Source organism: Rhizobium sp. YTUHZ044 (assembly GCF_051123975.1).
In the GTDB taxonomy this organism is placed as follows: Bacteria; Pseudomonadota; Alphaproteobacteria; order Rhizobiales; family Rhizobiaceae; genus Rhizobium.
Window position 1 is genome coordinate 4,111,260 of the sequence record NZ_CP101426.1, and the last position, 115,343, is coordinate 4,226,602.

General features: G+C 61.5%; 96 protein-coding genes, 1 tRNA gene, 1 pseudogene and 1 riboswitch (2 of these 99 cut by a window edge). Of the genes and pseudogenes, 66 read left to right on the top strand and 32 right to left on the bottom strand.

Translation table 11 applies throughout. The features are described from left to right. On the top strand, positions 1-156 hold the 3' end of the coding sequence (locus NL154_RS20190) for a cyclic nucleotide-binding domain-containing protein (protein ID WP_221154774.1). It extends 300 nt beyond the left edge of the window; 156 of the gene's 456 nt are visible here — the last part of the coding sequence; its start codon lies off the left edge, out of view; it ends in the stop codon at positions 154-156. A 6-nt stretch (positions 157-162) separates the two neighbouring features. Here the strand turns inward: NL154_RS20190 and NL154_RS20195 are convergent, their stop codons facing one another. The 6 genes from NL154_RS20195 to tesB form a co-directional block, all read right to left on the bottom strand. Then, positions 163-966 (bottom strand): exodeoxyribonuclease III, encoded by an 804-nt coding sequence (locus tag NL154_RS20195; protein ID WP_434734117.1) that lies wholly within the window; start codon positions 964-966, stop codon positions 163-165. Between the two features lie 150 nt (positions 967-1,116). After that, complete coding sequence (locus NL154_RS20200; RefSeq protein WP_210633026.1) at positions 1,117-1,785, bottom strand: outer membrane lipoprotein carrier protein LolA; 669 nt, start codon at positions 1,783-1,785, stop codon at positions 1,117-1,119. 139 nt (positions 1,786-1,924) lie between these two features. Further along, a complete protein-coding gene (locus tag NL154_RS20205) occupies positions 1,925-4,594 on the bottom strand; it encodes an FtsK/SpoIIIE family DNA translocase (protein ID WP_221163856.1) in 2,670 nt (889 codons plus the stop codon). A gap of 271 nt (positions 4,595-4,865) precedes the next feature. Continuing rightward, entirely contained in the window at positions 4,866-6,290 is a 1,425-nt protein-coding gene (locus NL154_RS20210; protein ID WP_221163857.1) for an ammonium transporter, read from the bottom strand. A gap of 25 nt (positions 6,291-6,315) precedes the next feature. After that, the gene (locus NL154_RS20215; RefSeq protein ID WP_003543684.1) at positions 6,316-6,666 is read right to left on the bottom strand and encodes a P-II family nitrogen regulator; all 351 of its coding nucleotides are present in this window, start codon (positions 6,664-6,666) and stop codon (positions 6,316-6,318) included. A 210-nt stretch (positions 6,667-6,876) separates the two neighbouring features. After that, positions 6,877-7,761 carry an acyl-CoA thioesterase II gene (gene tesB / locus NL154_RS20220; RefSeq protein WP_210633029.1) on the bottom strand — a complete coding sequence of 295 codons (885 nt, stop codon included), beginning with the start codon at positions 7,759-7,761 and terminating at the stop codon, positions 6,877-6,879. Between the two features lie 84 nt (positions 7,762-7,845). Here tesB and NL154_RS20225 point away from each other — a divergent pair, with 84 nt between their 5' ends. Next, a complete protein-coding gene (locus tag NL154_RS20225; protein WP_210633030.1) occupies positions 7,846-9,060 on the top strand; it encodes a ubiquinone biosynthesis hydroxylase in 1,215 nt (404 codons plus the stop codon). A gap of 15 nt (positions 9,061-9,075) precedes the next feature. On the opposite strand, the gene NL154_RS20230 is transcribed toward NL154_RS20225, so the two are convergent. From NL154_RS20230 to NL154_RS20245, 4 genes are all read right to left on the bottom strand, one after another. Next, the gene (locus NL154_RS20230) at positions 9,076-9,264 is read right to left on the bottom strand and encodes a Trm112 family protein (RefSeq protein WP_003567459.1); all 189 of its coding nucleotides are present in this window, start codon (positions 9,262-9,264) and stop codon (positions 9,076-9,078) included. Positions 9,265-9,273: 9 nt separating this feature from the next. Further along, positions 9,274-9,960: an LON peptidase substrate-binding domain-containing protein gene (locus tag NL154_RS20235; RefSeq protein ID WP_176536246.1), complete on the bottom strand. Its 687-nt coding sequence runs from the start codon at positions 9,958-9,960 to the stop codon at positions 9,274-9,276. Between the two features lie 74 nt (positions 9,961-10,034). Continuing rightward, entirely contained in the window at positions 10,035-11,009 is a 975-nt protein-coding gene (gene trxA / locus NL154_RS20240; protein WP_210633031.1) for a thioredoxin, read from the bottom strand. Positions 11,010-11,065: 56 nt separating this feature from the next. Further along, on the bottom strand, positions 11,066-11,575 hold the full coding sequence (locus NL154_RS20245; protein ID WP_210633032.1) for a prolyl-tRNA synthetase associated domain-containing protein: 510 nt from the start codon (positions 11,573-11,575) through the stop codon (positions 11,066-11,068). A gap of 257 nt (positions 11,576-11,832) precedes the next feature. On the opposite strand from NL154_RS20245, the gene NL154_RS20250 reads away from it, so the two are divergent. Further along, a tRNA-Gly gene (locus NL154_RS20250) sits at positions 11,833-11,907 on the top strand. Positions 11,908-11,960: 53 nt separating this feature from the next. Here NL154_RS20250 and NL154_RS20255 read toward each other — a convergent pair. The 3 genes from NL154_RS20255 to rtcR are packed head-to-tail and all read right to left on the bottom strand — an operon-like array spanning position 11,961 to position 15,686. Then, positions 11,961-12,521, bottom strand: a complete 561-nt coding sequence (locus tag NL154_RS20255) for a DsbA family protein (protein WP_434733247.1) — start codon at positions 12,519-12,521, stop codon at positions 11,961-11,963. Between the two features lie 36 nt (positions 12,522-12,557). After that, positions 12,558-13,994 carry a DUF6880 family protein gene (locus NL154_RS20260; RefSeq protein ID WP_434733248.1) on the bottom strand — a complete coding sequence of 479 codons (1,437 nt, stop codon included), beginning with the start codon at positions 13,992-13,994 and terminating at the stop codon, positions 12,558-12,560. Positions 13,995-14,039: 45 nt separating this feature from the next. Then, positions 14,040-15,686, bottom strand: a complete 1,647-nt coding sequence (rtcR, locus tag NL154_RS20265) for an RNA repair transcriptional activator RtcR (protein ID WP_434734118.1) — start codon at positions 15,684-15,686, stop codon at positions 14,040-14,042. Positions 15,687-15,897: 211 nt separating this feature from the next. Between rtcR and NL154_RS20270 the strand changes: the two genes are divergently transcribed. From NL154_RS20270 to NL154_RS20280, 3 genes are all read left to right on the top strand, one after another. Then, the gene (locus NL154_RS20270; RefSeq protein WP_434733249.1) at positions 15,898-17,451 is read left to right on the top strand and encodes a vWA domain-containing protein; all 1,554 of its coding nucleotides are present in this window, start codon (positions 15,898-15,900) and stop codon (positions 17,449-17,451) included. A gap of 586 nt (positions 17,452-18,037) precedes the next feature. Then, positions 18,038-19,450 carry an RtcB family protein gene (locus tag NL154_RS20275; protein WP_434734119.1) on the top strand — a complete coding sequence of 471 codons (1,413 nt, stop codon included), beginning with the start codon at positions 18,038-18,040 and terminating at the stop codon, positions 19,448-19,450. Between the two features lie 221 nt (positions 19,451-19,671). Further along, on the top strand, positions 19,672-19,926 hold the full coding sequence (locus NL154_RS20280; RefSeq protein ID WP_210632664.1) for a DUF2934 domain-containing protein: 255 nt from the start codon (positions 19,672-19,674) through the stop codon (positions 19,924-19,926). Positions 19,927-19,989: 63 nt separating this feature from the next. Here the strand turns inward: NL154_RS20280 and NL154_RS20285 are convergent, their stop codons facing one another. Beyond that, the gene (locus tag NL154_RS20285) at positions 19,990-20,634 is read right to left on the bottom strand and encodes a ThuA domain-containing protein (RefSeq protein WP_221146151.1); all 645 of its coding nucleotides are present in this window, start codon (positions 20,632-20,634) and stop codon (positions 19,990-19,992) included. A gap of 245 nt (positions 20,635-20,879) precedes the next feature. Between NL154_RS20285 and galE the strand changes: the two genes are divergently transcribed. Further along, positions 20,880-21,863, top strand: a complete 984-nt coding sequence (gene galE, locus NL154_RS20290; protein ID WP_434733250.1) for a UDP-glucose 4-epimerase GalE — start codon at positions 20,880-20,882, stop codon at positions 21,861-21,863. Beyond that, entirely contained in the window at positions 21,841-23,403 is a 1,563-nt protein-coding gene (locus NL154_RS20295) for an alkaline phosphatase family protein (protein WP_434733251.1), read from the top strand. Before galE ends, NL154_RS20295 begins: the two co-directional genes overlap by 23 nt. Before the next feature lie 96 nt (positions 23,404-23,499). Here NL154_RS20295 and NL154_RS20300 read toward each other — a convergent pair whose 3' ends face one another. Further along, positions 23,500-23,997 carry a DUF1993 domain-containing protein gene (locus NL154_RS20300; protein ID WP_221122924.1) on the bottom strand — a complete coding sequence of 166 codons (498 nt, stop codon included), beginning with the start codon at positions 23,995-23,997 and terminating at the stop codon, positions 23,500-23,502. 365 nt (positions 23,998-24,362) lie between these two features. On the opposite strand from NL154_RS20300, the gene NL154_RS20305 reads away from it, so the two are divergent. The 14 genes from NL154_RS20305 to NL154_RS20370 all read left to right on the top strand — a co-directional run bounded on the left by NL154_RS20305 (position 24,363) and on the right by NL154_RS20370 (position 45,476). Then, on the top strand, positions 24,363-25,292 hold the full coding sequence (locus NL154_RS20305) for a sugar ABC transporter substrate-binding protein (RefSeq protein WP_210632669.1): 930 nt from the start codon (positions 24,363-24,365) through the stop codon (positions 25,290-25,292). Between the two features lie 69 nt (positions 25,293-25,361). Beyond that, positions 25,362-26,903 (top strand): sugar ABC transporter ATP-binding protein, encoded by a 1,542-nt coding sequence (locus NL154_RS20310; protein ID WP_210632670.1) that lies wholly within the window; start codon positions 25,362-25,364, stop codon positions 26,901-26,903. 34 nt (positions 26,904-26,937) lie between these two features. Next, positions 26,938-27,963, top strand: coding sequence for an ABC transporter permease (locus NL154_RS20315; protein WP_064805578.1), 1,026 nt, complete (start codon positions 26,938-26,940; stop codon positions 27,961-27,963). Between the two features lie 160 nt (positions 27,964-28,123). After that, positions 28,124-29,182: a dipeptidase gene (locus tag NL154_RS20320; RefSeq protein ID WP_434733252.1), complete on the top strand. Its 1,059-nt coding sequence runs from the start codon at positions 28,124-28,126 to the stop codon at positions 29,180-29,182. A gap of 100 nt (positions 29,183-29,282) precedes the next feature. Then, a complete protein-coding gene (locus NL154_RS20325) occupies positions 29,283-30,926 on the top strand; it encodes an ABC transporter substrate-binding protein (protein ID WP_210632672.1) in 1,644 nt (547 codons plus the stop codon). A gap of 18 nt (positions 30,927-30,944) precedes the next feature. Then, the gene (locus NL154_RS20330; RefSeq protein WP_434733253.1) at positions 30,945-32,012 is read left to right on the top strand and encodes an ABC transporter permease; all 1,068 of its coding nucleotides are present in this window, start codon (positions 30,945-30,947) and stop codon (positions 32,010-32,012) included. After that, the gene (locus NL154_RS20335) at positions 32,009-32,944 is read left to right on the top strand and encodes an ABC transporter permease (protein WP_434733254.1); all 936 of its coding nucleotides are present in this window, start codon (positions 32,009-32,011) and stop codon (positions 32,942-32,944) included. Before NL154_RS20330 ends, NL154_RS20335 begins: the two co-directional genes overlap by 4 nt. Continuing rightward, the gene (locus tag NL154_RS20340) at positions 32,941-33,774 is read left to right on the top strand and encodes an ABC transporter ATP-binding protein (RefSeq protein WP_210632674.1); all 834 of its coding nucleotides are present in this window, start codon (positions 32,941-32,943) and stop codon (positions 33,772-33,774) included. Before NL154_RS20335 ends, NL154_RS20340 begins: the two co-directional genes overlap by 4 nt. Further along, on the top strand, positions 33,771-34,520 hold the full coding sequence (locus NL154_RS20345) for an ABC transporter ATP-binding protein (RefSeq protein WP_210632675.1): 750 nt from the start codon (positions 33,771-33,773) through the stop codon (positions 34,518-34,520). The genes NL154_RS20340 and NL154_RS20345 overlap by 4 nt, the downstream gene beginning before the upstream one ends. Positions 34,521-34,681: 161 nt before the next feature. Further along, entirely contained in the window at positions 34,682-34,873 is a 192-nt protein-coding gene (locus tag NL154_RS20350; protein WP_434733255.1) for a hypothetical protein, read from the top strand. A 124-nt stretch (positions 34,874-34,997) separates the two neighbouring features. Next, complete coding sequence (locus tag NL154_RS20355; protein WP_020922541.1) at positions 34,998-35,162, top strand: hypothetical protein; 165 nt, start codon at positions 34,998-35,000, stop codon at positions 35,160-35,162. A 7-nt stretch (positions 35,163-35,169) separates the two neighbouring features. Next, positions 35,170-35,439 (top strand): hypothetical protein, encoded by a 270-nt coding sequence (locus tag NL154_RS20360; RefSeq protein ID WP_434733256.1) that lies wholly within the window; start codon positions 35,170-35,172, stop codon positions 35,437-35,439. 176 nt (positions 35,440-35,615) lie between these two features. Beyond that, positions 35,616-44,135: a GH36-type glycosyl hydrolase domain-containing protein gene (locus tag NL154_RS20365; protein WP_434733257.1), complete on the top strand. Its 8,520-nt coding sequence runs from the start codon at positions 35,616-35,618 to the stop codon at positions 44,133-44,135. A gap of 102 nt (positions 44,136-44,237) precedes the next feature. Beyond that, a complete protein-coding gene (locus NL154_RS20370; protein WP_221163863.1) occupies positions 44,238-45,476 on the top strand; it encodes an OpgC family protein in 1,239 nt (412 codons plus the stop codon). A 124-nt stretch (positions 45,477-45,600) separates the two neighbouring features. On the opposite strand, the gene NL154_RS20375 is transcribed toward NL154_RS20370, so the two are convergent. Next, a complete protein-coding gene (locus NL154_RS20375; protein WP_434733258.1) occupies positions 45,601-45,954 on the bottom strand; it encodes a VOC family protein in 354 nt (117 codons plus the stop codon). Positions 45,955-46,218: 264 nt separating this feature from the next. After that, a complete protein-coding gene (locus NL154_RS20380) occupies positions 46,219-47,982 on the bottom strand; it encodes a glucan ABC transporter ATP-binding protein/ permease (protein WP_210632681.1) in 1,764 nt (587 codons plus the stop codon). A 385-nt stretch (positions 47,983-48,367) separates the two neighbouring features. Here NL154_RS20380 and NL154_RS20385 point away from each other — a divergent pair, with 385 nt between their 5' ends. The 3 genes from NL154_RS20385 to NL154_RS20395 all read left to right on the top strand — a co-directional run bounded on the left by NL154_RS20385 (position 48,368) and on the right by NL154_RS20395 (position 53,520). Continuing rightward, entirely contained in the window at positions 48,368-49,123 is a 756-nt protein-coding gene (locus NL154_RS20385; RefSeq protein WP_210632682.1) for a helix-turn-helix transcriptional regulator, read from the top strand. A gap of 171 nt (positions 49,124-49,294) precedes the next feature. Beyond that, the gene (gene pyc / locus NL154_RS20390) at positions 49,295-52,759 is read left to right on the top strand and encodes a pyruvate carboxylase (protein WP_221146177.1); all 3,465 of its coding nucleotides are present in this window, start codon (positions 49,295-49,297) and stop codon (positions 52,757-52,759) included. Positions 52,760-52,947: 188 nt separating this feature from the next. Further along, complete coding sequence (locus NL154_RS20395; protein WP_210632684.1) at positions 52,948-53,520, top strand: NADPH-dependent FMN reductase; 573 nt, start codon at positions 52,948-52,950, stop codon at positions 53,518-53,520. Between the two features lie 154 nt (positions 53,521-53,674). On the opposite strand, the gene NL154_RS20400 is transcribed toward NL154_RS20395, so the two are convergent. The 3 genes from NL154_RS20400 to NL154_RS20410 all read right to left on the bottom strand — a co-directional run bounded on the left by NL154_RS20400 (position 53,675) and on the right by NL154_RS20410 (position 56,095). Beyond that, complete coding sequence (locus tag NL154_RS20400) at positions 53,675-54,436, bottom strand: amino acid ABC transporter ATP-binding protein (RefSeq protein ID WP_221146179.1); 762 nt, start codon at positions 54,434-54,436, stop codon at positions 53,675-53,677. Then, complete coding sequence (locus tag NL154_RS20405) at positions 54,433-55,113, bottom strand: amino acid ABC transporter permease (protein WP_221146182.1); 681 nt, start codon at positions 55,111-55,113, stop codon at positions 54,433-54,435. The genes NL154_RS20400 and NL154_RS20405 overlap by 4 nt, the downstream gene beginning before the upstream one ends. A gap of 208 nt (positions 55,114-55,321) precedes the next feature. Beyond that, positions 55,322-56,095 carry an amino acid ABC transporter substrate-binding protein gene (locus tag NL154_RS20410; RefSeq protein WP_210632687.1) on the bottom strand — a complete coding sequence of 258 codons (774 nt, stop codon included), beginning with the start codon at positions 56,093-56,095 and terminating at the stop codon, positions 55,322-55,324. A gap of 321 nt (positions 56,096-56,416) precedes the next feature. Between NL154_RS20410 and NL154_RS20415 the strand changes: the two genes are divergently transcribed. The 4 genes from NL154_RS20415 (at position 56,417) to hisC (ending at position 60,875) form a co-directional block, all read left to right on the top strand. Next, positions 56,417-57,193 (top strand): DeoR/GlpR family DNA-binding transcription regulator, encoded by a 777-nt coding sequence (locus tag NL154_RS20415; RefSeq protein WP_210632688.1) that lies wholly within the window; start codon positions 56,417-56,419, stop codon positions 57,191-57,193. A gap of 63 nt (positions 57,194-57,256) precedes the next feature. Beyond that, on the top strand, positions 57,257-58,450 hold the full coding sequence (locus tag NL154_RS20420; protein ID WP_210632689.1) for an MFS transporter: 1,194 nt from the start codon (positions 57,257-57,259) through the stop codon (positions 58,448-58,450). Between the two features lie 96 nt (positions 58,451-58,546). Then, the gene (ispG, locus tag NL154_RS20425; protein WP_210632690.1) at positions 58,547-59,797 is read left to right on the top strand and encodes a flavodoxin-dependent (E)-4-hydroxy-3-methylbut-2-enyl-diphosphate synthase; all 1,251 of its coding nucleotides are present in this window, start codon (positions 58,547-58,549) and stop codon (positions 59,795-59,797) included. A 16-nt stretch (positions 59,798-59,813) separates the two neighbouring features. Further along, on the top strand, positions 59,814-60,875 hold the full coding sequence (hisC, locus tag NL154_RS20430; RefSeq protein ID WP_434733259.1) for a histidinol-phosphate transaminase: 1,062 nt from the start codon (positions 59,814-59,816) through the stop codon (positions 60,873-60,875). A gap of 8 nt (positions 60,876-60,883) precedes the next feature. Here hisC and NL154_RS20435 read toward each other — a convergent pair whose 3' ends face one another. Further along, positions 60,884-61,801, bottom strand: coding sequence for a polyprenyl synthetase family protein (locus NL154_RS20435; RefSeq protein ID WP_434733260.1), 918 nt, complete (start codon positions 61,799-61,801; stop codon positions 60,884-60,886). A 134-nt stretch (positions 61,802-61,935) separates the two neighbouring features. Between NL154_RS20435 and mtgA the strand changes: the two genes are divergently transcribed. From mtgA to NL154_RS20460, 5 genes are all read left to right on the top strand, one after another. Then, positions 61,936-62,673 (top strand): monofunctional biosynthetic peptidoglycan transglycosylase, encoded by a 738-nt coding sequence (gene mtgA / locus NL154_RS20440; protein ID WP_210632693.1) that lies wholly within the window; start codon positions 61,936-61,938, stop codon positions 62,671-62,673. A gap of 96 nt (positions 62,674-62,769) precedes the next feature. Then, positions 62,770-63,492: a DUF1868 domain-containing protein gene (locus NL154_RS20445; RefSeq protein ID WP_434733261.1), complete on the top strand. Its 723-nt coding sequence runs from the start codon at positions 62,770-62,772 to the stop codon at positions 63,490-63,492. Positions 63,493-63,505: 13 nt separating this feature from the next. Continuing rightward, a complete protein-coding gene (locus NL154_RS20450; protein ID WP_434733262.1) occupies positions 63,506-64,153 on the top strand; it encodes a glutathione S-transferase family protein in 648 nt (215 codons plus the stop codon). Between the two features lie 156 nt (positions 64,154-64,309). Next, a complete protein-coding gene (rpmF, locus tag NL154_RS20455) occupies positions 64,310-64,495 on the top strand; it encodes a 50S ribosomal protein L32 (RefSeq protein ID WP_003543812.1) in 186 nt (61 codons plus the stop codon). A 141-nt stretch (positions 64,496-64,636) separates the two neighbouring features. Next, positions 64,637-65,044 (top strand): hypothetical protein, encoded by a 408-nt coding sequence (locus NL154_RS20460; protein ID WP_210632696.1) that lies wholly within the window; start codon positions 64,637-64,639, stop codon positions 65,042-65,044. Here the strand turns inward: NL154_RS20460 and phaR are convergent. Then, positions 65,039-65,614 carry a polyhydroxyalkanoate synthesis repressor PhaR gene (gene phaR, locus NL154_RS20465; protein ID WP_210632697.1) on the bottom strand — a complete coding sequence of 192 codons (576 nt, stop codon included), beginning with the start codon at positions 65,612-65,614 and terminating at the stop codon, positions 65,039-65,041. The genes NL154_RS20460 and phaR overlap by 6 nt on opposite strands. Positions 65,615-65,850: 236 nt before the next feature. Between phaR and NL154_RS20470 the strand changes: the two genes are divergently transcribed. Next, positions 65,851-67,032 (top strand): acetyl-CoA C-acetyltransferase, encoded by a 1,182-nt coding sequence (locus NL154_RS20470; protein ID WP_210632698.1) that lies wholly within the window; start codon positions 65,851-65,853, stop codon positions 67,030-67,032. Between the two features lie 69 nt (positions 67,033-67,101). After that, entirely contained in the window at positions 67,102-67,827 is a 726-nt protein-coding gene (locus NL154_RS20475; RefSeq protein ID WP_210632699.1) for a beta-ketoacyl-ACP reductase, read from the top strand. A gap of 381 nt (positions 67,828-68,208) precedes the next feature. Here NL154_RS20475 and NL154_RS20480 read toward each other — a convergent pair whose 3' ends face one another. Together NL154_RS20480 and NL154_RS20485 are read right to left on the bottom strand one after the other, a co-directional pair. Continuing rightward, positions 68,209-68,469 (bottom strand): YMGG-like glycine zipper-containing protein, encoded by a 261-nt coding sequence (locus tag NL154_RS20480; protein ID WP_009991900.1) that lies wholly within the window; start codon positions 68,467-68,469, stop codon positions 68,209-68,211. Between the two features lie 27 nt (positions 68,470-68,496). Further along, the gene (locus tag NL154_RS20485) at positions 68,497-68,652 is read right to left on the bottom strand and encodes a DUF3309 family protein (protein ID WP_003543790.1); all 156 of its coding nucleotides are present in this window, start codon (positions 68,650-68,652) and stop codon (positions 68,497-68,499) included. A 797-nt stretch (positions 68,653-69,449) separates the two neighbouring features. Between NL154_RS20485 and NL154_RS20490 the strand changes: the two genes are divergently transcribed. The 5 genes from NL154_RS20490 to NL154_RS20510 all read left to right on the top strand — a co-directional run bounded on the left by NL154_RS20490 (position 69,450) and on the right by NL154_RS20510 (position 75,772). Next, a complete protein-coding gene (locus NL154_RS20490) occupies positions 69,450-72,632 on the top strand; it encodes a helicase-related protein (RefSeq protein WP_434733263.1) in 3,183 nt (1,060 codons plus the stop codon). A gap of 2 nt (positions 72,633-72,634) precedes the next feature. Beyond that, positions 72,635-73,039 (top strand): RNA-binding S4 domain-containing protein, encoded by a 405-nt coding sequence (locus tag NL154_RS20495; protein WP_221146190.1) that lies wholly within the window; start codon positions 72,635-72,637, stop codon positions 73,037-73,039. A gap of 190 nt (positions 73,040-73,229) precedes the next feature. Further along, a complete protein-coding gene (gene fdxA / locus NL154_RS20500; RefSeq protein WP_011427210.1) occupies positions 73,230-73,568 on the top strand; it encodes a ferredoxin FdxA in 339 nt (112 codons plus the stop codon). Between the two features lie 394 nt (positions 73,569-73,962). Continuing rightward, on the top strand, positions 73,963-74,535 hold the full coding sequence (locus tag NL154_RS20505) for a CarD family transcriptional regulator (RefSeq protein ID WP_011427211.1): 573 nt from the start codon (positions 73,963-73,965) through the stop codon (positions 74,533-74,535). A gap of 373 nt (positions 74,536-74,908) precedes the next feature. Further along, positions 74,909-75,772, top strand: a complete 864-nt coding sequence (locus NL154_RS20510; RefSeq protein WP_011427212.1) for an RNA polymerase factor sigma-32 — start codon at positions 74,909-74,911, stop codon at positions 75,770-75,772. Between the two features lie 52 nt (positions 75,773-75,824). Here the strand turns inward: NL154_RS20510 and NL154_RS20515 are convergent, their stop codons facing one another. Both NL154_RS20515 and NL154_RS20520 read right to left on the bottom strand, forming a co-directional pair. Further along, positions 75,825-77,369, bottom strand: coding sequence for a M48 family metalloprotease (locus NL154_RS20515; protein WP_221154802.1), 1,545 nt, complete (start codon positions 77,367-77,369; stop codon positions 75,825-75,827). 383 nt (positions 77,370-77,752) lie between these two features. Continuing rightward, positions 77,753-79,291: an MDR family MFS transporter gene (locus NL154_RS20520; RefSeq protein ID WP_221146192.1), complete on the bottom strand. Its 1,539-nt coding sequence runs from the start codon at positions 79,289-79,291 to the stop codon at positions 77,753-77,755. A 114-nt stretch (positions 79,292-79,405) separates the two neighbouring features. Between NL154_RS20520 and NL154_RS20525 the strand changes: the two genes are divergently transcribed. The 3 genes from NL154_RS20525 (at position 79,406) to NL154_RS20535 (ending at position 82,471) form a co-directional block, all read left to right on the top strand. Beyond that, positions 79,406-79,933, top strand: a complete 528-nt coding sequence (locus NL154_RS20525; protein WP_210632704.1) for a MarR family winged helix-turn-helix transcriptional regulator — start codon at positions 79,406-79,408, stop codon at positions 79,931-79,933. A 63-nt stretch (positions 79,934-79,996) separates the two neighbouring features. Beyond that, on the top strand, positions 79,997-80,647 hold the full coding sequence (locus NL154_RS20530; RefSeq protein WP_221122919.1) for a thiamine diphosphokinase: 651 nt from the start codon (positions 79,997-79,999) through the stop codon (positions 80,645-80,647). A gap of 3 nt (positions 80,648-80,650) precedes the next feature. Continuing rightward, positions 80,651-82,471, top strand: a complete 1,821-nt coding sequence (locus NL154_RS20535; protein WP_434733264.1) for an ABC-F family ATP-binding cassette domain-containing protein — start codon at positions 80,651-80,653, stop codon at positions 82,469-82,471. A 62-nt stretch (positions 82,472-82,533) separates the two neighbouring features. On the opposite strand, the gene NL154_RS20540 is transcribed toward NL154_RS20535, so the two are convergent. Further along, a complete protein-coding gene (locus tag NL154_RS20540; protein WP_434733265.1) occupies positions 82,534-84,393 on the bottom strand; it encodes an ABC transporter ATP-binding protein/permease in 1,860 nt (619 codons plus the stop codon). A 153-nt stretch (positions 84,394-84,546) separates the two neighbouring features. Next, positions 84,547-84,624: riboswitch (SAM riboswitch) on the top strand. A 48-nt stretch (positions 84,625-84,672) separates the two neighbouring features. Between NL154_RS20540 and metA the strand changes: the two genes are divergently transcribed. The 6 genes from metA (at position 84,673) to NL154_RS20570 (ending at position 90,670) form a co-directional block, all read left to right on the top strand. Continuing rightward, complete coding sequence (gene metA, locus NL154_RS20545) at positions 84,673-85,596, top strand: homoserine O-acetyltransferase MetA (protein ID WP_210632708.1); 924 nt, start codon at positions 84,673-84,675, stop codon at positions 85,594-85,596. 118 nt (positions 85,597-85,714) lie between these two features. Beyond that, the gene (locus NL154_RS20550) at positions 85,715-86,737 is read left to right on the top strand and encodes an aldose epimerase family protein (protein ID WP_210632709.1); all 1,023 of its coding nucleotides are present in this window, start codon (positions 85,715-85,717) and stop codon (positions 86,735-86,737) included. 235 nt (positions 86,738-86,972) lie between these two features. Further along, positions 86,973-87,749: a GntR family transcriptional regulator gene (locus NL154_RS20555; protein WP_210633050.1), complete on the top strand. Its 777-nt coding sequence runs from the start codon at positions 86,973-86,975 to the stop codon at positions 87,747-87,749. Beyond that, positions 87,742-88,773 carry an SIS domain-containing protein gene (locus NL154_RS20560; RefSeq protein WP_434733266.1) on the top strand — a complete coding sequence of 344 codons (1,032 nt, stop codon included), beginning with the start codon at positions 87,742-87,744 and terminating at the stop codon, positions 88,771-88,773. Before NL154_RS20555 ends, NL154_RS20560 begins: the two co-directional genes overlap by 8 nt. Then, on the top strand, positions 88,773-89,924 hold the full coding sequence (gene nagA / locus NL154_RS20565) for an N-acetylglucosamine-6-phosphate deacetylase (protein WP_434733267.1): 1,152 nt from the start codon (positions 88,773-88,775) through the stop codon (positions 89,922-89,924). Before NL154_RS20560 ends, nagA begins: the two co-directional genes overlap by 1 nt. Before the next feature lie 17 nt (positions 89,925-89,941). After that, a complete protein-coding gene (locus tag NL154_RS20570; protein ID WP_434733268.1) occupies positions 89,942-90,670 on the top strand; it encodes an SIS domain-containing protein in 729 nt (242 codons plus the stop codon). Positions 90,671-90,717: 47 nt separating this feature from the next. On the opposite strand, the pseudogene NL154_RS20575 reads toward NL154_RS20570, so the two are convergent. Then, a pseudogene (locus NL154_RS20575) lies at positions 90,718-91,011 on the bottom strand (NAD(P)/FAD-dependent oxidoreductase); the annotation flags it as partial. On the opposite strand from NL154_RS20575, the gene NL154_RS20580 reads away from it, so the two are divergent. Continuing rightward, positions 90,908-91,537 (top strand): GntR family transcriptional regulator, encoded by a 630-nt coding sequence (locus tag NL154_RS20580; RefSeq protein WP_434734120.1) that lies wholly within the window; start codon positions 90,908-90,910, stop codon positions 91,535-91,537. The pseudogene NL154_RS20575 and the gene NL154_RS20580 sit on opposite strands and share 104 nt — an antisense overlap. Before the next feature lie 173 nt (positions 91,538-91,710). Here NL154_RS20580 and efp read toward each other — a convergent pair whose 3' ends face one another. Next, entirely contained in the window at positions 91,711-92,280 is a 570-nt protein-coding gene (gene efp / locus NL154_RS20585) for an elongation factor P (protein WP_008528334.1), read from the bottom strand. Between the two features lie 146 nt (positions 92,281-92,426). On the opposite strand from efp, the gene epmA reads away from it, so the two are divergent. The 9 genes from epmA to NL154_RS20630 all read left to right on the top strand — a co-directional run bounded on the left by epmA (position 92,427) and on the right by NL154_RS20630 (position 105,340). Further along, entirely contained in the window at positions 92,427-93,488 is a 1,062-nt protein-coding gene (gene epmA / locus NL154_RS20590) for an EF-P lysine aminoacylase EpmA (protein ID WP_210632717.1), read from the top strand. Next, complete coding sequence (locus NL154_RS20595; protein WP_210632718.1) at positions 93,485-94,537, top strand: lysine-2,3-aminomutase-like protein; 1,053 nt, start codon at positions 93,485-93,487, stop codon at positions 94,535-94,537. Before epmA ends, NL154_RS20595 begins: the two co-directional genes overlap by 4 nt. Before the next feature lie 262 nt (positions 94,538-94,799). Beyond that, positions 94,800-95,051: an acyl carrier protein gene (locus NL154_RS20600; protein WP_210632719.1), complete on the top strand. Its 252-nt coding sequence runs from the start codon at positions 94,800-94,802 to the stop codon at positions 95,049-95,051. Beyond that, positions 95,051-96,232 carry an acyl-CoA dehydrogenase family protein gene (locus NL154_RS20605; protein ID WP_210632720.1) on the top strand — a complete coding sequence of 394 codons (1,182 nt, stop codon included), beginning with the start codon at positions 95,051-95,053 and terminating at the stop codon, positions 96,230-96,232. Before NL154_RS20600 ends, NL154_RS20605 begins: the two co-directional genes overlap by 1 nt. A 4-nt stretch (positions 96,233-96,236) precedes the next feature. Beyond that, entirely contained in the window at positions 96,237-97,145 is a 909-nt protein-coding gene (locus NL154_RS20610; protein ID WP_210632721.1) for an amino acid--[acyl-carrier-protein] ligase, read from the top strand. Further along, on the top strand, positions 97,136-98,116 hold the full coding sequence (locus NL154_RS20615; protein ID WP_210632722.1) for a DUF1839 family protein: 981 nt from the start codon (positions 97,136-97,138) through the stop codon (positions 98,114-98,116). The genes NL154_RS20610 and NL154_RS20615 overlap by 10 nt, the downstream gene beginning before the upstream one ends. A gap of 16 nt (positions 98,117-98,132) precedes the next feature. Further along, entirely contained in the window at positions 98,133-100,613 is a 2,481-nt protein-coding gene (locus tag NL154_RS20620) for a glycosyl hydrolase 2 galactose-binding domain-containing protein (RefSeq protein WP_434733269.1), read from the top strand. Positions 100,614-100,655: 42 nt separating this feature from the next. Beyond that, positions 100,656-101,834, top strand: a complete 1,179-nt coding sequence (locus NL154_RS20625) for a glycosyltransferase family 4 protein (protein WP_221146220.1) — start codon at positions 100,656-100,658, stop codon at positions 101,832-101,834. Between the two features lie 194 nt (positions 101,835-102,028). Then, positions 102,029-105,340, top strand: a complete 3,312-nt coding sequence (locus tag NL154_RS20630) for an oligosaccharide flippase family protein (protein ID WP_221146222.1) — start codon at positions 102,029-102,031, stop codon at positions 105,338-105,340. A 7-nt stretch (positions 105,341-105,347) separates the two neighbouring features. On the opposite strand, the gene NL154_RS20635 is transcribed toward NL154_RS20630, so the two are convergent. The 3 genes from NL154_RS20635 to NL154_RS20645 all read right to left on the bottom strand — a co-directional run bounded on the left by NL154_RS20635 (position 105,348) and on the right by NL154_RS20645 (position 107,885). Then, positions 105,348-106,526, bottom strand: a complete 1,179-nt coding sequence (locus NL154_RS20635) for a glycosyltransferase family 4 protein (protein WP_221163874.1) — start codon at positions 106,524-106,526, stop codon at positions 105,348-105,350. A 145-nt stretch (positions 106,527-106,671) separates the two neighbouring features. Beyond that, entirely contained in the window at positions 106,672-106,908 is a 237-nt protein-coding gene (locus NL154_RS20640; RefSeq protein WP_075225001.1) for an Lrp/AsnC ligand binding domain-containing protein, read from the bottom strand. Between the two features lie 68 nt (positions 106,909-106,976). Then, positions 106,977-107,885 carry a LysR family transcriptional regulator gene (locus NL154_RS20645; protein ID WP_221146225.1) on the bottom strand — a complete coding sequence of 303 codons (909 nt, stop codon included), beginning with the start codon at positions 107,883-107,885 and terminating at the stop codon, positions 106,977-106,979. 101 nt (positions 107,886-107,986) lie between these two features. Between NL154_RS20645 and hglS the strand changes: the two genes are divergently transcribed. The 6 genes from hglS to NL154_RS20675 all read left to right on the top strand — a co-directional run. Next, positions 107,987-109,399 carry a 2-oxoadipate dioxygenase/decarboxylase HglS gene (hglS, locus tag NL154_RS20650; protein WP_434733270.1) on the top strand — a complete coding sequence of 471 codons (1,413 nt, stop codon included), beginning with the start codon at positions 107,987-107,989 and terminating at the stop codon, positions 109,397-109,399. A 66-nt stretch (positions 109,400-109,465) separates the two neighbouring features. Next, the gene (locus NL154_RS20655) at positions 109,466-110,749 is read left to right on the top strand and encodes an NAD(P)/FAD-dependent oxidoreductase (protein ID WP_210632729.1); all 1,284 of its coding nucleotides are present in this window, start codon (positions 109,466-109,468) and stop codon (positions 110,747-110,749) included. Positions 110,750-110,794: 45 nt separating this feature from the next. After that, positions 110,795-112,333, top strand: coding sequence for an L-piperidine-6-carboxylate dehydrogenase (amaB, locus tag NL154_RS20660; protein WP_434733271.1), 1,539 nt, complete (start codon positions 110,795-110,797; stop codon positions 112,331-112,333). Between the two features lie 186 nt (positions 112,334-112,519). Beyond that, positions 112,520-113,542 (top strand): iron ABC transporter substrate-binding protein, encoded by a 1,023-nt coding sequence (locus NL154_RS20665; protein ID WP_434733272.1) that lies wholly within the window; start codon positions 112,520-112,522, stop codon positions 113,540-113,542. Positions 113,543-113,646: 104 nt separating this feature from the next. Next, entirely contained in the window at positions 113,647-115,314 is a 1,668-nt protein-coding gene (locus NL154_RS20670) for an ABC transporter permease (RefSeq protein ID WP_221122907.1), read from the top strand. Beyond that, on the top strand, positions 115,311-115,343 hold the 5' portion of the coding sequence (locus NL154_RS20675) for an ABC transporter ATP-binding protein (RefSeq protein WP_221122906.1). Its footprint extends 1,005 nt past the window's final position; 33 of the gene's 1,038 nt are visible here — the first part of the coding sequence; it begins with the start codon at positions 115,311-115,313; the stop codon falls past the right edge of the window. Before NL154_RS20670 ends, NL154_RS20675 begins: the two co-directional genes overlap by 4 nt.

The window sequence follows — 115,343 nt, forward strand, 5'->3', positions numbered from 1 at the left end:
CGCGAGGACACGAGCATCATCCGCATCACTCGCGCCCTCTTCCATCGACTGCTTGAGGAATATCCCGATGCGGCCCGTCTGATCGAAAACCGCATCCGCGACAACCTCGCCGAACTTGCAGCCATGGCGGCAAGCCAGTTCCATCGATTCAGCTGAACCTTGTCAGAAGTCGAAATGCGCTGTCACCGGCACATGGTCCGACGGCCGATCCCAGCCGCGCGCCTCCTTCAGGATCTCGATCCGCTGGAGATGCGGCCCGAGATCCGATGACGACCAGATATGGTCGAGCCGGCGGCCGCGATCGGCCGCCTCCCAGTCCTTGGCGCGGTAGCTCCACCAGGTATAAAGCTTCTCGCTTGCCGGCACGTGCTGGCGCATGAGATCGAGCCAAGCGCCGCGCTTCATCACCTCGAGCAGCCCGTCGGTTTCGACGGGCGTATGGCTGACGATTTTCAGCAGTTGCTTGTGCGACCAGACATCGTGCTCCAGCGGAGCGATGTTGAGGTCACCGACCAGGATGGCGGAGGTGTTAGCCTCGCCATTCGCTTTCAAGAGCTTCATCTCCTCGATGAAATCGAGCTTGTGGCCGAATTTCGGATTGATCATGCGATCGGGCTCGTCGCCGCCGGCCGGGACGTAAAAATTGTGCAGCCGGACACGGCGGTTGCCGCGCTCGAACACCGCCGATATGTGGCGGGCATCGCCGACGCCGCAATAATCCTGCCGGTGATCCTCCGTCAGCGGAATGCGCGAGGCGATTGCGACCCCGTGATACCCCTTCTGGCCGTGGATGATGATGTGATCGTAGCCCATCGCCCGCAAAGGTGCTGCCGGGAAGAGCTCGTTCGGCACCTTGGTCTCCTGCAGGCAGAGAATGTCAGGCCTCTGTTTGAGCACGAGCTGCTCCACGATCGGCATGCGCAGACGTACCGAATTGATGTTCCAGGTGGTGATCGAAAAGCCCATGCCCATGCCCTCTCGCGTCAACTTCGCATGCCAGTCGAACCACAGAACTGTGGCTCGACGCGACGCACTTTCATGAAAGGGCTTTAAAACAAAGGCGGGCAGGAAGAAACCGGCAGCGTGCAAAAGCCCCAGTCGATCAACCGAAAACCCTCAGTCTCGTGAAGCTGCCGTGCCCGGAATGCTCTCATAGGGCACCCGGAAGACCCGGTCGTCGAACTGCACACCCGTCTTGACGTTGAAGATCATCACCGACGTATCCTTGCCCTGGTTGTCGGTGATCGTCCACTGGCGCAGATCATAGGTCTTCGGATCGAACATCATGGTGATCGTCGAGTTTCCGAACACGGTATTGTTGCCGAGCGCGATCGTCGTCAGGTCCGACTCCTCCTTCACACCCTTCACCATGCCGGCCGAAAGGTCGATATGTTGCGCCAGGAGCAGGCTGAGCGGAGTCTTCGAGAGCGGATAGAGATCCCAGGTCTTGAGCTTAGTATTGCCGATGGCGACGTTCTTGCCGTCGGCGATCACCCGCATTGGCGACGGATCGTCATAGTTGAAGCGCAGCTTGCCGGGACGCTGGATGAAGAACTTGCCGCCGGTCTGCTCGCCGCGCGGACCGAACTGGACGAATTCGCCCTGCATCGTCGTGACGCCGGAGAAATGATCGGCGATTGCCTGCGCGGTGCCGGAAGCGGGCGCTGCCGCTTGTGCGATGGCGCTGAGAGGGACGGCGCTCGCCACAGCAGCGACGGCGAAAGCGCCGAGAAGATCGCGGCGCGTCATCGCCAGGCCGGAGAGGAAGGAATCGGAGTTACGCATCTAAATCTCCTTAATGCGATCTGCATGCCGCCGAAAGGCGGCGTCTTCAAGGCGTTGCGATCGGCGCGCGAAAAGCAGCGACATCGATGCCACCGCGTTTCCGCCAAAAGGGCCTCATCAGAAATATATGGCGCTTGTCTCAGCGGTCGAGGATGTCGCCCTCGGTCGGAACGAGGATTTCTCGTTTGCCGGCGTGGTTGGCCGGCCCGATGATGCCTTCCTTCTCCATGCGCTCGATCAGCGACGCAGCGCGGTTGTAGCCGATACCAAGCCGGCGTTGAACGTAAGAAGTCGAAGCCTTGCCGTCGCGCAGCACGATGGCGACGGCCTGATCGTAGGGATCTTCCGAATCCGAAAGGTTCGACGTGCCGGCCGGACCGCCGCCGCCGTAATCGCCGTCCTCTTCGTCATCGGCGGTGATCGCATCGAGATATTGCGGCGAGCCCTGCGTCTTCAGGTAGGAGACGATCTCTTCCACCTCGACATCCGAAACGAACGGGCCGTGGACGCGCTGGATGCGCCCTCCGCCCGCCATATAGAGCATGTCGCCCATGCCGAGCAGCTGTTCGGCACCCTGTTCGCCAAGAATTGTGCGGCTGTCGATCTTCGAGGTGACCTGGAATGAGATGCGGGTCGGAAAGTTCGCCTTGATCGTGCCGGTAATGACGTCGACCGATGGACGCTGGGTCGCCATGATCACGTGGATGCCGGCCGCACGCGCCATCTGCGCCAGGCGCTGGACCGCCCCTTCGATGTCCTTGCCGGCGACCATCATCAGATCGGCCATCTCGTCGATGATGACCACGATATAGGGCATCGGCTTGAGGTCGAATTCCTCGGTCTCGTACATGGCCTCGCCGGTATGGCGGTCGAAGCCGGTCTGCACCGTGCGGGAGATAACCTCGCCCTTCGACAGCGCCTGTTCGACGCGCGTGTTGAAGCCGTCGATGTTGCGCACGCCGATCTTCGACATCTTCTTGTAGCGTTCTTCCATCTCGCGCACGGTCCATTTGAGCGCGACGACGGCCTTCTTCGGATCGGTGACAACAGGCGAAAGCAGATGCGGAATGCCGTCATAGACGGAGAGTTCGAGCATCTTCGGGTCGATCATGATCAGCCGGCACTGTTCCGGCGTCATGCGGTAGAGCAGCGACAGGATCATCGTGTTGATGGCGACCGATTTGCCCGAACCGGTGGTGCCGGCGACGAGCAGATGCGGCATCTTGGCGAGGTCGGCGATGACGGCTTCTCCGCCGATCGTCTTGCCGAGCGCCATGGCGAGCTTGGCCTTGCTGCCGTCGAAATCGCGGGAGGCGATCAATTCGCGGAGATAGACGGTCTCGCGCGTCTGGTTCGGCAATTCGATACCGATCGCATTGCGGCCCGGCACGACGGCGACGCGGGCGGCAATGGCGCTCATCGAGCGGGCGATGTCGTCGGCGAGGCCGATGACGCGCGACGATTTGATGCCGGGCGCCGGCTCCAGTTCGTACAGCGTGACGACCGGGCCTGGGCGGACGTGAATGATCTCGCCCTTGACGCCGAAATCCTCCAGCACACCCTCGAGCATGCGGGCATTCTGCTCCAGCGCATCGGCCGACAGTGTCGAATCGCGCACCACGTTCCTGGGCTCGGCGAGCAAATGCATCGAGGGAAGCTGGAAACCCTCGGGACGAATGAACGAACCCTGCGCTTCCCGTTCGACCCGGGCACCGGGCTTCGGACGCGTGATCGCCGGGACGACGCGTGGTTCCGGCTTGGCGGCGGCTTTTGCCGGCGCGCGGATCGTCCAGTCGTCATCATCGTCGTCGGGCAGAATGTCGGCCGGACGCGGCGGCATGTCGGTATCGAAGGGCGGATCGTCGTCCTCATCCTCGTCGTCGATGGAAAGCGACGGCGCGGCGACGACGCGGCGGGGCGAAGCCGAGCGCGGCTCCATCGATGGCTCCAGGCGCTCGCCGCGGACGGCCGGCGCTTTGGGGCGGACCGGTTCGTTCAGTGTGCCGAATTCATCGTCGTTGAAATCATAAGGCGACTCGAAATCGCCCTGGCGCCGCTGGCGCGGTCCCATGCCGAAGAGCCGGCGCAGTCGGCCCTGGCTCATGAACCATGCATGCGTCATGGCGCCGCTGAACGCAACCCAGCGCGATTCGTCCTCTTCCTCGTCCTCGTCTCCGACCACCCGCGCCTTGCTTGTTGTCTCGACGTAATCGTCCTCGGTTTCGTCATCGGCGCTGCGGCCGACGAGGCCTGATGCGAAGAGCATCATCCAGGCCGTCGGTACAGCAAAAATGCAGCCGACGACCATGGCGAAGGTGCCGGTTGGATAAGCGCCGACGAAGAGTGCGGGAAAGCGCAGGATCATATCGCCGATGACGCCGCCGATGCCGTTCGGGATCGGCCAGGTGAGCGGCGGCGGAAAACAGCCGATGACGGCGGACGAAAGCACCGAGCCGGCAAGCCAGGCGCCGATGCGGACGGGAATGCGGTCGAAGCGACGACCGGAGATCATCGTCAGCGCCCAGGCAACGATCGGCAGCATCGCCACGACACTGGCAAGCCCCAGAAACTGCATGACGATATCGGCAAAGGCGGCACCGCTGTAGCCGAGAACATTCGTCGGCAGGTTGGCGGTGGCGTAGGAATAGCTCGGATCGGCGACATTCCATGTCGCCAGCGCCGCAACTGAGAAAGCCAGCAGCACAAAGATCGCAAAGCCGATGAGTGCCTGGATCTGCCGCAGCATGAATGCCGAGAAGGAGAACCGATCCGGACGGCCATCCATTGCCGGCGACGTGCTTCTTGCCATGTGTCTAACCCGTCCAATGCCTGAGGGCAGGCGAATCGCCGAAGCCTCGCCATGCCAAATGCGTCCGCTCTACCTAACCAGAGCGGGGTTAAAGTGATGTTAACCATGCAAGTACCGGCACGCATTCCGGCCGATAAAAAAAAAGCCCGAACCTTTGAAGGTCCGGGCCAAATGCGGTCTACGAGCTTTTCCGGGTCTAACCCGGAAAAGCTCGAGGTAGGCCGCGACGGGCCGTGTGGGGCGCCCTCATGCGGGGCGCCCGAAGCCGATGTTACGAGTGATAGGCGGCTTCGCCGTGGGTCGAGAGGTCGAGACCTTCGCGCTCGGCTTCGACGGAGACCCGCAGGCCGATGACGACGTCGACGATCTTGTAGAGGATCGCCGAACCGATGCCCGACCACAGAAGCGTGGTGAGAACACCCTTCGCCTGGTTCAGGACCTGGGTTGCCGTGCCGGCATAGGTGGCGGCGAAATCAGCCGTCGAATAGTCGACGATGCCTGCACCGCCCAGCGCCGGATTGACGAGGATGCCGGTGCCGAGAGCGCCGATGATGCCGCCGACGCAATGGACGCCGAAGACGTCGAGGCTGTCGTCATAGTTGAACTTGTTCTTCACGACGTCGACGAAGAAGTAGCAGATCGGCGAGACGACGAGACCGAGAACGATCGAGCCCATCGGGCCGGCAAAACCTGCCGCCGGCGTGATGGCGACGAGACCGGCGACGGCACCCGAAGCGCCGCCGAGCATCGAGGCCTTGCCGCGGGCGAGGCTTTCGACGATGCACCAGGACACGGCGGCGGCGGCCGTCGCGACGAAGGTGTTGATCATGGCAAGCGATGCGTAGCCATTGGCTTCGAGGTTGGAGCCGGCGTTGAAGCCGAACCAGCCGACCCAGAGCAGCGAGGCACCGACCATGGTCAGCGTCATCGAATGCGGGGCCATGATTTCCTTCTTATAGCCGGTGCGCTTGCCGAGCATGATGGCGCCGATAAGGCCGGCGATACCGGCATTGATGTGAACGACCGTGCCGCCGGCGAAGTCGATTGCGCCGTAAGAGAAGATCAGGCCGGCCGGTGCGCTGTAGGAGCTCGGGCCGCCCCAGAACCAGACCATGTGCGCCATCGGGAAGTAGATGAAGGTGACCCAAAGCACGACGAAGAGCATGACCGCCGAGAACTTGACGCGTTCGGCGAAGGCGCCGACGATCAGACCGGGCGTGATGCAGGCGAAGGTCATCTGGAAGACGATGAAGGTGTATTCGGGAATGGCGACGCCCTTCGAGAAGGTTTCGGCGAGCGACGAGGTGTTGACGCCGGCGAGGAAGGCCTTGGAGAAGCCGCCGATGAAGCTGTTCAGCGAACCGCCGTCGGTGAAGGCGAGCGAATAGCCGTAGGTCACCCAGATCAGCGACACGACAGCCGTGATCATGAAGACCTGCATCAGCACGGAGAGCATGTTTTTGGCGCGCACGAGACCGCCGTAGAAAAGCGCAAGGCCGGGGATGGTCATCAGAAGGACGAGCGCCGAGGAGACGAGCATCCAGGTATTGTCACCCTTGTCCATGGTGAAGGCAGGAGCAGCGGCGGCAGCGGCTGGCGCGGCAGTCTCCTGCGCAAAAGCAACGGCCGGCGCAAGAAGCGCGGCCGATGCTGCGCCGACCCGCGCAAAGGTGGAAGAAAACTTCGAGATTGACATTGGAAAAGGCTCCTTGATCTGCCGTTTACAGCGCTTCTGAATCGGTTTCGCCCGTACGGATGCGCACGGCATGGTCGATCGAATAGACGAAAATCTTGCCGTCACCGATCTGGCCGGTCTTGGCCGATGCCGCGATGGCTTCGACCGCCCTGTCGACAAGTTCCGATGCAACCGCGATTTCGATCTTGAGCTTCGGCAGGAAGCTGACCGCATATTCGGTGCCGCGATAAATTTCGGTATGTCCCTTTTGACGTCCGTAACCCTTCACTTCGGTTACGGTCAGGCCCTGAATGCCGATCGCCGTAAGCGCTTCGCGGACCTCATCGAGCTTGAACGGCTTGATAATAGCCATCACAATTTTCATCTGGTTTCCCATCCTTCGTTATCCTCGGCGCGGAGCCGACTCTCCTTGCCGCTGACGTTCCTGAACAGCGACCGGCGATATACATTCAAAGGACGTGCCAGATTCGAAGCCGAAGTTAACTTATTGAAAAATAAATGTTATAATTGGCAATACCAATAAACAGGCAATTGATCGAGCAATAAGCGCACAAATAATGCGCAAATTTGCAAATATGCCCGTTATTTATTCATTTGCCTTTTTCCGAATCAATCCTTCTTGCGCGACGGATGCGATCAACACACCTGTTCGCGTGAACAGGCTGCCGCGAGTCAATCCCCTGGCGCCCGAAGCCGAGGGGCTGTCCTGCGTATAAAGCAGCCAGTCGTCGAGCTTGCACGGCCGGTGGAACCACATGGAGTGATCGAGACTTGCGACCTGCAGGCTCTGATCGAAGATAGACGTTCCGTGCGCATAAAGCGACGTATCGAGCAGCGTCATGTCAGAGAGATAGGCCAGCACCGCAGCCTGATAGAGCCGGTCATCGGGAATCGGACCGGTGGCGCGCACCCAGACATCCTGCCGGGGGTCGAGTTTCCTGTCGGAAAAATAATGGGTCAGCGAGACGGGGCGGATCTCGATCGGCCGCTCGCGCTCCCAGTATTTCCGGATCGCTTCCGGCGCATGCGCAAGAAATTGCTCCTTGATCTGCTGTTCGCCGAGCACCTCTTCGGGCATTGCCACGTCGGGCATGGCGACCTGATGGTCGAAGCCCGCTTCCTCCAACTGGAAAGAAGCCGACAGCGCGAAGATCGCTTTGCCGTGCTGGATCGCGACGACCCGCCGGGTATTGAAGCTCGATCCGTCGCGGATGCGCTCCACCTGGTAGATGATCGGCACCGAGGGATCGCCGGGGCGCATGAAGTAAGCGTGCAGCGAATGGACGAAGCGCTCGGACCCGATGGTACGCTGTGCCGCCATCAGCGCCTGGCCGATCACTTGGCCGCCGAAGACCCGCTGCCAGCCGACCTGCGGACTGCGGCCGCGGAAGATATCGACCTCGATCGGCTCGAGATCGAGCGTCGCAAGCAGCCTCTCCATCGCCGAGGGCTCGGTCGTCTCGCGCGTCATTTTGTATGCCTCCCGGCGGTAGGAAGTGAAGTTGCGATGATCTATATAGATCACATCTGAGGCACAAGGTACGGGAGCGGCGCGATGCTGGATATGCTGGTTGTGGGCGCGGGGTATGTCGGCCTTTCCGCGGCGGTCGCGGTCAAGCAGGCAGCGCCCCATCTGAACGTCACGGTCGTGGAGGCCGCCCCAGAGCATGTCTGGAAAAACGATACGCGCGCCTCAGCCATCATCGCGGCGGCCTCAAAGATGCTCGACGTCTTCGGCATCTGGAACGAGATAGAGCCGGAAGCGCAGCCGATCACCAAGATGATCGTCACCGATTCCAGGACCTCCGATCCGGTCCGTCCCGTATTCCTGACGTTCGACGGCGAAGTGGAGGAAGGCCGGCCCTTCGCACACATGATCCCGAACGTTGCCATGGTGGCAGCACTGCGCGGCCTCTGCGAGCGGCTCGGCATCGACATCCGCCACGGGCTTGGGGCGACCGAATTCAAAACCCACGACAGCCATGCCGACGTCACGCTTTCGGACGGCAGCACGCTGGAATCCCGGCTGGTGGTTGCCTGCGACGGCGTGCGCTCGAGGCTGCGCGATCTCGCCGGCATCAGGACCGTCACCTGGGACTACGGCCAGTCCGGCATTGTCGCGACCGTCGAACATGAGCGGCCGCATGACGGCTGTGCCGAGGAGCATTTTTTGCCGGCCGGCCCCTTCGCCATCCTGCCCCTCAGGAACAACCGCTCCTCGCTCGTCTGGACGGAACGCACGCATGATGCCGACAGGCTGGTTGCCGCCGACGATCTGATCTTCGAGGAGGAACTGGAACGCCGCTTCGGCCACAAACTCGGGGCGCTGAAGGTCATCGGCGACAAACGCGCCTTTCCGCTCGGCCTGACGCTTGCCCGCTCCTTCGTTGCTCCGCGTCTGGCGCTGGCCGGTGACGCCGCGCATGGCATCCATCCGATCTCAGGGCAAGGGCTCAATCTCGGCTTCAAGGACGTGGCAGCGCTCGCCGAAACGATTGTCGAGGCCGACCGCCTCGGTCTCGATATCGGCTCGATCAACATCCTCGAGCGTTACCAGACCTGGCGGCGCTTCGACACCTTCCGTATGGGAGTGACGACCGACGTGCTGAACCGGCTCTTCTCCAACGACGCAATGCCGATCCGTATCGCCCGCGACGTTGGTCTCGGCATCGTCGACCGGCTGCCGCGTCTCAAATCCTTCTTCATCAGCCAGGCGGCCGGAACAGCGGCAAAGGATAATCCGCGGCTGCTGGCCGGTCAGACGATTTAGCCGAATTCGGAGAGGCTATTCGTCGAGGCGGCGGGCCTCGGACACCAGCATGATCGGAATGCCGTCACGGATCGGATAGGCAAGCTGCGCCTTTTCCGAGACAAGCTCATTATGTTCGCGATCATAGGAAAGCCGGCCCTTGGAGAGCGGACAGACCAGGAGTTCCAGCAGTTTCGGATCGACGCGGCTCAGTTTTTCGTCCATGGCCGCAGTCTACTGCAGAACCGTATCGGAGTCACCGAAGACCCGCGCCAGCACGATTTCGGTAATGGCGATCAGCGTCTCGGCCCGTGTCTTCAGGTCCGGCGCCTCCAGGAGCGCCTGCTTTTCAGCCGGCCCGAACGGCGACATCATGGCAAGTGAATTGACGAGCGTCAGGTTGCTGGCCCGCTCGACGCTCTCCCAGTCGGCCTCCAGCTTATTGGCATCGAGATATGCCTTGAAGGCGGTCAGCAGCGCCGTACGGTCGACCGCCTCCTCCTCGTTTTCAGCCGAGAGATCGGCAATGAAGGGCGCGATGCGGAAGGTGCGGAAGGGATCGCTGGTCACCTTCTCCTCCAGGAGCCGGAAGCGGCAGACGCCGGTCAGCGACACGATATAGCGCCCGTCGCCGGTCTCGGCAAATGAGGTGATGCGACCGAGGCAGCCGACGGCGGCAAGATTGTGCTCGCCGCCCTTGTCCTCATGTTCGCCGAGTGCCGGCTGGACCATGCCGATCAGCCGGTTTCCGGCAAGTGCTGCATCCAGCATCGCCAGATAACGCGGCTCGAAGATGTTGAGGGGAAGCTGCCCGGCGGGCAGGAGGAGGGCCCCGGTCAGGGGGAAGACGGCGATCGCATCAGGCAGATCGCCCGGCTTCAGGTATCTGGCATTACCGACTTGCATGAAACCGTCCCGCATTCTGGTAGACGGGCGTGCCCGTCCTGACGAGAATGTGGTGCCCCCGCCCGAAAACGCAAGGGCGGATATTCATCTTAAGAGAACAGCATTGCCGAAAGCTTGCGCCGGGCGGCAACCGTCGCCGGATCCTTGAAACCCCAGACCTCGAAGAACTGCAGCAGTTGACGGCGGGCGCCGTCATCGTCGAAGGCGCGATCCTTGCGCATGATGAGAAGCAGATGTTCGGCGGCTTCCTCGCGCCGGCCTTCGACATTGCGGATCTTGGCGAGCTTCAGCCGCGCCTCGTGATGATCGGGATTGATGGCCAGTTCATGCTCGAGTGCCACGGGATCGCCGAGCTTGCGCGCCTCCTCGATCTGATCGAGCTTCTTCAGCACCGCCTGGATGCCGGCGTCCTTCGCCAGCTCTTCCGGCAGATCAGTCAGCGTTTCGCGCGCCCGCTGATGCTGGTTTGCGGCGATCATGCATTCGGCCATCCCGGCAAGCGCCTTGGCATTCTCGGGATCGGCCTGGATGACCGCGCCGTAAAGCTGCGCCGCCTCGTTGATGTTGCCGGCAGTGAGCAGCTCCGCCGCCTCCGTCAGCACGGCTTCGATCTCGGCCGCCTCATCAGCACCGGCAGGCCCGGCGATACGGTCGATGAACTGAGTGATCTGACTTTCCGGCACCGCGCCCATGAAGCCATCGGCCGGACGGCCGTTGACGAAGGCGATGACGGCCGGAATCGACTGGATGCCGAGCTGGCCGGCAATCGAGGGATGGTCGTCGATATTCATCTTGACCAGACGAACGCGGCCCTTGGCCTCATTGACCACCTTCTCCAGGACTGGCGTCAGCTGCTTGCACGGACCGCACCAGGGCGCCCAGAAATCGACCAGCACCGGCTGTTTGCGTGACGCCTCGATGACATCCTTGCCGAAATTCGCAGTCGTCGTGTCGGTGATGTAGCTGCCGGCCGCAGCCGCCGCTTCCGGCTGAGCGCCGAAGCTTGCCGTTGCCGACATCTGATTTCCGAAGGAACCGTTATAGGGGTTGTTGCTGCCGCTCATAGGTATCTCCCGCCGCGCCGATCCTGCCGGCATCATTGTAGCGCTAAAATCGTATGTCAGGACGTCACTTTCAAGACAAGCGGCTTATGTCCGGTCGCTTCCATAAAACGAACGAGGTCACCGCTCGCAATCGATGTCGTCGCATCGTTGGAGAGCGGATGGCAGTTGACGATCTCCTCTTCCATCAGATCGGCATCGAGCACGAAGGTGACGTTTCCTGCGGTATCGTTGATCGCGCCGAAGGCGGTGACCGCGCCCGGAATGACTCCCAGATACTCCATGAGCTTCTCCGCCCTGCCGAAGGAGACCCTGCCGGACCCGCCGATGATGGTGTGAACCTGCTTGAGGTCGACCTCGGCATTCTCCTCCACCGTCAGCAGAAAATACCGGTCCTTCTTGTCCCTGATGAACAGATTCTTGGTGTGGCCGCCGGGGATTTCATCGCGCAGCGCAACCGATTCGGCCACGGTAAAGACCGGCGCATGATCGACCGTCTTGTAAGCGATCCCTAGTCCGTCGAGGAAGGCGAACAATTCTTCTCTTGTCTTGGGGGTATTTTCGGACATCGGGCGATCCGTCGAATGAGGATAAGGAAAGTCGAGGCGTCCTGATTAAGTCCGTCCACAATGTTTGGCAATCTTCGCAACCGACGCTCTGCCCCCAGTTTTGCGGCCTTTCCCCGCCGCCTGGCCGGGCGCCAAAATTTTTCTTCGACTCTGCGTCATTTCCCTGTTGCATTTGAAAATCCGTTAGGCCATATAGCGCCCGTCGCCACGAGGCGGCGCCCACGGTCCAACGACTACCCCGGACCGATGCGGGTTGAGCGGGTGTAGCTCAGGGGTAGAGCACAACCTTGCCAAGGTTGGGGTCGAGGGTTCGAATCCCTTCGCCCGCTCCAGTTTCTCCGAAATAGCAGTGCTTATGGTTTTCCGGGCGTCAGCATAGCCGGCGTCATCGGCTCATTACCTTCTTCACCCAGGTATCGACCTCATCGCCACTGCTCACGTCCGCCTGCACCAGCCCGTTGATCATGAAGGTCGGCGAGACGTGGACGCCGTTTTGCCGGGCATATCTGCACTGCCATTTGATCTCCCGGTCGAGATCCGGGATTGCGAAGGCGTCCTTCAGCTCCACGCCGCTATAGCCCTCCAGACGCTCGATGATCTGATTTGGCGTGACGTCCATGTTCGGGCCGCCGGCGTGATGATCGAATTCGAATTCCTCCCGATGCGCGGCGACGGCGGCCATGACCTTCTTCGCCGTCTCCTTGCCGCCTTCCAGGGTCGAGGCTGCGATAATGCAGCGGACGATCACGCCGGAATACATATGCCAAGGCTGCGACTGTAGGCGAATTTTCACCGTGATCCTGTTTTCGCCCGCCTGATCGAGAAGGGTGTCCAGCTTGTTGAATGCCCTGGCGGAATAAGGGTCCGTCGGTTCGAGGAAGGCTTCGAATATGCGTGGGCCATTGCCCCAACTCAGGGGATCTGCGTGCCACGAAGCATCGGTCATGACGATGTCCTTTCCGTTCGTGAATCGGGTATGCAACTAACGGATCAAGCTCCAGAAACCATGCTTTTTTCCATGTTGACGCTTCAATTCGGCGACGTAGGTGTCATGAGGTCGGGCGCTGCCGAAATCGTCGATATGAGGCGCGAGCGACGCGCATACCGCCAGATGGCGCGCGGCATGCCTGTAGCGGCTGGATCGGCCTTCATCGAGGGCGAAGCCGATCATCGACCGTAGCACCACGGTTGCTGCGAGCGGGAATTTCTCCTGCAGCATCTCGGCCGCTGGTGTCATCAGCTCGTAGAGGTCGCCGTTCAATTCGGCCTGGCGCCCGGATATCAGTTTTGCGGCCTCGGCAGGTGCGGGCCAGGTGAGAAAAAAGGCAAGGGCTCGATGAACGTCCGGAAAGCGGTGTGCAAAGGCGAATGCCTTCTCCTCGGCCTCGATATCGTCGAAGTCGGCGAGCCTTCGCAGGAAAGCGCGAAGGTGCTCGCCATTCAGCGACTGCTCGAAGCATTGCCATTGATAGGACCGCGCTTCTTGCCCCCGCCCCAGGACGTCGAGGGCTTTGACGCGGGCGTGCTGCCATTCAAAAGGCAGTTCGAACCGCTCCCTGTGATCGGCGGCGTCCAAAATCTCCAATGCTTCCTCCGCGCGTCCAGCTAAAAGCAAACGGTCGGCAATCTCGGCTGCGACCATCGGCGCCCTTAACGTCTCTTCCGGCTGCTGGGCGATGAAGGCATCGACATCATTCTGTGCATCGGCAATTTCCTGCAGAGCGATGCGTGCCCTCCGTTGCCGATGATTGGTGTAGATCTCGTCCTTGTAAATCGGCCCCTTGCCGCCCCAGCCGAAAATCTCCCGGTCTGCGTCGGCAGGCTTCTCCTCCGGTTCGTTCGACCATCGCACCAGGAGGCTCTTCAAACGTTCAAGGCCGTCCTTGCCCAGCGCCGGAACCATCTCGGCGATCAGCGGATCATATTGGCCGTAGTCGTTATCCTGCAGCGCAGTAAAGATCCTGTCGGCAAGGACATCGATACCGATACAAGCGGAGCTGGCGATGACGCCGGCATCGGCGCATGCCTGATGGAACGTCTCGATGAACGCGCTGTCGCCGCTGTTGGACCGCGCGAATATCGTGTCGGCGACAGCAAGGAATTGCCAGATAAGATCGAACGCTTCCTTCGGATCGTCGGCAGCGACGACAGTGACGATCGCGGACCGCTGCGTTTCGAGGTCGGCGTTAACAGCCTTCACCTTATGCCATTCGATGACGGTGCGGGCTCGCGCAATGCTGGCGAGACGTTTCCGCACCTCACGGGCCACTTCCGCACCACCATGATTGCCGGCAAGCTCCATTCGAAGCCGCCGTTTGTGGGCGGCGCTGCCGGTGCTGATTTCGATCAGCAGTTCGGCGAGACGCTGCGCACCGAGGGCCTCCAGATTCTTTGCGTTGAGTGTCGTCTTTGCTGCCATGGACCAACTCTATCGTTTCAGCCCGACAGTATCTCAGCGTTCACATCAGTCCAAGGCGCCGAGCGGGGAGGCGTTGCGGTAATCCCGATGCGGTTTCCGTACATCTTCGAATTTCAGTTCAAAGCGCGCCAGATATTTGGCAAGGCGATCGGCGTCGTTGCTGCTCTTCTTTTCCAGGCGCGAATTTGCAAACAGCGCCCGGCCCGCGGCGCTGGCACTGGCATGCTCCCGGCAGGTGCTAAGGACGGCGGCGAGTTGAACGGCGTCGAAACGATCGAGGCGGGCAGTGGCGTCTTCGCCGAGCAGATCGATCAGGATGTCGTCGGAGGATTGGCGTCCCGATGAGCCGCGCCAGGCGGCCTTCAGGCGTCGGATCTCGTCGTCGGCGACCTCCACCGTGATTCGGCCTTGAGGCGCAAGCGTCGCCATGCGCGTTACGGAAGCGGACAAGTCGCGGAAATTCGCGCTCCAGAGGGCCTCCGCGCCGGTAGCAAACGTGAGATAGCGGCTTCGCGCTTCCTTGTTGAAGGTGACGTTCTGCCCTTCACGCTCAAGGAAACGCCGAAGTTCGAAATCAAGATTGGGCTCGATATCCTCCCTGCGCTCGCGCAAGGCCGGCAGCTGGAAAGTCCATAGATTGAGCCGGGCAAAGAGATCCTCGCGGAATCGGCCGCGACGGACGGCGTCGCCGAGATCGCGATTGGTGCCCGCCAGAAGCTGGAAGTCGGCGGAAACTTCGCGGTCCGCACCGACTGGCAGAAAGCGCTTTTCCTCAATCGCCCGCAAGCACATGGCCTGTTCATCGAGGCCCAGTTCACCGATCTCGTCGAGAAAGAGCACGCCCTTGTCCGCCGACTTCAGGAGGCCAGGCCGTTCGCCTGCGGCGCCGGTGAAGGCGCCTTTGACATGGCCGAAAAGCGCCGACATGGCGTGATCCCCGCGCAGCGTTGCGCAGTTAACCTCGACGAAGGGACCGCTGACTTTTCGCTCGGCCTTCTTGAGTTCGTAGATCCGCTTGGCAAGCTGGGATTTTCCTGCGCCGGTCGGGCCGGTCAGCAGGACCGGGGCAGTAGAGCGAATGACAACGCGCTCGATCTCGTCGATCATGCGATTGAAGGCGGGATTTCGCGTCGAAATGCCGGATTTCAGAAACGAGGCGGCGTCGGCCTGTTCGGATGCGAAGCGCTTGGCGATTTCGTCATAGCGCGAGAGATCAAGATCGATGATGCGATGGGTTCCCGCGAAATCCTGTCCCGGCTCGCGCTCGCGCGGCGGAGAAAGCTGCAGCAACCTGCCGGGGATGATGCGCGCTTCGGTCAGGAGGAACCAGCAGATCTGGGCGACATGGGTGCCGGTGGTGATGTTGACGAGATAGTCTTCGGCCTCGGGATCGAAACTGTAGTCCCGGGCAAAATCCCTGAGGCTCGTATAGACTTCGGAAAAGTCCCAGGGGTCGCGCAGATTGATGATGCGCTGGCGAACCTCCGTCGCGGGCGAAATCGTCTCGATATCCCTGATTACGGTCTTGGCCAGCCAGTCGGAATGGTTGTCGTGGATCAGTTCCAGCCGATCGATGAAAAGACCGGCCTGTTGGCAAAGGCCGACGTTCGGCCGCCAGCGCGTCCATCGGTCTTCACGCCGGCCCACGTCGAGGGTCGTTCCAAGAATGCTGATGGCGACCCGGCGCTTCACCATTTATCCAAAATTATAAAGCCGTAGATAATCAGATAGACTATTCCGCTTTCTCGAACTTGGCAATTTGCAGGGCAGAAATTCTCTGCTAATTTTTTACTATTAAAAATCAAATCTTTATGACCGCATTCGCGGAGGCTTGTCGCGGATTTTAGAAACTGGCACGCCACTTGAATTGTATTCGGCAGAACCAAATCAAAGAGGTGCTGCCATGGTGAACAAGGCAATCTTCAAACCCTATTTCGGAAAGCTGCTCGCCGGCACGACGACGACCAACCACGAAGGCGCAGCAGCCTATGCCCTGTCGCCGCGCGAAGCCCTGGCGCAATATGCCGTTACCGGAACGTTCAGCGACACTTTCTATGCAGATGCAGGAGAGCAGCTCGATGCCGTGAGGCAGCTTGCGGCGGAGGTCGAGCCAGAATTCCTGGCAAAGCTTGCGATCCATGCGGCGGAGAAAGGCCACATGAAGGACATGCCGGTCATGCTGCTGGCTATGCTTTCGAGCCTCGAAAGCGATGCCTTTGCGCGGGCTTTTCCGCGTGTCGTGAAGAGCGGCAAGATGCTGCGCGGCTTCGTGCAGTTCATGCGGTCGGGTGTGACGGGCCGGAAATCGCTCGGGACGCGGCCGAAGAAGATGGTGCAGGCCTGGTTCGACCGGGTAACTACGGAACAGTTCCTGCATGCGATGGTCGGCAATGATCCGTCGCTGCCTGATGTGATCCGGATGGTACATCCAAAGCCGCGAGACGCGGAGCGTCAGGCGCTCTACGCATGGGCAGTCGGCAAGCCGTATGATGTCGCAGCATTGCCGGCTGAGGTAAAAGCGTTCGAAGCGTTCAAGCGGGATAGCAGCTTGCCGCTGCCGCCCGTGCCGTTCCAGATGCTGACCTCGCTGGGTCTCAGCAAGGAGCAGTGGTCGGAAATCGCCTTGAAGGGCTCGTGGCAGATGGTGCGCCAGAACCTCAACACCTTTGCCCGAAACGGGGTGTTCGAGGTGGATGGCATGGCCGAACGGCTTGCTGCGCGGATCGCCGATCCGGAAGCGGTGCGGAAGGCGCGCGTCTTCCCCTACCAGTTGATGGTCGCGTGGCATATGGCGAACCAGTCGGTTCCGGCTGTCGTTGCGGATGCTCTGCAGGATGCGATGGAGGTGGCAATCTCCAGCGTGCCGACGATCGGCGGCAATGTCGTGGTCTGCCCGGATGTCTCCGGCTCCATGTCGTCCCCCGTCACCGGTTACCGGAAGGGCGCGACATCAGCCGTCCGCTGCATCGATGTCGCAGCACTCGTGGCTGCGTCGTTCCTGCGCCGCAACCGGCAGACGCGTATCATCCCCTTCGAACAGGACGTCGTGAACGTCCAGCTGAACGGGCGCGACAGCGTGATGACCAACGCGGCGAAGCTCGCGGCGGTGGGCGGCGGCGGAACGAACTGTTCTGCACCGCTGCGGCTGCTCGCAAAGGAGAAGGCGGCGGTGGACCTCGTGCTCTTCGTCTCGGACAACCAGTCCTGGATGGATGCGCGGGGGCACGGCCAGGCGACAGGGATGATGGTCGAATGGGCGCGGCTCAAGAGGCTGAACCCGGCTGCAAAGCTGGTCTGCCTCGACATCCAGCCTTACGTCCAGACGCCGGCCAAGGCAGAGGACGTGCTGAACATCGGCGGCTTCTCGGATGGCGTCTACGGAGCCATCACCAGTTTCGCAGCCGGCAAGTCCGGTTCGGGCGATTGGGTTCGCAGGATCGAGGCGACTGATCTTTGAAAAAGCTTCGCGCCGCCAGTGAACGGCGCGAGGCACCGTGATGAATGCCGGATGGAACTACAGACTGTCACTCTCCAGGTCGCGGGTTCGAATCCCGTCGGGTCCCCCAAAAAACAAGGACTCGTAGCTCAGCGGATAGAGCGGGTGTTCCACCATATCTCGTCGTCGCGGACCAATGGAATGACGTACAAAACATATGGCGAATGCCGGGGAAACTACATCGGTAACCCGAAAGGGCGCGGGTTCAAGGCCCGCCTTGCCGCCCGAATCCGAGAGGGAGGAGGATGCGCAAGATGTTTCCTCAAGACTTGTCGCCATGACCGAAATTGCAGCGGCGAATGCCGGACGGAACTACAGCCTCCGTGTTGAGGTGGCCCGACCGGTTCGACTCCGGTCCTTGGCGGCGCTCTCTGGCACGGGCGGGGCCACGCAGGTTTCGTCCACCTTTGTCGCCGCTGCAAAAATATCCGGTGAACGCCGGCACGACGACAGGAAAGAAGGTCTCCGGGAAATCGTCGCCCAGGCGAGACCCGAAACGCAACGAAGAAGAAGGACTGCAGACGCAGAAGAGAAGATGACCGAGATCATGAGCGGACAGGATCTGATCGACGCAGGCATGAGCCAGGGCAAGTGGTTTCGCCCGGCTCTCGACGCGGCCAACAGGATTTTGAGCCAAGGCGGTTCGGCCGCAGAGGCCCTCGAAGCGGCAAGGGCCTTTCAACCGGCGCCGACGCTCGCCTTGAGGGCGGATAACGATATCGAGATCTATTCCAATATCCGCGCCGATAACCCCTTCGAGCAGGACAATGTCGAGAAGGTCAACGCGACGATGCGGGCGCTTGCACGCACGCCGGTCATCCGGGCTGCGGCAATCATGCCGGATGCTTGCCCGGCCGGGCCGATCGGCACCATTCCGGTTGGCGGCGTCGTGGCATCGGAGGCGATCCATCCGGGCATGCACTCGGCTGACATCTGCTGCTCCATGGCGATCTCGATCTTCCCGGACGTCGATCCGAAATCGCTTCTCGATGCGGTGCATGCAGTGACGCATTTCGGTCCCGGGGGCCGCCCGCGCGGTGCGCAGATCAAGCCTTCCGAAGCGACGCTATCTGCCTTCCAGCAGAACCCGTTTCTGCGCGACGGAGCGCTGAGCGTCGGCATCGAACATTTCGGCACGCAGGGCGACGGCAACCACTTCGCCTATGTCGGAACGATGAGATCGACCGGCGAGACCGCACTCGTCACCCATCATGGGTCGCGTGCGCCGGGTGCCCGGCTCTACGACAACGGCATGAAGGCCGCGAACCGCTTCCGCGAGCAGATCTCGCCGGAAACCCTGCGGGACAATGCATGGATTCCCGCCGACACCGAAGAGGGCGACCTCTACTGGTCGGCTCTGCAGACCATCCGGCAGTGGACGAGGGAAAACCACTATATCGTCCATGACATGGCGGCAGAGGCACTCTCGGCGAAGGTGGCCGATCGTTTCTGGAACGAGCACAATTTCGTTTTCCGGAAATCGGACGGCCTCTTCTATCACGGCAAGGGAGCGACGCCGGCCTTCGACAAATGGGCCGAGGATGCGACCGATCTGACGATCATTCCGCTCAACATGGCGGAACCGATCCTGATCGTCCGCGGCTCCAACGCCGCCCATGGCCTCGGATTCTCGCCGCATGGCGCCGGCCGTAATTTTTCGCGCAGCGCCCATATGCGGCGCCTGGCGGAAGAATATGGCGCCGATGCCCGCGGCCTGAGCCCGAACAATCTGGCGGAGATCCTGGAAAAGGAGACCGCGGGCCTGGACGTTCGCTTCTTCTCGGGCTTTGCCGACGCCTCGGAACTGCCGAGTGCCTACAAGTCCGCCGCCAACGTGCGTGCCCAGATCGAGCATTACGGTCTGGCCGAGGTGGTCGACGAGGTCATTCCGTATGGAAGCATCATGGCCGGCGACTGGCAGAAGGATGCACCCTGGCGTCGCAAACGGGAACGTCGCTGATTGCCTCCGACAATGCTGCGGCCTTTGCCGTATCGGCAAGGGCCGCAGCAATATGTGGGGGCGATTCCGTCGTCGATTCATATTACTTTATCAGGACCTAAGTATTGGCATTTCCTCGTATTATCTAAAAAATAACGCTGCGTCGTAACGACTCCTAAAGCCGGGTTTGGCACCTTGTCGACTATCGTTATTTGCTTCCAATTTTTCGGCCGGGGTTTGTTATGAGTCACAATAGGGACGTCTGGGTCAGCCAGCGCGCTTATTCGCTGTGGGAATCGGAAGGCAGGCCGGATGGGCGTGGGGAAAGCCACTGGGCGCAAGCGCTCAAGGAATTCGAGCAACTGGAATTGACGAAGGCATCGCCCGATGGGAACGATCTCATCGAGAAGCTGAAGGCGGCCGGGCGGCTGATGCGGGTCTGTGATGGGGCGGTCGCCGCGGTCGAGAACGACCTGCAGCTGAAAGCGGCGCGTTAAAATCTTTTCCTGTCAAATTGAAGCACTCACCCCGCCCGAGTGCAGCGATGTGTCGTCCTGATACTATTGGCGGGCAGCCCAGCCGAGGCCGCGCCGCAGGATGAGCGGCATATAGGGATGGTCGAACTCGGCGGCGACATGGCCGAGAGCGGAATAGAAGATGCGGCCGGCGCCGAAATGGCGTTTGAAGACGACGGGCATCACCACATTGCGCGCCGCCGGATCGTAGGCGCCGGTGAAAGTGGTGGTCGCAAGGATTTCGACCGTCGGATCATAATGCAGATAATATTGCTCCGAACGGTAGTCGAAGTCAGGAATGCCCTCCATGACAGGATCGTCCTGGCGGGTGACGGCGACACGGAAATCGATGATGTTGCCGGGATGGGCGACCCAGGTGACGCCGGAGACGTAGCGGAAAGGCGCGCTTTCCTTGAAGGAGGTGGCGAGCGAGCCGTGATGGCCGGCGAGTCCGAGACCTCCACGTACGGCCTCGACCAGGGCGCTAGCATGGGGCTTTTCCAGCGTTCCGCCGGTGATGATGGGCACCAGCAGATCCGCCTTGGCCAGGGTCGGAGACCCGAATATCCCGAGATCGCCGGTCACCTCCACGGCAAAATCGTCCTCGCGCAGGAGATCGGCGACGATATGGGCGCATTGTTCCGGCTCGTGGCCCGGCCAGCCGCCCCAGACGATCAATGCCTTCCTCATTCCCGTTCTCCCTGGCTGATTGCTGCGGATCGGTGATCATCGCCCGATGATACAAGCCGCTTAAATCGGGCGGTCGTGCAAATCACGCGAATAATTGATCGACTTCGCCGTTTCGGCCAAATCGCAAACCGCCGGTTTCGGCATTTGACGTATTGTCAGCTCCTGCTAATCGCAGTTCCTTCTTTTTATTGACGTCTATCTCGTCTAGGTTTCTTCCATCTCTCACTGATCATTAAGGGTGGTGCATGGCAGGTGAAACGGTTCTTGTGGTCGGCGGCGCCGGTTATATCGGCTCGCATACGTGCCTCGACCTGGCGAACAAGGGCTATAGGCCTGTCGTCTTCGATAATTTTTCAAACGGCCATCGCGAGTTCGTCAAATGGGGGCCGGCGGAAGAGGGCGACATTCGCGATCGTGCCCGGCTGGACGAGGTGATGGCCAAGCACAAGCCGGCGGCCATCCTCCACTTCGCCGCGCTGATCGAGGTCGGGGAATCGGTCAAGGATCCTGTTTCCTTCTATGAAAACAACGTCATTGGCACTTTGACGCTGCTTTCGGCGGCGCAGGCGGCCGGCATCAATGCCTTCGTCTTCTCCTCCACCTGCGCCACCTATGGACTGCCGCAGAGCGTGCCGCTCGACGAGACGCACCGGCAGGTGCCGATCAATCCCTATGGTCGAACCAAATATATCGTCGAACAGGCGCTTGCCGATTACGACCAGTACAAGGGCCTGCGCTCAGTGGTGCTTCGTTATTTCAATGCGGCCGGTGCTGATTTCGAAGGTCGGATCGGCGAATGGCACCAGCCGGAAACCCATGCGATTCCCTTGGCGATCGACGCCGCACTCGGTCGTCGCCAGGGTTTCAAGGTGTTCGGCAGCGACTACGAGACGCGCGATGGCACCTGCGTGCGCGACTACATCCATGTGCTGGATCTTGCCGATGCGCATGTGCGCGCCGTCGAATATCTGCTGAGGGGCGGCGATTCCGTCGCACTCAACCTCGGCACCGGCACGGGCACGACGGTCAGGGAATTGCTGGGCGCGATCGAGGACGTGTCGAACCGGCCCTTCCCGGTCGAATATATCGGCCGGCGCGAAGGGGATTCGCATACGCTGGTCGCCAACAACGACAAGGCGCGCGACGTGCTCGGCTGGGTGCCGCAGTATGATCTGTCCGAGATCATCCGTTCCGCCTGGAATTGGCATGCAAAATCCAACCAGCATTGAGCCAAAAAGCCTTGAGAAGCTCCGCCGGCCCAATGTTCTCCTGATCACCGCGGACCAATGGCGTGGCGACTGCCTGTCGGCGGTCGGTCATGCTTGTGTGAAAACACCTCACATCGATGCACTGGCGCGCGAAGGCACGCTCTTCCGGCAGCATTATGCCGGGGCAGCCCCCTGCTCGCCGGCCCGGGCCACGGTCTATACCGGCCTTTATCAGATGAACCATCGGGTCTGCCGCAATGGTTCGCCGCTCGACGCTCGCTTCGACAATCTGGCGCTGGCGGCCCGGCGGGCGGGATACGACCCGACGCTGTTCGGTTATACCGACACGGCGCCCGATCCACGCGGCATGGATGCGGCTGACCCGCATCTGACCACCTATGAAGGCGTGTTGCCGGGTTTTACCGCTCGCCAACTCCTGCCCGAACATGAGCGGCAATGGCTCTCATGGCTCAGGTCACGTGGCCATTTGAATGCCGTCAGCCGCGACATCCATATCCCCGTCGGTGCTGATGCCGGCGAAATTTCCGATGCGGCGCCAGCCTACTCCAGCGATGAGACCCAGACCGCCTTCCTGGCCGACGAGTTCATTCGCTGGATGGGCGAACAGGACCGGCCGTGGTTTGCGCATGTCTCTTTCCTGCGCCCGCACCCGCCATTTTCCGTGCCGGCGCCGTTCAACCGGATGTACAAGCCGGATGACGGACCGGCCTTTGCGCGGGCGGAAAATCGCGAAGCAGAACAGCGGGCTCATCCCTATCTCGCCTATGCCATGCAGCTCTCCGACAAGGGCAGCTTCATTCACGGGGCGCAGGGGCCGCTCAGCGCCTGGAGCGGCGAGGACTTGGCGGCGATCCGGGCGATTTATTACGGGATGATCTCAGAGGTCGATGCGCAGCTCGGCAGGGTCTGGCAAGCGCTGAAGGATGCAGGCGCCTGGGACGATACACTGATCATCTTCACCTCGGACCATGCGGAGATGGCGGGAGATCATTGGACGCTCGGCAAGGGCGGCTTCTTCGATGGCAGCTATCATATCCCGCTGATAATCCGCGATCCCGCAAACGTTGCGGCCGGCAGGATCGTTGACGATTTCACCGGCGCTGCGGATATTTTTCCCACGCTTTGCGAAAGGCTCGGCATCGAGGCAAAGAACGGGCTCGACGGCCGGTCGCTGATGCCGTTCATCATGGGCGGGCGCTCGGAAGGCTGGCGCGATGCGATATTCTGGGAATTCGATTTCCGCGACATTGCCAAAGGTGAGGCAGAACGGCATTTCGGGCTGAGGCCGAACCAATGCAATCTCGCCGTGGTCCGCGACGATCGGTTCAAATATGTGCATTTTGCCGCACTGCCGCCGCTGCTCTTCAATCTCAGCGATGATCCGATGGAACTCGACGACGTCGCGGCGGATCCGGCCTATGCGGCGATCCGACTTCAATATGCCGAGAAGTTGCTCTCGCTGAGAGCGCGGCATCTCGATCAGACGCTTGCCTATACCGAGCTGACGGAAAAGGGGCCGGTGACGCATCGACCCCGGTAGGGCATTTCCGTCTTCTTCGAATGACCGCAACGCCCGGTTATTTTTACGCAATCCCAGCAAGATCCGCTGTGCGCCTTTGCTGGAATTTGCCTTGAATCAACCGAGATAGTCGCGCTTGCCGATCGGTGCGCCCTGGTTGCGCAGGATGGCGTGGGCGGTGGCGACGTGAAAGTAGAAGTTCGGCAGGGCGAAGGTGGTGATATATTCGTCACCCGGCAGTACGATGCCGCTCTTGCCCGGCAGCGTGATCTGGCGGCTTTCCGCGCCCTCCAGCGCTTGCGCAGAAAAGGTGGCGAGATAGGTCTCGGTCTTTGCCAGGCGCTCGCGCAACTGCTCGATCGTCGTCTCGTTATCTTCGAACTTCGGCGCTTCGGTTGCGGTCAGGCGAGCGAGCGTGAACTTGGCGCTGTCGCTGGCCCGCTGATATTGGCCGGCGAGCGACAGCATGTCGGGCGCAAGCCGAGCGGAGACGAGTATGGCGGGATCGATATTCTTTTCCTTCGCATAGGCTTCAGCCTTGTCGAGATAGGTCTTCAGGCTGGCGAGGCCGCGCTGGAACATCGGAACGGTAAGGCGATAGATCGAAATGGACATCAGTCCTGTCTCCAAAATCTTCAATGGGCGGCCGCGGCGGATGTCGAAGGGCCTGCAGCTGTGAGCCTGTCTTCGACTTCCCATAGATGGAGGCTGCCCACTTCGTGCGCAATGCCGCCGAACGCGTGTGCCGCGCAATTCCCATGCATTGCCCCATCAATATCCCGAGTGCCGCTAAAGAGAGGCTTGACGTCGTTCCCAGAAAATGGAATGAATATTCCGCATAACAAATTTTACGGTTTGTTTGTTCCGTTTTCGGAACGCCGCGGGAGAGGCGGCGCAGCAAATTGCGGCTTCAGGGCAGATGCCCGGAGCTCCGGCGTGAGGAGGGTGTAGCCGGGCACCGCTTTGTGGAGGAAGTAAAAATGAAAAAGTTTATCCTGGGCACTGCGATGGCGCTCGTCATGTCGACGGCCGCCCACGCGGAGACGGTTGGCGTGTCGATGGCGAAGTTCGACGACAACTTCCTGACCGTTCTGCGCAACGGTATGACCGATTATGCCAAAACGCTTGATGGCGTCACGCTGCAGGTCGAAGACGCGCAGAACGACGTTTCCAAGCAGCAGAGCCAGATCCAGAATTTCATCGCCTCCAAGGTCGATGCAATCATCGTCAACCCTGTCGATACCGATGCGACGACGGCGATGTCGAAGCTTGCGGCTGATGCCGGCATTCCGCTGGTTTACGTCAACCGCCAGCCGGTCAACGTCGACACGCTTCCGGAAAAGCAGGCCTTCGTCGCTTCCAACGAGCAGGAATCCGGCACGCTGGAAACCAAGGAAATCTGCCGCATTCTCGGTGGTAAGGGCAAGGCCGTCGTCATCATGGGCGAGCTTTCCAACCAAGCTGCCCGCATGCGCACCCAGGATGTCCACGACGTCATCAAGACCGATGAATGCAAGGGCCTTGAGATCGTCGAAGAGCAGACGGCCAATTGGGACCGTACCCAGGGCGCCGACCTGATGACCAACTGGCTCTCGAGCGGCATCGAGTTCGACGCGGTGATCTCCAACAACGACGAAATGGCGATCGGCGCCATCCAGGCGCTGAAGGCAGCCGGCAAGGATATGAGCAAGGTCGTTATCGGCGGTGTCGACGCCACCCAGGACGCGCTTGCCGCCATGCAGGCAGGTGACCTCGATGTGACCGTGTTCCAGGACGCGGCCGGCCAGGGCAAGGGCGCGCTCGATACGGCGCTCAAGATTGCCAAGGGCGAAAAGACCGAGAAGAAGGTCTACATTCCCTTCCAGCTCGTCACGCCCGAGAACGTCAAGGACTTCGTCACCAAGAACTGAGGTAAGTGCCAAGCGGGATGCGGGCTCTGCCCGCATCCTTTCAGCCTGTCCGTATCCGGAGGAGATGATATGGCCGTCAGTCCGACAACCATGGCAGCCGTGCGTGCGAGCGGCGCCGTTCCGAATGCGGAGTTTCTCTTGAGCGCCGAGGGCGTTCGCAAGGAGTTTCCCGGCGTCGTCGCACTCGACGACGTGCAGTTCCGGCTAAAGCGCGCCTCCGTGCATGCGCTGATGGGCGAAAACGGCGCCGGCAAATCGACATTGATGAAGATTCTCGCCGGCATCTATACGCCCGATAAAGGCGATATTCGCCTCAAAGGGGTCGAGATCCAGCTGAAATCTCCGCTCGATGCGCTGGAGAACGGTATCGCCATGATCCATCAGGAGCTGAACCTGATGCCGTTCATGACCGTCGCTGAAAATATCTGGATCCGCCGCGAACCGAAGAACCGCTTCGGTTTCATTGACCATGGCGTGATGCACAGCATGACCGAGGAGCTGTTTGCCCGGCTCAATATTGATATCGATCCCGATATCGAAGTCCGCCATCTCTCGGTCGCCAACCGGCAGATGGTCGAGATCGCCAAGGCGGTCTCCTATAATTCCGACGTCCTCATCATGGACGAGCCCACTTCGGCGCTGACCGAGCGTGAGGTCGAGCATCTTTTCCGCATCATCCGCGATCTCAGGTCCCAGGGCATCGGCATCGTCTACATCACCCACAAGATGAACGAGCTTTTCGAGATCGCCGACGAGTTTTCCGTCTTCCGCGATGGCCGATATATCGGCACGCATGCCTCGACCGACGTCACCCGCGACGACATCATCCGCATGATGGTCGGGCGCGAGATCACTCAGATGTTTCCGAAGGAAGAGGTGCCGATCGGCGAGGTCGTGCTCTCCGTCAAGGACCTCTGTCTCAAGGGCGTCTTCCGCAATGTTTCCTTCGAGGTCAGGGCCGGCGAGATTCTCGGTGTGGCCGGCCTCGTCGGCTCCGGACGGTCGAATGTCGCCGAAACGCTGTTCGGCGTGACGCCGGCAAGCTCCGGCACGATCGAACTGTTCGGCAAGCCGGTGACGATTTCCTCACCGACCGAGGCCATCCGTCACCAGATGGCATTCCTGACGGAGGATCGCAAAGACACCGGCTGCCTGTTGATCCTGGATATTCTGGAAAACATGCAGATCGCCGTCCTGCAGGACAAATTTGTCAAGGGTGGTTTCGTGCAGCAGGGAGCACTCGAGGCGACCTGCGAAGACATGGCGAAAAGGCTGCGCGTGAAAACCCCCAATCTTTATGAGCGGGTGGAAAACCTTTCGGGCGGCAATCAGCAGAAAGTGCTGATCGGGCGCTGGCTGCTCACCCATCCGAAGATCCTGATTCTCGATGAGCCGACGCGCGGCATCGATGTCGGCGCCAAGGCGGAAATTCATCGGCTGGTCACGGAAATGGCGCGAAACGGCGTGGCGGTTATCATGATCTCATCCGAAATGCCCGAGGTTCTCGGCATGAGCGACCGCATCATGGTCATGCATGAGGGCCTGGTGACCGGTTTCCTCAATCGCGATGAAGCAACGCAGATCAAGGTGATGGAGCTGGCTGCGCGGTAATGCGCAGCTTGAGATCGCCTAAGGGAGGTTTGATATGAGTACCAAGGCAGCAGAGGGTACGGCCCCGCTCGCAACCCGGCAGAGACGGCGGCGTATGCCGCCGGAACTCAGCATCTTCCTGGTGCTTGTCGGCATCGCGCTGATCTATGAAGCGCTCGGCTGGATGTTCATCGGCCAAAGCTTCCTGATGAATTCGCAGCGCCTGACAATCATGATCCTGCAGGTCTCCGTCATCGGCATTATCGCCGTCGGCGTCACGCAGGTCATCATAACAGGCGGTATCGATCTGTCATCGGGCTCCGTCGTCGGCATGACGGCGATGATCGCAACCAGTTTCGCCCAGTCCTCCACCTGGGGGCGGGCCGTCTTCCCTTCGCTGACCGATCTTCCGGCGCTCGTGCCCATCATGATCGGCCTGCTGATCGGAGCGGCGGCGGGTCTGGCGAACGGCGCGCTCATCGCCTATACGAAGATCCCGCCGTTCATTGCAACGCTTGGCATGTTCGTTTCCGCCAGAGGTGTTGCCAAGTGGTATACGAAGGGGCAGCCGGTTTCCGGTATCACCGAGCAGTTTCATTTTATTGGAACGAAGGCGTGGCCGGTTGTCGTCTTCCTCGTCGTTGCACTGATCTTCCATATCGCGCTGCGCTACACCCGCTATGGAAAGTTCACCTACGCCATCGGCGCGAACCCTCAGGCGGCCCGCGTTTCCGGTATCAACATCGAAGCGCACCTCGTCAAAGTCTATGTGATCGCTGGATTGCTCGCTGGTCTCGCCGGCATCGTCACGGCGGCACGCGCGGAAACCGCGCAGGCAAGCATGGGCGTCGGATATGAGTTGGACGCGATCGCTGCGACCGTCATCGGCGGCACATCGCTCACCGGCGGCGTCGGGCGCATCACCGGCACCGTCATCGGAACCATTATTCTCGGCGTCATGACCTCGGGCTTCACCTTCCTCAGGATCGACGCTTATTATCAGGAGATCGTCAAGGGCTTCATCATCGTCGCGGCCGTCGTCATCGACGTCTACAGGCAGAAGAAGCGCCGCAAGCATTGAGCTCCGCCAGTACGATCCGAGTTTTGACGGGGGCTTCGGCCCCCGTTTCGTTCTGGTGATGCTCCACGATGCCGATGACCAAAAAAAAGAGGTGGCGAATCCCGCCAGCTTTTCTATTCTGCCACGTCATACGCCCGCCTCGGGCAGCGCAGGAAGACAGATGCAATTCGTATTTGACGGCCACAACGACGTTCTCCTTCGACTCTGGACACATTCAAAAGACGGCAGTGACCCGATCGCGGAGTTCGCAGATGGCACGACGACCGGCCATATCGATGCGCGCCGGGCGAAAGAGGGCGGTCTTTCCGGCGGCCTCTGCGCCATCTACATTCCTTCGGGCGATCTTGTGTTCGCCGATCCGGATGCCGATGGCCGCTACATCACGCCGATGGCGACCCCTCTCGATCCGCTGCCGTCCCTCGCCATCGCCACCGAAATGGCGGCGATTGCGCTGCGGCTCGATCAGGCAGGCGCCTGGCGGCTCTGCCGGACGGTGAAGGACATCCGCAGCGCCATGGAGGACGGTATCTTTGCCGCCGTCATGCATATGGAGGGCTGCGAGGCGATCGGCGCCGATCTTTCGGCGCTCGAAGTGTTCTATGCGGCGGGTCTGCGGTCGCTCGGGCCGGTCTGGAGCCGGCACAATGTCTTCGGCTACGGCGTGCCCTTCGCCTTCCCGATGTCGCCGGACACAGCCCCCGGCCTGACCGATGCCGGCTTCGCGCTGGTCCGGGAATGCAATCGCCTCGGCATCCTGATCGACCTTGCCCATATCACCGAGAAGGGTTTCTGGGACGTGGCCAAAACGACGGAACAGCCGCTGGTCGCCAGCCATTCCAACGCCCATGCACTGACGCCGGTCGCGCGCAACCTGACGGATAGGCAGCTCGATGCGATCCGCGAAAGCCGCGGGCTCGTCGGCATCAACTATGCCACCGCCATGCTGCGTCCCGACGGCCGCTCGGACAGCGACACACCGCTTGCCGATATGATCCGCCACATCGACTATCTGGTGAACCGCATCGGCATCGATTGCGTTGGCCTCGGATCGGACTTCGACGGCGCTACCATTCCGGAAGAAATCGGCGACGCGGCCGGCAATCAGAAGCTGATTGCCGCTCTCCGGGAGGTTGGATATGGTGAGGCCGATCTGACGAAACTTGCCCGTGAAAATTGGCTTCGTATTCTGGCGCAAGCTTGGCGCGAGGACGACGCCTAAAGCGCCGCGCGCCTCTGGACGCACTGAAAACGGACAATAGTTTTAATGGGATATGACCGACAAAACGCTTCGCAATCAATCAAGAACAGGGGAACAGACCATGATGATCACCAAGCTCAGCCGCAATTTTCGCCTGCTTTCCGCAGGAGCCGCCCTTTCGCTTTTGATGATGACGGCACCCGTCGCCTTTGCCGAAACGCCCAAGGACACGCTGGTCGAGGGTTTTGCCATCGACGACATCATCACCATGGATCCCGGCGAAGCTTTCGAGCTTTCGACGGCGGAGATCACCAGCAACAGCTACAGCCTGCTCGTCCGCCTCGATCTCGCCGACACCTCCAAGGTGAAGGGTGATCTTGCCGAGAGCTGGAGCGTCTCGGATGACGGCCTCACCTATACGTTCAAGCTGAAGCCAGGTCTCAAATTCGCCTCCGGAAATCCGATTACCGCCGAAGACGTCGCCTGGTCGTTCGAGCGCGCCGTCAAGCTCGACAAGAGCCCGGCCTTCATCCTCACCCAGTTCGGCCTGACCGGCGACAATGTCACCGAAAAGGCCAAGGCCGCTGACACCAATACCTTCGTCTTCACGGTCGACAAGGCCTATGCGCCGAGCTTCGTGCTCAACTGCCTGACGGCGACGGTCGCCTCCGTCGTCGACAAGAAGCTGGTGCTGGAACATGTGAAGGCGGTGACGCCGGATGCCGAGCACAAATACGACAACGATTTCGGCAATGAATGGTTGAAGACCGGCTATGCCGGCTCCGGCGCCTTCAAGCTGCGCGAATGGCGCGCCAATGAAGTCGTCGTGCTGGAGCGCAACGACAACTATTACGGCGATAAGCCGAAGCTCAACCGCGTCATCTACCGCTATATGAAGGAAAGTTCGGCCCAGCGGCTGGCACTCGAAGCCGGTGATATCGATATCGCCCGCAATCTCGAGCCGGGCGACATCGACGCCGTTTCCAAGAATGCCGATCTCGCAACGACCAGTGCACCGAAAGGCACAATCTACTACGTCAGCCTGAACAACAAGAACGAGAATCTGAAGAAACCCGAGGTTCAGGAGGCTTTTAAGTATCTGGTCGACTACGATGCAATCGGCGCAACCCTGATCAAGGGGATCGGCGAAATCCATCAGACCTTCCTGCCGAAAGGCCAACTCGGCGCGCTCGACGAGAACCCCTACAAGCTTGACGTCGCCAAGGCCAAGGAGCTGCTTGCCAAGGCTGGCGTTCCGGACGGCTTCTCGGTGACGATGGACGTGCGCAATACGCAGCCGGTGACAGGTATTGCCGAATCCATGCAGCAGACTCTGGCGCAGGCCGGCGTCAAGCTCGAAATCATCCCCGGCGACGGCAAGCAGACGCTGACCAAATATCGCGCCCGCACCCATGACATCTATATCGGCAACTGGGGCTCGGATTACTTCGATCCGAACTCCAATGCCGACACCTTCACCAGCAATCCGGACAACTCCGATGCCGGCACAGTCAAGACGCTCGCCTGGCGCAACACCTGGGAGGCGCCGGAACTCGACAAGCAGACAAAGGCAGCTCTCCTTGAACGCGACGGCGCCAAGCGCGCGGCAATGTATCAGGACGTCCAGAAGAAGTTCCTTGCCAACAGCCCCTTCGTCATCATTTTCCAGCAGACCGAGGTCGCCGGCTACCGGAAGAATCTGAAGGACTTCAAGTTGGGTCCGAGCTTCGACACCAACTTCGTCGGTCCGATCGCCAAGGAATAATCCGGCGGGATTAGCGGCGTGAGCACCATCGAAACCACACGAGAGGCGCGGCCCCGAAAGGGCCGTGCCGGGGCCTTCGCCAAGGCTTTGGGACGGTTCCTGTTCGCCGCCGTCACCACCTATCTCGGCCTACTGGCCGTCACCTTCTTCATCGGCCGCGTCGTGCCGATCGATCCCGTGCTCGCCATCCTCGGCGACCGCGCTCCCACCCATGTCGTCGAGCGGGTGCGCCAGGAGATGGGTTTCAACCTGCCGCTCTATCAGCAGTTCTACATCTACATCAAAGGCATCCTGTCCGGCGATTTCGGCAACTCGGTGCTGACGACCAATCCTGTCATGGTCGACATCCGCCGCGTCATGCCGGCGACGATCGAGCTCGCGACGTTGGGAACGCTGATCGGCGCCTGCGTCGGCGTGCCGCTCGGTGTTCTCGCTGCCGTGCGCCGCGGCAGCATCGCCGACCAGGTCGTGCGCGTCATCGGCCTCGTCGGCTACTCCGTGCCGATTTTCTGGCTGGCGCTGATCTCGCTCGTCATCTTCTATGCCCAGCTGCGTTGGGTGGCCTTCCCCGGCCGCATCGACATCGTCTTCGAATATACGTTCACGCCGATCACCGGCTTCTATCTTCTGGACAGCGCCTGGCAGGGGCAATGGGACGTCTTCTATGACGTCTTCCGCCACATCATCCTGCCCGCTTCGCTGCTCGGCTATTTCTCGCTCGCCTATATCAGCCGCATGACCCGCAGCTTCATGCTGAACGAGCTTTCGCAGGAATATATCGTTGCTGCGCGCGCAAAGGGGCTTTCGGAACCACGGGTGATCTGGGGCCATGCGCTGCGCAACGCCGCCGTGCCGCTCGTCACCGTCATCGCGCTTTCCTATGCCGGCCTGCTCGAAGGATCGGTGCTGACCGAGACCGTCTTTTCCTGGCCGGGCATCGGGCTCTACATCACCAATTCGCTGCAGAACGCCGATATGAACGCCGTCCTTGGCGGCACGATCGTCATCGGGACGATCTTCATCGGCATCAATCTTCTGTCCGATCTTCTCTACCGGACACTCGATCCGAGGACGCGAAACCGATGACGGCTCCTGCCAGCCCCTCTCCTGCGATGAGCCGCCGCGAATGGTTGCTTTCCGACCGGCCGCAATCGCGCAGGCAGGCCCGTCTCGGCCGCGCTTACGTCACCTGGCGGCAGTTCACGGCCAACAGGCTCGCCGTCGTCGGCCTGCTGATCATCATCGCCCTGCTCCTCGTCGCCGCTTTCGCGGATTTGCTCGTCACACACAACCCCGTCGTCGGCGATCTCCGCAATGCCCGCCTGCTGCCGCCGGGAACGGCCGGCTATCTGCTCGGCACAGACGATCAGGGCCGCGACATCTATTCACGGCTGATCTATGGATCGCGATTGACTTTGTTCGTCGTCGCGCTCGTCGCGATCATCTCCGCGCCGATCGGGCTGATCGTCGGCACGGTCTCGGGCTATGCCGGCGGCTGGGTGGATGCGACGCTGATGCGCATCACCGATATCTTTCTTGCCTTTCCGAAACTGGTATTGGCGCTCGCCTTCGTCGCCGCTCTCGGCCCGGGCATCCAGAACGCGGTCATCGCCATCGCCATCACCTCCTGGCCCCCTTATGCTCGCATCGCTCGGGCCGAGACGCTGACGGTCCGGCGTTCTGACTATATCTCGGCAGTGAAGCTGATGGGCGCCTCGCCGTTCCGCATCATCGTGCGTCATGTCATGCCGCTCTGCATTTCCTCGCTGATCGTGCGCGTGACCCTCGATATGGCCGGCATCATTCTGACGGCGGCCGGTCTTGGTTTTCTGGGTCTCGGCGCACAGCCGCCGCTGCCGGAATGGGGCGCGATGATCGCCTCTGGCCGGCGCTTCATTCTGGATCAGTGGTGGGTCGCGGCCATGCCCGGCATCGCCATCCTCATTGTCAGCCTCGGCTTCAACCTCTTGGGCGACGGCCTGCGCGACGCGCTCGATCCGAAGGAGAGCGGCCAATGACGACGCTTCTGACGGTCGACAGGCTCAAGGTCAGTTATCCCACCCGCACCAGCCTGATCGAAGCGGTGCGCGGCGTCTCCTTCACGCTCGGCAGGGAAAGGCTCGGCATCGTCGGCGAATCCGGCTCCGGCAAGTCGCAGACCGGCCGGGCGATCATGGGGCTGACGCCGAAACACGGCATCGTCACAGCCGACAGGCTCGATTTCAGCGGCATCGATCTCCTCAAGGCATCCGCCAGCGAAAGGCGCAGGTTGCGCGGCAAGCGCATCGCCATGATCCTGCAGGATCCGAAATATTCGCTCGACCCTGTCATGACGATCGGACGGCAGATCTGCGAAACGCTCCGCACTCATGAGAAGATCGGCAAGGCGGAGGCGCGCGAACGGGCGCTCGCCATGCTTGAAGCGGTGCAGATCCGCGATCCTCAACGCGTCTTCGACCTGCACCCACACGAGGTTTCGGGCGGCATGGGACAGCGCGCCATGATCGCCATGATGCTGATCGCCGGACCCGAACTGCTGATTGCCGATGAGCCGACTTCGGCGCTCGACGTGACGGTGCAGCTCGATGTGCTCCGGATCATGGACAGACTGGTCTCCGAGCGCGGCATGGGGCTGATCTTCGTCTCCCATGATCTGAGACTGGTGTCTTCCTTCTGCGACCGGGTCATCGTCATGTATGCCGGCAAGATCGTCGAAGAGCTCGCGGCCGCCGATCTCAAACATGCGCAGCATCCCTATACCAGGGGGCTGCTGAACTGCATGCCGGAGATCGGCGCGAACCGCCATCCGCTGCCGGTGCTCGACCGCAAGCCGGAGTGGGCGGTATGAGCGCAGCCCTCCATGTCGACAATCTCAGTGTCGTCTACGACGATTTTCATGCGCTGAAGGATGTCAGCATCAGCGTCGAACGCGGTGAATCCTTCGGCCTCGTCGGTGAATCCGGGTCGGGAAAATCGACCTTGCTGCGCGCCGTTGCCGGACTCGCGCCGATCAGCGGCGGCGCGATCCACATCGACGGCGAAGAGCTGAAAGGTTCAAAGCGCAGCAAGGCCTTCTATCGGCGCGTGCAGATGGTCTTTCAGGATCCCTACGGCTCGCTGCATCCGCGCCAGACGATCGACCGGCTGCTGCTCGAACCGCTTGCGATCCACGCCGTTACCGACAGCGACAAGCGCATTGCCCGCGCGCTCGACGAAGTCGGCCTCGGCAATGGTTTCCGATTCCGCTATCCGCATCAGCTTTCCGGCGGTCAGCGACAGCGTGTGGCGATCGCCAGAGCGCTGATCGTGCAACCGTCGATCCTGCTGCTCGACGAGCCGACGTCGGCGCTCGACGCCTCGGTGCAGGCGGAGGTACTGAACCTGCTCGAACAGATCCGCCGCGACCGCAAGCTCACCTTCGTCATGGTGAGCCATGACCTCGGCGTCATCACCCATATGTGCGAAAGGCTCGCGGTGATGCGCAACGGCGCCGTCGTCGAACGATTGAGCTCGGAAGAGCTGGCGCGGGGCTCGGTCCAGGAGGATTACACGAAAAATTTGATGATCGCGAGCAGGGGCTTCGTCAAAGCCTGAAAGGCAATCATTTCAAGCCATTGAAAAGAAAAGGCTGGTGGCGGCGTTAAGGATAAGGTTCCCTTAAAAGACGACCAATCGACTAGACTATTGACAGCAGCCCGGCTTCTGTCATGATCCTGTTAACGATTGTTAGCTTTCGTGATCATGGAGGTCGAAGCATGTTCTTTCTCGGTGGGATGACCATGGGCTACCTCGATCCTCCGGTGAGAGCCGATCGCAAGGAACAGACCACGGTCTCCATGCCGGCGGAACAGCACCGGCGCCTGATCGGGACCGAGACCTCCGATCTGCAGCAGAACGAGAACGCCATCGAGCGCTCCTTGATCTGGGCATGGCGCACGCTCTGCTGAAGAGCGGTTGAATTTTCTCTTCCGCTCGCTCTGGACGGAAATTTATCTCTACCTACCTGATAGGGAATAAGAAATATAACAGCGAGCCGCACAACCGGCCGCACGAGAACAACGGAGGCGACACATGGCAGAGCTGGGTATTTCGCATACTCACGTAAACCACTATGGTTCGGTAGCCACCAAGAAGCCGCACGCGACGCGCCACAGGCTTCAGACGGTGCTCCATGGGACGATCTTCACCGCGGCATTCCTGTTCGTGGTGGCAATGGTCTGCGGCGTCCTCGGATAGTCGGCGGATGATAGGCCTCGGCACGATGCCGGGGCTGCGTGCGCCCATCCATGCGGCGCGTTCCGCGCTCGCGGCAAGCCCGATCAAAGCGCGGCCAGACGATGATCTGGCGAACCTTCCTCTTATCGAAAAGCTCCTGCCAGTCCTCAAGGTGGCGACATGCTCGGCGCTCAGCCTTGCGCCGCAAGCGCGCGGGCTCGTTCGGCTCACGATTCTTGACTTGAATTATCGCGAGAATGTCCAACTTTTCGCCATGGTTTTGCGGAGAGGGTATTGATCGACCTTCGCGCTGGACCAAGGCTACGCCCGGTTACATCGCTTGGCCCAGACGTCATTCACCCCGGCTTCATCGATCTTCGAAGAATCGGGCCCCGTTCATGTAGCAGTCATGATAAGCAGTGCAAAAGGCTGAGCAAAACAGCCATAACTTTGTTTGGATCCAGAACCGAACCCATGTCTATTGCCAATCTTTCTCCGAGCCTTCCACGCGACTCCGATACGAAGCAGATCGATCACAATGATTCGATCCGCTCGAACTATCTATCCATCGAGGACATCAAGGCGATGGGCGAAGCGGTCGCCGTCAACGGCGTCGACAAGCTGCCGGCTTTCGCCGCCTTTGATTTCTTCGCGCGCCACAAGGAAAACGAGAAGGAAATCCTGCGCGTCTACCGCACCACGGCAACCGACGTCGAGGCCGGAGAGACGATCACGCCGGCGGCGGAATGGCTGCTGGACAATCACTACATCGTCGAAGAGGCGATCCAGGAGGTACGGCGCGACTTTCCCCGCCGCTTCTACCGCGAACTGCCGACCATGCGTGTCGGCGGCGTCGACATTCCGCGCACGCTGGTGCTTGCCTGGCTCTACGTCGCCCATACCCACAGCACGATCTCGCAGGAAAGCCTGACGGCGCTGGTCGACGGCTTCCAGACCAGCGAGACGCTGAGGATCGGTGAACTCTGGGCCCTGCCCTCGCTGGTGCGCTATGTGCTGGTGGAAAACCTTCGACGCATTTCGAGCCGTGTCGAAGCGAGCCGCCGCCTGCGCCGCCGCGCCAACGAGGCGGCCGACGAATTGGTGCGCCTGACCGATCCGGTCAAGGCTGCCGCCTATCTGAAAACGCTGGAACCGCTTGCCGAAGACAATACCTTCTCGACGCAGTTCCTCTATCGCCTGCGTGACGGCTCGCAAACTTCGAGCCTGGCAATCACCTGGCTCGATGAACGCCTGGAAGAGCTCGGTCGCAATACCGAAGAGGCGACGACCGCCGAACACAGCCGTCTGTCTTCCGGCAACGTGACGATGGGCAACATCATCCGCAGCCTGCGCGAGATCGACGATACCGAATGGTCGGTCTGGGTCGAGCAGGTCAGCCATGTCGACAAGCTGCTCTGGGAGCATTCGGATTACGGCATCCTCGATTCCGGCTCGCGCAACAAATACCGCAAGCAGATCGAGAAACTGGCCAAGCGCTCGCCGCTGACCGAAATGCAAATCGCCCAGCTGGCGCTCGACATGACCGAGGCCGCCAAGGCCTCCGACGAGCCGCGGCCGCATGAGCCGAATGTCGGCGGCTTCCTGTCAGGGGCGCAACGGCCGAAGCTCGAGGCGCGGGCGAATTATCGCCCGACGATCACCCAGCACTTCGTGCGCGCCGTGCGCCGGTTCAACTGGCTGTCGATCGCGCTGCCCGTCATGCTGCTGACGATCATCGCCATGGCGATCGTCGGCAGGTTCATGGCAAGTGCCGGGATGGGCGCAATCGAGATCGCAATCCTGCTGATCATGTTCTCATTGCCGGCCTCGGAGGGCGCAACCGGTCTCTTTAATACCCTGCTATCCTTCTTCGTGACGCCTGCCCGCCTCGTCGGCTACGAGTTCAAGGAAGGCATTCCGGAGGATGCGCGCACGCTGCTCGTCGTGCCCTGCCTGATCTCGAACCGCGACAGCGTCGACGATCAGGTGCGCAATCTCGAGGTTCATTATCTCGCCAATCCGCGTGGAGAGATCTATTTCGCGATGCTCAGCGATTGGCCCGACAGCGATGTCGAGGAGACGCCTGCCGATCTTGAGGTTCTCGATTACGCAAGACGCGAGATCGCCAATCTTTCCGCCCGCTATGCCTACGACGGCAAAACCCGTTTCTACCTGCTGCATCGCCGTCGCCTCTACAATCCCTCGGAAGGCGTATGGATGGGCTGGGAGCGCAAGCGCGGCAAGCTGCACGAGCTGAACATGCTGCTGCGCGGCGACCGGGACACGACCTATCTGCCCGGCGCCAACGCCGTGCCGGCCAATGTGCAATATGTCATGACGCTCGATGCCGACACGCGCCTGATGCGCGATGCCGTCACCAAGCTCGTCGGCAAGCTCTATCACCCGATCAACCGCCCGGTCATCAATCCGAAGACCGGCCGCGTCGAGAGCGGCTACGGCGTGCTGCAGCCGCGTGTCACGCCGTCGCTGACGACGGGCAAGGATGCCTCGGTCTTCCAGCGTGTCTTCTCGATCAATCGCGGTCTCGACCCCTATGTCTTCACCGTGTCGGACGTCTATCAGGATCTTGCCGGCGAAGGCACGTTCACCGGCAAGGGTCTCTATCATGTCGATGCTTTCGAAGCCTCGCTGAAGGGCCGGATCGAGGAGAACTCGGTGCTCAGCCACGACCTTCTCGAAGGCTCGATGGCGCGCTGTGCGCTCGTCACCGATCTTGAATTGGTCGAGGATTTCCCGATCCGCTACGAGGTGGAGACCTCGCGCCAGCATCGCTGGGCGCGCGGCGACTGGCAGCTCCTGCCCTATATGTTCAATCCGAAATACGGCGTTACGGCCCTCGGCCGCTGGAAGATGTTCGACAATCTGCGCCGTTCGCTGACGCCGATCGCCTGGTTCTTCGCCTCCGTTCTCGGCTGGTATTCCATGGGTCCGCTCGGCGCGCTCGTCTGGCAGATTCTCTTGATCTTCTGCCTGTTCGTGGCGCCGACGCTTTCGCTCATCAACGGCATCATCCCGCGCACCAGCGATATCGTCGCACGCGCCCATCTCTATACGGTCTGGTCGGATATCACCGCCGCCAATGCGCAGGTCGCATTGCGGATCGTCTTCATCGCCGATTCGGCGGCGATGATGGCGGATGCGATCGGCCGTTCGCTCTACCGGCTGCTCGTCAGCCGCAAGCTGATGCTGCAGTGGCGGACCGCCGCCAGCGTCCAGGCCGGCGGGCAGGGCACCCTCGCCTCTTATTACAAGCAGATGTGGCATGCGCCGGTACTGGCGCTGCTGGCGCTCGGATTTGCGGCGCTCCCCGGCGACAACGCCTTCCTCGTCGGGATCCCCTTCGCGCTCTTATGGATCCTTTCGCCTGTCGTCGCCTGGTATGTCAGCCAGTCGGCCGAGACCGAGGATCGGCTCGAGGTCGCCGATTCCGTGTCGAGCGAACTGCGCAAGATCGCCAGGCGCACCTGGCGTTATTTCGAGACCTTCACCACCCCCGAGCAGAATTATCTGCCGCCGGACAATATCCAGGAAACGCCGCACGTCATCGTCGCGGCGCGCACCTCGCCGACCAATATTGGCGTCTACCTGCTCTCCGTCGTTTCCGGCCGGCATTTCGGCTGGTTCTCTTTCGAGGAGACGCTCGAACGGCTGGAGCAGACGATCGCTACGATCGACAAAATGGAGAAATTCCGCGGCCATCTGTTCAACTGGTATCACACCGATACGCTGCAGACGCTCGGGCCGCGTTACGTCTCTGCCGTCGACAGCGGCAATCTCGCCGGCCATCTGATCGCCATTTCTTCGGCCTGCCGCAACTGGGCCGAGGCGCCATCAGCCCACATGCAGGGCAATCTCGACGGCGTCGGCGACACGGCCGGCATCCTCGGCGAAGTGCTGGCGGACCTGCCGGACGACCGCAAGACCGTGCGCCCGCTGCGCCGACGCCTGGAAGAACGCATCGTCGGCTTCCAGAATGCGCTTGCCGCCGTCAAGCGCGAGCACGAATTCGCCTCGATCCGCATCATCAACCTTGCCGTTCTCGCACGCGACATAGAGAAGCTCGCCGCCAATCTCGATCATGAGGTCAAGTCGAAGCAGAGCGAGGAAGTCACCCAATGGGCGGCATCGCTGGTGAAGGTCTGCGAGGCGCATATATCGGACAGCACCTTCGACCTTTCCAAAGTCGATGCGCTCAGGCCGCGCCTGGTGGCGCTACGCGACAAGGCCCGCGATCTCGCCTTTTCAATGGATTTCGGCTTCCTGTTCCGGCCGGAGCGACGCCTGCTGTCGATCGGCTATCGCGTCGAAAGCGGCGAGCTCGACCAGGCCTGCTATGACCTTCTCGCCTCGGAATGCCGCCTGACCAGCCTCTTCGGCATCGCCAAGGGCGATCTGCCGACGGAACACTGGTACCGTCTCGGCCGCCAGGTCGTGCCTGTGGGATCACGCGGCGCGCTGGTCTCCTGGTCCGGATCGATGTTCGAATATCTGATGCCGCCGCTCGTCATGCAGGAGCGTGGCGGGGGTATTCTCAACCAGACGAACAATCTGGTTGTCGTCGAGCAGATGAATTATGCCCGCAAGCTCGGTATCCCGTGGGGCATTTCGGAAGCGGCCTTCAATGCCCGCGACCATAACCTCAATTACCAGTACACGAATTTCGGCGTGCCGACGCTCGGCCTCAAGCGAGGCCTCGGCCACAATGCCGTCATCGCGCCCTATGCTTCGCTGCTGGCCAGCCAGTACGACCCGCCCGGCGCACTCGAAAACCTGCAGAGACTGCGCAAGGTCGGCGCGCTCGGCAAGTTCGGCTTCCACGACGCGGTCGATTTCACGCCGACGCGCGTGCCGGAAGGCAAGAAATGCGCGGTGGTCTACAATTATTATGCCCACCATCACGGCATGTCGATCGCGGCCGTCGCCAACGTCGCCTTCAACGGCCATCTGCGCGAACTCTTCCACTCCGATCCGGTGATCGAGGCGGCGGAGCTTCTGCTGCAGGAAAAGGCGCCGCGCGACATTCCCGTCATGAGCGGCAAGCATGAATCCGATACGCCGGCCAGCATCCAGGACGATCTCATGCGGCCGGAAATCCGGAAGATCAGCGATCCCCTTTCGCGCGACCGCGAACTCGTGTTTCTGTCGAACGGCCATTATTCCATGATGCTGACGGCGACGGGCGCCGGTTATTCCCGCTGGAATGGTCTTTCCGTTTCCCGCTGGAAGGCCGATCCCACCGAAGACCGCTGGGGCACCTTCATCTTCCTGCGCGACACCGCCACCAACGAATGGTGGTCGGCGACAGCGGAGCCGAAGGGTGTCGAGGGCGAAAAGATCAAGGTCGAATTCGCCGACGAGAAGGCACAGTTCACCAAGACGGTCGGCGATCTGACGAGCGAGGTGGAGTGCATCATCGCGACCGAGCACGATGCCGAAGCCCGTCGCGTCACCCTGCTCAACATGGGTGGGGAAGATCGTTTCATCGAAGTCACGTCCTATCTCGAACCGGTGATCACCTCTGATGATACCGACAACGCACATCCGGCATTCGCCCGCATGTTCGTCAAGACCGAGATCGGCAAGCGCGGCGACGTCATCCGCGCCGAACGCAACAAGCGTGATCCGAACGAGCCGAATATCAGCCTCGCACATCTGATCGTCGACAATGCCGGCGACACCCGTCACACCGAATTCGAAACCGACCGGCGCAAGTTCATCGGTCGCGGCCGCAGCCTCGCCGATGCGGCGGCCTTCGATCCGGGCGCCACACTTTCCGGCAGCGACGGTTTCACGCTCGATGCGGTGATGTCGCTGCGCCGCACCGTGCGGGTGCCGGCCGGCAAGAAGGTCAGCGTCTTCTTCTGGACGATCGCCGCGCCAAGCCGCGACGAGGTCGACAAGGCGGTCAATCGCTACCGTCATCCCGACGCCTTCAACCACGAGCTCGTCCAGGCCTGGACGCGCACGCAAGTGCAGATGCGCCATGTCGGCGTCACCTCGCAGCAGGCGGCCGCCTTCCAGCATCTCGGGCGCTACCTCGTCTATCCCGACATGCAGCTGCGCAAGGATGAGGCGACGGTCGAGGCCGGCCTGCAATCGCAATCGGCGCTCTGGCCGCTGGCGATCTCCGGCGACTTTCCGATCTTCACGCTGCGTGTCAACGACGACATGGATCTCGATATCGCCCGCGAGGCACTGCTGGCGCAGGAATATCTGCGCTCGCGCGGCGTCACCGCCGATCTCGTCATCATGAACGAACGCGCCTCTTCCTATGCGCAGGACATGCAACACGCGCTCGACGCCATGTGCGAGAACGTACGCCGCATGGGCCAGGCCGACGGCTTGCGCCAGCATATTTTCGCGGTTCGCAAGGACCTGATGGAGGAGAACACTTACAAGGCATTGATCGCGGCTTCCCGCGTCACCCTGCATGCGAAGAACGGCAAGGTGGTCGACCAGATCAACCGCGCCGTCGCCCTGTTTGCACCGTCGAAGGACGAACTGCAGGAGATGGAGCGCGCCGAGCGCAACAGGGCGCCGGTCAAGCGCATCGCACCGGTGCCGCCGCCCGTGATGCCGGCCGTTGCCATCGAGGAGGAAGGCGACCTCGACTTCTGGAACGGATTTGGCGGCTTTGCCCGCGATGGCCGCGAATATGTCGTTCGCTTGCCCGGAGGTCATGCGACGCCCCAGCCCTGGATCAACGTCATCTCCAACGACAGGTTCGGTTTCCACGTGTCGGCCGAAGGCGCAGGTTTCACCTGGAGCGTCAATTCGCGCGATTATCAGCTGACGTCCTGGTCGAACGATGCGGTGGTCAACCGATCGGGCGAGGCCTTCTATCTCGCCGATCTCGAAAGCGGCGCCGTCATGACTCCGTTCGCAGCGCTTTCGCGCCGGCCGGATATCCGCTTCGAAGCCCGCCACGGGCTCGGCTATTCGGTCTTCTCCACCGTTCAGCACGAGATCGCGCTCGAGCTGACACAGACGATCGACCGCGAGAAGCCGGTGAAACTGCAGCGCCTGCGCCTGCGCAACACCGGTTCGACCGGCCGTAAGCTGCGTCTCTATGGCTACGTCGAATGGGTTCTCGGCAGCAATCCCGGACGCACCGCACCCTTCATCCTGTCGAAGCATGACGAGGAGACGGGGGCGCTGTTTGCCACCAATCCCTACAGCATCGATTTTTCCAACCGAACCGCCTTCTTCGCGGCGAGCGAGACGCTTTCAAGCTTCTCGGCAAGCCGGCGCGAATTTATCGGCAAGGCTGGCACGATCCAGATGCCTCAGGCCGTCACCTCCGCAGCCCCGCTTTCGGGCGTCACCGAACTGGATGGCGATCCGGCTGCGGCTCTGGCGATCGATATCGAACTCGGGGCCGGCGAGGAGCGCGACGTCACCTTCTTCCTCGGCGATACGCCGACGGAAGAAGAAGCGCGCGCCCTGATCGCCGATATAAGCAAGTCTTCGTTCGACGATGCGGTCGAGGCAAACCGCGCCTTCTGGCGAGATTTCACCGGCAGGCTGCAGATCTCGACGCCGGATCGCGGGATGAACAATCTCGTCAACACCTGGCTGCCGTATCAGAGCCTCGGCTGCCGCATCATGGCCCGCACCGCCTTCTACCAGGCAAGCGGCGCCTTCGGTTTCCGCGACCAGTTGCAAGATACGATGGCCTTCCTGATGCACGAACCCTCGATCGCCCGGCGTCAGATTCTGAATGCCGCCTCACGGCAGTTCCGCGAAGGTGATGTTCAGCATTGGTGGCTGCCGGGAACGGGTGCGGGCGTTCGCACCTTGATTTCGGACGACGTCGTCTGGCTGAGCTACGCGATCCACCATTATTGCACCGTCACCGGCGACAAGACCGTGCTCGACGAGGAGCTTGCCTTTCTGGAAGGACCCGCTCTTCTCGAAGGTCAGCACGACTCCTTCTACAAGCCGGAAATTTCCGAGGACAAGGCGAGCGTCTACGAACATGCGGCCCTGGCGCTCGATCTCGCCATCGCCCGCAAGGGCGCGAACGGTCTGCCGCTGTTCCTCGGCGGCGACTGGAACGACGGCATGAATCGCGTCGGCATCGGCGGGCGCGGCACCAGCGTCTGGCTCGGCTGGTTCCTGGCCGGTGCACTGCGCGCCTTCATTCCCTATGCCGAGGAGCGCGGCGATACGGCCCGGGTGGAGCGCTGGTCGGCCCATCTCGCCGAATTGAAGAAGGCGCTCGAAACTGCGGCCTGGGACGGCAGCTACTATCGCCGCGGCACATTCGACGACGGTGCGCTGCTCGGCTCCAAGGAGAGCCCGGAATGCCGGATCGACTCGATCGCCCAATCCTGGAGCGTTCTGTCCGGCGAAGGCGACCTGGCCCGTGCCGGAAAGGCGATGGATGCCGTGCTCGACCAACTGGTCGATGAGGAGGCGCGCATCATCCGGCTGTTCACGCCGCCTTTCGTCAATTCCGCCAGGGATCCCGGTTACATCAAGGCCTATCCGCCGGGCGTGCGCGAAAACGGCGGGCAATATACCCATGCCGCGACCTGGGTGGTGATGGCGCTCGCGGAGCTGAAGCGGGGCGACGACGCGCTGCGCTGCTTCCAGATCCTCAATCCGATCACGCATGCGCTCGACAAGGCTTCGGCCGAACAATACCGGGTCGAACCCTATGTCGTGGCAGCCGACGTCTATGGGCATGAGCCTTATACGTCGCGCGGCGGCTGGACCTGGTATACCGGATCGGCCGGCTGGCTCTACCGCGCCGCCGTTGAGGGCATTCTCGGTATCCGGTTGAAGGACGGCCGGCTCCATGTGCGTCCGTCGCTCCCGTCGGAATGGGACGGTTTTGCGGCGGAGGTGGAGCGGGGCGGCGTCAAATACCGCATTTCGGTCTCAAAAGTGTCCAATGCCAGCGGCTACACTCTGTCGATCAACGGCAGCGAAGTCACCGATCCCGAAGAGGGATATCCGCTCGGATAACAGCGTTCTCCACGCTGAGGAACACGGCGATTCGCGGCGGCCAAAAGGGAACCCTTTTGGCCGCCGTCGCGTTTGCAAAATCGGATAACAGGAGAAACCCATATGGCAAGCACGCCGACCGAAGCCATCGGCACCGAGCGCAGTTCCTCATCCGCAGCTGCGACGACGCGCGATACAAGGCTTGACGTGCTGCGTGGCCTGGCCCTGATCATGATTTTCATCAATCATGTTCCCGGACAGATCTTCGAATATGTGACGACGAAGAATTTCGGTTTCTCCGATGCCGCCGAGGCCTTCGTCCTGATCTCCGGCATCGCCGTCGGCCTCGCCTATGGTTCCCGCTTCAAGCCGGGCGACCGCATCAAGACGGCGATCAAGGCGGCGCGGCGCGCCTTCACGCTCTACCTCGCGCATATGATCACCACCTTCATGACGCTGGCGCTCTTCATCTGTGGTGCCTGGCTGTTCCACCGGCCGGGGCTGCTGGTCGAGATCAACATCCTGGCGGTTCTGATGAACCTGAAGGAAGGCATCCCGGCGCTTCTGCTGCTCGGTCACCAAATCGGCTACAACAATATCCTGCCGATGTATGGCGCATTGTTGCTGATGGTGCCGATCATCCTGCTCCTCAACGAGCGAAGCCCGCTTCTGGCGCTCGCCGTTTCCGGCACGGTCTGGCTGCTGGCCGGCATTTACGAGGTGGCGCCGCATAATTTGCTGATAGAGGGCTACTGGTTCCTCAATCCGCTCTCCTGGCAGTTCCTGTTTTCGATTGGAATTGTTTCGATCCTGCATATCAAGCGCGGCGGCACGATCCCGCGGCATCCGCTGCTGCTTGCGGCTGCCGCCGGCTATGTCCTGCTGTCCTTCATCTGGGTAACCGGCCATCTGTGGATTTTCGGCAATTCGCTGGCGGCGCTCGGCCTGCCCACCGTCGTCACCGGTTTCGACAAGACCTTCCTGTCGCTGCCGCGGCTGCTGCATGTGCTGGCGCTGACCTATCTCATCATCAGCATCCCGGCGTTCTCGCGCATCCTGCGGCGCCCAGCCGAACACCCGCTGACGATCCTCGGCCGGCATTCGCTGAACATCTTCGTCGCCGGCACGATCCTCGCCATGATCGGCCAGGTCGTGCTCTATATCACCAACAAGGATCCGCTGGTCGGCCCGCTCTTCGTGATCGTGGGCATCGCGACGCAATTCGCCTATGCCCACTACCTCGAGCACAAGCGCCAGCTGGGCAAGATCAAGGACAAGCTCGTGACGGAGATTGCCGCGGTCCCTGTGCCTGTGCGAGTTGGCGGAGCGGCGAATACCTATCACCGGACCAATCGGAAATAGGAATCCCCATCTGATTGAAGAGCGGCGGGCTTAGCGGGGGCCCAAAATCGGCATCGAAAAGCACCACGGCATTGCAGCGCCTTTCGCGCGTTGAAAAGACGCGCGGCGCTGTAATGCCGCCGGCTCAACTTTTGTGAACTAGAATATTCACCAGCCGGTCGAAAGGATCGCGCACGTAGAAGCGCCTGACGCCCCAGGGCTCGTCGGCCGGACCGTATTCGATCGGAACGCCGGCGGCAGACATCGCCTCGAAAGCAGCATCGAGATCATCTACCTCGATGGAGAGTTCGGGCACCGGAGTCCCGGAGCCGCCTTGGCTGGCGACACTGAGCTGAACTTTCATGGAAGTATTCGCGCCGAACGTGACGATCCAGCCGAGATCCATCATCAGATCAAGGCCGAGAATATCCTGATAGAAGCGTTTGGCGGCCATGATGTCGGGCGCCTGGATATTGGCGACGATGCGCAGGACTTTCATGCCGCTCTCCTGAGTATCGGCTAGCGACAACAGCTTAGAGGGGATCGGCGATGCGATCAATCAGCCCGGCCGCCAGACATGTCGTGCCTTGTGACGACCTCCTCTGCACGGCCGAGACCTCCGTCTCGATCTCGCTTAGCAGGGAGATGGCCGCCGGGACAAAGGGGGCCACGCGGGTGTCTGCTATCCCAGAAAGCTACCCAAGAAAAACAAAAGGCCGGAAGAGCGTCTGCCCTTCCGGCCTTATCCTTTGACTCGAAGCGCTCAGGCGGCTTCTGTGGTGTGCGCCTTGCGGACTTCTTCGTCCGTCAGGATGCCGCTGGCGCGCAGCAGGGCGGCGAAGCGGCCGTTGCTGTGGCTGAGCTCGTCGAAGCTGCCCTGTTCGGCGACGCGGCCATCGTCAAGGAAGAGCACCATATCCGCTTCGCGGACCGTCGAGAGGCGGTGGGCGATGATGAAGGTGGTGCGGTTCTGCCGCAGATTGTCGATCGCGGCCTTGACGCGGGCTTCGGTCTCGACGTCGAGCGCCGAGGTCGCCTCATCGAGCACCAGGATCGGCGCATCCTTGAGGATGGCGCGGGCAATCGCGATGCGCTGACGTTCACCACCGGAAAGCTTGTTGCCACGCTCGCCGACATGGGTGTCGTAACGATCCTCACGGGTCTCGATGAAATCGGCGGCGGCGGCGGCTTCGGCCGCACGGCGCATGTCCTCCTCGCTCGCACCTTCGCGGCCGAGGCGGATATTGTCGCTGATCGAACGATTCAGCAGGCCCGCATCCTGGAAGACGGTAGCGATATGGCGACGCAGTGACTTCCGGGTCACCTTGGTGATATCGGTGCCGTCGACGAGAATCTGGCCGCCCTGCGGGTCGTAGACGCGCTGCAGCAGGTTGACCAGCGTCGTCTTGCCGGCGCCGGTCGGGCCGACGATGGCGACCGTCTGGCCTGCCTTTACCGAGAAGGAGACGTTGTGCAGGCCCTGCGAGCTGTTGCCGAAGCCGAAGGAGACGTCGCGGAATTCGACCGCACCCTTGACGTTCTTGATCTCGCTATTGCCGGCCGGCTCTTCACGGTCGCGCACCGAGTCTTCGAGCGTGTAGAAGTCCTCGAGCTTGGAGCGGGCCTCGAAGATCTGCGTCGCGAATTGGCGCATCAGGTCGAGACGGGCGATCAGCAGGTTGGCAAAGCCGATGAAGGCAATGACATCACCGATGCGCAACTCGCCGGACTGGACGAGCATCGTGCCGATGATCAGAACCACCATCATCGCGATGGTCGAAGCCATGCGGTTCAGCGCGCTGGCGAGCGCCCACCAGTCGAGCACCGGATACTGCGCTTCGAGCAGCCGGTCGGCGAAGGATTTCAACGCCTTGGTTTCCGCTTCGATACGGTTGTAGCTATGCAGAACGGAGACGTTGCTGATCGAATCGCTGACATGCGAGAAGACGGTATGGTAGTGGTTTTCGACCGAAGCCTGGCCATCCTTGGTGCGGCTCATGACCACGCGGCCGATCAGCCAATAGGCGATGCCAAGCACGATCAGCACGGCGGAAAGGCGCAAATCCATCGACATTGCCGTCGGCACCAGCAGGGACAGCGCAATGACCGTCGATAGGTGGTTGCGCATGAATTCCAGCCAGAGGCCAAACAGCGTCTCGCAGGCACGCAGCAGTGTATGCAGCGCGTTGGAGGTGCCGCGCTGATGGTGCCAGGCAAGCGGCATGGAAATAATGCGGCCGAAGGCTTCCGTCAGCAGCGTCGCCCGCCGGCCATGGGCAAGCCGGTCGGCCTCGCGGGAGACTAGAACGAAGGCGACGGTATTGAACACGGCGAAACCAGCCCACATGAAGAGGATGGGTTTGACTTCGCCCTTCCCCGATATCGCATCGATGATGCGACCGAACAGGATCGGTTCCGCAATGGTGATGGTCGCCAGAACAATGTTGGCAATAACGACCAGGGATACGCGGAGCTTATAGGCGCCAAGATAGCGCAGAGCTCTTGCATAGACCTTGAATAGCGACACGTCTAACCTCTTGTGCATCTGCGAAAACGGGAATGATGGGATGCTACAAAAGGCTACCTGAACCGGCGATTAACGGAGTATTCGGGATTCAGCCCGCCGGGTGGTTAACTTGATCACACGATCGAAGCTGCGACGAATTTGAAGCTGCCTCAATAGGACAGAACAGAGCGGTATTCCGGGCTCCTCAGATTTTTCGGCAGCGGGGTCTGGCGCCGGAATTCCACCATGATTATATCTCCCGACAATTTGCGCTTGCATTTTAATCAACGTTTAGCGCAGCATTAAATTAGAGACTGCATTTTTTTGAAGAAGACCGTTACGCGACCAATCTGAACAGCCGCCAACGGCCTCGATGCGGTTCAGGTCCGGGCAAAGGGCGCTATTTGTGAATATTAATTCTTTAATTCAATTGCTTGTCATTCTGGAAGAGTGCCCAAATCAGGACGCCGTCGTCACCGAACTCGAGCAGGTCCTCCACGGTTGCGGTTTCGAGTATTACGGTCTGCTGCGACATTTGCAGCAAAACCCGGCGCAGCGGAATATCGAACTGCGCGCCGCGCCGCTTGCCGGCCGCTGGCCGGAACAATGGCTACAGATATATGCCGCAAAAAAATATGTCCGGATCGATCCGATGGTGCGTTATCTCGTGCATGCGCAACGGCCTTTCCGCTGGCGGGAGAGCGTGGCCGCCTTCGACGGTGATGCGCATCAGCGCCGCATGGAGCAGATGATGGTCGATGCCTTCGGTCACGGATTGGAGGACGGCTATCTCTTTCCGATTCATGGGCGCAACGGCATTCTCGGCAGCCTCAGCCTCGGCGGCAAGCCGATCGACTTGTCGCCGGTGGAAATCGCGCTGCTCGAGGCCGTGGCGCGCAAGAGCTTCTGGCGATTGCTCGACCTCTCAGGCGAGGCCGCGGCGCTGGAAACGGTGCTGCCGACCGAGACGCCGCTGACGCGCCGCGAGATGGAAATCCTCCACTATCTTGCCGAAGGCATGACCTCGATGGAGATCAGCAAAATGCTGAAGATCTCAAACCATACGGTCGACTGGTACATGAACGGTCTGCAGGATAAGCTGAAGGCAAAGAACAGGCAGCAGGCAGTGGCGCTCGCCTTCCGTCACGGTCTGATAAGCTAGGCTTTTTCCATCCATCTCGCGAAATCGCCGCCTACTGCGGGCCGACAGCTCTGGCATGGCGAGAAAGTGCGTTTCGCAGTCGCAAGAGAAATTGAACTTCCCGTGACAAGAAGTTAAGAATTTTCTTCGCGGGTGCAGCATGCCCGTGTCTGAACGACGGAGGAGACCGTTTTGCCCATATCCAAGATACTCGTTGCCAACCGCTCCGAAATAGCCATTCGCGTGTTCCGCGCGGCCAACGAGCTTGGAATAAAAACGGTGGCGATCTGGGCGGAGGAGGACAAGCTGGCACTGCACCGCTTCAAGGCGGACGAGAGCTATCAGGTCGGCCGCGGTCCGCATCTGGCCCGCGATCTCGGACCGATCGAAAGTTATCTGTCGATCGACGAGGTGATCCGCGTCGCCAAGCTTTCGGGCGCCGATGCTATCCATCCGGGCTACGGCCTCTTGTCGGAAAGCCCGGAATTCGTCGATGCCTGCAACAAGGCCGGCATCATCTTCATCGGCCCGAAGGCCGATACGATGCGCCAGCTCGGCAACAAGGTCGCAGCGCGCAACCTGGCGATCTCCGTCGGCGTGCCGGTCGTGCCGGCGACCGCACCGCTGCCGGACGATATGAAGGAAGTCGCCAGGATGGCGGCCGAGATCGGCTATCCCGTCATGCTGAAGGCCTCCTGGGGCGGCGGCGGTCGCGGCATGCGCGTCATCCGTTCCGAGGCCGATCTTGCCAAGGAAGTGACGGAAGCCAAGCGCGAGGCGATGGCCGCCTTCGGCAAGGATGAGGTCTATCTGGAAAAGCTCGTCGAGCGCGCCCGCCACGTCGAAAGCCAGATCCTCGGCGACACCCACGGCAATGTCGTGCATCTCTTCGAGCGCGACTGTTCCGTTCAGCGCCGCAATCAGAAGGTCGTCGAGCGCGCGCCCGCACCCTATCTCACCGAAGCGCAGCGCCAGGAACTCGCCGCCTATTCGCTGAAGATCGCAGAGGCGACGAACTATATCGGCGCCGGCACCGTCGAATATCTGATGGACGCCGATACCGGCAAATTCTACTTCATCGAAGTCAATCCGCGCATCCAGGTCGAGCATACAGTGACCGAAGTCGTCACCGGCATCGATATCGTCAAGGCGCAGATCCACATCCTCGACGGCTTTGCGATCGGCACGCCGCAATCCGGCGTGCCGAAGCAGGAAGACATCCGTCTCAACGGTCACGCCCTGCAGTGCCGCGTGACGACGGAAGATCCGGAACATAACTTCATTCCGGATTACGGCCGCATCACCGCCTATCGCTCGGCCTCCGGCTTCGGCATTCGCCTCGACGGCGGCACCTCCTATTCCGGCGCCATCATCACCCGCTATTACGATCCGCTGCTCGTCAAGGTCACGGCCTGGGCGCCGAACCCGCTGGAAGCCATTTCCCGCATGGATCGGGCGCTGCGCGAATTCCGCATCCGAGGCGTGGCCACCAACCTGACCTTCCTCGAAGCGATCATCGGCCACCCGAAATTCCGCGACAACAGCTACACCACCCGCTTCATCGACACGACGCCGGAGCTCTTCCAGCAGGTCAAGCGCCAGGACCGCGCAACGAAACTCCTGACCTATCTCGCCGACGTGACCGTCAACGGCCATCCCGAGGCCAAGGACAGGCCGAAGCCGCTGGAAAATGCCGCCCGGCCGGTGGTGCCCTATGCCAATGGCAACGGCGTGAAGGACGGCACGAAGCAGCTTCTCGACACGCTTGGTCCGAAGAAATTCGGCGAGTGGATGCGCAACGAGAAGCGGGTGCTTCTGACCGACACGACGATGCGCGACGGCCACCAGTCGCTGCTTGCCACGCGCATGCGCACCTATGACATCGCCCGCATCGCCGGCACTTATGCACATGCGCTGCCGAACCTGCTCTCGCTCGAATGCTGGGGCGGCGCCACCTTCGACGTCTCGATGCGATTCCTCACGGAAGATCCGTGGGAGCGCCTGGCGCTGATCCGCGAAGGCGCCCCCAACCTGCTCCTGCAGATGCTGCTGCGCGGCGCCAATGGTGTCGGCTACACCAACTATCCCGACAATGTCGTCAAATACTTCGTCCGCCAGGCTGCCAAGGGCGGCATCGATCTCTTCCGCGTCTTCGACTGCCTGAATTGGGTCGAGAATATGCGGGTATCGATGGATGCGGTTGCCGAAGAGAACAAGCTCTGCGAGGCGGCGATCTGCTATACCGGCGACATCCTGAACTCGGCGCGGCCGAAGTACGACTTGAAGTACTATACCGATCTTGCCGTCGAGCTCGAAAAGGCCGGGGCTCACATCATCGCGCTCAAGGACATGGCGGGCCTGTTGAAGCCTGCGGCGGCGAAGGTTCTGTTCAAGGCGCTGCGCGAGGCGACCGGTCTGCCGATCCACTTCCACACGCATGACACTTCGGGCATTGCGGCGGCGACCGTCCTTGCCGCGGTCGAAGCCGGGGTCGATGCCGTCGATGCGGCAATGGATGCGCTCTCCGGCAATACCTCGCAGCCCTGTCTCGGCTCGATCGTCGAGGCGCTCTCCGGCTCCGAGCGCGATCCCGGCCTCGATCCGGAATGGATCCGCCGCATCTCCTTCTATTGGGAAGCGGTGCGCAACCAGTATGCCGCCTTCGAAAGCGATCTCAAGGGGCCGGCATCGGAGGTCTATCTCCATGAAATGCCGGGTGGCCAGTTCACCAACCTCAAGGAGCAGGCCCGCTCGCTGGGGCTGGAAACCCGCTGGCATCAGGTGGCGCAGGCCTATGCCGACGCCAACCAGATGTTCGGCGACATCGTCAAGGTGACGCCGTCCTCCAAGGTCGTTGGCGACATGGCGCTGATGATGGTCTCCCAGGACCTGACCGTCGCCGATGTCGTCAGCCCCGACCGCGAAGTCTCGTTCCCCGAATCGGTGGTGTCGATGCTGAAGGGTGATCTCGGCCAGCCGCCGTCGGGATGGCCGGAAGCGCTGCAGAAGAAGGCATTGAAGGGCGAAAAACCCTATACGGTGCGGCCGGGCTCACTGCTCAAGGAAGCCGATCTCGATGCGGAACGCAAGGTCATCGAAAAGAAGCTGGAGCGCGAGGTCAGCGACTTCGAATTCGCTTCCTATCTGATGTATCCGAAGGTCTTCACCGATTTTGCGCTTGCCTCGGATACCTACGGTCCGGTCTCCGTGCTGCCGACGCCAGCCTATTTCTACGGGTTGGCGGACGGCGAGGAGCTGTTCGCCGACATCGAGAAGGGCAAGACGCTCGTCATCGTCAACCAGGCGATGAGCGCAACCGACAGCCAGGGCATGGTCACCGTCTTCTTCGAGCTCAACGGCCAGCCGCGCCGCATCAAGGTGCCCGACCGGGCCCATGGGGCGACCGGGGCGGCCGTGCGCCGCAAGGCCGAGATCGGCAACGCCGCCCATGTCGGCGCACCGATGCCTGGCGTCATCAGCCGCGTCTTCGCCTCGCCGGGCCAGGCCGTCAGTGCCGGTGACGTGCTCGTCTCCATCGAGGCAATGAAGATGGAAACCGCGATCCACGCGGAAAAGGACGGCACCATTGCCGAAGTGCTGGTCAAGGCCGGCGACCAGATCGATGCGAAGGATCTGCTGGTGGTTTACGGCGGATGAGCGACCGACACGAAAGTTTCGTCCGCCCATCCCTGCCAGGCCGGGCTGATCACCCGATTGTGTAGAGCTAGTCTGTTAAAAGGTCGATCTTTTTGAAAGGCTAGCGGCCTCCTCGCCTTGCCCGGCGGGGAGGCTTTTTCGTAGACTTACGTGCCTGCCCCTCCCAAAATCAATCAGGAAACAATTTCATGAGCAAATTGAAGATCGCCGTCATCGTCGGCAGCACTCGTATTGGCCGTTTCGCCGAACATCCGGCAAAATGGATCGCCGAGCTCGTCGGCCAACGCTCCGATCTCGAAGTCGAGGTTCTCGATCTTCTCGACTATCCCATGCATTTCTTTGGCGAAGAGCGCGCCACCACGGTGGAAAGCGACACCGCCGAGCGCTGGAAGAAGAAGCTGCGCGAATTCGACGGCTACATATTCACCGTCGCCGAGTACAATCATGCACCGACGGCGGTTCTGAAGAACGCTATCGATCTCGGCGAGTTCCTCCAGAAGCCGGTCGCCTTCGTCGGCTACGGCGGCGTCGGCGGTGCGCGGGCCGTCGAGCATCTGAGGCTGATCTTCGTGGAAATGGGCGCTGCCTCGGTGAAAACGGGCGTGCACATCGCTTTCAGCGAATATCTGAGCGTGCTCAAGGAAGGCAAGAGCCTTGGCGATTACCCGCACCTCAACGAGGCGGCGAAGAACCAGCTCGATCAGCTCATCTGGTGGGGCAATGCGTTGAAGGCGGCGCGTTCGGTCGTCACCTCAGCCTGAGGCAGATGGCTTAAAATCAAAGCGTCTCACGTGAATCACGATTCACGTGAGACAAGAGCAATTCCAGCAAAAGTGTGCAGCGGTTTTGCATTCGGAATTGCGTGAAAACATAGAGATAGAGCAATTCCTTGATTCGAAGAGAAACGGAATTGCACTAGATGTCATATGTGTGGGCAGCGTTGATCGTCGATATGAAGCGCTTGGTGCGTTCGCGCTTGGGCGCGCTGAAAATGGCTTTCGCGCTGCCCGTTTCCACCACGCTCCCGGCCTCCAGGAAGACGACGTCATTCGCGATTTTCGAGGCGAGCCGGAGATCGTGGGTGGCCATGACCATCGTCGTGCCTTCGCGGGCAAGCTGGCCCAGCACATCGACCACTTCCGCCGAGAGTTCCGGATCGAGCGCCGAGGTCGGCTCGTCGCAGAGAAGCACCCGTGGCGACGGCGCAAGGGCCCGGGCGATTGCCACGCGTTGCTGCTGGCCACCCGATAAGGTCGAAGGCCAGGCATCGGTCTTGTGCGCCATGCCGACCTTGGTCAGCAGTTCCATGGCGTGTTCGCGCGCTTTCTCCTTCGGCCACTTCAGCACCGTGACCAGACCTTCCATAACGTTTTCAATCGCGGTCTGATGCGGAAAGAGCTGGAAATTCTGGAAGACCATGCCGGTCTGACGGCGGATTTTCTGGATCGCCTGCCGGCCCAAGCGTTTGCCGGGCGCGAAGGAAAGCTCTTCCTCGCCGAGGCGGATCGCGCCTGATGTCGGGATCTCGAGCAGGTTGATGCAGCGCAGTAGCGTGCTCTTGCCACCGCCGGACGGCCCGACGAGCGCGGTGACGCTGCCCTCGGGAATGCGGAGGCTGATATCCTTCAGAATGACGGCATCGCCGAAGCGCTTCTCGATGTTGGAAAGCTCGATCATGCGTTTGCCTCCAGCATGCCGCCATAACGTGCGAAACGACGTTCCAGCCGCACCTGCAGCTGCGAGAGGACGGAGCTCAGGGCGAGATAGATCAGCGCCGCCTCGATATAGAGGATCAGCGGCTCGTAGGTGGTGGCGACGATGCGTTGTGCCGCCTGGAAGAGCTCCGGCACGGTGATGGCGGCGGCAAGCGAGGTATCCTTGACCAGCGAGATGAAGGTGTTCGACAGAGGCGGCACGGCGACGCGGCCGGCCTGTGGCAGGATCGTCCGGCTCATCGCCTGGCGCCAGCTCATGCCGATCGAATAGGCCGCTTCCCACTGGCCCTTCGGCACGGAGGAGATGACCGCGCGGATGATCTCTGAGCTGTAGGCGCCGATATTCAGGGTGAAGCCGATCAGCGCGGCAGGAAAGGCGTCGAGCAGGATGCCGATGCTCGGCAGCCCATAAAAGATCACGAAGAGCTGGACGAGCAGCGGCGTGCCGCGAATGACCCAAACATAGAAACGGGCAAGCGCCGCGACGGGCGTCGGGCCGAAAAGGCGGGCGATCGCCGTGATCAGGCCGAGGATCAGACCAAAGACGAAGGAGAGCAGCGTCAGCGGAATGGTGAAGATCAATCCCGCCCAGAGGAGCGAGGGAAGCGATTCCGCCATCAGTTGGAGCCAGTGCGGCAAGGGATATTCCCTCTCGTCGGTTGACCAGTGATACTTCGAAATACCCCTCCCCAACCCCTTCCCACAAGGGGCAGGGACTTAATCTGCCTCCCGCGCCGCATGAAATGATCACCGAGCTGCAAGTCGGGACCTCTATTTTGAGGTGAGGCGGTTCCCGGCCAAAGCCCCTCCCTCTTGTGGGGAGGGAGGGGAGTTTTTTAGACGAAGCTTACTTCGAGACGTCCTGGCCGAAATATTTGTCGGCGATCTTCTTGTAAGTGCCGTCGGCCTTGATATCGGCGAGCGCCTTATTAATCGCTTCCAGCAGTTCCGGCTCGTTCTTGCGGATGATGACGCCGGAGTAATCGGCATTTTCCTGCTGGGCGGCGATCTTTACCGGCGCGTCCGGCTTGTGCTTCTTGAAGTCGAGGAAGGAGAGGCTGTCGTTGATCGTCGCATCGGCGCGTTTGGTCAGCACAAGCTGGATCGACTGGTCGAAACCGTCCGTGCCCACGAGCTCGGCCCCGGATTCGGTGGCGATCTTGCCGAAGTTGCTGGTCAGCGACTGGGCTGATTTCTTGCCCTTCAGGTCGGCGAAGGTCTTGATGCTGTCATCGCCGTCGCGGACGATCAGCACGGCCTTGGAAGCGATATAGGGCTCGGAGAAATCGTATTTCTGCTTGCGGGCTTCGGTGATGCCGACCTGATTGATGACAGTGTCGTAACGCTTTGCGTCGAGGCCGGCGATCAGGCCGTCCCACTTGCCTTCGACGAACTCGGCCTTGACACCGAGCTTGGCGGCGATGGCTTCGCCGATCTCGACGTCGAAGCCGACCAGCTTGCCGCTTTCGTCATGATAGGTGAAGGGCGCATAGGTGCCCTCGGTGCCGATCTTGAAGACGCCGGCCGATTTGATGGCGGCGAGGTTTTCGCCGGCATGGGCGGGCAGGAGGGCCGCGACGTGAATAAGGGTAGCGGCGGCGACGGTTTTCAACCAGTTCATTGTTCTGTCCATCCTTGGGAGGTTGCGATCGGATGAGCGATACTTTGCAGAAAACTAGGGCGCCGGAAGCGTAGAAAACTGCGAATAAAAGCAGCAACTGCAAATATTTTTCTCAAGAGTCGCCCTCCACGCACGAATTCCATGAAAGTGGCGTCGCCGCGGTCACGCTCCAACCTTTCTCTCAGCGACCAATCGAAGACGCGCTTTGATGATTCAATTTTGTTTCACTGCGTCAGGAAACGTGTAACCGCGCATATTGCCTGCACGATCATAAGCGTTTATGCACGTTTATGTCAGTTCAGCGATTGATCCGGTAGGAACATGCAGGATTTTTTATTGCGAGAGCGCCAAGGCGTCATTTCCGAGCGGCTGCGGCTGAATGGCCGCGTGCTGGCGGCGGAACTTGCGCTCGAATTCGGCGTCTCCGAGGATACGGTGCGGCGCGACCTGCGTGAGATGGCGGCGGCGGGCCTCTGCGAGCGGGTCTATGGCGGCGCCTTGCCCGTGTCGCCGGCGCATGGAAGCCTGACGCAGCGCACGGGATTTGCTGCCGACCGCAAGCAGGCCTTGGCGCGGGCTGCGGCAATGCAGATCGCTGCCGGTTCCTGCGTGTTTTTCGATGCCGGGAGCACCAATCTGGCGATTGCCAATGCTCTACCTGCCGAACTCGAACTGACGGCTGCGACGAATGCGCCGGTGATCGCCGCGGCGCTCATCGACAAGCCTGCGGTCAACGTCATCGTGATCGGCGGCATGGTGGACCGGCAGACGGGTGGAGCGCTCGGCGCCAAGGCCTTGCGGGATATGGAGCAGATTTCGCCCGATCTCTGCATTCTCGGCGCCTGCGGCATCGATCTCGAGGCCGGCATCACGACCTTCGGTTTCGAGGATGCGGAGTTCAAGCGGTTTGCGGCATCGAGAAGCAAAAAGGTGATGGCGGCAGTAACCTCGGAGAAATTCGGCACGGCTGCGCCCCACAGCATCCTTCCGGTTGCGCATTGCGAATGCCTGGTCGTCGAGCACGATGCCGATCCCGGCGTTCTTGCGGGTTATCGCGAGCGCGGCTGCCGGACCGTTATCGCCGAAAAAACGAACTGAGCCGTCGTCACGGAGTTTAGAAAAACGGGGGCTCCCAAGCCCGATAGCGAGGAAAGACCGAAAATGGACAGTCATGTGAATGCGCCGTCGGGGGTCCGCAGCGGCTTCATCACCAGAAGCAGGGCAGCGGTTTCCCTGCTCTTTCTCATGAACGGCTTTGTCGTCGGCTGCTGGGCGCCGAAGATCCCGGATTTTGCCGAGCGTCTCGGGCTGAGCAAGTTCGAGCTCGGGCTGATGATCATCGTCTTCGGCGTTGGCTCGCTGGTCATGATGCCGATCGCCGGCGCGCAGATCGCCAGGCATGGCTCGCGGATCGTTGTTCGGGCAACCGCCGTCTGCGTGCTGCCGCTGCTCCTGGCTCTGACGCTCGCGCCAAACGTGATTACCGCGGCAATCTCGCTCTTCCTGTTCGGCGGCTTCATCGGCGCCATGGATGTGGCGATGAACGCCAATGCGGTGTCCGTCGAAAAATCCATGCGCCGCGCCATCATGTCGTCCTGCCATGCTTTCTGGAGCCTTGGCGGCCTCATCGGTTCGGGACTCGGCGGCATCGTGATCACCAAGCTCGGCATTCTCGGCCATGCGCAGCTGGCGACGGTGTTGGCGGCGATCTTCCTTGCTCTGGCATGGCCGATGATCCTTGCGGATCCGCCGCATCCGGATGCCAAGAAAGAAAAGACGAAGCTGCCGATGGTGCCGCTGCCGTGGCTCCTTGGATTGATGGCGCTGTTCTCGATGGTGCCGGAAGGTGCCGTCCTGGATTGGGGCGCGCTCTATCTCCGGCAGGACATGGGGGCGTCGGTCGCGCTTTCAGGACTTGGTTTCGCAGCCTTTTCGGCGACCATGGCGACCATGCGCTTTGCCGGCGATCTCGTGCGCGACCGCCTCGGGAGCGTCAAGACCCTGCGCATCTGCACGCTCTTTGCCATCGCCGGCATGCTGCTTGCCGGCCTGGCGCCCAATGCCGAGCTTGCCATTTTGGGCTTTGCCTTTTGCGGCATCGGCATATCAAACATGGTGCCGATCGCCTTCTCGGCCGCAGGCAACATTCCCGGCCTCAAGCCCGGCATCGGCATCTCCGTGGTGACGACCATGGGTTATTCCGGCATGCTGGTAGCGCCGTCGTTGATCGGCTTCGTCGCCGAGCATATCGGTTTTGCCGTTGTCTTCATGGCGCTGCCGGTGCTGCTGTTGTTCGTTCTCCTATTCTCCAAACTGGCCCATTATGCCGATGGGGTCTCTGGAGGCGGCCACTGAGCCACCTCCAGACAAAAGTGATATAGTGGGCGGTTGACAATAAAGCGGTCATGATCCACCTGAAAGGCACTGTTTTTAGGGGTGCAAGAACTCTTCATGTCCTCAGCCGCCGATTTTGATCCAAAACCGCGCCGCGCTTCCGTCGCCGTCGATGTCGGCGGCGTCATCGTTGGTGGCGGCGCGCCGATCGTCGTGCAATCGATGACGAATACGGATACCGCCGATATCGATTCGACCGTTGCGCAGGTCGCCGCCCTGCACCGGGCGGGCTCGGAACTGGTGCGCATCACCGTCGATCGCGACGAAAGTGCGGCTGCCGTGCCGAAAATCCGCGAAAGGCTGCTGCGGCTCGGCATGGACGTGCCGCTGATCGGCGACTTCCACTATATTGGCCACAAGCTGCTTGCCGATCATCCAGCCTGCGCCGAGGCGCTGGCGAAATACCGCATCAATCCCGGTAATGTCGGCTTCAAGGACAAGAAGGACAAGCAGTTCGCCGAGATCATCGAGATGGCGATCCGCTACGACAAGCCGGTGCGCATCGGCGTCAACTGGGGCTCGCTCGATCAGGATCTCCTGACGGCGCTGATGGATCGAAATGCCGAGGCCGGGTCGCCGCTGTCGGCACGGCAGGTGACGCGCGAGGCGATCGTACAGTCGGCGTTGCTTTCGGCCGCCCTTGCCGAGGAAATCGGCCTGCCACGCAACCGCATCATCCTGTCGGCCAAGGTCAGCCAGGTGCAGGACCTGATCGCGGTCAATTCCATGCTCGCCGAACGTTCCGATCACGCGCTGCATCTCGGGCTGACCGAGGCCGGCATGGGCAGCAAGGGCATCGTCGCTTCGTCGGCTGCCATGGGCTTCGTGCTGCAGCACGGCATCGGCGATACGATCCGCGTCTCACTGACACCCGAGCCGAACGGCGACCGCACCCGCGAAGTCCAGGTGGCGCAGGAAATCCTGCAGGTCATGGGTTTCCGGCAGTTCGTGCCCGTCGTGGCCGCCTGTCCCGGCTGCGGACGCACGACCTCGACCGTCTTCCAGGAACTCGCCCAGAACATTCAGAACGACATCCGCAAGAACATGCCAGTCTGGCGCGAGAAATATCCAGGCGTCGAGGCGCTGAACGTCGCCGTGATGGGCTGCATCGTCAACGGACCGGGCGAAAGCAAACATGCCGATATCGGCATCTCGCTGCCCGGTACCGGCGAGACGCCGGCCGCTCCCGTTTTTATCGACGGCAAGAAGGCGCTGACACTGCGCGGTCCCAATATCGCCTCCGACTTCGAGGCGCTTGTCGTCGATTATATCGAAAAGCGTTTCGGCCAGCGGACGGCAGCGGAATGAAGGTCCGCGCGTTCGAATGAGCCGGTATTGGTCTGATATCGTCAGCAAGCTCCGGCCGTATGTCGCGGGCGAGCAGCCGCGTATTCCCGGCCTGGTCAAGCTCAATACCAATGAGAATCCCTACGGACCGTCCCCAAAGGCGATCGAAGCGATCAGGCAGGCGGCGGACGATCGTCTGCGGCTCTATCCCGATCCCTCCGCCACGGAATTGCGCGAAGCGATCGCCGCCCGTTTCAACCTGACAGCGGAAGAAGTATTCGTCGGCAACGGCTCCGATGAGGTTCTCGCCCATACGTTTCAGGCGCTGCTGAAACACGAGCTGCCGCTTCTCTATCCCGATATAACCTATAGCTTCTATCCAACCTATAGCCTGCTATATGGTGTCGAGGCGATCGAGATGCCGCTCGACGATCAGTTCCGGATTCGGCTTGCTGATTACGACAGGCCGTGCGGCGCAATCATCATTCCCAATCCGAATGCGCCGACTGGTATCGGCCTGCCGCTGGCCGGGATCGAGGCGCTTCTTGCTGCTCATCCGGATGCGGTCGTCGTGATAGACGAGGCCTATGTCGATTTCGGCGGCGAGAGCGCCGTGCCGCTCATTTCTCGTTATCCCAACCTTCTGATCATCCAGACCTTGTCGAAATCTCGTTCGTTCGCAGGTCTGCGCGTCGGCTTCGCGCTGGGGCACCGGGACCTGATCGAGGCGCTGGTGCGCGTCAAGGACAGCTTCAATTCCTATCCGCTCGACCGCCTGGCCCAGGTCGCGGCGACGGCGGCGATCAAGGACGAGCCGTGGTTCGAAACAAGCCGGCGGAAAATCATCGCCAGCCGGGATACCCTTGTCCGGCAACTGGAAGCGTTGAGTTTCCAGGTGCTGCCATCCCAGGCGAATTTCCTCTTCGCGATGCACGAGAGCCGATCGGGCGGTGCACTTCTGGCCGAACTGCGGGAGCGTGGCGTGCTCGTCCGGCGTTTCGCCGAGCCGCGCATTTCGGAGTTCCTGCGCATCAGCATCGGCACCGACGAGGAATGCGCGCGGCTGGTCGCCGCTCTCAAGGAGATATTGGCCGCCTGACCTTCGGCTCAGCTCTTACGGTCGGCGATGAAATGCGCAGCGGCGGTGAGGATCGAGGCGCGTGCCCCATAGGGGGCGAGCAGGTCTTCGGCATCGCTGACGTGCTGGCGGAGCTCGGTCTCGGCCCATTCCATGCCATGAAGCCCCACGAGCGTTCCCTTGCCGCGGGCCGCATCCTTGCCGGTCGCCTTGCCCATGGTCTCAGCATCAGAGGTCAGGTCGAGAATGTCGTCGGCGAGCTGGAAGGCAAGGCCGATCTTTTCGCCGAAGGCGCGCAGGCGGCGGCGATCTTCGGGCGGGCTTCCTGCGATGATGGCGCCCGCCTCGCAGGCGAAGCGGATCAGCGCCCCTGTTTTCATCGCCTGCAGGCGTATGATGCCGGCCTCGTCGGGGACCTGTTTCTCGGCCGCGAGGTCGAGCGCCTGGCCGCCGGCCATGCCGCCGAGACCGGCTGCGCGGGCAAGGGCCAGCACCAGCGCTGCTTTGCTCGTATCGGGAAGGGCGGTCTCCGGCGCTGCGACGATGTCGAAGGCGTAGGTCAGCAGGCTGTCGCCGGCAAGGATCGCGGTGGCTTCATCGAACTTGATATGGACCGTCGGCTTGCCGCGGCGCAGGTCGTCGTCGTCCATGGCCGGCAGATCGTCATGCACGAGGGAATAGCAGTGAATGCATTCGAGCGCCGCGCCGACACGAAGTGCGGCCTTCCCATTGCCGCCGAGCAGGGCGGCACTTTCGGCAACGAGGAATGGGCGCAGCCGCTTGCCGCCGTTCAGCACGGCATAATGCATGGCGCTGCGCAGGGTCTCGGGCCTGGCGATTTCATCGGAAAGAGGGTCCGGTGACGACAGCAATGCGTCGAGCAGCGCCTCGATTTCGCGGGCGTTGTTCCTAAGCCTCGTCTCGAAAGTGTTCCGGTTCGCGTCCATGGGCGCTGTTTGGCATGGGGCACCGGGGCTTGCAACGGAATTGTCGATGACTGCAGCAAGATTTCCCATGTGCTCTGGCATAAGCGCCTCACAGGCGTTATGAGAACGAGAGGGAGCGAAATGGGCTTGGGACATTGGATATAGCGCCGGAGAGAGAGGATATTGCCGACATGCCGGCCCGTCGGCGATGGTTCGAAGATCGGCCCGTGCTGAGACGCGTCGGTCTTGCCGTTCTGGCCATAGTGATCCTTCCTTACGCCCTGATCTTCCTCTACCTGCTGCCCTTTATCCATCCCGTCTCGACGCTGATGCTGCGCGATCTGGTGCTGCTGCGCGGCTATGACCGCAGATGGGTATCGTTGGACGAGGTCGCTCCGGTCCTGGTGCAATCGGTGATGATGTCCGAAGACGGTCAATATTGTTTCCACGGCGGCGTCGACTGGGCGGAGATGCGCATGCTGGTCGAGGATACGCTGAAGGGCCAGGCAACGCGCGGCGGCAGCACCATCCCGATGCAGACCGCCAAGAACCTCTTTCTCTGGAACAGCCGCTCCTTCGTGCGCAAGGCGATGGAGCTTCCGCTCGCCGTCTCCACCGATTTCGTCCTGTCGAAGCGGCGGCTGATGGAAATCTATCTCAACATCGCCGAATGGGGTCCCGGCATCTACGGCGTCGAGGCGGCGGCCCAGCATCATTTCAAGGTTCCGGCCTCGAAGCTGACGCGGCGGCAGGCGTCGTTGCTGGCTGTCTCGCTCCCGAACCCGATCGACCGCAAAGCAGGCAAGCCCGGACGAGGCCTTCGCCGGCTTGCCGGCGTCATCGAGAGGCGTGCGCAGGGCTCAGGCGACTACATCAAGTGCATCTATGAATAAGATCAGAACTTGTCATTAGAAGCAGTGAACGTCATCTGACATTCTTGGTTCTGCCATATGGGCGAATGCAGTCCAATCAGAGCCCCCGAGTCGCCCATGACCGCCCCAACCTTTTCTCCCGAACTTCTCTTTTACTCGAAGACGCACAATCAAAACCCGCCCGCCCATCTCGGCAGCCGCTATGGCAAGATCGGCGGTTTCCTGCCGGAAGCCGGCAACACCATCGTCTGCCACATCGAGAAGGGGTCAAGGACCCGGGCGGTACTGATAGAGGCGCGCGAGAAATATCTAACGATGCCCGAGGCGCCGCAATTTCTCTTCACGCCGATCTCGAGCCTTCACATGACGCTTTTCGAAGGCGTCATCGAGACCAGGCGCCTGCAGGACTGCTGGCCTGCAGACCTCTCTCTCGAGACGCCGATCGACGATATGACCGATCTCATGGCGGCGCGGCTCGAATGTTTCTCGATGGCGGAGCCTTTCAAAGTCGCCGTCGTCGAAGCTCGGCCGTCGGGCCTGCTCGTCGACGGAGCGACGGAGAAGGACCGCAAGGTCATGCGCGCCTGGCGTAACGCGCTTGCCGATCTTCTCGGCTATCGCCAGCCCAACCATATGGATTACAAATTTCATGTGACCTTCGCCTATGTGATCGAGCGGCTGGAGGATGAAGCCTTGCCGCGCTGGCAGGCAATGCTCGACGAGGTGGCCGAGGATATCCGCCGCAAGGCCCCTGTTTTCGAGCTTGCGCCGCCGGCGTTCTGCGTGTTCGAGGACATGAACCATTTCCACGAACTGCTGATCTTCGATTTCGATGCCTGAATGGGAGAGGCCTATGGACAGACCGACGCTCTACATCGCCAACAAGAATTATTCTTCCTGGTCGTTCCGGCCGTGGATGGCGCTGACGAGCGCCGGCGTCGACTTCGAAGAAATCCTGATCCCTTTCGACGATGCGGGCGGCAATCCCAATATCAAGGCGATATCGCCGAGCGGCCGGGTGCCAGTCCTGCAGCACGGCGGTTTGAAGATCTGGGAATCGCTGGCGATCATCGAATATGCCGCCGAGCTTTATCCGGACGCCGGCCTTTGGCCGCGCGACCGTGCCGAACGGGCGCTCGCCCGCTCTGTTTCGATGGAAATGCTTTCAGGCTTCCGAGCCCTGCGCAATGCCTGCCCGATGAATATTCGCCGACCGAGGGGCGGGATCACATTGCCTGACGGCGTCGACGCCGACGTCAGCCGTATCGAGACGATCTGGCGAAACCTTCTGCAGAAATCCGGCGGCCCGTTTCTCTTTGGTGCGTTCAGCGGCGTGGATGCGATGTTTGCGCCCGTCGTCAACCGGTTCGACATCTATGACCTCGTCAGCCGGAAGGAGACGCTCGCCTATATGGAGACGATGAAGGCGCATCCGGCCTGGCGGAAATGGGAAGAGGCGGCCCGCGCCGAGCCCTGGATCGTGCCGGAAGACGAGGTCTGAGGCTCGAATCATCGGCTTCGCAAAAAATATGCATGGGGACTGGTCAAGGCCGCCCCTTGCATGTATAAGCGCGCAAAATTTCCGAAATCGCGACATGTCCGTTTCGGCCGCCAGTCTGGCCGTGGGAATGTTTTGCCCGCAAGTGGAGTAAGAAAAATGGCTGTACCGAAGAGAAAAACGAGCCCGTCCAAGCGCGGCATGCGCCGTTCGGCTGACGCGCTGAAGGCACCGACCTACGTCGAAGACAAGAATTCCGGCGAACTGCGCCGCCCGCATCATATCGACCTGAAGACCGGTATGTATCGCGGCCGCCAGGTTCTGACTCCGAAGGAAAGCGCATAATTTCCGATCCGGCTCGTCCGATCGCGAGTCTCAAGGCCGGCTTCACGCCGGCCTTTTGCATTTCGGCAAGATAATATTTGCAATCACTTGCGGTGAGACAACGGTTTGCGGCAGTATTCTTTCTCCGCTGGGAGATTGCCGATGGTAGCCGCAATGCCGCTGATGATTATTCCGTTTATTCTTTACAATCTGGCGATGCTCGGCCTGATGGGCGACGGCGGCATCGCAGCCTTGCAGCATAACATCATCGTGCTGTCGATGCTCTCGGGTGCGACCTGGAGCATGGCGCTCGGCGATCTCTTCATCGTCGTTGCGCTCATCGTGCTGTTCTTCGAAATCCTGAAAGCAACGCGAACCGGGCCCGGCAACCTCTTGAACCATATCTTGTCGATGCTGGTCTTCATCGCCTTCCTGGTCGAGTTTCTTCTCGTCCAGGGCGCCGCGACACAGGTGTTCTTCATTTTGATGACGATCGCTCTGATCGATGTGATCGGGGGTTTTGCCGTTTCGATCCGAAGCGCCGGGCGGGATGTCTCTATCGGACTATAGGTTGTCGAGCTTGTTCTGAAGGGCGCGGAGCTGTTCCTTCAGTTCGTCGATATCCTTGGCTTCGGCCTTGCGGCTTTCCTTGGCCGCCGGCGGTGTCATGAAAGGCGAGAACATCTGCATTGCCTGCTGAAACAGCTCGGTATTGCGGCGAACCTGGTCCTCGACCATCTGCATCGGCAATTGCAGGTTCTTGCCGAGCGGCGTCTCGCCGAAGGCACGGTTTACCTGTTCGCGCATCTGTGCCTGCTGTTCGCTGAAGGCGCGCATAGAATGTTCGAGGAAGCTCGGCACGACCATCTGCATCTGGTCACCATAATAGGTGATCAGCTGGCGCAGGAAGGAGATCGGGAGCAGCGTGTTGCCGGTTTTCGATTCCTGCTCGAAGATGATCTGCGTCAGCACCGAATGGGTGATATCGTCCCCGCTTTTTGCGTCCTGGACGGTAAAGTCTTCGCCCCTCTTTACCATCTCCGCCAGATCTTCCAGCGTCACATAGGTGCTGGTGCCTGTATTGTACAGGCGGCGATTGGCGTATTTCTTGATGACAATCTGACCCTCATGCTTCGCCATATCAGTCTCCTGAACCCCCGTCTGATTTATGGATCTTCCTCCACTTCAGACTGTAAACGCAAAAGAAGGCTGGTGACAATCTCTTTGTGCGTTGCGGCAAACCTTTAGCAGATCAAACGAATCGGCGTTGACTGCTGCCGCGAAAATGGCGGCGGCCGGTCTTCCCGTTTGACTTGTGCTCAAAGCTTTGCCAGTTTCCCCTTATGTAAGTGGGACGAAAAACGAGGAGCCTCCCCATGAGCAATTCATCCGTCGTCATCGCCAGCGCAGGTCGGACAGCCGTCGGCTCGTTCAACGGCGCTTTTGCAACGGTCCCCGCGCATGAACTCGGCGCGGCCGTCATCAAGGGGGCGCTCGCGCGCGCCGGCGTCGATGCCGGCGAGGTGGATGAGGTGATCCTCGGCCAGGTGCTGGCGGCGGGCGAAGGCCAGAACCCGGCCCGCCAGGCGGCGATCAAGGCCGGCCTTCCGAAGGAAACGACGGCCTGGGGCGTCAACCAGCTCTGCGGCTCGGGCCTGCGCGCAGTCGCGCTCGGCATGCAGCAGATTGCCACCGGCGACGCCAGGATCATCGTTGCCGGCGGCCAGGAATCCATGTCGATGGCGCCGCATGCCGCGCATTTGCGCAGCGGCACGAAGATGGGCGACATGAAGATGGTCGACACGATGATCAAGGACGGCCTCACCGACGCTTTTCACGGCTACCATATGGGCATCACCGCCGAGAACGTCGCACGGCAGTGGCAGCTGTCGCGCGACGATCAGGATCAGTTCGCCGTCGCCTCGCAGAATAAGGCAGAGGCGGCTCAGAAGGCCGGCCGCTTCACCGACGAGATCATTCCCTACATCATCCAGACACGGAAGGGCGACGTGACCGTCGATTCCGACGAATATATCCGCCACGGCGCGACGCTCGAGGCGATGGGCAAGCTTCGCCCCGCCTTCGACAAGGAAGGCACGGTTACCGCCGCCAATGCCTCCGGCCTCAACGACGGCGCTGCCGCCGCCGTGCTGATGAGTGAGGCGGAAGCGACCCGGCGCGGCATTCAGCCGCTTGCCCGCATCGTTTCCTGGGCAACGGCCGGCGTCGATCCGTCGATCATGGGCACCGGCCCGATCCCCGCGTCGCGCAAGGCGCTCGAAAAGGCCGGCTGGTCTGTGAACGATCTCGATCTTGTGGAGGCCAACGAGGCCTTCGCGGCACAGGCTTGCGCTGTCAGCAAGGATCTCGGCTGGGATCCGTCGATCGTCAACGTCAATGGCGGGGCGATTGCGATCGGCCATCCGATCGGCGCCTCCGGGGCGCGCATTCTCAACACGCTGCTGTTCGAGATGAAGCGCCGCGGCGCGAAGAAGGGCCTCGCCACGCTTTGCATCGGCGGCGGCATGGGCGTCGCCATGTGCTTTGAAGCACTTTAAATAGCATGCAATCCGTCATTGATTGAAATGCCGCCACGAGCGGGCGAAAACACAGAGGGGGAGCGGAACATGAGCAGAGTGGCTCTGGTCACCGGAGGTACACGCGGCATCGGCGCAGCGATATCCATGGCGCTGAAAAATGCCGGCTACAGGGTTGCGGCCACTTACGCCGGCAATGACGAGAAGGCTCATGCCTTCCACGACGTCACCGGCGTTGCGGTATTCAAATGGGATGTTTCAGACTACGCTGCCTGCGGTGAAGGGATCACCAAGGTCGAACGCGAGATCGGGCCGGTCGAGATCCTCGTCAACAATGCCGGCATCACCCGCGACGCAATGTTCCACAAGATGACGCCGCAGCAGTGGCACGAGGTGATCAACACCAACCTGACCGGTCTGTTCAACATGACGCATCAGGTCTGGAGCGGCATGCGCGACCGCGGCTTCGGCCGCATCGTCAATATCTCGTCGATCAACGGCCAGAAGGGCCAGATGGGCCAGGCGAACTATTCGGCGGCCAAGGCCGGCGATCTCGGCTTTACCAAGGCGCTTGCCCAGGAAGGGGCTGCGAAAAACATCACCGTCAATGCCATCTGCCCCGGTTATATCGGAACGGAAATGGTGCTTGCCGTGCCGGAGAAGGTACTGAATGAACGCATCATTCCGCAGATCCCGGTCGGCCGTCTCGGCGAGCCCGAAGAGATTGCCCGCTGCGTTACCTTCCTCGTCTCCGACGATGCTGGTTTCATCACCGGTTCGACGCTGACGGCCAATGGCGGGCAATTCTTCGTTTAAGATAGGACGAACGTGTGTCGATTTGCAAAGGCGCGTTGCAGAACGCGCCTTTGCTTTTGTTCGGGAGGGCAGAAGCGGTTGCCGGTGTTCCGGTCTCGATCAACCCGAATCATGGCCGGCATTCGCTGCCGCGAGCGATCTCTGCTACCAAGACAAGAGATGAGACCGCGGTTGTCAGGAAAGCCGCGGCGACGAGAATGACGACGGTGGAATTGTCGGGCGATGGCGCCTGCCCTGCGCGTACGAGGTAAATATGCGGCTAGCTAATGGGCGTTGGTGGATTTGACTTTCATGACCGATCGTCAACGTCACGTTGACGGACGTGTCGGCAAAGAAAAACGGGCGCAGAAGCGCCCGTTGGGAGTCCGATATGTGATGCGATCAGTAACGGCAACGCGCCTCGTAGCGGCGGCCGTAGCGATCGCGATAGATGCAGTAGCCGCGGCGTTCGACCGACTGGCCGATGAGAGCGCCGGTCAGGCCGCCGGCAACGGCGCCGACTGCGGCACCGCCCCAGCTGTTGGTGACGGCACCGCCGATGACTGCACCGGTGCCGGCGCCGATCGCCGTGCCCTGCTCGGTCGCGGTGCAGGATGCGAGAGCGCCCACGAGCGCGCCGATAAGAACAATCTTCTTCATCATGTCGTAACTCCCCAGGTTAGTCGGGCTTTAGATGCGGCCCATTAGTACAAGGATAATGATAATGACCAGAACTAGCCCCAAACCGCCGGAAGGTCCATAGCCCCAGCCACGGCTATAACCCCAGTTCGGCAGGGCTCCGATCAGGAGCAGAATGAGGATAACGAGAAGTATCGTGCCAAGCATGGTGTTTTTCCTTCATTTCATCTGCAATCTGAATGGACAAGAAACACACATTGGCGATTTTTGTTCCCGGTTGGGCGCGCGAATTAGGATGCGACGCGATTCATGGTTTGTGATCCGTCACCCCTGGCAAAAGGCCCGTATGGTTAAAAAGACATTGAAATCCAACATGTTGCGGCGAACAAAGCAGGAAGATCACGATGGCTCCGATTCGTCGGTGATTCGTTCCGTTTTTGATCGGTCCGACGGGCAAGCGGGTCAGGCTTAAGGCTGTGTGAATTTGCTCGCCGGAAGATTAACACCGACGTGACGAGATCTTGCCGCCTGCCCCGCATCTAGCGGGCGGAACATGACGACGCCACCAGATATGGCCGTGAACGAAAGGGGAAAGCAGAGCAGTCGGCGATTCGTCGCCGATTCGTTCCGGATTTGATCGAGACGTTAATTTCGGCGGATTTTTCCCTTGGCAAAAAGCGAATGACAGACCTCCGGCAGGGTCACAAAATGCGAACCGGAGAGAGTCCCGCGATTCAGCATTTAGTAGGAAAAAGTGATTCAAAATCAATACTTAGCCGTGAACAAAAGCTGAATCAGCAGGAGTCAGCGATTCGTCTCTGATTCGTTCTCACGCTGTTCCGAATCGGAAATGCGGACCGTCCGGACGACTCGCAAAAGTCGCAATCCCCGACGCATTTTGAAATCTGCCCTTGCGTTTGCGGCAGTAGCTGTCCATGTGTTCTGTGCCTCCATCGAGATGGCAAAACTTTTCCCGGGGCGCGCCTGCCTCACTTGCATGGACCATGACTCTGACTTCGCAGCCGATGATTCTCAGCGGGCGCGGTGTGACCGCGGTGCTTGGACCAACCAATACCGGCAAGACCCATTATGCCATCGAGCGCATGGTCGCACATGGGACCGGCGTGATTGGCCTGCCACTCAGGCTTTTGGCCCGCGAGGTCTATACGCGGGTGGTGGAGAAGGTCGGCTTGCAGAACGTGGCTCTGGTCACGGGCGAAGAAAAGATTTCGCCGCCCAATGCGCGTTTTTCCGTTTGCACGGTCGAGGCGATGCCGCGGGAGACCAAAGCCGCCTTTGTCGCGATCGACGAGGTCCAGCTCGCCGGCGATCTCGAGCGTGGCCATATCTTCACCGACCGTATCCTGCACCTTCGCGGCCGGGATGAGACGCTGCTTCTGGGCGCGGGGACAATGCGGCCGATCCTGCAGCAGATCCTGCCCGGCGTCACGATCGTCGAGCGGCCACGGCTTTCGCATCTCCTTTACGCCGGGCAGAAGAAGATCACCCGGCTGCCGCAGCGCTCGGCCATCGTCGCCTTTTCCGCCGATGAGGTCTATGCCATCGCCGAGCTCATCCGCCGGCAGCGCGGCGGCGCGGCGGTCGTGCTGGGGGCGCTGAGCCCGCGCACCCGCAATGCGCAGGTCGCGCTCTATCAGGCGGGCGACGTCGAATATCTGGTGGCGACCGATGCGATCGGCATGGGCCTCAACCTCGACGTCGATCACGTCGCCTTCGCCCAGGACCGGAAATTCGACGGCTACCAGTTCCGCAACCTCAATCCGGCCGAGCTCGGCCAGATCGCCGGCCGCGCCGGGCGGCACGTGCGGGACGGCACCTTCGGTGTCACCGGCCAAGTCTCGCCCTTCGACGAGGAAGTGGTGCAGCGCATCGAGGGACATGAATTCGACAACGTCAAGGTTCTGCAGTGGCGCACGACGGAGATGGATTTCTCCTCAATTCAGTCGCTGCGCGCCAGCCTGGAGGCCGGGCCGCGCGTGCCCGGGCTGACGCGGGCGCTGCCGGCGGTCGATCAGCAGGCGCTCGAGCAGCTTTCGCGCTATCCCGAAGTGATCGACCTCGCCGACAGGCCGGCCCGCGTCGAAAAACTCTGGGAGGCTTGCGCGCTGCCCGACTACCGGCGTATCACTCCGGCCCAACATGCCGATCTTATTTCGACCCTCTTTTCCGATCTCGTGCGCTATGGCACGGTGAACGAGCAGTTTCTTGCGGAGCAGGTTCATCGCTCGGATCGAACTGATGGGGAAATTGACACGCTTTCGGCGCGAATCGCGCAGATAAGGACCTGGACCTACGTTTCGAATCGGCCCGGCTGGCTTGCCGATCCGACACATTGGCAGGAAAAGACGCGGGAAATCGAAGATCGATTGTCCGATGCGTTACATGAAAGGTTGACGAAACGCTTTGTTGATCGCAGGACATCTGTGCTCATGAAGCGCCTGAGAGAGAATGCGATGCTGGAAGCTGAAATCAGTGTGAATGGCGATGTCTTCGTTGAAGGACATCATGTAGGGCAGTTGAGCGGATTCCGTTTCACCCCGGTGGGGGGAACGGATGGACCGGATGCCAAGGCGGTTCAGGCTGCGTCGCAGAAGGCGCTCGCGCTCGAGTTCGAGGCCCGTGCGGCCCGGCTGCATGCCGCGGGCAATAGCGATCTGGCGATCGGTTCGGATGGCTTGATCCGTTGGCTCGGCGATCCCGTGGCGCGGCTTTCCGGCAGCGATCACGTCATGCGGCCGCGCGTGATCCTGCTCGCCGACGAGCAGTTGACGGGCAATGCCCGCGATCACGTCGCCGCCCGTATCGAACGTTTCGTCAATCATCACATCAGCACGGTATTGAAAGCGCTCGATGATCTGTCGCGCGCCGAGGATCTGCAGGGCCTCGCCAAGGGACTTGCCTTCCAGCTGGTCGAAAATCTCGGCGTGCTCTTCCGCCGCGACGTCACCGAAGAGGTGAAGTCGCTGGATCAGGAGGCTCGCGCCTCCATGCGCCGCTACGGCGTGCGTTTCGGTGCCTATCATATCTTTGTTCCGGCCCTTCTGAAGCCGGCACCTGCCGAACTGATCACGCTGCTCTGGGCGTTGAAGAACGACGGTCTCGACAAGCCGGGCTACGGCGATCTCATCCCCGTGCTTGCCGCCGGCCGCACCTCGGTCGTCACCGATCCGAGCTTCGAGCGGATGTTCTACAAGCTCGCCGGCTTCCGCTTCCTCGGCAAGCGCGCCGTGCGCATCGACATTCTGGAGCGGCTTGCCGATATCATCCGTCCGCTGCTGCAATGGAAGCCCGGTCAGAGCAATCGTCCGGAGGGCGCCTATGACGGTCGCCGTTTCACGACGACGACGGCGATGCTGTCGATTCTCGGGGCGACGCTCGAGGACATGGAAGAGATCCTCAAGGGCCTCGGCTATCGCGCCGATGCCGTGAAGGCGGAAGAGGCGTCGGCCCATCTTGCGGCGCAGGACGCGGCTTCAGCCCCTGCCGCCTCCGCGGAAACATCCGCGGAAGAAGCGGCAGAAAAAGCCGATCACGATGATGCCGACGGAGCGACGGAAGAGGCTGTTTCCGAGCCGACCCAAGCCGAGCCGGCTTCGACGGCGGCCGACGTCCCCGCCACAGAAGCGAACGACAGCAACGCTGCGGCCGAAGTGACCGAGGCAACCGCTTCGGCAGAGACTGCCGCCTCCGGGGAAGCTGGCGAGCCGGCGGAACCGAAGCCGGTTCTTTTGTGGCGTCTCGGCGGCCGCAATGACAACCATCGCCAAGCACGCGGCGGCCATGGCGAACGCCGGGGCGGCCAGAACCAGGAGCGCGGCGAACGCAATCGCCGTCCGAACGGCGGTGAAGGCGGCGAAGGCAATCGCGGCGGCGACGGGCGCGACAACCGCCACGGCCGCGGCAAGGACGGTGGCGGCCGTGACGGTGGCAGACCGCAGCAAGCAAGGGGCGAGCGCAAGGACCAGCCGCGCGGTGATCGTCAGGACCGTGGCGATCGGAAGGACCGCGGCGAGCGGAACGATCGCAATGACCGTAACGACCGCAACAACAATCGCGGCGCCCAGCCGCTGCGCTTCGAGGCCAAGCCGCCGCGCAAGGAGAAGCCGATCGATCCGGATTCTCCCTTCGCCAAGCTCGCAGCTCTCAAGGAACAGATGAAGAAGTAATCATGGGCGGGGAGACACAGCCGGCAAGCGGTTCGCGCCAGCGCATCGACAAGTGGCTGTTTTTCACGCGCATGGTGAAGTCGCGCTCGCTGGCCCAGAGTCACGTCCAGTCGGGGCACGTGCGCATCAACGGCGAGCGCTGCAGTCACCCGAGCCAGATGGTCAAGCCGGGTGACCGCGTCGAACTGACGCTGGAGCGGCGCGATGTCATTCTCATCGTGCGTCTCGCCGGGGAGCGGCGGGGTCCCTACGAGGAGGCCCGCCTGCTCTACGACGACCAATCCCCGCCGCCGGATGAGACAAAACGTCTCACGCCGTACGAGCAAGCGACCCGGGGGACGGGTACCGGCCGTCCGACCAAAAAGGAAAGACGTGCAATCGACAGGCTGATGTCGGACGAGGATTAGAAAACTCTGTCTGTGGCGGCGGCTTTGCAGATCGTTTACCCTTGAAATCCGGCGCTAAAGCCGATAGGTCACTGACAACCTGCCGGAAGCGTGCTTGCCTGCCAAGCCTGTCCACGCTTCGCCCGGCACGGGGATAGGCGCGACGTTCCAGGTTGCCCGGCCCCATCCGCTTGAAATCCTGGAGTTCTTCATGACCTATGTCGTGACCGACAATTGCATCAAGTGCAAATATACCGATTGCGTGGAAGTCTGCCCTGTCGACTGCTTTTATGAAGGCGAGAATTTTCTCGTCATCCATCCGGACGAATGCATCGATTGCGGCGTCTGCGAACCGGAATGTCCCGCCGAGGCGATCAAGCCGGATACCGAGCCGGGCCTCGACAAGTGGCTCAAGATCAATACCGAATATGCCAGCATCTGGCCGAATATCACGGTCAAGAAGGATCCGTTGCCGGAGGCCAAGGAAATGGACGGCCAGACCGGAAAATTCGAGAAATATTTCTCCGAAAAACCGGGTTCCGGCGATTAAGACGGCTGTCCGATTTCGTCGCCGGATGCGGGCCGTTGAGCGGTGAAACGTTTTAAATCCTGCGTCTGGCATATGGGTGATCTGTGTTGCCCGCATGACTCAAGATGAAGCAAATTATTGATTTCCTCATATTTTTGTGATAGGTTTCGCCTACTGTTCCATTTGTGGCATGACGCATGCCCAAAACCATCACGAAAGCAAAACCAATCCGTACGCGGTTTCCGTGACATATCAACGCTTTGAGCGCCGGGTCCCCAGATCGCGCGCAAGAAGCCCTTGCTTTTGCCTGATGGGACCAGAGTGAAGTCACCCGACGGATGCAACCGTCTCAACCGGGCCTGACTGACCCGGCTCCGGCCGCCGCCGGAAGCGTAACAGGGAGTTTTTGAATAGAATGACGACTCAGCAGAAAAAGCCTTCTACAGCACGTCACGGCTTCAAGACCGGTGAATCGATCGTCTACCCCGCTCATGGCGTCGGTACCATCACCGCTATCGAAGAGCAAGAAGTTGCCGGCATGAAGCTCGAACTTTTCGTTATCGATTTCGAAAAGGACAAGATGCGCCTGAAAGTTCCGGTCGCGAAGGCGATGAGCATCGGAATGCGCAAGCTTTCGGAAACGGATTTCGTCGATCGTGCGTTGAAGGTTGTGCAGGGCAAGGCGCGCGTCAAGCGCACCATGTGGTCCCGCCGCGCCCAGGAATATGATGCCAAGATCAATTCCGGTGATCTGATTTCCATCGCTGAAGTCGTGCGTGATCTCTATCGTGCAGAGAACCAGCCCGAGCAGTCCTATTCCGAGCGCCAGCTCTACGAAGCAGCGCTCGATCGCATGGCGCGCGAAATCGCCGCTGTCAACAAGATGTCGGAAACCGAAGCCGTCCGCCTCGTCGAGACCAATCTCAACAAGGGTCCGAAGCGCGGCAAGGCGATTGAAGAAGACGATTCGCAGGACGAAGCCGCTTAAGGCAAGCCTGTCTCTCCCAAAAAAACCCGGCCGTCGCGCCGGGTTTTTTATTGGAACTTTTTCCCGACTGACGCGTTTACCACACGTAATTGCGGACTGCTCGTCGGGCGCAAACTCGTCGGGCGAACTGCTATTCCGTCAATATTCGGTGAGGAGCGGATCATGCCTTTTCAATATTGCCCGTTCGGCAACGTGAAGAAACAGGTCCGACCCAGCCGTCTTAGCGGCACGTGATGAGAGATAGGGCCTCTCCCTGAAAAGTCCAGGGGTGAGGCCCTTTTGCATTCGGAACCCCATTCAGTCCGGACAGCGATGTTCCGGAACGTGAGTTTTATTGTCCATTTTGAGGGCGAAGGCCTTTCGGGAGATCGAAATGAAGAACATGTCTGCAGATCGGCGCATGATCAAAATCGCGATGGCCGCCCCCTATCTCGCCCGTCAGGAAGAGCATGATCTCGCCACCCGCTGGAAAGATCACGATGATCGCGGTGCACGCAACCAAATCGCCATGGCGCATATGCGGCTGGTTATCTCCATGGCTGGCAAGTTCCGCAATTTCGGTCTGCCGATGAGCGACCTCGTGCAAGAGGGCTATGTGGGCCTGCTGGAAGCCGCCGCGCGTTTCGAACCGGAACGTGACGTGCGCTTTTCGACCTATGCCAGCTGGTGGATCAGGGCGTCGATCCAGGACTATATCCTGCGCAACTGGTCGATCGTGCGCGGCGGCACCAGTTCGGCGCAGAAGGCGCTGTTCTTCAATCTGCGCCGTCTGCGCGCCAAGCTCGCGAGAGGCGATACGCAACTGACTCTGCAATCCATTCATCAGGAAATCGCCGCTGCCCTCGGCGTCAGCCTCGCCGATGTCCAGACCATGGATGCCAGGCTTTCCGGCAACGACGCTTCGCTGCAGGCGCCTTCCGTCTCCGGCGATGCCGAGAGCGCGGAAAAGATGGATTTCCTCGTCAGCGACGATCCGCTGCCGGACGAGCAGGTTTCCAATATGATCGACGGCGAGCGCCGCCGCGTCTGGCTCGCTTCGGCGCTGAAACATCTCAACGAACGTGAGATGAAGATCATCAGCGCCCGGCGCCTGGCGGAAGACGGCGCCACGCTCGAAGAACTCGGCGCCGATCTCGGCATTTCCAAGGAGCGCGTGCGCCAGATCGAAAGCCGGGCGATGGAAAAGCTTCGTAGCGCGCTGGTCAGCGCCGACCCGCATATGGCGGCCTACGCCTGAACTTCTTTACCCTCCAGCAGCACTGCCTGGCCCGGCGCAAGCCGGGCTTTTTTCATTCGGCGATGATTTTGACGCGATCGCCAGGGGAAACGGCCGCACCCGTCGGCAGGGCATTGATGAGCTTGAAGAGATCAAGCTTGCGATCGGTGCCCATCATGCGCGCGGCAAGCGTCGAGATGTTCTCGCCTGGCCGGACCGTGACGACACGAATGCGCAGCGGCTTCAGCGAGGCTGCCTCCGCCGGTGTCATGCGCCGGAAACTGGCGCGCAGAACATTGGCCGTCGGTTCGAGGGCGTCGCTGCCCTTCGGTACGGCGGTCAGGAAACGGAAGATCTGCGCATTGTTGCGGATGACGGTGACATCGAAATCCCAGCGGTCGGCACTTGCGCGAGCGGTGGCTGCTTCCATGCCATTGACGGTGATCTGTTGAATGGTCGATGGGTCGAGACCGGTCACCCAGCCGCTGGAGATATAGTTTGTGAGGCTCTGGTTCTGGTTGTCGGCAACGCCATCGAAGCGGACGGCGATGTCGTTGGGGCCGGTGGCCATCACGGCTTCGACCTTATTGTCGATCTTGAAGTCCGCCGGTACGTCGAAGCGGATGCCGAGGCCGCCATGCAGGAAAGTCTGGCCGCGTACGTAGCCTTCTTCCGGACTGTCGCCATAGAGCAGGCCGTCAATGCCATCGAGATAATAGTCGCGACCCTTGTCGCCGACCCTCCCTTCCTGGCCGAAGGCGCGCGCATGGGTGCGGGCAAGCTCGATGCGCTGGGCGGAGTTCGGATGGCTCGAGAGGAAGTCGAGGCTCTGGTCGGCTTCCGGGTCGACCGACATGAAGCGGCTGTAGGCCGCCATCGAATCGAGGAAACGGGCGGCGGCATAGGGGTCGTAACCGGCTTCGCCGAGCATGCGCACGCCGATGACATCGGCCTGCAGCTCCTGCTGGCGGGAGAAAGCGGCAAGCCTGAGCTTGCCCCGAGCAAGCGCCTGCTTGCCGGCGATGTCGCTCGATAGGACCTCGGCGACGACGCGGCTGGCGATGACTTCGGCTTCTTCGCGCTTCTGCCGCTCGATACCGTGATTCGCTGTCACGTGGCCCATTTCGTGCGACAGCACAGCGGCGACTTCCGAGGCGTCGTTGGCAAGGGCAAGCAGACCGCGGGTGACGTAGAGGTAACCGCCCGGCAGCGCGAAGGCGTTGATCGCAGGCGAGTTCAGGATGGTGATACGGTAGGACTGGCTCGGATTTTCCGACACCGCCGTCAGCGCGCCGGCAATGCGGGCGACGAGGCGCTCGGTCTTGGCATCCTTGTATTCGCCGCCGTAGCTTGCCACGATGCGCGGATGCTCGCGGGCACCCATCGCCGCGCGCGGATCGTTCTTCTGCACCTCGTCGACGATCTGCGGATTGGAGGAAGGCGAGATGCTCGGCTGGTAGGATTGTTCGATCAGCGACTGACACCCGTTCAGCGCCATTCCGACGGTTGAAAGCAGCATCAGGCGGCGGGCGAAGCGCCGCGTCGCAGAGATGACATCACTGGAAAGCGCGGGCGATTTCCACGTCGTCAAGCTGTCCAGTCTGGTTCTCTGCATCATGTCGCTGTTTTGCCGGTTTGCCGCAGATGGAGACCGGCCTTGGCAAGGGGAACTCAACAGGTGCGCACCCCTGATCTCGCGCCGCATGCTAGGCCGATACACGTCGTTGCTGTAACTGATTTACGCATCGGTTGCATAGCGAGACTCTGTTTAATTGTGGCGCCGTTGCATTTTAGCAAGCCTCAGGCATCGAGGTCTCCCTTCGCTCGGATGAAATTATGGCGAAAGTTCCGTCACCAGTCATAGATTTGTCAGAGGCGCGGAAAAAGAACGGCATGATTGAAGCAACAGGTGGGATAACGGCAGCCCTGCGAGAAAATCGCAACTTTTGATCTATCTATGCGATAGAGAACGTCTGCTGGTGCATATTCCCATTATGTAGTCTATTCCGCCGCTTCCGCCGCCGCCGATTGCGGTCGCTTCGTTTCGCCGGTGCGCGGCAGTTGCACGGGCTTCAGCGTCATTGCGGCAGCAAGGCCGATCAGGGCAATGGCGCAGGAAGTCATGAAAAGGGGCGAGAAGGCGGCGGCATAGACATCTGCGACGGCCTGGCGGCTCGCTGCGGGAAGGGCGGCCATCATCTTCGGCGTCAGCTGTTCGATATCGGCAACATCGGCAATGGGAGCGCCGACCTTGCCGAGCCCGGAGGCGATGATCGCGCCATAGATTGATATGGCGATCGAGGCCCCGCCCATGCGCGAGAGTGTCACCGAGCCGGTGGCGGCGCCGACGTCGCGGGCGGGGGCGGCATTCTGCACGCCGATGACGGGGACCTGCTGCGCAAGGCCGATGCCGATGCCATGCAGCATCATGATCGCGCCGATGAAGGCGATCGGCGTTCCCGCATGGACCTGCGACATCAGCGCGAAGGCAATGGCGCTGCAGGTGAGGCTTGCGATGGCGAAGGGTTTGTAGCGACCGGTCATCGAGATGATACGCCCGGCCGACAGCGACCCGCAGACGAGACCCCCGGTCAGCAGAATGAAGAGAAGGCCGGCGGCCGATGGCGAAAGGCCGGTCGTCGTCTGCAGGAAGAGAGCGAGATAGTTGACCATGCCGATGGCGATGGCGCCGCCCATCACCGATATTACCAGCAGCAGGCTGAAGGTTGAATTGCGGAAGAGCTGCAGCGGAACGATCGGCTCCGGCGCGCGGCGCTCGACGAACACCCAGGTGACGGCGCAGACGGCGCCGAAGGCGACGATCCCGATACTCTGTGGTGAGATCATCGAGCCGAACAATTCGCTGCTGTCTGTGGCAAGCACGATGCTCGTCGTCGTCAGCGCGATCAGCAGCGCGCCGGCATAATCGATCTTCGGGCGCCGATGCGGCTTGCGGTAGGGCAGCATGAAGGCAAGCCCGGTGAGCACGACGAAACCGATCGGCACGTTGACGAGGAAGATCGAGCGCCAGCCGAAGAGATCGCTCATCGTCCCCCCGAGCACCGGGCCGATCGCGCCTGAAGCCATCAGCACGAGGCTGGAATAGCTTTGATAGCGCGCCCGCTCGCGCGGCTCGAACAGATCGGCGTTGACGGCAAAGATCGACACCATGATGCCGCCACCGCCGAGGCCCTGCAGCACACGAGCGGCGATCAGCGTATTCATCGAGACAGCCAGGCCGCAGACTGCGGAGCCGACGGTGAAGATTCCGATCGCCGTCATCATCACATATTTGCGGCCGAAGAGATCGCCGAGCTTGCCGTAGAGCGGCATGACGGCGCTGAGCGCCAACAGGTAGGCCGAGCCGATCCAGCCGAAACGCTCGAGATGGCCGAACTCGCCGACAATTGTCGGCAACGCCGTGGAGACGATCTGATTATCAAGCGTCGCCATGAACATGGCGGTCATCAGAAAGAAGAAGAGGATAAGCCGGCGACGAGGGTCCGTCACGAGCGGCGCAGGCGCGGGTTGCATGTCCATGAGGCATATTTCCGGGTTCGAACTATTTTATGTGCTATCAGCATGTAATTGTCAACGGCACATGAGTGACCCCGGCATATTCAATTTTGACCTCCGCTCTGCTATGGTTCGGTCATGAATGAGACGCTGACGAAGATCCTGTCCAACAGTCGGGCCGAGCCGGACGATGAGAACCTGCCTCGCATCGGCAGGAGCATGGCGCGCATGCGCCTGATGACCGGCCGACGGCTGATCGGCAGGCTGGCGATCCAGAGCGCCGCACCGGGGCTTGAGCTCTCCCACCTCGACGTGCTCGACGCCGTGCGCCGGGCTGGGTCGCCCGGCGAGGTCACCGTCGGCTTGATCGCGGAGATGCTGCGCATCGACCCGTCGCGCGCGAGCCGGGTGGTGGCCGAGATGGTCGGACGCAACGTCTTGCGGCGCGAAGCCTCCCAGGCCGACGCGCGGCGGATCGTCGTCGTCATCACCGACGCTGGCCAGGCGCTGCTTGCCGAGATCCATGCGCAGAAAATGGCCATTATCTCCGAGATCGTCTCCGATTGGCCACGCGAGGATATAGAGCGTTTCGCGACGCTGTTCGAACGTTTCATCGGTGGCTACGAGGCAATCTTTCTCTCGCGCGACAAGGACACGCCCGGTTGAGGCGAAAGCCGTCCGTCGGTGCCCCTTCCCCTCGCCCCCCCGTTTGCGCTAAGGGCAGTGCCCATGAGCCAATCCACCTTCACCATTCTGCTCGGCGGCGAACTCAGCCTGACGGAACGCCTGCGCCACGCGATCGGCGGCAGCCGCTTCATCGCGGCCGATGGCGGCATGCGGCATGCGATGGCGCTTGGTGTCATGCCTGAGCTCTGGGTCGGCGATTTCGATTCGACGCCCCCCGAGCTCGAAGCGGGTTTTCTCGATGTGCCGAAACAGCCCTATCCCGCAGCGAAGGCGGCAACGGACGGCGAAATCGCCGTATCGGAAGCGATCGCACGTGGCGCGCGGCGGCTGATCCTCGCCGGCGCGCTCGCCGGCGAACGCTCCGACCATGCGCTTCAGCATCTGCTGTCGGCTGTCGGCTTGGCGGAAAAGGGTTTCGACGTACTGCTGACCTCGGGCAAGGAAGAGGCAGTGCCGCTGGTTCCCGGCACGATCGAGCTCGATCTTCCCAAAGGCAGCCTGTTTTCCGTGCCCGGATTTGGGCCGCTGACCGGACTTTCTATCGAGAATGCGCGTTATCCGCTCACCGATTTCCATCTGCCTTTCGGCTCGTCGCGCACCATTTCAAATGTCGCGGAAGGCAAGGTTCGCCTTTCGCTCGAGAACGGCCGGGCGATCGTGCTTGCCCGCCCCTATGATCTTTCCGGAGTCTGATTTTTGGCCCCTCCCATTCTGAAACTCGACGATATCTTCCTGAGCTTTGGCGGCGCACCGCTGCTGGCGGGCGCTTCCCTGCAGGTCGAGCACGGCGACAAGATCTGTCTCGTCGGCCGTAACGGCTCGGGAAAATCGACGCTGCTGAAGATCGCCGCCGGCCTGGTCGAGGCGCAGTCCGGCGAAGTTTTCCGTCATCCGTCCTCGACGGTGCGCTATCTCGAACAGGCGCCGGACTTTGCCAGTTTCAGCACCGTTCAGGCCTATGCCGAGGCTGGTCTGGGACCCGGCGACGATCCCTATCGCGTCACCTATCTTCTGTCCCACCTCGGCCTCACCGGTGAGGAGGATCCAAATACCCTTTCCGGCGGTGAATCGCGACGGGCCGCCCTTGCCCGCGTGCTGGCGCCGGAGCCCGACATTCTCCTGCTCGACGAGCCGACCAACCATCTCGACCTGCCGACCATCGAATGGCTGGAAGGCGAGTTGCAAAAGACGCGCAGCGCCCTGGTGCTGATCTCGCACGACCGGCGGTTCCTCGAAAAAGTTTCGACGGCAACCGTCTGGCTCGATCGCGGCGCCTCGCGCCGGCTCGACAGGGGCTTTGCGCATTTCGAAGCCTGGCGCGACCAGGTGCTGGAGGCCGAGGAGCTCGAGCAGCACAAGCTCGGCAAGGCAATCGAGCGCGAGGAGCACTGGCTGCGCTACGGCGTCACGGCCCGGCGCAAGCGCAATATGCGCCGTCTCGGCGAGCTGCAGACGATGCGTTCGCAATATCGTGGCCACAAGGGCCCGCAGGGCACGGTGCAGGCGACGATTTCGGATGCGCAGGAATCCGGCAAGCTGGTGATCGAGGTCGAGAAGATCACCAAGAGCTTCGGCGACCGGGCAATCGTCACACCGTTCTCGATCCGCGTCCATCGCGGCGATTGCATCGGTCTCGTCGGGCCGAACGGCGCCGGCAAGACGACGCTCCTGAAAATGCTGACCGGCCAGCTTTCGCCGGACGGCGGCACGGTGAAGCTGGGCACCAACCTGGAGATCGCCACCCTCGACCAGAAGCGCGAGGACCTCAACCCCGAGGAGACGCTTGCAAACTACCTGACCGACGGGCGCGGCGAAAACCTGCTCGTCAATGGCGAGCAGCGCCACGTCACCGGCTACATGAAAGAATTCCTGTTCCAGCCGGAGCAGGCGCGAACACCGATCAAGAGCCTCTCCGGCGGCGAGCGCGCCCGGCTGATGCTGGCGCGCATCCTGGCGCGCCCGGCAAACCTCCTGATCCTTGACGAACCGACCAACGATCTCGACATCGAGACGCTCGACCTCCTGCAGGAAATCGTCGCCGGCTTTCCCGGCACCGTCATCCTCGTCAGCCACGATCGTGACTTTCTCGACCGCACCGTAACCTCGACGATCGCGCCCGCCGTGCCGGATGCGCCCGACGGCCGATGGATCGAATATGCCGGCGGCTATACGGACATGTTGGCGCAGCGCAAGGGCGCTCTCGAAGAGCGCAGGAAAGCCGAGAAAGCGGCGGAGAAACCGAAGACCCAGGAGACAACAGCTTCCGGCGCAGCCTCGAAGGGCAAGCTTTCCTTCAAGCAGAAATTCGCGCTGGACAATCTGCCGAAGGAAATGGCCAAGGCCGAGGCCGAGATCGCCAAGCGCGAACTTGTCATGGCCGATCCCAATCTCTTCACGCGCGACCCCGTTGCCTTCAACCGCCTTGCAGGCGAGATGGAGAAGCTGCGAGTCAGCCTGACCAAGATGGAAGAGGAATGGCTGGAGCTCGAAATGCTGCGGGAAGAACTGGAGGGCTGAGCTCTCGCACTCAGCCGCTTGCGTCACGTTGCAGGCAGGGGTCCTGCCGATAAGGGGGCGTCCTAAAGCGCCGGCGCGGGGACGGCGGCTGCGCCGGCACTGGCGCTGGCGCCGGTGGTCTGGGCGACCTGCTGCTGCGGCTCTTCGGATCTCGAGGGCAGAGCCTGCAGATGCAGCACCCGGGGCTGCAACGCCTCCAGATAAGTTTCAGAGCGGCCGATATAGATCATGCCGGTTTCGGGCATCGAAGTCAGCACGCTGCACATCGTTTCCTGCCATTCCGGCTCCATGCCCTCGAGCACTTCGTCGAAGATGATCCAGCGCGGGCGCACCAGCAGCAGGCGCGCGAAGCCGATCGCCTTCTGTTCATCGCCGTCGAGCAGCTTGTCCCAGCGGGCGCGGGTATCGAGCCTTGCGATCAGAGAGTGCAGGCCGGCCTTTTCAAGGGCCGCCTCGACCGCAGCTTGCTCGTAGGCATCGGCGCTTTCGGGGAAGGCCAACGCCTCGCGCAACGTGCCGCCCGGAATATAGGCGATTTGCGGAACGAACAGCATGTCGTCGATCGGCGGCAGACCCATCGTGCCGCTGCCGCACGGCCAGAGCCCGGCCAAGGCCTGGAACAGCAGCTTGCGGTTGACGCTATGATCGCCGTTGATCATGATTTTTTCGCCGGCCTTGATCACGATATCGGTTTCTCGCAGGCGAAAACCGCCGCATTCCTCGATGTCTTCGCCGATCTTGGCATTGATCACCACATCCTTCAGCGTCAGCCTGTCGGCGGCGGTGTCTTCATAGGCGATGCTTCCCTTCACGCCAAAGCCCTCGTCCATGTCGAGCAGCGCCTGGCGGAAGTCGGTGACACGCATCAGCGTGGCACGCCATTCGGCGATCGGGCCGAAATTGGCGACATACCAGCGCAACGCCGTATTGACCTGGTTGAAGGCGCCGACCGACATCATCAGCTGGCCGAGGGTGAGGCCGCCGGAAAAATAGGCGGGTGCGGCAACGATGATCGGAATGACGATCACCAGCCAGCCGTAGCCGGCCGAAACCCAGGTGAGATTGGTATTGGCCATGGCGAGCCGCTTGACGACCCTCAGTACCGAGCTGATGTCGGTATTGATACGCCGGCGCTCATTCTCCTCGCCGCGGGCAACGGTGATCGCCGGCATGTTCTCGTTGGCATGCATCAGCGTGAAACGAAGCTCGGCCTCCTTCGAGAACCGGTCAGCATTGAGCTTGACCAGCTTGCGGCCGACGACCTGGCTCAGCACCGAGGCGGAAGCTGCATAGAAAATCGCCGCCCAGACCATATAGCCCGGTATGGAGAAGCTGTGGCCGCTGATGTGGAAGATGAAGCCGCTCGAAAGCTCCCAGAGCACGCCGATGAAGCTCACCAGAAGAATGGTCGATTGCAGCAGGCCGAGGACGAGTCCCGTCGTGCTTTCGGCGAGGTTGCGGGAATCCTCATGCAGGCGCTGGTCCGGGTTGACGCCGATCAGGCCGCTGGAGGCGAGCCGCAGCGCCCGCTTGCGCTTCAGCCACTGGTCGACGAGATCGCGTGACAGGCCTTCGCGCATATAGAGCGCGGTCATCTGGTTCAGCCAAGCCTGCAGCACATTGAGCAGCAGCAGCGTGCCGGCGATCATCGCGAAGATTTCGAGCTGGTGGAAGAATTCGCCGAGGTCGCGGCGCTCGAGCGAATCGTAGAAGGGGGCGTTCCACTCGTTGAGGATGACCTGGCCATAGGCCGTCGCCAGGATGACGAGGATCAGCACGGTCGCCAGAAACAGCACCTTGCCACGAACTTGCGAATTCCAGAATGCTGAGAACATCACACCGAGGCGATATGTCAGGCTGAAATCATACCCTACCCTATCCTGCTTCCGGATGCCCGGCCTCCCTTCGATCTTGTCTGCCATCACGCTTTTCCAACACCGCCCATACTGTCATTATTAACATGGTGGCGTTACCGGTCTATCAACAGATTCTATCAGTCATTAAAGTGTGATGATTCTTGACGGGCCGCTCGCGCATGCATTCGGAGTTGATTCGCGGCTCAACTGGGACTAATTAAGGCACTCCGTGGTGATTTGGCCGGCCGGCTTGCAGCCACGTTAAAAAAGTCGCTAAAGGGCCGCGTGCGGACCGGTAGCGATTTTTTCGCCGCCGGTTTTTTATTTTTGATCGAGTTGACCGCAATGCCCATCAAGATCCCCGATACGCTGCCCGCCTTCGAAACCCTGGTTCAGGAAGGCGTGCGGGTGCTGACCGAGACGATGGCGATCCGTCAGGATATAAGACCGTTGCAGATCGGCCTGCTCAACCTGATGCCGAACAAGATCAAGACCGAACTGCAGATGGCCCGTCTCGTCGGCGCTTCGCCGCTGCAGGTGGAGCTGTCACTCATCCGCATCGGCGGCCACAAGGCAAAGAACACATCCGAAGATCACCTGCTCGCCTTCTACCAGACCTGGGAAGAGGTGAAGCAGCGCAAGTTCGACGGCTTCATCATCACCGGAGCCCCGATCGAGCTCCTCCCCTATGAGGACGTTACCTATTGGGCAGAAATGCAGGAGATCTTCAATTGGACGGAGACCAACGTCCATTCGACGATGAACGTCTGCTGGGGCGCGATGGCGGCGATCTATCACTTCCACGGCGTTCCGAAATACGAGTTGAAGGAAAAGGCCTTCGGCGTCTACCGGCACCGAAACCTGAAGCCTTCCTCCATCTATCTGAACGGCTTTTCCGACAACTTCGAGGTGCCGGTGTCGCGCTGGACCGAGGTGCGACGCGCCGACATCGAGAAATGCGAAAGCCTGGAAATTCTGATGGAATCGAGCGAGATGGGCGTCTGCCTCGTGCATGAGAAAAGGGGCCGGCGGCTCTACATGTTCAATCATGTCGAATATGATTCCACCTCACTTTCGGACGAGTATTTCCGCGATGTGGATGCCGGCGTGCCGATCAAGATGCCGCACAATTACTTCCCGCATAATGATCCGGCACTTGCGCCTCAGAACCGCTGGCGCAGCCACGCGCACCTCTTGTTCGGCAACTGGATCAACGAGATTTACCAGACGACGCCCTATGACGTCGAAGAGATCGGCATGGATCTTTAATGGAATTTCTTTCTGACCTGCCTGGTTGCGGTTTGGAACAAATGCGGGCAGGTTCCGGTCCGGAACCCTATAGCGCCGCGCGTTTTTATCTGACGCGCAAAGGAACGGACAGTCGATCATGTCGGATAAGTTGGAGCGGGAAGTTTTTGGGCAGACGAAGGCGGGCGAGACCGTCTATCGCGTCGTCATCAGGGGCGGCGGCCTAACGGCCAAGATCATCACCTGGGGTGCGGTCATCCAGGATCTGCGCCTTGAGGGTCATGAGGCGCCGCTGCAACTCGGCTTCGAGGATTTCGACAGCTATCCTCTCTACTCGGCCTATTTCGGCGCGACGCCCGGCCGCTGCGCCAACCGTGTCGGCGGCGGCGCCTTTACGCTCGACGGCAAGGACTATCAGCTCGAGCCGAATGAAAACGGCGTCACACATCTGCACGGCGGCAGCGACAATATCGGCAAGCGCAACTGGACGATCGTCGAGCATGCGGTTGACCGCCTGGTGATGAAGATCGTCGATCCGGACGGCCGTGCCGGTTATCCCGGCAACTGCACCATTCAGGCGACGTTCCGGGTGCACGGCAATGGTGAACTGTCGATCACCTATGAATCGACCAGCGATCAGCCGACGCTCGCCAATGTCTGCCAGCACGCCTATTTCAATCTCGACGGCCGCGATGATGCACTGGGTCACGACATCATGATCGCCGCCGATCACTATCTGCCGACCGACGAGAAGCAGGTGCCGACCGGCGAAATCCGGCCCGTTGCCGGAACCGAATTCGATTTCCGCGAGATGGCCCCGATGAAGCGTTTCGTCGGCAGTGAACAGGTATTGTACGACCACAATTTCTGCCTGTCCCGCGAACGCACCGCCAAGCGGACCGTGGCACTCGCCCGCAGCCTCTATTCCGGCGTGTCGCTGGAAGTGCGCAGCACCGAGCCGGGCGTACAGTTCTATGCCGGCTTCAAGCTCAACACTGGGGCTCCCGGCCTCGGCGGGCGCAAATATGGTCCGTTCGCCGGCTTCTGCCTGGAGACACAGATCTGGCCGGATGCGATCAACCATGAGGGCTTCCCGAATGCGGTCCTGCGTCCAGGCGAAGTGCTACGCCAGGAAACGGACTACATCTTCACCAAGAGCTGAAGCGTTCTAAAGCGCGTCACGATCGTTCAGATTCGTTCCTCGCGCTTTAGGTTTTTGTTTACGCAAGTCGGTATCGCAAAACCGCCGCACACGTTTGCGCGGACATGCTCTGAGACGTACGGCTGTCAAATTTGACCGTTATTGAACCCTCTTCGGATTGCCGGAGAGGGTTTTTTCTTCTGCCCCTCAGATTCAGGCTTGCCGATTGGTTCTATATAGGTTCTATTGTGTGTCCATGGATAGAACCAGTCTAGTAGCTGAACTCAATAGACGCAGCCTGCGCGACGACGCGCTGACCGGCCCACTCTACAAGCGGCTGGCGCAGGTGCTGACCAGCCTCATTCAGGAAGGCTTGCTGAAGCCCGGCACGGCGCTGCCGGGCGAGCGTGACCTTGCCGAGGCTCTCAAGCTCGGCCGCGTCACCGTGCGCACCGCCTATCGCGACCTCATGGCGGCGGGCGCATTGGAATCGCGCCACGGAAGCGGTACTTTCGTATCGAGCAAGGTCGAGCGCATGGAACAGTCGCTCTGGCGGCTTTCCTCCTTCTCCGCCGATATGCGTTCGCGCGGCCGGTTGCCGGCCGCGCGGATATTGTCGCGAGAGATCAACACGCCGTCGCCGGAAGAATCCTTCCTGCTCGGCCTCGGCGGCGACGAGCCGGTGCTGAGGCTCGACCGGCTGCGCCTCGCTGACGGCTTGCCGCTGGCGATCGAACGCGCCGTCGTGCCGGTCAAGTTTCTGGGGAAGAATGCCGGCGGCGAAGGATCGCTCTACGATGCGCTGGCGGCGAATGGCCATCGGCCGGTGCGCGCGCTGCAGCGGTTGACCGCCGTCACGCTCGATGCATCCTATGCTGCGATGCTGAACGTCAAGGCAGGCGCGCCGGCGCTTCTTATCGAACGTGTCTCGCGCCTGGAAGACCAGCGCGTCGTCGAATACACCCGCTCGCATTATCGCGGCGATGCCTATGACTTCGTTGCCGAATTGAGAATTGGAGATGACCATGAGTGAGAACCAGTCGCTGATGCTGCAGGAAGCAGGCGAATCACCCGAAGTGGTGGCCACGCTTCTCGAAAAGGAAAAGCCGGTCTTTGCCGAGATCGCCCGTCTGTTTTCGTCCGCCCGTCCGAGCGTGGTGACGACGGCCGCGCGCGGCTCCTCGGACCATGCCGCCACCTTCTTCAAATATCTCTTTGAGATCACCTGCGGCGTCCCAGTCGCCTCGGTCGGCCCGTCGATCGCTTCCGTCTATGGTGCTGCCCTCCACCTGCAGGGCGGCGTGCATTTCACCGTCTCGCAGTCGGGCGCCAGCCCCGACATCGTCGCCCTGCAGGAGGCGGCGAAGAAGGGGGGCGCAACGACGATCGCCGTCGTCAACGTCACCGACAGCCCGCTTGCCAAGCAGGCGGATATCGTTCTCGGCCTCAACGCCGGCGCGGAAAAGAGTGTGGCGGCGACGAAATCCTTCATCGCCTCCGTCGCCGCGCTGTCCGGGGTGACGGCTGCGATCGGCGGCGCGTCCGACCTGCAGGCAGCGCTGGAAAAACTGCCGGAGGCGCTTTCGGCGACCGCCGGGATCGACACGGCGGCGGCCGAGGAGGTGCTGCTCCATGCGACCTCGCTCTATACGGCCGGCCGCGGCCCGGCCTTCGCGATCGCGCTCGAAGCGGCGTTGAAGGCCAAGGAAACCTCGGGCCTGCACGCCGAGGCCTTTTCGCTGGCGGAACTGATGCATGGCCCGATGCGCCTGGTGCAGCCGGGCTTTCCAATCGTCGCCTTCGCGCCCGACGATGCTGCTTTGGCCAATAACGGCAAGGCGCTGGAGCGCCTGCAGAAGCTTGGCGCCACCACCGTCGGCTTCTCCACGCAGCCGCTCTCCGGCATCAATCTGCGTGTGCCGACGACGGGCAACGGCCTTGTCGATCCGCTGGTGTCGCTGCTCGTCTATTACCGACTGATCGAATCGGAGACGCGCCGCAAGGGCTTCGACCCAGACCGGCCGGCCAACCTGCTCAAGGTGACGGAGACGGTCTGATGGGACGCAAGATCTTCGTCGGCGCCCGAATCTTCGACGGCGAGCGCTTCCATGACGACAAGGCACTCGTCCTTGCCGACGGCCGCGTCGAAGCGATCGTCGCGAGAAACGACCTGCCCGATGGCGAGATGGTCACTCTTGAGGGCGGCGTCCTGTCGGCCGGCTTCATCGATGCGCAGGTCAATGGCGGCGGCGGCCGAATGCTGAACGACGAGCCGTCCCCGGCGTCGATGGAGATCATCGCCGGCGGGCATCGGCCTTATGGCACGACGTCGCTGCTGCCGACCTTGATCACCGATACATCGGAGGCGACCAATGCCGCCATCGAGGCGGCGAAGGAGGCTGTGAAAAAGAACCGCGGCGTCGCCGGTCTGCATCTCGAGGGCCCGCATCTGGCACCGGCCCGCAAGGGTGCGCATCTGGCCGAGTTGATGCGGCCGGTGGAGGACCGCGACGTCAAGGCCTTCATCCGGGCACGTGAGTCGATCGGCACGCTGCTCGTCACCATCGCAGCCGAGCAGGTGACGGTCGCCCAGGTGCGCGAGCTTGCGGAAGCCGGCGTCAGCGTCAGCATCGGCCATTCCGATTGTTCGAGCGAGGCGGCGGAGGAACGTTTCGATGCCGGAGCGCGCGGGGTCACGCATCTCTTCAACGCCATGAGCCAAATGGGACACCGTGCTCCCGGCCTCGTCGGCGCGGCCATCGATCATCCCGCGACCTGGTGCGGCATTATTGCCGACGGCCATCACGTCGATCCGAAGGCGCTGCGCACGGCGTTGCGTGCCAAGCGCGGCGAAGGCAGGTTGTTCTTCGTCACCGACGCGATGTCACTTGTCGGCTCGCAGCAGGACTCTTTCACGCTGAACGGACGCACTGTCCGGCGCGAAAGGGGCGGCTTCTGCTCGAAGTTGGTGCTTTCCGATGGTACGCTGGCAGGCTCCGACGTCGACATGATTTCGGCAATCCGCTACGGCATCACCTATCTCGACCTGGCGCTCGCCGAGGCGCTGCGCATGGCGACCCTCTATCCCGCCCGTTTCCTGAGACTTGCCGATCGCGGCCATCTTTCACCGGGCGCGCGTGCCGATCTCGTGCACCTCACCGATACGCTCACCGTCGCCGCCACCTGGCTTGCCGGCGAAGTTGCATGAATTCAAGGAGAAGTAGGATGACCGAGATTACCGATGCCTATTTCTCCAACCTTATCGGCCGGCTGGAAGAGCTGAAGCAGACGCTTGCCGAGCCGATGGCACAGGCTGCGGCGGTCATTCTCGATGCCGCCCGCGGCGACAAACGTGTCTATGTCTTCGGCACCGGCCATTCGCATATGCTGGCGGAAGAGGTGCACTATCGTGCCGGCGGACTCGCCTTCACCGTGCCGGTGCTCGTCGGCTCGGCGATGCTGCACGAGGGGGCGGTCATCAGTTCGGTCTATGAGCGCACACAGGGTTTGGTGCGGCCGATGCTGGAGCGTTACGGCATGCAGCCGGGCGACGTCATTATCATCGCTTCCAATTCGGGGGTGAACGCCGCGCCGATCGAGGCCGCCGATTATGCGCGCGAAATCGGCGCAAAGGTGATCGCCATCACCTCGATCGCCTATTCCTCGGCCATCGCCAATGGCCGCCGCCGGCTCGCCGACGTCGCCGACGTGGTGCTCGACAACGGACTGCCGCCAGGTGACGCCGTCGTCGATCTCGAAGGAACGGGACTTAGGGTCGGACCGGTCTCGACGGCGGTCGGTGTGACCATCATCAACGCGATCTTTGCCGAAGTTGCCTCGGAGCTTTCGAAATCCGGCAATGCGCCGGTCTATCTCAGCGCCAACATGCCGGGCGCGGCCGAGATCAACCAGAAGCTCGTCAAGATATACCGGCCGCGCAACCCGCATCTCTGAGAGGATAAAGGAGCCTGCTGCTGTCGCAGGCACGGTTCGTGACGCGATCAAGTGGTGAGGATTGAGCTGACCATACGGGCCGTCCGCGGTGCCAGCGTCAAGCCGATATGCCCGTGTCCAAAAGCAAACACGACGTCCCTTCCTCCTCTTGAAGGCCGAATGACGGGAACGGAATCGGGCATGGAAGGGCGAAAGCCCATCCAGCTCCGGCTTGGTTCACCAAGTGTCGGGAAAATCCTGCGGGCGTTTGCCAATAACACTTCGAGGCGCCTTGGGTTCGAAGGCGCGGTGAGGCCTCCGAGTTCCGCGGTGCCGGCGACGCGCAGCCGCATGGAAGTCGGGCGCACCCCGGTCCGGGAGGCGATTCAGCGCCTGCAATATGATGGTTTCGTTGTCGTCAGCGCCCGGCGCGGCACATTTGTCAGCAAGATCGATATCAATGATCTTACTGCCGTCTACGAGGCACGGGCACGGATCGAATCCTGGGCGACCCGGCTAGCTGCCGAAAGGCTGCGCGAGTTCGAGCGGCAGGAAGCGCGGCAGTTGATCGATGAGCTTAAGCAAACAATTGGTCCGATGGCGCTGGAAGACATCCTTGCCCTGGATCGACGGGTTCACCGCTTCATCTACAAAGTGGCGAAGAACTCTTTCCTGTTCGATACGCTGGATCACTACCACAATCTGTCGCTCAGAATTCTATATGTCGCGATGAAACGGTTTCCGGCCCTGGTACCGCGTCTGGAGGACGTCTTGCATGATCAGGTCCTCATGCTCGAGGCGGTATGCAGAGGGGATGCCGATGAGGCTGAAAAGATCGCGATGGCTCACGTCATGAGCTTCGAGAGCGAAGTGCGAAAGGTTATCTGAATTCGGTTCTTGGAATTGGGTGCAGCTTTAGCTGAACCAAGATATTTTCGGCAAAACGAGCCGTCCGAAACAATCGCGCGCTGCGAGTGGACGCGGCATCGATACTTGCTTGCATTCCACATTTCAGTGAGAGGCCGGCTTGAGCCGGCCTCCTGAATGGATGAAAACCAGGATCAGTCCTTGGCGCGTTCGACGTAGGAATTGTCTTCCGTCGCGATGACGACGCGGGTGCCGGCGTCGATATGCGGCGGGACTGAGGTGCGGATGCCGTTGGAGAGCATGGCCGGCTTGTAAGACGAGGATGCCGTCTGGCCCTTGACGACCGGTTCGGTCTCGACGATCTCGAGCGTGACGTGACGCGGCAGTTCGAGCGCCAGCGGAATGCCTTCATGGATCGACAGGATGCAGGTCATGCCTTCCTGGAGATAGGCCTTCTGGTCGCCCATGGTTTCCTGGCTGACGACCACCTGGTCGTAGTTGGCAGGGTTCATGAAGTGGAAGCCTTCGCCGTCTTCATAGAGATACTGGAAGTTGACGTCTTCGACGAAGGCGCGCTCGACCTGTTCGGTAGTGCGCCAGCGCTCGGAAACCTTCACGCCGTCGACGATGCGGCGCATGTCGACCTGAGTGACCGGCGTGCCCTTGCCCGGATGAAAGTTCTGGGCGGTGAGAACGACGTAGAGCTTGCCGTCCACGTCGAGAACGTTGCCCTTGCGGACCGAAGAGGCGATGACCTTGACCATAAGACTTCCTTGTAACTCGGCTTTCGGCGTCGTAGAGGACTGTCGAGACGCCCCAAGACGCAAATGTTTTTCTTTGGGGGCGCAACTAACCTAAAATCCGGGAAATAGCCACCCCATACCGGCTTCTCCGGTGAAGAAAGCTTGGAATGAACTTTTCGGCCAAAGCGTCCCCCTGGTGGACCCCGTCGGTGCATGCCGACCGCCGCCCGTTCCTGATCGGGCGCAATGCGATTCAGGCGTCGTTGCGCGGGTTTTTCGCGCGTGAGGATTTCATCGAGGTCGACACGGCGGTGCTGCAGGTCTCGCCTGGCAACGAAGCGCATCTGCATGCCTTCGCGACGCAAGCGATAACGACGGACGGTCAGACGGCGCCGCTCTACCTGCACACCTCGCCGGAATTCGCCTGCAAGAAGCTGCTTGCGGCGGGCGAGCAGCGTATTTCCTGCTTCGCCCATGTCTATCGCAACCGCGAGCGCGGGCCGCTGCACCATCCCGAATTCACCATGCTCGAATGGTACCGGGTCGGTGAAAGCTATGAGAGCCTGATGATGGATTGCGTGCGGATCCTCGCGCTCGCGGCTGAAACGGTGAAGACGCCGATGCTCGCCTATCGCGGCGCCGAGAGCGATCCCTTCGCAGGGCCGGAGCGGATCAGTGTCGCCGAAGCCTTCGAGCGCCATGCCGGCATCGATCTTCTTGCCTCCGTTGCCGCCGACGGCTCGACCGATCGCGACCATCTGGCGGCCGAACTCAGGCGCGTCGGCATGCGTGTGGCCGATGACGATGGCTGGGCCGACCTGTTCAGCCGGGTGCTGGTCGAAAAGATCGAGCCGCATCTCGGCTCCGGCCGCATCACCATCCTCGACGAATATCCTGTCTCCGAGGCCGCACTTGCGCGTCCCTCGGCACGCGACCCCCGGGTTGCCGAACGTTTCGAGCTCTATGCCTGCGGCGTCGAGCTTGCCAACGGCTTCGGCGAGCTCACCAATGCTGCCGAACAGCGCCGGCGCTTCGAGATCGAGATGGCCGAGAAGGCGCGTATCTATGGCGAGACCTATCCGATCGACGAGGATTTCCTCTCGGCACTGTCGCTGATGCCCGAGGCAAGCGGCATCGCACTCGGCTTCGACCGGCTGGTGATGCTGGCGACGGGGGCTTCGCGCATCGACCAGGTGCTCTGGGCGCCGGTTGCGGAGTATGGAAGATGAATGTCGTCAAACCGGTAAAGAGCGTCGACGATCTGGTGAAGGCCGGGCTTGCCGGGCCTGCCGATCGCGCAACGCTCGAGGCGGTGGCCGCGCGTTACGCCATTGCCCTGACGCCGGCGATGACCAGGCTGATCGACCGCGCCGATCCTGATGATCCAATTGCCCGACAATTCGTGCCTGATGCGGCCGAACTCATCGTCGCGCCCGAAGAACGCGCCGATCCAATCGGCGATCACGCCTACAGCCCGGTCGATGGCATCGTGCACCGTTATCCTGATCGGGTGCTGCTGAAGGCCGTGCATGTCTGCCCGGTCTATTGCCGCTTTTGCTTCCGCCGCGAAATGGTCGGGCCGCAGGGTTTGGGCACGCTCGATGCCGCGGCGATGCAGGCAGCCTTCGATTACATCGGGAGCCATCAGGAGATCTGGGAGGTCATCCTGACCGGCGGCGACCCGCTGGTGCTTTCACCGCGCCGCCTCCGCGACATCATGGAGGCGCTCGCAGGCATTGCGCATGTGAAGATCGTGCGTTTCCATACGCGCGTTCCCGTCGTCGATCCGGAGAAAATCGACGCGGCGCTCATCGCCGCGCTGAAGGCGAGCGGCAAGACGGTCTATGTCGCACTGCACGCCAACCATGTCAGAGAGTTGACGATGGAAGCGCGGGCGGCCTGCGCGCGCCTCGTCGATGCCGGCATCGCAATGGTCAGCCAATCGGTGCTGCTCAAGGGTATCAACGACGATTCCGCAATTCTTGCCGAACTGATGAAGGCTTTCGTCGAGATGCGCGTCAAGCCTTATTACCTGCATCATCCCGATCTCGCGCCCGGCACCAGCCATTTCAGGCTGACGATCGAGGAGGGGCAGAGGATCGTGGCGGCGCTGCGCGGTCGGATTTCCGGTCTCTGCCAGCCGACCTACATTCTCGATATCCCAGGCGGTCACGGCAAGGCCGTCGTCAGCGGAAGCACCGTTCGGGCAACGGGCGAGGGATGTTATTCCATCGCGGATTATCGCGGCGGCGAACATTCCTATCCGCCGGCGGATTGACCTGAAACGCTACTTTCCGTGTCATTTCTGTACTCGTCACGCCGGAAATGACATTGGACATGGGCGATGAAATTTCATCAAGACGTTGAGATCAAATATGTATTTCTGCTTTCGCAGGAAGGATCGCTAAAATCCTAACTATGAGGAACAATCATCTTTAACCCAACAAATTAGCGGAATGTTCTGTTTTCCGCACTAAAAGAACGCTCATGACAAGGCGATGAACGCCGGTTCGGGATCATGAGAATCTTGGAGTGATGGGATGAATACGACAATCCGCGACCTCGTAGCCAAATTCGGCAAGCTTCCTGTAGCGATCGACCAGGTCGCCGACGACGCCGATCTTTATGCGGCGGGTCTGACGTCCTTTGCCTCGGTGCAGCTGATGCTCGGCATCGAAGAGGCATTCGATATCGAATTCCCCGACAATCTTCTGAACCGCAAGTCCTTCGCGAGCATCGCGGCCATCGCCAAGACGGTCGATATCATCCAGGACGGCCGGAAGGTCGCCTGATGAACTTCCCCGTCAAGATCATAGAGGACGGTGTTGTCGCACGGGTTGCCCGCGTCGCCGCAATCGCGGCCAAACACGCGGATGCCGTCGACGTCGAAGGCCGCTTTCCCCGGGAAGCCGTGGATGCGATGAAGGCCGAGAGGCTGCTCGGCATCCAGGTGCCGCGCCAGCTCGGCGGTGAATCGGCCTCGACCACCGAAATCGCCGAATTGTGCTCGATGCTCGGCCAGGCCTGTGCGGCAAGCGCCATGGTCTTCGCCATGCACCACATCAAGCTGTCGAGCCTCGTGGAACACGGCGCCGACAGCGAATGGCACTGCGACTTCATGCGCCGCATCGCGGCCGACCAGCTCTTGATCGCCTCGGCCACCACCGAGGGCGGCATCGGCGGCAACCTGCGCAACAGCATTTGCGCGATCGAGGTCGACGGCGATACCTGCAGCCTCGAAAAGGATGCGACCGTCATTTCCTACGGCTCGCACGCCGACGCTATCCTCATCACTTCGCGCAGCCATCCGCAGGCAGCCTCCTCCGATCAGGTGCTGACGGCCTTCCTCAAGGACCAGTACACGCTCGAGAAGACGCATGCCTGGAATACGCTCGGCATGCGCGGCACCTGTTCCGACGGCTTCCTCTTCAAGGGCCGGGCGCCGGCGCGACAGATCCTGCCGAAGCCTTTCGCCGAGATCGCGGCGCAATCCATGCTCGCTTCCTCGCATCTGCTCTGGAGCGGCGTCTGGTACGGCATCGCGGTCGATGCTGTTGCGCGCGCCCAGGCCTTCGTGCGCGCCGCTGCCCGCAAGGCGCCGGACGCCCAGCCGCCGGGCGCGCTGCGCCTTGCCGAGGTCTCGAACCTCCTGCAAATGGTGAAATCCAACGTCGTTGCCGGTCTCAAGGCCTATGAAGACGCCAAATCAGATCCGGACAGGCTGTCGTCGATGGGATTTGCGGTGGCGATGAACAACGTCAAGATCGCCTCTTCCGAGACGATCCTGGAGATCGTCAACCATGCGATGCTGATCTGCGGCATCATGGGCTACAAGAACGGCACGCCCTTCAGCCTCGGACGCCATCTGCGCGACGCCCATTCCGCTCAGCTCATGATCTCGAACGACCGCATCCTCGGCAATACGTCGAGCATGCTTCTCGTCCACAAGCAGGACACTAGCCTACTGGGGTAAAGTCATGGATATGCAGACCTCGTTCCTGGACCGGCTCTTCGAGTCCGGCCTGCTGATCGATACCGGCGTTGACGGTCTCTATGGCCGCAGCGGCCAGTTCGAAGATGTCATCACCGCCTTCGAACGGCTGATCGATACGTTCGGCGGCGCCGACGGCGCCGAGGCGATGCGTTTCCCGCCGGGCATGAACCGCGCGCTCTTCGAAAAGAGCGGCTATATGAAGAGCTTTCCGCAGCTTGCCGGCACGGTGCACAGCTTCTGCGGCAGCGAGCTCGATCATATGAGCCTGCTTGAATGCATGGAGGTCGGCGACGACTGGACCAAGGATCAGAAGGCGACCGATATCGTGCTGACGCCGGCTGCCTGCTATCCGCTCTATCCGACGGTTGCCAAGCGCGGCAACCTGCCGAAAACGGGAGGCCTCTTCGATCTGCAGTCCTACTGCTTCCGCCATGAGCCGTCGAAGGACCCTGCCCGCCAGCAGCTATTTCGGATGCGCGAATATGTCTGCATGGGAACGGAGCAGCACGTCACCGATTTTCGCCAGAAATGGATGGACCGCGGCGTCGAGATGATGAAGCAGGTCGGCCTCGATGTGACCATCGATGTTGCCAACGACCCGTTCTTCGGCCGTGCGGGCAAGATGATGGTCAACAATCAGCGCGACCAGAACCTGAAGTTCGAACTGCTGATCCCGATCACGTCGACCGCCAATCCGACGGCCTGCATGAGCTTCAATTACCATCAGGATTCTTTCGGCCTGAAGTGGGCTCTCAATCTCGAAGACGGCAGCGTCGCGCACACCGCCTGCGTCGGCTTCGGCCTGGAGCGCATCGCGCTCGCCCTCTTCCACCATCACGGCCTCGACGTAAAGCAATGGCCGGCCAGCGTCCGGAAAACGCTATGGGGCTGATGAGCTCGATGGGATCGGTTTTCCCGGCGATCAGCCCGGAAACCTATCGGCAGCACGCGCTGCATGCCGGCGAGCGTGCATGGCCGGAAACCAATTGTTATATCGATCTCTGGATCGAGGTATTGAACACCTTGGGCGTCGCGCCCGAGGCGATGCTGGGTTTTACCCTGGCACAGGATTTTGAGGGTGATCAATTCACCTTCTTCAAGGTACCGCTCGAAGATCTCGAAGCGCTCTACGGCATCCGCGCGACCGAACTTGCGATCTACGACCGCGTCGAACGGCATGTCGAAGTGCAGATCGCGCGGGGGCGTCTCTGCCTGGTCGAGATGGATTCCTTCTACATGCCGGATACGCGCGGCACCGCCTATCGGCAGGAGCACGGCAAGACGACGGTTGCGATCAACCGGCTTGATGTTGCGGCAAAGCGCGTCGAATATTTTCACAATGCCGGCTATTTCCAGCTCGAGGGTGAGGATTTCGATGGGCTGTTCCAGCTGCAGCTGACGGAGAGCGATCCGCCGTTCCTGCCCTATACGGAATTTGCACGGTTTCCGGAAAGGCCTGCCGACGAAGCGCATCTTCGCGCGACCGCGCGGCGGCTTGCCGGCTTTCACTTCTCCAGGCGCCCCCGCCAAAACCCGATCCGCGCCTTCGCCCGCGTCTTCCCGCAGCAGGTGGAAGCGGTGGCGGAGCGGCCGTTCGGCTTCTTCCATAAATATGCCTTCAACACGCTCCGTCAGGTGGGCGCCAATTTCGAATTGGCCGCTGATTATCTGACCTGGCTGTCCTCAGCCGAATACGCGGTGGCCGCCGAGGATGCCCGGCGCATTTCCGACGCGGCGAAATCCGTACAGTTCCAGCTTGCCCGCGCTGTCGCCCGCAGGAAGTTCGAGCCGCTGCAGGCGGCACTTGATCCGGCCGCCGATGCATGGGATTCCATGATGGCATCGCTTGCGGAGCGAATCTGAGGCCGGAGATCAGACAATGCGGGGGCGTTTGGCAAGCATCGGAGCTCGGGAAAGCGTGCTTTCCGAAGGCTGGAACCTGATCCTGACGGAGCCGGGGGCCTGCGCCGTACCGCACGATATTCATCTTTCCGCGCAGTTCATTCCTGCGCCCGTTCCTGGCACCGTTGCGGCAGCGCTTGAAAAAGCCGGGCTCTTCGACCGGGAAAATCCCGAACCGTTGAATATGAAGGACGCCTGGTATCTCTGCCGGCTTTTTGATGCCGAGCCTGGCGAAGCCATCCTGCGTTTCGGCGGGCTGGCCACAATTTGCAATGTCTTCCTCAACGGTCAGGAAATCCTCTTTTCCGAAAGCATGTTCACGGCGCATGAGCTCCCGGTGACGCTTTCGGGTGGCGACGAGCTGGCGCTCTGCTTTCGGGCGCTCGGCCCCAGACTGTCCGAACCCGGTCCGCGGGCGCGCTGGCGCCCGCAGATGATCACGCCGGCGGGCCTGAAGAATTTCCGCACGACGCTGCTCGGCCATATGCCGGGCTGGTGCCCCGATATTCATGCCGTCGGACCGTGGCGGCCGATTTCACTGGTGCAACGCGATACCGTATCGATCGACAATGTCTCCATCCGCGCGGTCCTGGAGGAGAGCGGCGTCGGCCGGCTGAGCGTCTCCCTGCATAACAATGCCGAAGATCCGGCAATGCTGCTGCGCTGCGGCGGCATGGAACAGCCTTTCGAGAAGATCGGCGAAAATCATTACTCGGCTATCCTCAAGCTGTCCGACATCGAGCCCTGGTGGCCGCATACGCACGGCACTCCGCGTCTCTATGATCTGACTCTGGTTTCCGACGGCGAGGAATATTCGCTCGGCAGCACCGGCTTCCGGCGCATCGACGTCGACCGCGGTGCGGATGGCGAAGAATTCGCGCTCCTCGTCAACGGCGAGCGTGTCTTCTGCCGCGGCGCGGTCTGGACGACCGCCGATATTGCGCGGCTGCCGGGCGGGCGGGAGGATTACGAGCCGTTTCTGCGGCTTGCCGCCCAAGCCGGCATGAACATGATCCGCATCGGCGGCACCATGGTTTACGAGACGCCGGATTTCTTTGCGCTCTGCAACGAACTCGGCCTGCTCGTGTGGCAGGATTTCATGTTCGCCAATTTTGATTATCCGCGCAACGACAAGGCCTTTCTCGGCCATGTGCATGCCGAGATCGAGGAATTCCTGTACGGCGTCCAGGCGTCGCCTTCCCTTGCCGTTCTCTGCGGCGGCAGCGAGATCCATCAGCAGGCGGCGATGCTCGGCCTGCCCATGGAATTCTGGAGTGGACCGGTGACCGACGAAATCATTCCGGCCATCGCCGCACGCATGCGTCCCGACGTGCCCTATGTGCCGAATTCGCCCCATGGCGGAGCGATGCCGTTTTCGCCCAATTCCGGCATTGCGCATTACTACGGGGTCGGCGCCTATATGCGGCCGATTGCCGATGCCCGCCGCGCCGATGTGCACTTTGCCTCCGAAAGCCTCGCCTTTGCGCATGTGCCGCAGCGAAGGACGCTGCAGCGCCATCTCGACGTGCCCGCCGTCCATAGCCCCCAGTGGAAGGCGCGGGTGCCCCGCGACCGCGGCGCATCGTGGGATTTCGAGGATGTTCGCGACTTTTACCTCGAGCTTCTCTACGATTTCGACCCGGCCCGTCTGCGCCGCGAAGATCAGGAACGCTATCTCGACTTTTCCCGTGCCGTGACCGGCGAGGTAATCGAAGAGACCTTCGCCGAATGGCGGCGCAAGGGCTCCGGCTGCAACGGAGCGCTCGTCTGGACGCTGCAGGATCTGCTGCCCGGCCCCGGCTGGGGCGTGATCGATTCCACCGGCGAGCCGAAACCCGTCTGGTATGCGATGCGCCGTGCTTTCCGGCCGGTTCTGGCGGCCTTCACCGATGAGGGGACCAACGGTCTCGACGTGCATGTCGTCAACGAGACCGACACCGACCTCGACCTGGAACTCGAGGTCGTCTGCCTGCGTGATGGAAAACAGCAGGTCGTCAGCGGCAACATGGCTTTCAAGCTGGCGGCAAGGAGTGTGGAACGCTTTGCCTCGACCGCGCTGTTCGGCGCCTTCTTCGATACGACCTATGCCTTCCGTTTCGGCCCGCCGGCGCATGATGCAAGTGTGGCGCGCCTGCGCTCCCTCGCCGATGGCGCCGTTCTCGCCGAGAGCTTCCACTTCCCCTGCGGACGCGGAAAAGCGCTGCACGACGCCAGCATCGAGGCGTCGCTCGGCAGAGACGGCGACAGCTGGGTCATCGATCTCAGGACCGACCGGCTGGCGCAATCGGTGCATATCGACGTCGAAGGCCACAGGCCCGACGACGACTGGTTCCATCTTGCTCCCGGCCCGGTGCGGCGCGTGAAGCTCTCCGCGCTCTCCGGCACTGAGAGTGATGGTCCGCCGACGGGCGAAATCAGAAGTCTTGGCAGTTCGCGTCGCATCGGGCTCACGGGCTGAGGCTCGCAGACAACGATGCAAACTCACCGGAAAGATCGTGATTTGAGAACGATATACCGCTATCTGCGCGCCCATGTCCTGCAGCGGCTGATCCCGCGGTCGCGTCTCGCCTTCAACCCGCGCAAGCCGGTCGAAATCGTCGGCTATCTCTCGATGCCCGTTGGGGTCGGTGAATCGGCAAGGCTCTGTGCCGGGGCGCTTTCCCAAGCGGGACGGGCGATTTCGCTCTCAGACGTCAGCACGCATCCGGATGAAAAATCCTTTGCCGGCTTGGTGTCGTCGCATCTTTCGGCCGAACCGCCGGGAAGCCGTATCTGGCATCTCAATCCGCCAATGCTGCCACGCGCCATCCTGAAGATGGGCGTCGCCAATTTCACCCGCGCCTTCAACATCGGCTATTTCGCCTGGGAGCTTGAAGTCGTGCCGGCTGAATGGCGCAACGGGTTGCGTTACATGAATGCCGTCTTCGTCCCCTCGGAATTCACCAGGCGGACGATTGCACCGCTGACGGCGGCGCCCGTCATCGTGGTTCCGCATCCCGTCACCGAGAAGCCGGCCGCAGAGGGCATACGGGAGAAGTTCGGCATCGAGAAAGATGCCTTTCTCGTCAGCTTCATCTTCAGCGCCGGCTCCTCGATCAACCGGAAGAACCCTCAAGCGGTGATCGAAGCCTTCAGACTGTTCAGCGCCGAATGCCCGAGCGCCTTTCTGCTGATGAAGGCGAGCGGCGATATCGGCAAGGATCAGGGCTTGCGCGAAGTGATTGCGTCGGTCGCCGGCGATAGTCGTATCCGGATCGTCACCGACAAGCTCTCGAACGCCGAGATCAGCGGCCTCATCCGCTCCTCCAATGCCTATCTCTCGCTGCATCGTTCGGAAGGCTTCGGGCTGACGGTTGCCGAGGCGATCATGTATCGCACCCCTGTGATATCAACCGCCTGGTCGGGCACGGAAGATTTCTGCGACCCCGTGAACAGCTGGCTGGTCGCCTCTCCCCTCATTCCCGTCGTCGATTCCCATCCTGAATTTGCAGGGCTGCCGGGCGCGGTTTGGGCGGATCCCTCTCCTGAAATCGCGGCCGCCCATCTCGGCGACATCTTCCGTGCGCCCGAGCGCGCACGAGAGAAGGCCGGGAAGGCGCGGGAGTTCCTGCTGCGCTACCTCTCGGAGAACAGCTATGAAAAGGCGCTCAAGAAGCTGGCGGCGATGCAGGTCAGCTAAGGTGAGGTCGCCACTCCGCTTTATTTTAACATTTTCGCATTAGTGATGACGGGCATGCGAGTGCAAAACATGTTGCGCAAAGGTGTGCAGCGGTTTTGCGATAACGACGTGCGTAAAGACAAGAACATGAAGCGCGAGGAGCGAATCTCTGAAAGATCGCGACGCGCCTTAAGCTGACCCCCGCGGATGGACAGATGTCGAAGGGTATTATCGCAAATTCGGTGATGAATGCGGCGGCAGGCATGCTGCTGCTGCTGACGGGTTTCGTCTCCTCGATCATCACCGCGCGCCTGCTTGGGCCGGAAGCCAACGGCATCGTCGCCTTCTCGCTGTGGCTGGTGATGACGGGCGCCTCGATCGCCGAGCTCGGCTCCAGCATCACGCTGCTGAAGACCCTGCCGCAGCTTTCGGCGGAGGGCTATGACGCGCGCCGCCGGCGAGGCTTTGCCGCCATCCTCGTCAGCTTCATGATGTTTTCGACGGTGCTGCTGCTGGCGCTCTACGCCCTGTTCTTCCTGACCTCCGAGGAGATGCACTGGGCGAAAACCGCGCCCTCCGTCGCGCTCGTCACCGGAGTGCTGTTTTTCGTCCAGGCGATCGGATCTTTCGTCAAATTCTACCTGATCGGCGAAAAGAGGCTAGGCAGCTTCTTCAAACTGACCGTCGCCGTCTCTACCTTGCAGCTCGCCGGTGTCGCCGCCGGCGCCGTCCTCTACGGAGTCGAAGGCGTTCTCGTCGGTTATGCGCTCGGCCAGCTCGTGCTGTTTTTCGCCACACTGCCGATCCTTCTTGCACGGCGCGACTGGTGCGGGGTTTCACTCAAGTATCTCGCCTCCTCCTCCATCATCCTGTCGATCCAATTCATCATCGATTCCATTTTCCTCAACCGGCTCGAACTGCTCTTCCTGCAGCAGTTCTGGTCGGTGGAAATGGTCGGCTATTATGCCGTCGGTCTGTCGATCGCCAACATCGCGCTGCAACTGCCGATCCAGATGACCGGCAGCCTGCTGCCCTATTATTCCGAACGGCGGCACAGCAGCGACGATTCGACCTTGCCGGTCGAGGTCTTCGCCGCCGTCACCCGCAGCATGGCCTATATCGTGCTGCCGATGAGCCTCGGGCTGGCCGCGATCTCCAGCGAACTGGTGCTCGTGGTGTTCGGGGAAGCCTTCCGCCGCAGCGGCACGGTGGTCGCGCTGCTCGCGCTCGTCGCTCCCGCCTACACATTCATGCAGATCCTCAGCCTCTATCTGCTGTCAATGGACAAGGCCCGCTCCCGCCTCAACATCAGTGTGATTGGTGGCCTGCTCATGGTAGCGGGTTGTTTACTGATCGTACCTAGGCTCGCCGCCGAGGGGGCCGCAATCGTACGCATTCTCGTGTTCGTTGCGATGTCGGTGATGATGATCAGACAGACAGGATTCGGGTCCCAGCTTTCGGGTCTCTACGCAAGCCTGACGAAGGTGACGCTCGCCTCCGTCTTGTGCGCCTGCGCGGCGATTTCAGTGCTGGAATTCGTCCATGGCCCGATCGGCCTTATCTCCGCGATCATCGCCGGCACGCTCGCACATTTCGCCGCACTCCGCGTGCTGCGTGCCGTGCCCCTCGAGGATGTCGAGGTGATGCGTTCCATTGTCGAAAAGATGCCGTCGGTGCTGCGGCGGCCGGTCGGTCGTGTGATCGACTTCATTGCGCCGGGGCGCCCCGGCGATCCCGATCGCGCCAAGGTCGCGCCTGGCGAACTTTCGCTCGAACCGGCCGAAGGTGCCGGCCGCAACGCCGCCCTGCCCGTTGTCTTCGATGGCACGATCGGGCTGTTCATGCCGGAAAATCCTGAAGCCGGGAAGCGCTCGGCTGCGGTGCTCTTCGTCAGCCCCTGGGGCTTCGAGGAAATGTGCAGCCGCAAGTTCTTCCGCGTCGCGGCCGAACATTTCTCCGATATCGGCGTACCCAGCCTGCGCTTCGATTACCGCGGCACCGGCGATGCGCTCGATTTTGGAGCGCTGCCGGCAAGGCTGGAAACCTGGGAAAACTCGATCCGCGCGGCGGCCGCCAAGTTGAAATCGCTGACCGGCTGCGACCGCATCATCCTGATCGGCCAAGGTCTCGGCGCGACCCTTGCCCAGCGCATCGGCTCCTCGATCGAGGGCGTCGACAGCCTCGTCATGCTGGCACCAGTGCTAAGCGGCCGCGCCTATATGCGTGAACTCAACATGTGGTCGAAGATCATCGACGCCGATCTCGGCCTCGGCCAGCAGCACGTGCAGGCTGCAAAGGTGCAGATCGCCGGGCTTGTCATGCCGGAAGAGATCGCCGCCGAGCTCGGCAAGCTCAACATCGCCGCGCCGCAGGGCCTGGCGGCGCCACGCTACCTGATCCTCGAGCGCCCCGTCAGGGCCGAGGATACCGGATTTGCCGATGCGCTGCAGGCGCTTGGCGCCAATGTCGAGCAGAAAGTGTTCGACGGCTATGACGAGCTCGTCACCAATCCGCTCTTCGCCAAGACACCCATGGCCGTCGTCGAGCTTCTGACGGCTTGGCTGAAGACAGCGACCGCGGAGACATCCGCCGCTCATTCGCCGGCAGCGATCGAAACCACGCCGCTTGCCGGCGAAGGTTTCCTGGAAACGCCGGTGCGTTTCGGAAGTCACGATCATCTGGTCGGTGTCGTCAGCCGGCCGCTCGGCGAGATCAAGGGCAATGCCGTGCTCTTCCTGTCGACCGCCTATGACCGGCATGCCGGCTGGGGGCGGACGACGGTAGACATGGCGCGCGAACTCGCCCGGCAGGGCGTCGTGTCGCTGCGCTTCGATTCCGCCAATGTCGGCGACAGCCCGCCGCGGCCGGATGCGCCGGAGCAGGTGCTTTATTCGATGACACAGACCGACGATGCGATCGCCGCGCTCGATCTGCTCGAAAGCATCGTTGCCGGCCCCGTCATGGTCGCCGGCCGGTGCAGCGGCGGCTATGTCGCCTTCCGCGCCGGCGTCGCCGACGAGCGGCTGAAGGCGGTCGTTTCGATCAATCCCTTCGTCTATTACTGGGATCCGAAGGTGCCGGTGCGCCGCGAGCATGTCGTCTCCGTCCCCCGCAGCCTCGACGATTACGGCCAGCGTCTGGCGCGGCTCGACACGCTGAAGCGGCTGCTGCGCGGGCAGGTGGACGTGGTGTCGGCGCTGCGCAATATCGTCATCGCCGGCGGCCGGCGGCTGTCGCCCTTTGTCGCGCCGTTGCTCGAACTGCTTCCCGACCGGCGCCATATCGCCCGCGAGGTCCGGCAGTCCTTTGCGCTGTTCGGCAAGCGCAAGGTGCCGCTGACGCTGATCTACAGCGAAGGCGACGTCGGCCTCGACCATGTCTATTTCCACTTCGGCCCGCGCGGCGCCAGGCTTTCCCGCTATCCGAACGTGCGGCTGCTGATGCTGCCGGATGCGGACCACAATCTGACGCCGCCGCAATCGCGCAAATTCGTACTCGACGAGATCGTTCGTCTCGCGAGAGCGTAAGCGGGGATCAGAGGCTTTCCGCGGCAGCGATATCTAGCGATCTGTAGAGATCGATGTAGCGCCCGGCGACGATATCCCAGGAATAGCCGCGAGCGGCGTCGAGGAGCTGCGAGCGAACGGCGTCCTGTCGGCCCGCAAGGTCGTCATAGGCTGATTCCATGGCGGCCGCGGCGGTCTGCGGACGGGTGAAATCGGCAAGCCTGATGACGGGATGCCGGCCGGCGAGCGTTTGAAAGGCATCGTTGGCGTTCAGCACCGGCAACAGGCCGGCGCTCATCGCCTCCAGCGCGACCAGCCCGAAACCTTCATATTCCGAGGCGGAGGCGAAGAGCGAGGCTGCGATGATGATGCGGCGGATGGCATCATTGTCTGGCGACACATGCAGGGTGACGCGGCCGGTCAGGTCCCGGCTTTCGATCTCACCTTCGATATCCACCCGATTACGGTCGGATTCGGCCCCAACGATGTCGAGATGCCATTCCGGATCGCGGCCCTTCAGGACAGCCATCACGTCAAGCAGATGGTCCAGCCGCTTGTTCACCGAAAACCGGCCGATGGTGACGATGCGACGCCTTGCCAGGCGTGAGGCGGTGTCGGCGAACTTGCCGATATCGGCGCCGTTCTCGATCAGCACGCTATCCGGCACAATCTCGGAAAACTGCCTAAGATCGGAGGCGCTGCAGCAGACCACGCGGCAATAGGCCCTCGCCGAGGCGCGGGTCAGAGTGCGGAACCATATCTTCTTGATCGCCGCGTATTTCCGAGTGTGGAAGAAACCGCCATGGGTGGTGACGATCATCGGCTTGCCGTGCAGCATCCGGCCCCAGGCGAGCGCATCGAAGAAGAAGTCGATGGCATGGACGTGCACGAGATCGGCGTCGCCGAGATGACGAAAAACCTGCGGCGCCAACGGATAACGGCTGCTGCCGGACCACGGGATGCGCACCACCTCGATGCCGTCGATATTCTCGCAAGCCGGCAGCTTATCTTCAGGCGCGGTGAACAGCGAGTTCAGCGTGACGACGCGGACACGATAGCCACGCCGGCGGGTCTGGCGGCTGAGATTGGCGACGACGTCTTCCAGGCCGCCGCGATTGGGCAGGAACTGGCGCACGACATGGACGATCAGCGGAGCCGATTGCGGCTGCGGATTCTCGCGCCCCCTATCTGCCTCGACGATCGCCATTTTCCACCTATCGCTGCGCGTGCCAAACGCGTGTTGGCGCGGATTTATAGCAACGACCAGATATCTCCGACGTTAAGGCGTGGTTTCAGCAACGTCCTGCGGAAGCGATTCTTCGCGAAAAGGGTTAATCGTGTCTGACGGGAGTTCAGAAGGCTTTGAAGGTGAGCGTTGTCAGCGACCGGACGATGCCTGGAATATTGGCGATATTGTCATTGATGAACTTGCCGATATCCTGACCTTCCTCGATATAGATCTTCAACAGCAGGTCGTAATCGCCGCTTGTGGAATAGAGCTCCGAGACCAGCTCGGTCTGGTAGATGGCGTCGGCGACCTCATAGGTCTTGCCGGGGGCGCATTGGAGCTGGACGAAGATCGGCTTCATGGAAATTTCCTGCAAAGTTGTTTGGCCCGCATAATGGTCGAAAGCGCCATGCCGATGCAAGCCGTTCCTCACACGTTCGGTCCGGCCATCGCCTCCGCGACGATCCAGCCGCGAAAGGCGGCAAGCGGCGCATAATCGGCGCGCTCGCTGGGACAGGCGAGATAATACCGCTCCCGGCTCTCCATCTCCCGGTCGACGGCGGCGACGAGATCGCCGCGCCTGAGTTCTTCCTGCATCAGGAATGTCGGCAACAGGGCGACACCGAGACCGGCGGTCGCCGCTTGCGCTGCGGTGGCGAACTGATCGAAGAGCATGCCGTGCACGCTTTCGAACGAAACACCATTACCGGCGAACCATTGTTCCCAGGCATCGGGGCGCGTCGTCAGATGCAGAAGCGGAACGGCAAGCAGATCCTCTGGCCGCGAAATCCTGTGCTGTTTCAGAAAATCGGGACTGCAGGCCGGCACCGTACGCTCCGACATCAGCAAGGTCAGTTCCGCGCCGGGCCAGTGCGGGTGGCCGAAATGGATCGCGGCGTCGATTGAATCGAGCCGGAAATCGAAAGGTGAAAGCCGGGTCGCCAGATTGATGGTCACGCCGGGATTGGCGCTGAGAAAGCGGCCCAGGCGCGGCGCCAGCCAGCGCGTGCCGAAGGTCGGCAGGATGGCGAGATTGAGCGTGCCGCCGTGCGGATTGGCGCGCAGGTTCAACGAGGCGCTCGAGATGCGCCGCAGCGCCTCGCGAATCTCGCGGGCATAACCGTCGCCGGCGAGCGTCAGCCGCATGGTCTGGCGCTCGCGCAGGAAGAGCTCGACGCCGAGCTGCTCCTCCAGCGCGCTGACCTGGCGGCTGACGGCGCTCTGTGTCAGGTCGAGTTCACGCGCCGCTGCCGTGACGCTGCCTGTGCGGGCAACCGCCTCGAAGGCGGCGAGATGTGAAATCGACGGCAGAAAACGTCTTGAAGCGAGCATGATCATTCCGTTTCAGAATGAGCTATTTCCAAAATGTCGATATTTCCGCCTTTGCGCTGCTTGTAAAGAGTTTCATCCTGCAAAATCGGAATGAGCCGGAGCCTCAGATGCCGCAAACCTTCGTTTCCACAGACCGTATCCGCTCGCTCTTCACCGAAGCGATGTCGCACATGTACCGGACGGAGGTTCCGCAATACGGCGCGCTGATCGAGCTGGTGGCGGATGTGAATGCCGGCTACCTCGAAAGCAATCCGGATCTGCGTGAACGCTTGGCCCGCGCCGGCGAGCTTGATCGCATCGATGTCGAGCGCCACGGCGCCATCCGGCTCGGAACGGCGGAAGAGCTTTTCACCATCCGCCGGCTGTTTGCCGTCATGGGCATGCAGGCGGTCGGTTATTACGACCTTTCGGTGGCCGGCGTGCCGGTTCATTCCACTTGCTTCCGGCCGATCGACGAGGCGGCGCTCAACATCAATCCGTTCCGCGTCTTCACCTCGCTGCTGCGCCTGGAGCTGATCGAGGACGAAGGTCTGCGTCGTGAAGCCGAGGCAATTCTCGCCAAGCGGCGCATCTATACGCCGGGCGCCATCGCGCTGATCGAGCGTCATGAGCAGAAGGGTGGCCTGACCGAGGCGGAAGCGACCGAATTTGTCGCTGAGGCGCTTGAAACCTTCCGCTGGCACGGCGAAGCGACCGTCAGCGCTGAAACCTACAAGCGCCTGCACGACGCGCATCGGCTGATTGCCGACGTCGTCAGCTTCAAGGGGCCGCACATCAACCACCTGACGCCGCGCACGCTCGATATCGATGCGGTGCAGGCCCGCATGCCGGAGCGCGGCATCACTCCGAAGGCAGTCATCGAAGGGCCGCCGCGCCGGCAGTGCGATATCCTGCTGCGGCAGACGAGCTTCAAGGCGCTCGAGGAGACGATCGTCTTCTCAGGTGACGAGGGTGCGGTCCAGGGCACGCATACCGCCCGCTTCGGCGAGATCGAACAGCGCGGCGTGGCTTTGACGGCCAAAGGCCGGGCGCTCTACGACCAGCTGCTCGCTTCGGTTCGCGGTGAAGTGCAGGTCGGCGCCGGCGGCGCCAAGGCGGGCGCCTACGACCAGGAACTGGCCGAGCGCTTCAAGGCGTTGCCGGACAGCTGGGATGAGCTGCGCAGCCAGGATCTCGCCTTCTTCCATTATTCCGCCACGCCCGCGGGCATTGCCGCCGCGATCGCCGGGACCTTGCCGCGCGATCCCGAAGCGCTTCTCGCCAAGGGCTATCTCGCCTTCGCGCCGATCGTCTATGAAGACTTCCTGCCCGTCAGCGCGGCCGGCATCTTCCAGTCGAATCTCGGCACCGACCAGCAGCAGAATTATGCGACGCGCTCGAATCGCGACGCCTTCGAGACTGCACTCGGAGCGACGGTTCAGGATGAACTGGCGCTTTATGCGGAGCGGCAGGCCGCATCGCTGGAGACGGCGATGGGGGCGCTCGGGCTCGCGGCCCTGCAGCTGAGGACCGTTGCGTGAAATCGCCGCTTCAACACCTGTCCTTATGCGCTAGAGTACTCCGGTTTCATCCGATCGGGGTGTGCCATGCTGAATGATCCGCGCTCCCATGGCCTCTGGGAAAAGACCGCAGGCGTACCGCCGGCGACCTCGCCTCTCCAAGGCGCGGTATCGGCCGACGTCGTCATCGTCGGTGGCGGCTATACCGGTCTTTCCGCCGCCTTGCATCTTGCCGAGGCCGGGTCGAAGGTGGTTCTGCTGGAGGCGAAGGAGATCGGCTTCGGCGGTGCGGGGCGCAATGTCGGTCTGATCAATGCCGGCATGTGGGTGATGCCCAACGACCTGCCGGGCGTGCTCGGCCCAGTTCACGGCGAACGCCTGCTCGAGTTGCTCGGGAATGCGCCGAAGCTCGTCATGGAACTGATCGACAAGCACGCGATCGCCTGCGAACTCGAGCGTAACGGCACGCTGCACTGCGCCGTCGGCGCGGACGGGTTGAAGGAGATCGAGGCGCGCGCGCTGCAATGGTCCGCGCGTGGCGCGCCCGTGAAAGTGCTCGATGCGGCAGAAACGGCCAAACGCATCGGCAGTGATGCCTATGCCGGGGCGCTGCTCGATCTTCGCGCCGGAACACTGCAGCCGCTTGCCTATGCGCGCGGCCTCGCCCATGCCGCCGTCAAGGCGGGCGTCACCATCCATACGTCGAGCCCCGTCATCGCAACCGAGCGTCGCGGCAGTCTCTGGACCGTGAACACGGAAAGCGGCGAAGCCAGCGCGGACTGGATCATCGTCGCCACCGATGCCTACAGCACCGGCCCCTTCGAGCAGGTGCGCAACGAGCAGGTCTATCTGCCCTATTTCAATTTCGCCACCGTGCCGCTCGGCCACAATCTGCGTCGGTCGATCCTGCCGGGGCGGGAAGGCGCATGGGACACCAAGGACATTCTCTCCTCCTTCCGCATGGATCAGGCTGGACGCCTCGTTTTCGGCAGCGTCGGCGCGCTGCGCAATACCGGGCTTGCGGTGCATAAGGGCTGGGCCAAGCGCGCCCTGAAGCGGCTCTTTCCCATGATCGGCGATGTCGAATTCGAATGCGAATGGTATGGCCAGATCGGCATGACCGACAATGCGCTGCCGCGCTTCCACAAATTCGCCCCGAATGTTATCGGCTTTTCTGGCTATAATGGCCGCGGCATAGCCCCCGGCACGGTCTTCGGCCGCACATTGGCTGAACATATTCTCGGCCGGCTTGCCGAGGCCGATCTGCCGCTGCCGCTGACGTCACCCACAGAGCCGAGCTTCCGTGCGCTCAAGGAACTATGGTACGAAGCCGGCGCTCAGGTCGCCCATTTCGCCGATGCCCGCTTCTGAGAACCGACAAGCGCTTCTGAGAACAATAAGATTGGAAACACGACAATGACCATCGCCGTCCTCGATCTCGCCACCGAAACCGCCAAGCTGCTCGCCGAACTCGGCGTCGACGCCGGCCGCTATCAGGGCGGCACGCTGTCTGTCTCCTCGCCGGTCACCGGCAAGGACATCGGCAAGCTCAAAGAACATTCCGTTTCCGAAACGAAAGCGGCGATCGAAGAGGCGCACAAGGCTTTCCTCGAATGGCGTTCCGTGCCGGCGCCGAAGCGCGGCGAGTTGATCCGCCTGCTCGGCGAGGAGCTGCGCAGCGCCAAGACGGCGCTCGGCCGTCTTGTCTCGATCGAAGTCGGCAAGATCACCTCCGAAGGCCTCGGCGAGGTTCAGGAGATGATCGACATCTGCGATTTCGCCGTCGGTCTGTCGCGTCAGCTCTATGGCCTGACGATCGCTACCGAGCGCTCCGAACACCGGATGATGGAAAGCTGGCACCCGCTCGGCGCGATCGGCATCATTTCCGCCTTCAACTTCCCGGTCGCCGTCTGGTCTTGGAATGCGGCGCTGGCGATGGTCTGCGGCAATTCCACGGTCTGGAAACCGTCGGAAAAGACACCGTTGACCGCGCTTGCCGTGCAGGCGCTGTTCGAAAAGGCGCTGAAGCGCTTCGTCGCCGAAGGCGGCAAGGCGCCCGCCAATCTGTCGACCCTGATCATCGGCGGCCGTGAGGTCGGCGAGGTGCTGGTCGACCATCCGAAGATCCCGCTCGTTTCCGCCACCGGCTCGACGGCGATGGGCCGCGCCGTCGGTCCGCGCCTGTCGCAGCGTTTTGCCCGCGCTATTCTCGAACTCGGAGGCAACAATGCCGCCATCGTCTGCCCGAGCGCCGATCTCGACCTGACGCTGCGCGGCGTCGCCTTCTCCGCCATGGGAACGGCCGGCCAGCGCTGCACGACGCTGCGCCGTCTCTTCGTCCATGAAAGCGTCTACGACCAGCTTGTGCCGCGCTTGCAGAAGGCCTACGGCTCCGTCACCATCGGCAATCCGCTCGAAACAGGCACACTTGTGGGACCGCTGATCGACGGCCAGGCCTTCGAGAAGATGCAGGCAGCCCTTGGCGAGGCGGCATCGGCCGGCGGCAAGGTGACCGGCGGCGAACGCGTCGACAATGGTTCGGCCGATGCCTTCTACGTTCGCCCGGCGCTCGTCGAAATGCCCGATCAGACCGGTCCGGTCGAGCACGAGACCTTCGCGCCCATTCTCTATGTGATGAAATACAGCGATTTCGACACGGTGCTGGCGCTCCACAATGCCGTGCCGCAGGGGTTGTCGTCGTCGATCTTCACCAACGACATGCGCGAGGCGGAAACCTTCGTCTCCGCGCGGGGCTCGGATTGCGGCATTGCCAACGTCAACCTCGGGCCTTCGGGCGCCGAAATCGGCGGTGCCTTCGGCGGTGAAAAGGAGACCGGCGGCGGACGCGAATCCGGCTCCGATGCCTGGAAGGCCTATATGCGCCGCGCCACTAACACGATCAATTACGGCAGCACGCTGCCGCTTGCGCAGGGCGTCAAGTTCGACGTCGAATAGCCATTGTTGCGAGAAGGCGACGCCGAGCGTCGCCTTCTTTGGCTCGATCGATATTTATTCCGACGCGATCTGCAATATCAGGTCAAGATATTGTGATGCTTTTTTCTCGGCGAAGAAACTTGAAATAGACAGTCAAGAAAAATATACGCCTCTTACCCGCAGGGTGACATTGCCATGGAGGCCATCATGACTATTGCTTTTAACCGTTTTTCCCACGTGCTGGCGCTCGCCGCGTCGCTCCTCTCCGCCACCGCGCTCGCAGGCAGCGCCAATGCGCAGGATGAGGGTCTGGTCGTATACAATGCGCAGCACGAAAGCCTGGGCCGCGAATGGATCGATGCCTTCACCAAGGAGACCGGCATCAAGGTCACCATGCGCCAGGGCGGCGACATGCAGTTCGCCAATCAGATCATTCAGGAAGGCGACGCATCCCCGGCGGACGTTTTCCTGACTGAGAATTCGCCGGCCATGACGCTGGTCGACGGCGCCGGGCTCTTCGCCCCGGTCGAAAAGGAGACGCTGGATCAGGTCCCGGAGCAGTATCGTCCGGCCGACGGCATGTGGACCGGCATTGCCGCCCGCACGACGGTTTTTGCCTATGATAAGACCAAGCTCAGCGAAGACAAGTTGCCGAAGTCGCTGCTCGACCTCGCCGATCCCGCCTGGAAGGGCCGCTGGGGTGCAGCGCCGGCCGGCGCCGACTTCCAGGCTATCGTCGCTGCCCTGCTGCAGTTGAAGGGCGAAGACGCCACCAAGGCATGGCTGAAGGGTCTCAAAGACAATGCGACGCCCTATAAGGGCAACAGCGTTGCCATGAAGGCGGTCAATTCAGGTGAAGTCGAAGGCGCTGTCATCTATCACTACTACTGGTTCGGCGACCAGGCGAAGACGGGCGAGAACAGCAAGAATGTCGGCATGCATTACTTCAAGAACCAGGATCCAGGCGCTTTCATCAGCGTGTCGGGCGGCGGCGTCCTGAAGTCCACGCAGCACTTGAAGGAAGCGCAGGCTTTCCTGAAATTCGTCACCAGCAAGGCGGGCCAGGCGATTCTCAAGAACGGCACCTCCTATGAATATGCCGTCGGCAAGGATTCCCTTTCCAACGACAAGCTCGTTCCGCTTGCCGATCTCAATGCTCCGAAGGTCGAAGCCTCGACGCTGGACAGCAAGAAGGTCGTGGAACTGATGACGGCGGCAGGTCTGATCTAGGCTTTCTGCGTTTCGCAGCACTCAAGCGGGGAATGCTTCGGGCTTTCTGCCGCAGGCCTGCAGTAGCCAAAACTATTGCTTTTGGCTCAAGAAAACCTTAGGGCATGACGGGATCGGGCAACTGTCTTTCCAAGGCGGTTGCCTTCCTTTTTCAGCGTATGAAGGCATCGGCCTTGCTGCAGGACAACAGATTTTTCGTAGCCGGCAACAGGGCGCCGGTCGCGCCGAAGGCCGCGCGAATGCTATTGCCGCGCCGGCGCATGCCGCACGCGCCGGTGATGCTTCTCGCGACCGTCATCGCGATCTTCAGTCTCGTGCCGCTCGGCTTCATCGGCTGGATCACTTACGATGTCGGCTGGGAAACGGTGAAAACGCTCGTCTTCCGGCCACGTGTCGGCGAACTCCTCATCAATACGGTTCTCCTGGAATCGGCGACCATTCCGCTGTCGATCGCGCTGGCCGTGACGCTTGCCTGGCTGACCGAACGAACGGATATTCCGTTCGCCAGACTCTGGGCCTGGCTGGCAGTCGCGCCGCTCGCAGTGCCAGCCTTCGTGCACAGCTACGCCTGGGTCAGCCTCATTCCCGGCATGCGCGGCCTTGAGAGCGGCGTCTTCGTTTCTGTTGTCGCCTACTATCCATTCCTTTATCTGCCGGTCGCCGCAGCGCTGCGCCGTCTCGATCCGGCCATCGAAGATACCGCCGCCTCCCTTGGCCTCGATCCCTGGCGCGTCTTCTTCCGCACCGTGCTGCCGCAGTTGAGGTTTGCCATTTGCGGCGGCTCGCTGCTGATTGCGCTGCATCTGCTGTCGGAATACGGCCTGTTCGTCATGATCCGGTTCGATACTTTCGCAACCGCGATCGTCGACCAGTTCCAATCCTCCTACAACAGCCCGGCCTCCAACATGCTCGGCGGCGTGCTCGTCGCCTGCTGCCTTTTCCTGCTCGGTCTCGAAGTGCTGCTGCGCGGCAACGAACGTTATGCCCGCGTCGGCCCCGGCTCGCCGCGTCCGGCCGATCGCCGGCGTCTTGGCTGGTTCGTGGTGCCGGCCATCCTGCTGCCTGTCGTCCTGGCGGTGCTGGCGCTCGGCGTGCCGTTGATGACGCTCGGCCGCTGGCTCTATCTCGGCGGCAGCGAGATCTGGCGCATCGAGGTCGGCACTGCTTTCCTGCAGACGATGGCGCTCGCTCTTGCCGGCGGCGTGCTGGCGACGGTTGCCGCAGCCCCCATGGCCTGGCTGTCCGTGCGCGCGCCCGGCCGCTTCCAGCGCGTGCTCGAAGCCTGCCACTATTATGTCGGCTCGCTGCCTGGCGTCGTCGTGGCGCTGGCGCTGGTGACGATCACCGTGCGTCTCGTGCTGCCGCTCTATCAGACCTTCGCAACGCTGCTCGTCGCCTATGTGATGCTTTTCCTGCCCCGCGCTATGGTCGGCTTACGCGCCAGCATCGCTCAGGCGCCAGTGGAGCTGGAGCGCGCCGCGATGGGCCTCGGCCGCACCCCCGGTCAGGCAGTGCGGCAGATCACCATGCGGCTTGCCGCACCGGGAGCCGCTGCCAGCGTTGCCTTGACCGCACTTGGCATCACCAATGAACTCACGGCGACGCTGATGCTCTCGCCCAGCGGCGTCGATACGCTGGCGACGAAATTCTGGTCGCTGACGAGCGAGATCGATTATGTCTCGGCCGCCCCTTACGCCTGCATGATGGTCGTGCTGTCGCTGCCGCTCACCCTGACGCTTTATACGCAATCGAAACGGACGGCCGGCCAATGACGCTGCTTACGATCGAAAACATCAGCAAG

Excerpts from the sequence above, each read along its gene's own strand:
- NL154_RS20195 (WP_434734117.1), bottom strand. The coding sequence starts at position 966 with ATGGGCTTTTCGATCACCACCTGGAACATCAATTCGGTACGTCTGCGC.
- NL154_RS20200 (WP_210633026.1), bottom strand. The coding sequence starts at position 1,785 with ATGCGTAACTCCGATTCCTTCCTCTCCGGCCTGGCGATGACGCGCCGC.
- NL154_RS20205 (WP_221163856.1), bottom strand. The coding sequence starts at position 4,594 with ATGGCAAGAAGCACGTCGCCGGCAATGGATGGCCGTCCGGATCGGTTC.
- NL154_RS20210 (WP_221163857.1), bottom strand. The coding sequence starts at position 6,290 with ATGTCAATCTCGAAGTTTTCTTCCACCTTTGCGCGGGTCGGCGCAGCA.
- NL154_RS20215 (WP_003543684.1), bottom strand. The coding sequence starts at position 6,666 with ATGGGAAACCAGATGAAAATTGTGATGGCTATTATCAAGCCGTTCAAG.
- tesB (WP_210633029.1), bottom strand. The coding sequence starts at position 7,761 with ATGACGCGCGAGACGACCGAGCCCTCGGCGATGGAGAGGCTGCTTGCG.
- NL154_RS20225 (WP_210633030.1), top strand. The coding sequence starts at position 7,846 with ATGCTGGATATGCTGGTTGTGGGCGCGGGGTATGTCGGCCTTTCCGCG.
- NL154_RS20230 (WP_003567459.1), bottom strand. The coding sequence starts at position 9,264 with ATGGACGAAAAACTGAGCCGCGTCGATCCGAAACTGCTGGAACTCCTG.
- NL154_RS20235 (WP_176536246.1), bottom strand. The coding sequence starts at position 9,960 with ATGCGGGACGGTTTCATGCAAGTCGGTAATGCCAGATACCTGAAGCCG.
- trxA (WP_210633031.1), bottom strand. The coding sequence starts at position 11,009 with ATGAGCGGCAGCAACAACCCCTATAACGGTTCCTTCGGAAATCAGATG.
- NL154_RS20245 (WP_210633032.1), bottom strand. The coding sequence starts at position 11,575 with ATGTCCGAAAATACCCCCAAGACAAGAGAAGAATTGTTCGCCTTCCTC.
- NL154_RS20255 (WP_434733247.1), bottom strand. The coding sequence starts at position 12,521 with ATGACCGATGCTTCGTGGCACGCAGATCCCCTGAGTTGGGGCAATGGC.
- NL154_RS20260 (WP_434733248.1), bottom strand. The coding sequence starts at position 13,994 with ATGGCAGCAAAGACGACACTCAACGCAAAGAATCTGGAGGCCCTCGGT.
- NL154_RS20270 (WP_434733249.1), top strand. The coding sequence starts at position 15,898 with ATGGTGAACAAGGCAATCTTCAAACCCTATTTCGGAAAGCTGCTCGCC.
- NL154_RS20275 (WP_434734119.1), top strand. The coding sequence starts at position 18,038 with ATGAGCGGACAGGATCTGATCGACGCAGGCATGAGCCAGGGCAAGTGG.
- NL154_RS20280 (WP_210632664.1), top strand. The coding sequence starts at position 19,672 with ATGAGTCACAATAGGGACGTCTGGGTCAGCCAGCGCGCTTATTCGCTG.
- NL154_RS20285 (WP_221146151.1), bottom strand. The coding sequence starts at position 20,634 with ATGAGGAAGGCATTGATCGTCTGGGGCGGCTGGCCGGGCCACGAGCCG.
- galE (WP_434733250.1), top strand. The coding sequence starts at position 20,880 with ATGGCAGGTGAAACGGTTCTTGTGGTCGGCGGCGCCGGTTATATCGGC.
- NL154_RS20295 (WP_434733251.1), top strand. The coding sequence starts at position 21,841 with ATGCAAAATCCAACCAGCATTGAGCCAAAAAGCCTTGAGAAGCTCCGC.
- NL154_RS20300 (WP_221122924.1), bottom strand. The coding sequence starts at position 23,997 with ATGTCCATTTCGATCTATCGCCTTACCGTTCCGATGTTCCAGCGCGGC.
- NL154_RS20305 (WP_210632669.1), top strand. The coding sequence starts at position 24,363 with ATGAAAAAGTTTATCCTGGGCACTGCGATGGCGCTCGTCATGTCGACG.
- NL154_RS20310 (WP_210632670.1), top strand. The coding sequence starts at position 25,362 with ATGGCCGTCAGTCCGACAACCATGGCAGCCGTGCGTGCGAGCGGCGCC.
- NL154_RS20315 (WP_064805578.1), top strand. The coding sequence starts at position 26,938 with ATGAGTACCAAGGCAGCAGAGGGTACGGCCCCGCTCGCAACCCGGCAG.
- NL154_RS20320 (WP_434733252.1), top strand. The coding sequence starts at position 28,124 with ATGCAATTCGTATTTGACGGCCACAACGACGTTCTCCTTCGACTCTGG.
- NL154_RS20325 (WP_210632672.1), top strand. The coding sequence starts at position 29,283 with ATGATGATCACCAAGCTCAGCCGCAATTTTCGCCTGCTTTCCGCAGGA.
- NL154_RS20335 (WP_434733254.1), top strand. The coding sequence starts at position 32,009 with ATGACGGCTCCTGCCAGCCCCTCTCCTGCGATGAGCCGCCGCGAATGG.
- NL154_RS20340 (WP_210632674.1), top strand. The coding sequence starts at position 32,941 with ATGACGACGCTTCTGACGGTCGACAGGCTCAAGGTCAGTTATCCCACC.
- NL154_RS20345 (WP_210632675.1), top strand. The coding sequence starts at position 33,771 with ATGAGCGCAGCCCTCCATGTCGACAATCTCAGTGTCGTCTACGACGAT.
- NL154_RS20350 (WP_434733255.1), top strand. The coding sequence starts at position 34,682 with ATGTTCTTTCTCGGTGGGATGACCATGGGCTACCTCGATCCTCCGGTG.
- NL154_RS20355 (WP_020922541.1), top strand. The coding sequence starts at position 34,998 with ATGGCAGAGCTGGGTATTTCGCATACTCACGTAAACCACTATGGTTCG.
- NL154_RS20360 (WP_434733256.1), top strand. The coding sequence starts at position 35,170 with ATGATAGGCCTCGGCACGATGCCGGGGCTGCGTGCGCCCATCCATGCG.
- NL154_RS20365 (WP_434733257.1), top strand. The coding sequence starts at position 35,616 with ATGTCTATTGCCAATCTTTCTCCGAGCCTTCCACGCGACTCCGATACG.
- NL154_RS20370 (WP_221163863.1), top strand. The coding sequence starts at position 44,238 with ATGGCAAGCACGCCGACCGAAGCCATCGGCACCGAGCGCAGTTCCTCA.
- NL154_RS20375 (WP_434733258.1), bottom strand. The coding sequence starts at position 45,954 with ATGAAAGTCCTGCGCATCGTCGCCAATATCCAGGCGCCCGACATCATG.
- NL154_RS20395 (WP_210632684.1), top strand. The coding sequence starts at position 52,948 with ATGAGCAAATTGAAGATCGCCGTCATCGTCGGCAGCACTCGTATTGGC.
- NL154_RS20400 (WP_221146179.1), bottom strand. The coding sequence starts at position 54,436 with ATGATCGAGCTTTCCAACATCGAGAAGCGCTTCGGCGATGCCGTCATT.
- NL154_RS20410 (WP_210632687.1), bottom strand. The coding sequence starts at position 56,095 with ATGAACTGGTTGAAAACCGTCGCCGCCGCTACCCTTATTCACGTCGCG.
- NL154_RS20415 (WP_210632688.1), top strand. The coding sequence starts at position 56,417 with ATGCAGGATTTTTTATTGCGAGAGCGCCAAGGCGTCATTTCCGAGCGG.
- NL154_RS20420 (WP_210632689.1), top strand. The coding sequence starts at position 57,257 with ATGGACAGTCATGTGAATGCGCCGTCGGGGGTCCGCAGCGGCTTCATC.
- ispG (WP_210632690.1), top strand. The coding sequence starts at position 58,547 with ATGTCCTCAGCCGCCGATTTTGATCCAAAACCGCGCCGCGCTTCCGTC.
- hisC (WP_434733259.1), top strand. The coding sequence starts at position 59,814 with ATGAGCCGGTATTGGTCTGATATCGTCAGCAAGCTCCGGCCGTATGTC.
- NL154_RS20435 (WP_434733260.1), bottom strand. The coding sequence starts at position 61,801 with ATGGACGCGAACCGGAACACTTTCGAGACGAGGCTTAGGAACAACGCC.
- NL154_RS20445 (WP_434733261.1), top strand. The coding sequence starts at position 62,770 with ATGACCGCCCCAACCTTTTCTCCCGAACTTCTCTTTTACTCGAAGACG.
- NL154_RS20450 (WP_434733262.1), top strand. The coding sequence starts at position 63,506 with ATGGACAGACCGACGCTCTACATCGCCAACAAGAATTATTCTTCCTGG.
- rpmF (WP_003543812.1), top strand. The coding sequence starts at position 64,310 with ATGGCTGTACCGAAGAGAAAAACGAGCCCGTCCAAGCGCGGCATGCGC.
- NL154_RS20460 (WP_210632696.1), top strand. The coding sequence starts at position 64,637 with ATGGTAGCCGCAATGCCGCTGATGATTATTCCGTTTATTCTTTACAAT.
- phaR (WP_210632697.1), bottom strand. The coding sequence starts at position 65,614 with ATGGCGAAGCATGAGGGTCAGATTGTCATCAAGAAATACGCCAATCGC.
- NL154_RS20470 (WP_210632698.1), top strand. The coding sequence starts at position 65,851 with ATGAGCAATTCATCCGTCGTCATCGCCAGCGCAGGTCGGACAGCCGTC.
- NL154_RS20475 (WP_210632699.1), top strand. The coding sequence starts at position 67,102 with ATGAGCAGAGTGGCTCTGGTCACCGGAGGTACACGCGGCATCGGCGCA.
- NL154_RS20480 (WP_009991900.1), bottom strand. The coding sequence starts at position 68,469 with ATGATGAAGAAGATTGTTCTTATCGGCGCGCTCGTGGGCGCTCTCGCA.
- NL154_RS20485 (WP_003543790.1), bottom strand. The coding sequence starts at position 68,652 with ATGCTTGGCACGATACTTCTCGTTATCCTCATTCTGCTCCTGATCGGA.
- NL154_RS20490 (WP_434733263.1), top strand. The coding sequence starts at position 69,450 with ATGACTCTGACTTCGCAGCCGATGATTCTCAGCGGGCGCGGTGTGACC.
- NL154_RS20495 (WP_221146190.1), top strand. The coding sequence starts at position 72,635 with ATGGGCGGGGAGACACAGCCGGCAAGCGGTTCGCGCCAGCGCATCGAC.
- fdxA (WP_011427210.1), top strand. The coding sequence starts at position 73,230 with ATGACCTATGTCGTGACCGACAATTGCATCAAGTGCAAATATACCGAT.
- NL154_RS20505 (WP_011427211.1), top strand. The coding sequence starts at position 73,963 with ATGACGACTCAGCAGAAAAAGCCTTCTACAGCACGTCACGGCTTCAAG.
- NL154_RS20510 (WP_011427212.1), top strand. The coding sequence starts at position 74,909 with ATGAAGAACATGTCTGCAGATCGGCGCATGATCAAAATCGCGATGGCC.
- NL154_RS20515 (WP_221154802.1), bottom strand. The coding sequence starts at position 77,369 with ATGATGCAGAGAACCAGACTGGACAGCTTGACGACGTGGAAATCGCCC.
- NL154_RS20520 (WP_221146192.1), bottom strand. The coding sequence starts at position 79,291 with ATGGACATGCAACCCGCGCCTGCGCCGCTCGTGACGGACCCTCGTCGC.
- NL154_RS20525 (WP_210632704.1), top strand. The coding sequence starts at position 79,406 with ATGAATGAGACGCTGACGAAGATCCTGTCCAACAGTCGGGCCGAGCCG.
- NL154_RS20530 (WP_221122919.1), top strand. The coding sequence starts at position 79,997 with ATGAGCCAATCCACCTTCACCATTCTGCTCGGCGGCGAACTCAGCCTG.
- NL154_RS20540 (WP_434733265.1), bottom strand. The coding sequence starts at position 84,393 with ATGGCAGACAAGATCGAAGGGAGGCCGGGCATCCGGAAGCAGGATAGG.
- metA (WP_210632708.1), top strand. The coding sequence starts at position 84,673 with ATGCCCATCAAGATCCCCGATACGCTGCCCGCCTTCGAAACCCTGGTT.
- NL154_RS20550 (WP_210632709.1), top strand. The coding sequence starts at position 85,715 with ATGTCGGATAAGTTGGAGCGGGAAGTTTTTGGGCAGACGAAGGCGGGC.
- NL154_RS20555 (WP_210633050.1), top strand. The coding sequence starts at position 86,973 with ATGGATAGAACCAGTCTAGTAGCTGAACTCAATAGACGCAGCCTGCGC.
- NL154_RS20560 (WP_434733266.1), top strand. The coding sequence starts at position 87,742 with ATGAGTGAGAACCAGTCGCTGATGCTGCAGGAAGCAGGCGAATCACCC.
- nagA (WP_434733267.1), top strand. The coding sequence starts at position 88,773 with ATGGGACGCAAGATCTTCGTCGGCGCCCGAATCTTCGACGGCGAGCGC.
- NL154_RS20570 (WP_434733268.1), top strand. The coding sequence starts at position 89,942 with ATGACCGAGATTACCGATGCCTATTTCTCCAACCTTATCGGCCGGCTG.
- efp (WP_008528334.1), bottom strand. The coding sequence starts at position 92,280 with ATGGTCAAGGTCATCGCCTCTTCGGTCCGCAAGGGCAACGTTCTCGAC.
- epmA (WP_210632717.1), top strand. The coding sequence starts at position 92,427 with ATGAACTTTTCGGCCAAAGCGTCCCCCTGGTGGACCCCGTCGGTGCAT.
- NL154_RS20595 (WP_210632718.1), top strand. The coding sequence starts at position 93,485 with ATGAATGTCGTCAAACCGGTAAAGAGCGTCGACGATCTGGTGAAGGCC.
- NL154_RS20600 (WP_210632719.1), top strand. The coding sequence starts at position 94,800 with ATGAATACGACAATCCGCGACCTCGTAGCCAAATTCGGCAAGCTTCCT.
- NL154_RS20605 (WP_210632720.1), top strand. The coding sequence starts at position 95,051 with ATGAACTTCCCCGTCAAGATCATAGAGGACGGTGTTGTCGCACGGGTT.
- NL154_RS20610 (WP_210632721.1), top strand. The coding sequence starts at position 96,237 with ATGGATATGCAGACCTCGTTCCTGGACCGGCTCTTCGAGTCCGGCCTG.
- NL154_RS20615 (WP_210632722.1), top strand. The coding sequence starts at position 97,136 with ATGGGGCTGATGAGCTCGATGGGATCGGTTTTCCCGGCGATCAGCCCG.
- NL154_RS20620 (WP_434733269.1), top strand. The coding sequence starts at position 98,133 with ATGCGGGGGCGTTTGGCAAGCATCGGAGCTCGGGAAAGCGTGCTTTCC.
- NL154_RS20630 (WP_221146222.1), top strand. The coding sequence starts at position 102,029 with ATGTCGAAGGGTATTATCGCAAATTCGGTGATGAATGCGGCGGCAGGC.
- NL154_RS20635 (WP_221163874.1), bottom strand. The coding sequence starts at position 106,526 with ATGGCGATCGTCGAGGCAGATAGGGGGCGCGAGAATCCGCAGCCGCAA.
- NL154_RS20640 (WP_075225001.1), bottom strand. The coding sequence starts at position 106,908 with ATGAAGCCGATCTTCGTCCAGCTCCAATGCGCCCCCGGCAAGACCTAT.
- NL154_RS20645 (WP_221146225.1), bottom strand. The coding sequence starts at position 107,885 with ATGATCATGCTCGCTTCAAGACGTTTTCTGCCGTCGATTTCACATCTC.
- hglS (WP_434733270.1), top strand. The coding sequence starts at position 107,987 with ATGCCGCAAACCTTCGTTTCCACAGACCGTATCCGCTCGCTCTTCACC.
- NL154_RS20655 (WP_210632729.1), top strand. The coding sequence starts at position 109,466 with ATGCTGAATGATCCGCGCTCCCATGGCCTCTGGGAAAAGACCGCAGGC.
- amaB (WP_434733271.1), top strand. The coding sequence starts at position 110,795 with ATGACCATCGCCGTCCTCGATCTCGCCACCGAAACCGCCAAGCTGCTC.
- NL154_RS20665 (WP_434733272.1), top strand. The coding sequence starts at position 112,520 with ATGACTATTGCTTTTAACCGTTTTTCCCACGTGCTGGCGCTCGCCGCG.
- NL154_RS20670 (WP_221122907.1), top strand. The coding sequence starts at position 113,647 with ATGACGGGATCGGGCAACTGTCTTTCCAAGGCGGTTGCCTTCCTTTTT.